Origin of the sequence: Stenotrophomonas nematodicola (genome assembly GCF_009467805.1) — a bacterium.
Classification (GTDB): Bacteria; Pseudomonadota; Gammaproteobacteria; order Xanthomonadales; family Xanthomonadaceae; genus Stenotrophomonas; species Stenotrophomonas nematodicola.
The window spans coordinates 171,002-285,785 of the sequence record NZ_WIAY01000001.1; the positions used below are offsets into that span (position 1 = coordinate 171,002).

A 114,784-nucleotide genomic window follows, 5' to 3' on the forward strand; every position below is an offset into this window, starting at 1 on the left:
CGCCACGGTGGAACTCCTCGAACACTACCGCCTGATGCTCCGGCGCGATGCCCGGACCGCTGTCATGCACGCCGATCAGCAGCGTCCGGCCCTGGCGGCGCACGCCCAGCAGCACGCCGCCACGACGGGTGTAGCGGATGGCGTTGGCCAGGAAGTTCTGCAGCACCCGGCGCAGCAGCAGCGGATCGCTGTGCACCCAGGCGCGGGTGCGCACGTAGCGGAACTGCAGGCCGCGCGCGGCGGCCAGCACCGCAAACTCCTGTGCAAGCGGATCCAGGACCGACGAAAGCGCGAACGGGCGTGGATCGGCTACCAGCCCGCCCGCTTCCAGCCGCGAAATATCCAGCAGGCCCGACAGCAGATCGTCGGTGGAATCCAGCGCACCCCGGATCTGGCGCAGGAAGCTGTCGAGAAACTCGGAGTGGATGTGCTGGGACATCGCATCGGTCAGCAGCTGCGCCGCATGCAGCGGCTGGATCAGGTCGTGGCCCACCGCCGTCAGGAAGCGGGTTTTGGCCACGTTGGCCCGTTCCGCTTCATGCACGGCTTCCTCCAACCGGGCGGTGCGGTCCTGCACGCGGCGCTCCAGCGTTTCGTTGCTGCGCTTGAGGGCATCTTCGGCGCGGCGGAACGCGGTGACATCGGTGAAGGTAGCCACGTAGCCGCCGCCCGGCATCGGGTTGCCGCGGATTTCGACGATGGTGTTGTCCGGGAAGATGCGCTCGGCCAGGTGCGGGGTGCCGCGTCGCATGTGCGCGACGCGGCGCAGCAGGGCCTTGTCGGGCGTGTCGCCGGGACCCTCACCGATCTTCAGTTGCCCCAGCGCCCATGCGGTGAGGCTGGCCACCGGCTGGCCCACCTGCAGCAGTTCCGGTGGGAACTTGAACAGCGCGGCGTAGCGGCTGTTCCAGGCGACCAGCTGGAGCTGGGCATCGACCACGCTGATGCCTTGGCTCATGTTCTCCAACGCGGCTTCCAGCAGGCGCTGGTTGAAGCGCAGCGCCTGGGTGGCTTCGCCTACCGCACGGGTGACAACATCCAGCGGGGCCGCGCCGCCATCGCGTGCCGCCTCCACCAGCAGCCGCGCCATGCCCGCGCCGACCACGGCGGTCAGTTCGCGCTCGATCGCCGTGACGCGGTCGTCATCGAGCATCTGCCCCGCATGCCCGTCCATCAGCTGTCGTGCGCGTTCCTGGCCCAGAAAGCGACCGGCGGTCCTGCGCATCGCGGCCGCCGCCACCGCGTCACGCTGCAGGGGCATCGAGGGGCGCGCCGCGCGCGACACCAGCACCACCGTCGCCAGATTCACCGCCAGGCTCGCCCCCATGCTGATGGCGATATGGCCCGGCTGCATGCGCAGGGAGAACATCGCCAGCCAGTGCAGCCCGTCGGGGCCGGCTGACGGCGGCGGGGCAGGGATCACCATCGGCAGCAGCACCAGCCACAGCCAGACGACCGAGCCCAGCACGATGCCGGCGATGATGGCCGGGGAGGGCGTGCGCGGGCGGTACACCGCCAGCAGCACCGCCGGTGCCAGCTGCGACAAGGCGGTGAAGGACATCAACCCGAAATCGCTGAGGGCCTCGGTGCCGCTCATCGCGCGGCTGTACAGCCACGACATCAGGAACACCGCCAGGATGCCGGCGCGACGGAACGCCAGCACCCGCGGCCGCAGGTCGGCACCGGTGTCGCCGCGCTCGATACCGCCCAGCAGGCGCGAGCCCACACCGTGGTTGCCCAGCATGATCGACAGCGTCAGGCCGGACAGGATCATCATGCCGGTAGCCGCGCTCAGGCTGCCCAGGTACGCCAGCAGCGCCAGCAGGTGATGGCCGCGCTGCTGCGGGAGGGCCAGCACATACAGGTCCGGCGACATCGTCGCCGGCAGCTGCGCCGCACCGGACAGCGCCATCGGCACCGACGGCAACCCGATCAGCAGCAGGTACAGCGGAAAGAGCCAGCGCGCTGTCTTCAGGTGCGACGACTGGCGCAGTTCCACCACCCCCACATGAAACTGATGCGGCAGGGTGAACGCCGCCATTGCACCAAGCGCCACCATCGTGAGGAAGTCCGGGATGATCGCCGGCGGCGGCAGATGCACCATTCTTTCCAGCAGTGGTGTGCCCGCCTGGTGCACCGAGACAGCGGCATAGAGGCCGATCGCCAGCAGCGCCGCCAGCTTCAGCACCGATTCCAGGCCCAGCGCGACCACGATACCGCGGTTGTGCTCGGTGGCCGACGCCTTGCGTGCACCAAACAGCATGGTGAACGCCGCCATCGTGAGCGCAAACCAGAACGACATGTCCAGCTGCCAGCCACTCGCCGCGAAATCATCGCCGAGCAGGGCACCGAGCCCCTGGCTGACGGCCTTGAGCTGCAGCGCGATGTACGGAATGATCCCGAACAGCGCGACCAGGGTGATGGTGACGCCCAGCCCTTGGTCGGTGCGCAGCCGCGCCACCACCAGGTCGGCGATGGTGGCGCTGTTGTGCTGCTTGGCCAGCCGCCCGAGCCGTGCGAGGAAGGGCAGGCCGAAGCCGAAGATCAGCGCCATGCCGATCAGCGTGGGCGGGATCGGAAAGCCCCACTGCACGCCCTGAGACGCCGCGCCGTAGTAGGTCCATGCGGTGCAGTGCACGCCCAGCGACAATGCATAGATGGCCGGCCACACCTTCGTGAGCCGATGCCCCTGGCGCTCTCCCCACAGGGCGACGCCAAACAGCAGCACGGTCCACGCAATGCAGGCGAACAGGACGATGGAGGGCGTCAACATCACTCCAGTGTAGAGAGAACCCCGGCCGGCGTGCAGCAGGCCGGCGCCGCGTTGCGGGAGAGGGCGTCGCCGCTAGGGTGCGGCGACGATCAGCGACAGCTGCTCGGCCACCAGGGCCACCGCGCCGCCAGGCATCACCTCCACCGCCTTGTGCTGGGTCAGCAGCCACTGCCCGGGCTGGCGCGCCTCCAGCGACACCAGCCGCGACCGTACCCGCACCTCTGCGCCACTCGGCACCGGCGCAAGGAAGCGCACCGTGTTCAAGCCGTAGTTGAGTACGTGGGCAATGCCGGGGAAGCCCGTCAGCGCCGCCACATCGTCTTCAACGGTCAGCGAGAGCAGCAGGAACCCATGCGCGATCGTCTTGCCCCCCGGCAACCCGGTCTGCGCCCGGGCCGGATCAACATGGATCCAGTTGTGGTCGCCGGTGGCGTCGGCAAACGCGTCGATGCGCGACTGCGCAATGCGCGTAACCCGGCCCAGCCGCTCGCGCTCCGCCCAGTCCCGTAGCGCCTGCAGCGCCACGGGCAATGCCTCGATCGGCGCAGTCGAACTCATCGCACGCGCTCCAGCAGGGCGAGGATCGCGTCGCGCGCCTCCGGTTCGGAGAGGGTGGGCGCGTGCCCTACGTCCGGTACTTCGACCAGCCGGGCAGTTGGCGAGGTTGCCGCCATCTGACGTGCCACCTCGGCGGGCAGAATGTCCGACAACGCCCCGCGTACCACCAGCACCGGCACCCGCGCCGTCAGCCTGCGCACCGCGCGCCACAGCACCGGGCGCAGCAGCCACAGCACCCAGGGCCGGGTGGTGCGGATCACCGCCGGGTCGTAGTCCAGTTCCAGCAGACCATCGTCGCGCGGCCGGAAGGTGCGTGTGGCCATCACCTGCCAGTCATCGGCGGTGAAGCGCGGGAACGCGGCTTTGCCGATGGAGGCCACATAGGCGGTGGCCTGGTCCAGATCCATCGGCGGCACGGGCTTGCCGGCATACGTTCCGATCCGTGCGAGGGCCTCGCGCGGCACCTTGGGGCCTGCATCGTTGAGCACCGCCGCAGCGACCAGACCCGGTGCGCGCGACGCGAGGGTGAGGGTGACCAGCACGCCCAGCGAGGTGCCGACGAACACCGCCTTGTCGATGTGCTGCGCGCGCAGCAGCGCCACCATGTCGTCGGCATAGGCACGCGGGTTGTAGCTGGACGGGTCGGGCGCCCGCGCCGACCCGGCACGCCCGCGCAGGTCAACGGCAAGCACGCGCCACCCGGCGGCAGCCAGTGTTCCGGCAAGGGCATCGAAGTCGGCGGCATTGCGGGTCAACCCGGGAATGCAGACCACCGTGCCACGGGGCGGCTGTCCTGCGGCCGGTGCATGGTCGCGCGCGTGCAGGCGCAGGCCATCGTCGCTGTTCCAGTACAGATCATCATGGGACTGCGTCATGCGGGTGCCTTCTAGAAATCGTAACGGACGCTGAGACTGTACTGGCGCGGCGGGCCATAGAAGCCAATCAGCGTGCCGGCCGCCGGAATGTTGTAGCCGGTGGTGCGGTACGCCTTGTCGGCCAGGTTGTCGCCCTGCAGCGAGAAGGTCCATGCGTCGTCGAGCCGCCAGATCACCCCGGCATTGACCAGGCCGTAGCCCTGCTGACGGATCACCGGACTCAGATCCGTGGTCGGCCATACCTCGCTCTGGTAGCTGTAGCCCACCCGTGCGGACAGGTTGCCTCCCCTGGCCAGGTCGGTGCGGTACTCCACATTCAAGGCACCGGAAACCTTTGGCGCGTTGGTGAACTTCATCTGGTCGGCAACGTTGAGGCCGCGGTCCATGTACTCGTCGTAGCGGGTGTGCAGCCAGGCCAGGTTGCCGGTGACGAGCCAATGCCGTGTCGGCAGGTACTGGTACTCCACTTCCAGGCCGTTGATGGTGCCGGCGCCGGCATTGGTGAAGTCGCCGAAGAAGGCATCGTCCACGCCGTCGCCATTGGTATCGATACCCGTGAACACCGACAGCTGGATGTCCTTGTACTTGTTGTGGAAGGCCGACAGGTTGAGGAACAGGCGCTGGTCGAGGAAGGCCATCTTGCTGCCGACCTCGAGACTGTCCACGGTTTCGTCATCGAATGGCTCGGCGGAGCGGGGCACCGCCACGGCATTGGCGCGGATGTTGTACCCGCCCGACTTGAACCCACGGGTGGCCAGGCCGTACACCATGATGTCCGGGGTGATCTGGTAGTCCAGCGACACCTTGGGCGAGACGTTCCTGAAGCTGGTGGTCTTGTCGAAATCGGCTGCCACCGCCACAGGCCGGGTGAACGTCGCATCGGCATAGAAGCGGTTCAGCACGATCGCGCGCTTGTCCTCGTCGGTGTAGCGCGCGCCGAGGTCGAGCTTGAGCGTACTGGTCAGGTCGAATGTCCAATCGGCATAGAGCGCGATGCTGTCCGTGATCACCTTGCCCCGGGTGTCGGCGAACTGCAGATTGAAGAAGTTGTTGCGGATCTGCCCGCCAGCTTCGCCGCTGAACTGGTACAGACCCACCACGCCGCGCACACGGCCGCCCGCATCGTAGTTGAGCTGCAGCTCGTTGCTGACCTGGTTGTCGGTATAGGTACCGCCGACATCGGCCACCTTGACCGGCGTGCTGTCGAAGTCGATGTTGGCCTCGCTGTCGGATTCGCGCTTGGCCACCACGTACTTCACCGCCACATCTTCACTGGGCCGCCAGTTCACCGTGGCCGAGGCGCCCTTGGTTTCCACGCTGTTGAGATTGCGCATGCCCGAGCGGATGTCGTAGCGGTCGTCCATCGGCGGATACGCCGGGGTGAACGGGTTGGGCGCCAGCATCTTTGAGCCCCGCATACCGGATTGGTCGTCGATCCAGTCCAGCGCGAACTGCACATCCACATCATCGCCCGCATACGCCCCCAGGTTCAGGCGCGCCGCATTGATCTGCTTGTCGCTGACCGGCTGGCCGTTGAACCTGTTCTCGCCGAAACCATCGTGGTTCAGGCTGGCCACCGCCACGCGCGCGCGCAGGCCGCTGTCGGCACCGCCCAGCGGGCCGCCGATGGCGGCCTTGGCATCGAGCTGGCTGTAGTTGCCCACGGTGATCTGGGCAAACCCTTCGGTCTGGGTAGGCAGGCCGCGCGAGATGTACTTGATCGCACCGCCGATGGTGTTCTTGCCGTACAACGTACCCTGCGGTCCGCGCAGCACCTCGATGCGCGACACGTCGAAGACGTCCAGCAGGGCCCCCTGCGGGCGGGCGATGTAGACGTCGTCCAGATAGATGCCCACACCCGGATCGGCCCCCCAGGTGGGATCGGACTGGCCAACGCCACGGATGTACGCGGTGACCGTGCTGCTCGCGCCGCGCGCCGCGTAGATGGTCAGATTGGGCACCAGCGCATCCAGATCGCCGATGTCCTGCACGTTCATCCTGTCCAGCGCTTCGGAGGTAAAGGCGGTCACTGCCACCGGCACTTCCTGCAGGGTTTCCTCGCGCTTGCGGGCGGTGACCGTGATGCTGTCCAGATTGGTGGGCGCAACAGACTTGCCTGCCGTCGGTGCGGCCTGTGGCGCCTCCTGGGCCAGTACCGGCCCGGAGGCCAGCAGCGCGCCGATCATAAGACTCAGACAATTCCGTTTCATTTGGTCCTCCCCCAAGGCATGTGCGTCGCAGGTGGCCCTATGCCACCCATGACGCCTAGGCTAAGGGTGCCGCGCTGCGGCCGCGAGTGGACCTAGGTCCAGTCGGCAGCGGCCGTCAGATCCGGATACTGGGCGCCTCCTCATCTGGAAGCGCCGCATGTCGTTACTGATCGTACTTGCAGCGCTGGCCTTCCTCATGCTGGTGGCCTACCGCGGCTACAGCGTGATCCTGTTCGCGCCCATCGCCGCGCTCGGTGCGGTGCTGCTGACCGATCCCTCGCTGGTGGCACCGATGTTCACCGGCTTGTTCATGGACAGGATGGTCGGCTTCCTGAAGCTCTATTTCCCGGTATTCCTGCTGGGCGCAGTGTTCGGCAAGCTGATCGAACTGTCCGGCTTCTCGCGTTACATCGTCGGTGCGGCGATCCGGCTGTTCGGCCCGCAGCGGGCGATGCTGTCGATCGTGCTGGTGTCGGGCCTGCTCACCTACGGCGGTGTGTCGCTGTTCGTGGTGGTGTTTGCGGTGTATCCCTTCGCTGCCGAAATGTTCCGCCAGAGCAACATCCCCAAACGCCTGATTCCGGCCACGTTGGGCGTCGGCGGCTTCAGCTTCACGATGGACGCGCTGCCGGGTACGCCGCAGATCCAGAACATCATCCCGACCGCGTTCTTCGGCACCGATACCTGGGCCGCACCGGTGCTCGGCATTCTCGGCAGCGTGTTCGTGCTTGCGGTGGGCATGGCGTACCTGGAGTGGCGCCGCCGCGCGGCACTGCGCACGGGCGAGGGCTACGGCGACCCGGCCACGCTGGTGAACGAACCGACCCCCTTCGCCGGCACCCAACTGGCCCATGCCGGCATCGCCATCCTGCCGCTGGTGCTGGTATTCGTGTCCAACAAGCTGTTCACCCTGGGCATACCGCAGTGGTATGGCGGCGAACACAGCTTCATCCCCGCGATCCTGGGCAGTGCCGCACCCGTCGTGCAGGACGTACAGAAGATCGGCGCCATCTGGGCGGTGGTGGGCGCGCTGCTGGTGGGCATCCTGTCGGTGCTGGCACTGGCCTGGCGCCCCGTGGTCACCCGGTTCGCCGACGGCACGCGCACCGCGATCAGCGGGGCGGTGCTGGCTGCCATGAACACCGCCTCGGAATACGGCTTCGGTGCGGTGATCGCGGCATTGCCGGGTTTCATGGTGGTGGCCAACGCATTGGGGTCGATCCGGGACCCGCTGCTGCATGAAGCGGTCACGGTCACCGGTCTGGCCGGCGTGACCGGCTCGGCCTCCGGCGGCCTGAGCATCGCGCTCGCGGCGATGTCGGAGACCTTCATCGTCAACGCGCAGGCCGCCGGCATCCCGATGGAGGTGCTGCATCGCGTCGCCTCGATGGCGTCCGGCGGCATGGACAGCCTGCCGCACAACGGCGCCGTCATCACGCTGTTGATGGTGACCGGGCTGACCCATCGCCAAGCCTACAAAGACATCTTTGCGGTGACCCTCATCAAGACCCTCGCGGTGTTCGTGGTGATCGGCATCCATTACGCCACCGGCTGGGTTTGATCGCGGCGTCGCTGCACCCTCTGGAAGGCTGGTCCACGAGGTTTCCCGGTATTCCTTCATCCACGACTCACCTGAGAGGAGCTGGTCATGACATCTGGAATCGGTTCAATCAAGGCAGCCATGCGCGTGCTGTGCGCCTGGCTTGCCACGGCAGGCAGTGCCGTTGCGGCTGGGCCCGCCGGCCATTGGGACATCGGTCTATACGGCAACCTGTTTGGCAGTCGCGAGTACCAGGTATGGGTGCCCGCAGACTATCAGGCCACCCGGCCGCTGCCCCTGCTGCTGGTGCTGCATGGCTGCGTTACCGGCCCCAACCTCATGGGTGAGGCCTCCGGCTTCAACGACGTCGCCGATACCGAAGGTTTCATCGTGGTCTATCCACGCCAGAACGTCACCGCCAACCCGGCGCGCTGCTGGAACTGGCAGCTGCCGATCAACCAGGCGCGCGGCAGCGGCGAGGCGTCGATCCTGGCCGGCATCGTGGACGCGGTGAAGGCCGGCTACAGCGTGGACCCGCGCCGGGTCTACGTCACCGGCATCTCGGCGGGCGGCGCGATGACCTCGATCATGCTGGCCTGCTACTCGGATGTCTTCGCCGCAGGCGCGATCCATTCCGGGGGCATGTACAAGGGCGCTACCACGGTGTCCGGCAGCGCCTACGCGCTGTTGGCGGGAAGCATCTACCCGCCGGACAGCAACGGCCGGCTTGCCTGGCAGTGCGCCGGCTCGCCGTCGCCTCGACCGATTCCGGTACTGGTGTTCCACGGCACCGCCGATGCCACGGTGAACCCGGTGAACGGACAGCAGGCCGTCCGCCAGTTCCTGCAGACCAATGATCTGGCCGACGATGGCGTTGACAACGATTCGGTGAAGTACGTGCCAACCAGCACCTTCACCGGACAGGTGCCGGGTGGGCGCACCTATACGCTGGATACCTACACCTACGGTGGCCGGACGCTGGCGCAGCACTATGTCGTGCAGGGGATGGGGCATGCCTGGAGCGGCAGCCAATCCGGCTTGCCATTCACCGACCCGCAGGGGCCGGACGCCACCCTGATCACCTGGCTGTTCCTGAAGGATCACCTGCGCTGAGCAGCGCGCCAGATCCGTCACGCATAACTGCCCGAGATCCTCTGCCAACGCGGGAAGACCAGCGCGAACAGATGGGCGGTACGCTGCAGGCGACATATCGGGAAGGTGAAAGGTGCTACGACTCCCTCGCCATCCTGGCGGGGGAGATCGCCCACAGGAGGCCCACCATTCGAGCCCCCCGCGCAGCGTGGCGGCCTCAATGGAGGTCTACCGGGAACACGGGAGAGAAACGTCCGCTCAGCCGGGCAACGTGCATTTCATCTTGCCGTCCACGTAGTACGGCTTGGGCACGTTCGGGCTGTCGCTGGTCTTTTCGAAGACCACCTCGAACGACGCCGCATCGGGCGAGCCGTTCCGCTCGGTGCATGCGTCCTGGAGCTTCTTCTTTACCGCCGTGATGCCGGCATCGCGGTTGACGCCGTCGGCACTGTTGGTGAGATTCACGGTTTCAGCCGACGCAGCGGCACTGAACCCAATCAGGCAGCCGGTGATCAACAGGGTGTGGAGCTTGGTCATGGTGCACGTCCTTGCAGAACGGAATGGCATCCCAGCATAAGGCGGGCGGGTGAAGACGTCGTCGTCCAATGCGGAGGAGCGGCAGGCGCAGGCGTGCGCTCCAGTGGCGCTGCCAACGGGCGCAGGGGTTGGTCGATCATCGCGTGTACCCGATGGCAGGCAGGGTGGAAGAAGGGTCATTCCGGGTGGCTGTGGCGGCGTTGATGCACGCGACGCATGTCGGGAGCCAGGTCGCTGCGACCTCCACCGTTGGCGCTGGATGGGTCACCACAAAACGCTTTTGACCGCTCAGGGACCGGTGCGCTTCAGCAGCAGGAGCAGGCCGTGCAACGCCGCGCACACTTTCTGAGCGTTCCGGAACAGAGCGCGTACCCGCCGCTGGCTAGAGTGCAATCGCCGCTGACAGACAGGAGCCCAAGCCGACAGGAGGGATCGCAGCGCGCCAGTACCGGCAGGTCAACACGCTACGGCGTTGCCGGAAGACAGACTACTCACACGAACCGAGGGGAAACACCATGAAATCGATCATCCTGGTCGCGGTACTGCTGTGGGCATCCATCGCGACTGCCCACGCGAAGCAATGCTATGAGGCCCAGGCAACGGTGAAGCAGGCGGCGCCGTCGGACAAGTGTACGCAGACCGAAAAGGGCTATGCGAACACCGGCAAAGGGGTGCTTACGCACGAAGGCTGCACGGCAGCAAAGAGCCAGGCAGCGACCAAACTGCGGGCCCGGCTGCAGGAGTCGTGCCGGGCCTATGTCCAGACCTATGACAAGTGCAGTGTCATCGACGTCACGTCCTGCAGCTGAAGCGCGGACCATTGCCAGGCTTCCCGGGCCTCAGGGCCTGGGAAGCCTGCGCTTGCCCTGGCAGGGCAGGCCCTCCGGCTGCCGGAACGGGGCTGCGGCCAGCGTGGCGACGCGTGCCGTTATTGGCAACCACGCGTCGCCTGGTGGAGCATGATGATGGCGGTGGACACGATTCCCCGATCACCCGGGACACGTTAGAGGACCCGAAAGAGCGTGTAGGCGGCCGTAAGGAGGATGAGCGACGCCAGTACAATGTTCAGCATGCCGCGATGCTGCGCCAGCGAGGTGGATGTGCGCGCGCCGATGATGCCGCCCACGCTGCCGGCAACGACGAAGACGGCGGCGAGCGGCCAGTTCACCAGTCCGGATGATGCATAGTTGATGGCGGTCGCCAGGCCAAAAGCGGAAACAGCAACGAGAGAGCTGCCAACCGCGGCGAGCACGGGCATTCCGGTGGCCGCCAGCAACCCGGGGACAACCAGGAAGCCGCCACCAATGCCGAAGAAGCCGGAGAGTGCTCCAGAAAACGCCCCCAACCCGAGCAGTGCCGGTGCGTTTCCTTTGCTGAGCCGGACGCTTGCATCACCTGCCGCATTGCGTTTGCGCAGCATGAGCATGCCAACCGCGATCATGAGCAGGGCAAAGAGGAGCAGCAGCCGCTGCCCGTCGATGGCCTTGCCCAGCGTTGAGCCGAGGTACGCACCCACGACACCCGCCAACGCGAAGACGGATGCGCACGGCCATCTCACGTTTCCCTTGCGGGCGTGCACGAAGAGATTTGAAAGTGCATTGGCAGCAACCGCGAGCGCGCTCGTGCCAATGGCGACGTGAGGGTCGTCGATACCCACCAGGTAGAGCATCAGCGGGACAGCCAGGATGGAGCCACCTCCCCCGACCAGTCCGAGTATGAAACCAACGAGAATGCCGGAGAGTCCACCCAGCGCGAGCTGCAGCAGGGAGAGGGTTTGCATGTCGGTTGGCCGTCAGGCAGGGGAGGAGGGGGCATCCCGCAGGCGCGAAGCGAGAGAGGAGAGGTCGTAGCCAGCCTCACCGGCAACGGACAGCACCTGTTCGGGCGTCGCTCGGCCGGTACGAACCTGGGATAGGGCCCATAGCGACGTCGAGCGGGTGCCGGTCCTGCAGTAGGCGGCGATGGGCGCAGGCAGTTGCTCCAGCAGCACGGCAAACTGCTGCACCTGTCCATCGGCAATGCTGCCAGGCACGACGGGAAGATAGGCAAAGCGCAGCCCCGCCCTGGAGCAGGCAGCCTGCAGTGCAAGGTGATCGGGCTGGTCCGGCTGCTCGCCGTCGGGTCTATTGCAGATGACACTCGAGATGCCCGCCTCTTTCAGCGCGGGGATATCTGTGGGAGCCAGCTGGTCGGTCACACGCAGGCAAGGTGAAAGCGATCGGAGATTCATGGCGAACCCTCTGTTGTGCGGAAGTGGTAGATAAGCCAGTGGAGGAGCATGCCGACGACCATTGCGGCCGCGAACACGAGCGCAAACGTTTGACCTGTCGCCAACAGTGCAACTGCAGGGCCTGGACACACGCCTGCGAGTCCCCAGCCGATACCGAACACGGCCGCGCCGATGACCAGGTGTCGATCGATCTGGCGCTGACGGGGGATGTGCAGCGCGGCAGCGAGCACAGGCACATTGCGTGCGCGGACCCACCGATAGGCGATCGCTGACGGAATCAGGGCGCCGGCCATGACGAGGGCCAGTGACGGATCCCACTTGCCTGCGACGTCGAGGAAGGCAAGCACGCGCGCGGGATTGGCCATGTCCGAGACGACCAGACCCAACCCGAACAGGGCACCAGACAGAAATGCCGCCAACCGGATCACGCTCCGTCTCCCATGATCATGCACGCAACCGCCACGGTGGCCATGCCCATGAGCATGAACATGCCGGTGGCGACCAGGGAGCGCGGTGACAGTCTGGCCAGGCCGCAAACGCCGTGACCACTCGTACAGCCAGATCCGAGCCGCGTCCCGAAGCCGACCAGCAACCCGGCCAGGATGAGCAGCACCGGTGGGGAGCCTGCAGGAGAGGGCAGCGAAATGGGCTTGACGGCCAGCGCCACGCCCGACGACACCAGCAGCCCCGCCAGGAACAGGGCCGACAACGCGCGGTCGCCCCCTCGCGACAGGCCAAGGGTGTTGGCAAGCAAACCGGAAACACCGGCAATGCGACCGGTCAGCGCCAGAAACCCACCCGCTGCCGTCCCGATCATCAGGCCGCCGATGAGTGGCCAGTACCACGCCAAGGAGGGCAGGGTCATAGCAGGTCCACCGGCAGCTTCAGGTAGCGCACCCCGTTGTCATCAGGCTCGGGCAGATGGCCCGCGCGCATGTTGACCTGCACCGAAGGCAGGATCAGGCGCGGCATGGGGAGCGTCGCATCGCGGCTCTCGCGCATCTCCACGTACGTGGCCTCCGTCACGCCCTCATGCACATGGACATTTGCGGTTCGTTCCGCGCCTATGGTGGTTTCCCATGCGAAGCGATCCCGGCCCGTGGCTTTGTAATCGTGGCAGAGGAACACCCGGGTTTCATCCGGTAGAGCCAGTAGACGTTGGATCGAGCGATAGAGCTGGCGGGCCGAGCCTCCGGGGAAGTCGCAGCGGGCCGTGCCGTAGTCCGGCATGAACAGTGTGTCGCCAGCAAACACCGCATCCCCGATGACGTAGGCCATGCATGCAGGGGTGTGACCCGGCACGTGCAACGCCGTGGCCTGCAGGTTTCCAACGGTGAACTCCGCGCCATCGGTAAACAGATGGTCGAACTGGCTTCCGTCGCGCTTGAACTTCGTACCTGCGTTGAACACCTTGCCGAAGGTGTCTTGGACGATGGTGATGTGCTCGCCAATGGCAAGCTTTCCGCCGACCTGCTGCTGCAGCCAGGGTGCGGCGGAAAGATGATCGGCGTGCGCATGCGTCTCCAGCAGCCATTGCACCTGGAGGCCTTCGTCACGAATGTACTGGACCAGCGCTGCGGCCGAGCCGGTCGAGGTGCGTCCAGAGGCCATATCGAAATCAAGAACCGAGTCGATGATGGCGCACGCTGAAGAACGGGGATCACGAACCACATGACTGGCCGTAAACGTGGCGGGATCGAAGAACGTCTTGATGCAGGGCGAAGGCGTATCGCCTTCTCGCGCCCTGCGTACGATGTCCTGAGCCCTCTCCAATGCAGAATCGATGATGACAGGCGTATTCACGGCATGCTCCCGGCGGTCGGATTGTGGATATTACTTCATAGTTACCTAAACTATGCAACTATTGGCGTGTACCCGTGTTACCGTTCAGCTGCCGTGCGGATTAACGGGTACGCTCTAGCTCTCCTGTCCGGTGCCTCCGCTCTTGAACGACCGTCTTACCGCAACCAACCTGGCCGACATGAAGGAACGGGTGCCTGACGTGGCAGAGTTGCTGCGCTTCATGGCCACGCCGTCGCGTCTGCTCTTGCTCTGCCAACTGTCTCAAGGGGAATCGACCGTGGGTGCCCTCGAGGAGGCGACCGGCATCCGACAGCCGGCCCTTTCCCAGCAGCTTGCCGAGCTGCGCCAGCGGCGTCTGGTTACGACCCGGCGAGAGTCACGTTCAGTTTTCTATCGCATCGATGACAGCCGCGTTGAGGCGATGCTGGTTGCCCTGCATGGAATCTTCTGCGTGGATCAGCCCGACGAGCGGCCATGAGCACGTCTGCCCCGCCGTACGCTGACAGCCACCACGCTGACGATCGCCCCAACTGACGCCAGCAGCACATCCTTGTGTGCATCCCATACGTCGCCCTGGATGCCGAGATACGCCATCCCAAGATCCTGATCGACCACCAGTGCCGCGCCCCATTCGATGAGTTCATAGGCAGCGGACGTGGCGATGATGAACTGAACGGCAATCAGGTTCAGCGTCAACTCACCGGCAACCATGTGCCTCGCATAGAGCTCCTTTGCCGCAGGCACGACCAATGCGCCGTAGGCAAAGTGGACGAGCCTGTCGAAATGGTTGCGATTCCAGTGAAACACATCGGAAATTGTCCCGCCAACCAGCTTCTGCGCCCAAGCGTCATAGGGAACTTCCGCATAGGTAAAATGTGCGCCCACGGCATGAAGGCACAGAAAGATGAGAAGCAGCGCGTTGGTGCCAGGCCTGAACGGGCGCCGCCACTGCTGGACGACGAGGTAGGGAACAGCAGCGAACGCCAGTAGATTCTCCAGCAACCAATCGCGTCGATGGTACGGTTCCACGGCGGCCAGCAGCCAGCAGCCCGCATAGATCGCAAGGCACAACACTGCAAAGCGACCCGGCTCCAACAGCGTGGCACGGAACCTGCGTTCTGGCCTTGCCGGGCTAAGCGTCGCCAGTGCGGGATCGTCAGTGGGCATACAGCACCGGGATTGCCGCCCCCAGCAGCAGCGCACTCGTCATTCCGCCGACTGCCCACTCGCGGAGGCGGGAATGACCGTAACCGCCGACCACGACCAGCGATGCCTTGACCGCGTTGGCATGGTCGACAAGGACCTCGCTGGAGCGACGGTGCTGACCAGCCAGTTTGATGGCGGATGCGGCGATGCCCCAGCGGTGGAGGTGTTCGATGAGAGAGGGCATCACAGTGTCAGCCACATCCATCTCGTCCCGGTACCTGCATATTTCCACCAGTTGCACAGACTGCACCTGCTGCAGCAACGGAATGGCAGCATGCAGGGCGCGGCACGCATTCGGGGTGTCTTTCCAGCCCACGACTGCGCACGCATTCCCACTTGGCCGCCAGTGTGGCGGAACCACCACAACAGGCCTTCCCGCGTCAAAAAGCAACGCGTTGAACAGGTCCAGACCTATCGGATCGGGCGTCGAGAAGCCTGACCAGCCGCCCAGAATGACCATGTCCGCAGAGAAGGCCAGTCGCGCGGCAAGCTCCGCGGGCGATTCCGTTACGGCTTCATGAACTTCCACAGAGATTCCGGGATGTTCTGTGATTCTGGCTCTGATCCTTGCCGCTCTCCCGGAGGCTTCCTTACGCTGCGCGTCCTGCGCCGCCAGGAACGATGGCCTGGGCGTCGGATCAGGCGTTCCTATCGCAGGTGGCGGCAGGTAGACGGTTTCAATGATGCGCACTCGCGCATCCTGCGATCTGCCGATCTCGATGGCGAAGCGTATGGCCGCGTCATCCGTTGACGAATCCGCCAGCGGCACAAGAATGTCTTTCAGCATGGTCCCGCCCTCCCTGTCGCGTCATCGTGAGAAGAACAGTGGCGTGAGGGTGTATTCGAAAAGCGCCTTGGTCGCCCCACCCAGCAGCCATTCGTGCGCGCGCGAATGTCCGTAGGCGCCGCAGACCAGCAGATCCGCCTGGCTATCGAGCGCGTGGCCCTGCAGCACGTCAGCCACGCTCCTCCCATTCGACGACAAGGAAGCGCATGTGGCCTCTCGGCCCTGTCGCACCAAGCTGTTGACGAACGCCTGAGCGTGCTCATGGACTCGATCACTTCCGTCCACGGTGGCAACCACAAGCGAACACTCGAAATCCAGTCTCAGGAAATCATGTGCCGCGCGAGCAGACTCTGGCGTTGCACTCCAGCCGATGACCGCTCGCTTGAAGATTCCGTCAAACCGGGTTCTCCCGGGCAATGCAATGATGGGGCGTCCGGATCGACTCACCAGTGAAGAGAACTGGGCATGTTGCAGCCTGCGCTCGGCGCGGTCATGCCCGGAGCAGGCCATGATCACCTGGTCGAAACGCTGCGCAAACATCGAAATCGCGTCCACAGGACGTTCCGCGCGTCCTTCCTCAATCTGGATGTCATAAGGAACACTCCATTGCGCGACCCGGCGAGCGAGCGTGGCAACTCGAGGGGGGACCTTGACGTATGCGGTGTCAGGCAATGGAGATTCTACCGGCTGCACCAGCGTGACGTGCCCGCCGCGGGCGCCGACAAGTGCTGCTGCCAGCTGCATGGCAGAGGTGTCAGCAGGCGTATTCGTCAAAGGGACAAGAACATCCATTTTGGCAGCTGGACACAGAGGCCGACGTTGGACCAGATTTTCCGCTGGTCCTGCGCGGACATATTGACATGGGTCAACTTATTGACGGCCATCCGTTACGCGCGGCGGCCACAGCGAACGTTCCGACAATCAGGCTGGTTCCAATCAACAATGGTGCGGAGAAGCGCCACCCGCCCCTTGCTGCGGCGATAACGCACTTCAGCAATGAGTTGGCCGCAAGTGCAATGGTGACCGCCTGTATCGCGGCACTGTTGCTGATCCGCTCCGCCCCCACCATCTGTGCGGCGGAGGCGGTGGCAGCATGCACGTCGGCAATGCCGGAGATACCCAGAACCCACGGCAGACTCTCATCTCCCAGCCATTCCCGCAGCAGACCTGCTGCCAGAAGGAGAAGAACGATCAGTCCAACAAAGACCATGATCGCCAACGGTTTGAATGGCCGTCCGATTGCCAGCCCGGATACTGCTGACGTACGCAGCAGGGCCCGCCATCCCAACGCCCATGCGGCTCCCAAGGCCACGATTGCCGAGCAGGCCAGGGGGACCATGCTGTAGGTGAGCATGGCAGGTGCGAGGGTGCCCATCACCAGGCCCAACTGCAGGATCATAGCCACGTTGGAAAGCAAGGCCGCGCCTGCGAAGGCAGGCGCCAGTTCGGGGGCCGACCGCGCTCCGTCCGCCATCGCGGCGACAGTGGCGGTGCTGGAGACAAACCCACCGGCGAAACCGGTCAAGGCCAACGCCGATCTCGGTCCCAGATGGCGCAGCGCCAGATGCGCCCCGGTGCTGACAGCCATCAACGCAACGATAAGTGTCCCGAGCCGACTCGGGTTGATTACTTCCCAGGGGTCGATGGGGCGGTCCGGAAGCAGAGGAAGAATCAGAAAGCCAGCAACCAGTACGGTTGCGACGTCCCGAAGATCTCGATTGGAGATCGTCGCACTCACCTTGCGGATCAGCCCAGGTCCCCCAACCAGTAACATCAGGATGGCGCTGCCGGCGAGGATTGCCGTTCCAGGTGACGCCATCGCAATGGCGCCCACCATATACAGGGCAGGCAGCACCGTCAGCGTGCCGGCGGTTGCCTGGAATCGTTGCGGCCGAGGGCGGATGACCAGGCCCAGCAGCACCGCGCCAGCTACCAGCCCCGCGTCTCCCAGCAGCGCTCCCAGCCCGCCTGAGATCGCGACCAGCGCAAGCAGAACACTGACACCGGATCGCGTGTTGGCCGCCGCCGACCTCCTGCCCGCTCGCTGCCATGCCAGTCCCGCAAGGATGCCCACGACCGAGGCGGCAATCAGTCCCGTGGCGGTGCTTGCCGGATCCTGGACGATGCTCAGCATGGTCGGGTGCCCATTGAAATCGGTCAGTGGCGATTCTGTCAGGGCATTTGCGCAGAACCCACGCTGGGGTGACTTGATCCAGATCAATGATCCAGAAGGGATTTCATTGACTTCGATCAAGTTCATTCGTCACGCAGGGCGCAAGCTGACGGCTCCTTCACCCCGGGGAGACCGAACATGTACTGCGACATTCTGCTGCCTTTCGTCTCGGGCCGCCTGCACGAGGAGGCGCTGGGTCTGGCCACGGCGCTTTCGCGTGCGCAGGGAAGCCGCCTGGTCGCACTGGCGGGAGCCAGTGTAGTTGCGCCGGTGGCGACGGGCTGGATGTACTACCCAGCCGTCTACACCGCCCTGCACGAGCCGGCCAAGGAGACGGTCAGGGGGCTCGCCACCACGCTGGAGGAGCGGCTGGCGGGCGCAGGTGTGGAGTGGACCGTGTGTGCGAACGAGAGGGTGTGGGAGGGACCGGTGGATCAGGTGTTGCCTCAGGCACGATGCGTTGACCTGACCATCCTGGGGTTGCATCGCGATGATCCTGGCATTGAAGACACGCTTGTCTCCTCGTTGCTGGTGGAATCGGGCGTGCCGCTGCTGCTCGTCCCGCCGGACGCCTGCGACGCGGTGCCGCGTCATGTTGTGATTGCGTGGAAGAACACCAAGGAAGCCATTCGCGCAGTGCATGACGCCTTGCCGTTGTTGATCGCAGCACAGCGCGTGCACCTGTTGTATATCGATTCCGATCCGGACGATCCGAGCAGGGAGGACGACGCAGGTCTGCGCCTGGTGACTCATCTACAGCGCCACGGTGTAGCAGCGTCGCCTGTTCACCGCGGCTATGAGGAAGGTGGGGCAGGGCCGGCCATACTGAACTTCCTGAAGGAGAGCGGCGCTGATTGCATTGTCGCCGGCGGCTACGGCAGATCCCGAGCCTCGGAATTCCTGTTTGGCGGCGTCACCCGCACATTGATCCGGCACAGTCCGATACCCGTACTTCTTGCCCACTGAGACCAGCGGGGAGCCTGCCGTCCAACCCGTTCGCCCGTGCCGGGTAGCGGCTGCCGAGCAACTCCGGCGTGGCGCGTCGCACACCTGATGCAATGGCCTCCCAGGTGATCCATGTACATGAACGATCAACCTCACGATGCAGCCTGTTTCAGCGTCGTGTTCCTGGGCGGCACGGATACCGTCACCGGCTCACGCTATCTGGTACAGGCCGGAGACGCTCGCGTCCTGGTGGATTGCGGGCTGTTCCAGGGATACAAGCCGCTGCGACTGCGTAACTGGCTGCCGTTTCCCGTGGATCCCGCGTCCATTGATGCGGTGCTGCTCACGCACGCACACCTGGATCACAGCGAATATCTGCCACGTCTGTTCAAGCAGGGGTTCCGCGGGTGCGTGTGGTGCACACCAGCCACCCGCGATCTATGCCGGATTCTTCTTCCCGACGCCGCGCGCCTGCTGGAGGAAGAGGCGCGCCACGCCAATCAGCGCGGCAGCTCGAAACACCATCCGGCCGAGCCGCTCTACATCGAGGAGGATGCGCAACGGTGCCTGGAGCGGATGCGCGTCGTCGACGCTTCCGCCCCCATTAAGCCGGTCCCTGGCGTAACGGCTACGTTTCGCAAGCAGGGGCACATTCTTGGCGCTGCATCCGTATCGCTGGTCCACCGAGGCAGGCGCATCACGTTCAGTGGCGATGTCGGCCGTTCAAACGATCCGGTGATGCGCCCTCCCGCCGAGCTGCCGGCCTCGGATTGGGTCGTGGTGGAATCAACATACGGTAACCGGCACCATCCGGCCGCGTCCTTGACGGACCTGCTTATCGAGCCTATCCGACGTACCCTCGGGCGCGGCGGGGTAGTGATGATTCCGGCGTTCGCGGTGGGACGCGCCCAGCTGCTGCTGCACGTGATCGCGACCCTGCAGGCGGAGAGACGGATCCCGCGTGCCCCGACCTACCTGAACAGTCCGATGGCCAAGGACGTCACCTTGCTCTACGGGAAATACAGGGACGAACATCTGCTGGATGATGCCGCATTGAAGCGGCTGCACGCGACAACCCGGATCGTCAACAGCATCGAGGAATCCAAGGCGCTCAACCGTCGGCAGGGCCCCATGATCATCGTCGCGGGAAGCGGAATGCTGACCGGGGGGCGCATTCTCCATCATCTCATCGCCTTCGGCCCGGATCCACGCAACATGATCCTGTTGCCAGGCTTCCAGGCAGGGGGAACGCGCGGGGCAGCGCTGGTCCGCGGTGAGAGGCTGCTGCGCATCTATGGCCAGGATGTGGCGATACGTGCCGAGGTGGTGCAGGTGGAGGCAGCCTCTGCCCACGCCGACGCCGACGAGCTTCTCAACTGGCTACGCACGGCACAGGCGACCCCGCGGCGGGTCTTCATCACTCACGGTGAGCCAGACGCCGCCGACGCGCTGCGGTTGGCCATCGAACGGCAGCTGCATTGGTCTGCCTGCATCCCCGAGTACCTGCAGCACATTGACCTCGACTCGGGGTGAGAGCGGTTCGGCATGGCCTTCAGAGGCCAAAGAGCGTTGCCACCCGGCGGCATGGGCGGCGGAAGGCACCTTCTGCAGAACAGGACACCGTCGTGACGCACCTTGTCTTCCGGGATTCTCTTGAAGCAGCGCTCGGGCTCGCGGACGCGCTGGAGGCGTACAAGCAGACCCGGGCGTCAGTACTGGCCGTTTCTTGTGCATCACTGCCGATGGGGCGGCTCATCGCCGATGCGCTTGGGGCGCAGCTGAGGCTCGCGGGCTTGCCCGCTGAGTGGGCTTCTGCGTCATGGCATGAGGTGATCCCCAGCCGCAGGGAGCGCGCGGAATCATCAATGCCGTTCGGCAGTCCGGAAGAAGCGGCCTGCGAAGCAGACCTTGAGGATGTTCAGCGAGCGATCCTCGCCCAGGCTCAAGCGCATCGCAGGCGCTGCGGAATCTGCTCATCGGCTGGACTGGCGCAGCGAACGGTCATCGTGCTCGATGACGGCTCGGCGACACCCTCCGCCATTGCGTCATCCTTGCGAATGGTTCGCGTGTATGGTCCGACGCTGTTGGTGTATGCGGCACCCGTCACCACGATGGAAACCCTGACGCAAGCATCGGTACTGGCCGATACGTGCATCTATCTGGCCGCGACAGACTCGGTCAATGCGGTCGCCGCGCACTTTCTGGACTACCCGGTAGTCACTGACAGGCAGGCGATGCGTGCGTTGTTCCCCACGCCGATGCGATGGGGGGAGGGTGACGGGACGTGCCCGGGCTGTCTTTCGATTGGAAAAGGAATGCGGTGATCGCCTGAGCCTTCCGCGATCTCAGGTACCGGGATCGAGTGGCAGCTCATGAATGACCTGACGATGGTCTTCGGGGTCGACGCGGCTGCTGAATCCCAGATGCTTGGCCAGTTCCCGCATATGTGTGTTCTGGGCGTCGTCAATCGAATACATCCGCTTGATTCCTCGCGACCTGGCAATGGCAATCAGGTGGTTCATGAGGATCACCCCCAGCCCGCGTCCCTGCCATTCGTCGGCGACCGTCACCGCGCACTCGCAGGCATCCCCGGAGGCATTGGTGCTGTAACGGCTTACTCCGATGAGCTGCTCACGCGACGCGTCGGAAATGACGGCGGCAAAGGCGACCTGGTGAGTATCGTCCAGCACCGTCAGCTGCGTCAGCAATTGTTCGCTGGGCGAGCAAATCTGGCCCAGAAACCGGAAACGGCGGGCCTGCGGGGACAAGCCTTCAATGAACGCGCGCTCGATATCCCTGTCCGCCGCCGTGATGGGTCGAATCAGTACCCTCGTACGGTCGCGCAGCACCTCTATCCAGCGTGGAAAGAGCTCGGGGGACAGGGAAGACGGGAGGTCTGGAGTGGTCATGGCAGCCAGGGCTAATGGGGACGCATGCAGGCTAGTACCCTGGCGGAACCGGCAAGTTGACGCAGATCAACGTACACGGCACTACCTGCGAACTCAGCGCGCCGTGTAGCCGCCATCGATCACCAGGGATGACCCCGTGACGAATCTGGATTCCTCCGATGCAAGGTACACGACCCCCCAGGCAACATCGTCGGGCGTACCGACATGGCCCAACGGGTGCAGTTGATCCAGCGTGTGCCTGCCGGCCACCAGATCAGCGATACCACTGTCTTGCAAGTGGTGCTCGACAAGCGGCGTCCAGATGAAGCCTGGGTGTACCGAGTTGACCCGAATGCCGTCGCTCGCGTAGATCAATGCGTCGGTCTTGGACATCAGCGTGACCGCGCCCTTGGATGCGTGGTAGGCGGGAAGGTCCGCTGCGCCCACCAAACCATAGATTGAAGACAGATTGATGATGCTGCCGGTACGATGTCTGCGCATGTGGGGCAGGGCATGCTTGGTACAGAAGAAGACGCCTTTGACATTCACGGCCTGGACCTGGTCCCAATCGGCCTCACTGAGCTTGTGGGTCGGGCGGTTGGCGCCTGCAATTCCGGCATTGTTGACCATGACATCCAGACGCCCGAACCGATCCACGACGGCGTCGATGGCATCCTGCACACTGGTTTCGCTCCGAACGTCGACGTGCCAGTAGATCGCGGCAGAACCGGCGCCAGCCAGCTGATTGACCAATGCGTTGCCTTCTCCGTCATGTATGTCGAACAGGGCCACCGCGGCGCCTTCTTCGGCCATGCGAACTGCGCAGGCGCGGCCAATACCCACAGACGCACCGGTGATTATGCACACCTTTCCTTTCAATCGATTCATTTCAAGCGTCCTCCTCAGGTCGGACGTATGCACGGCATCGCCGGGGCGCATGTCCATTTGGCGGCGCACCGGGAGAGGCCGTGTTGACCTGCATCAAGAAACGCGGTTCTTTACATATCGTTACAAAACGACCATCCACCGCCATCCGTCAGCCCCCGGCCGCGCCTAGATTGGGTGTGGGTCAAGTGGAGGATGGGATATGTGGGACACTGCCAGTCACGTCATGCTCGACACAGCGGGTGTGGCACCCTTTCTCGGCGTTCAACGCGACGTCGTGGGCGGTAGTGGCGGGAGCTGGGAGCGCCTGCTGCAGGGCACGCCCCTTGTCAAACGCCGCGTTCGCAGGAAGCAGCACGTCATCCGCGCAGGCCAGCCATTTCGCGGACTGTTCCTGGTGCAGTCGGGCGTCTTCAAAAGTGCTCTGATCAGTGAGGATGGCCGAGAACGTGTGACGGCGTTCCCGATGCGCGGCGAGCTCCTCGGGCAGGAAGCACTGGACCTGGCTGTCTACCCATGCCACGTGACAGCGCTGGACGACGGTGAGGTCTGGGAGCTGCAGCCGTTTCTTCTGCGTCAGTGCATTCCCGGATTCCAAGAGCGCTTGAGCGGGATGCTCGCCTCGGAGATAAGACGTGACTGGCAATGGATGCTGGCGCTCGGCAGCCTGAATGCCGAGCAGCGGGTGACATCGTTCCTGCTTGATTACTCCACGCGACTGGCCGAGCGCGGCTTCAGCGCGACACAGATGCTGCTTTGCATGACGCGTGCCGACATCGGCAGTTTCCTTGCCATGCAGATCGAGACCGTTGTCCGCACGTTGCACAGGTTGCAGGATCAAGGGCTGATCGAGATCAGTCGTTCCCATATCCGCATCGTCGATCTACCGAGCCTTCGCGCCCAGTCAAAAACACTGAACTGACGTCCTGCTGTGCCGATGTCGCATGCGGGAACCGCCGTCAAGCGATCAGTTGCTGGACCGCGAGCAAGAGATCCTCGCGCCGATACGGCTTGCGTAGCAAGGTGCCGCAGTGCCCGGTGTCGGCATTGATCTCGGGCGCGTCGTCATGGCCCGTGGTCAGGAGTACCGCCAGGCCCGGCAGCTGCCCGCGCAAGGCAGAGGCCAGCGCATGGCCGTTCGTCGCGCCTCCGAGCATGACGTCACTGAAGACCAGAGCTGTTTCCGGGTGCCTCCGTGCGATCGCAAGTGCCTCGGCCGCGTCAGATGCTTCCAACGTGACGTAACCGGCAGCCTGGAGAAACGAGACGGCAATCCGTCGCACGCCCGGATCGTCTTCCACCACCAGGATGGTCTGCCGCGCGCCCTCCACCCGATGTCGCGGGGGCAGCGACCGCTCTGGCTGGGACGTGGCAACCGGGAGGTACATGCTTACCGTTGTGCCTCGACCGTGGACGGTGTCGATGTGCAACATGCCTCGACTCTGCCTCGTGAAGCCATACACCATGCTGAGGCCAAGTCCGTTCCCTTGACCCATCGACTTGGTGGTGAAGAAGGGTTCAACCGCGCGCCGAGCGGTACTGGCGGACATGCCCATGCCGTGGTCTGTGATGCTGATGACAATGTAGTGCCCGGCCTGCAGCTCCTCCATCTCCTGCGGACTGACCCACTGCTCCCCAACCGAGAGCAGTATCTCGCCGTTTCCTGGAAGGGCATCGCGCGCATTCAAGACCACGTTGACCAATGCTGTCTCAAGCTGGCAGGGATCAACATGCGCAGGCGGGAGGCCGCGGTGGCATTCGATCGTCAGTGAGAATGACTCACCCAAGGTTCGTTGCAGCATGGTGCCGAGATCATGAACCAGCTGGTGAAGCTTGACCGATTGGGGAGCCAGAGGTTGGCGTCTTGCAAAGGCAAGCAGCTTGGACGTGAGAGATGCTCCGCGCGCCACGGAGTGGAGGGCGCCTGCGATAAGATCGCGCGCACCCTCGTGAGCGACATACTCGTCATCAAGAAGCTGTAGGCTGCCGGAGATGATGGTCAACAGGTTGTTGAAATCGTGCGCGATGCCGCCGGTCAACTGGCCGAGTGCGTCCAGGCGTTGCGCATGGGCGAGTTGCTCCGCCGTTCTGCGGCGCTGCATTATCGCCGCGACCAGGACTGCGACGCCCTGAATCAGATGAAGGATGTCATGCTGGATCGGTCGCGCATCTGCGGAAAGCACCATCAGAATCCCTGTCGGGTGGTCGCGGTCACGGAGCAGCGTTGCCGCACCACACGCAAACCCATCACCTGCTTCGGCCAGCAGCTCCAACTGCCCATCATCCAGAATGGTGGCACGGTCCGCTGGAAGCGATGCTTGGAGCAGGTCCCAGCGCGACGACAATATGTGGCGAAGGGCCTCACCATTGATCTGTCCGGCAACGCGCACATCGATCGCATGACCATCCGACTCAGGAAAGGCCAACGCAACTGCGTCGGCCTTGAGTTCATCGATAAGCATGCCAGGCAATGCGCGAACGAGCTGTTGCTCGCTACCCGCGTCCAGGGCCATCTGTCCCAACCGTGCAATGAAGGCATCATAGCTGGCCCGCACCAAGGCTTGCCGAACGCGTTGACTCTCAGAGATATCGCGCACCGAGGCGAGGAAGTGTCGTCCGTGTGCAGTCTCGATCGGACTCAACGCGATTTCCACCGGAAACTGCTGACCGTTCGCCTTCTGGCCGACCAGCACCTGGTCGGATTGGCCCATCGGTCGGACGCGCGGGGAAGCCATGTAACCCAGGCGATGCTGAAGATGCCGCCCTCGCGCGTCGGTCGGCATCAGGGCCTCCACAGCGAGACCAACCAGCCCGTCGTTGCCATAACCGAAAAGACGCTCTGCGTTGCCATTGGCGCGGCTGATACGCCCCTCTGCATCCACCAGCAGCAGCGCGTCAGGAACGATATCAAACAACTGCGGGAGCATCAGTCCGGTCACATCGACACGCTGGCAGCCAACCGATAGCCGACCCCTCGACTCGCCTGGATCAGCTGAGGCTGCGACGGATCACGCTCAAGCTTGCGCCTCAGCCTGCCGATGTGGACGTCGATAGCACGATCGAACGGGCCCGCGTCGCGTCCGTGTAGCGCGTTCATCAGCTGATCTCTGCTCTGTACCTTGCCGGCGGCTTGAACCAGCGCGTAAAGCAGATCGAACTCAGCCGACGTCAAGCGGATCGCATTGCCCTCACGATCAAATACAACCCGCGCAGACGCGTCGAGGAGCAACCCGTCAAAGCGCAACACATGTCCGGCTGGGACCAGAGGGCGCTGTGCCCGCCGCAGCACCGAATGTATGCGGGCCAGCAGCTCGCGGTAGTCGAACGGCTTGGCGACATAGTCATCGGCACCGAGCTCAAGGCCCACGACTCTATCCACCGAGTCGCCTCGGCCGGTCACCACGATGACGGGAATCTGGGAGGACTGACGTCGCAGCATCGTCAACCCATCCCCATCGGGCAGGCCGAGGTCGAGCAGGATCAGATCCACCACCTCGCGGGACAGCCATTGCTCCGCCGCCGCAACGCCCGCGGCCATGTGGCACTCAATGCCGTGATTCTGCAGGAAGCGGGCCGTGAGGCCGGCAACGGCAGCATCGTCTTCGACCAGGAGGATGCGTGGCCGGGCGATCAGGGGTCGTTCGAGTACTGCCATCGACGCGCCCTTCAAGCATGGTTTCAATGATCATACCCTCGGCTGACGGCGGCACACGGCACGCCCCTCATTCATCTTTGCGAAGACTCAAGGGTAGTCCGGCACGGTTGAAACACCCCTCATGACGTGTCCCGGGCGTGTGGCGAGGCGCTGGCATGCAGTCTCACAGTCACCTTCAACCCGTTGAGGCATTGCGACGTGCCAAGGCTGATCTCCCCGCCATGCGCGTCCAATGTCTCCTGGACGATGGACAGGCCCAATCCGCTGCCCTCCGCGCCACTTCCGATCACCCGGTAGAAGCGGTCGAAGACGCGGTCCTGCAGATCGTTGGGAATGCCAGGTCCAGAGTCTTCCACCGTGAGTACGCAGTGTTCCCCCGTCTGTTCGGTAGACACCACCACGACGCCATGCTCGGGTGTGTAGCGGATGGCGTTCTCCACGAGGTTGCGAACCAGCAAGCCCAGCGAGAACTCGTCACCGAAGACGTTGGCGTTGTCGAGAACGAGATTCATGACCTGACGCTTGGACGCGGCCAAGCCCCGGAGCTCTTCAACCTCGCTGCTCACCAGGGCGTCCAGACTCAGCTTGCGAAACGCGTCCTTGCCGATACCGCGCTCGGTCCGGCTCAGCGACAGCAGTTGCGATACCAGTCGTTCGACACGCTCTACTCCTCGCGCAAGCAACCGCTGTGACTCCTGGCGCTCTTCATCCAGCGTGGCGAGGCGTGCATTGTCTGCGTGAACCTTGACCGCACTGATGGGCGTGCGCAGCTCATGCGCAGCGTCTGCGATGAAGCGGCGCTCGCGCGCCAACGCGAGATCGAGTCGCTGCAGCAGCTCGTTGACCGCGCGAACCAGGCCGTGGACCTCCTCCGGGAGCTGGGTGTCATCCAAGGGCGTCATGCGGTCGGGATCGCGCTCACCGATGTCCGTGGAGACTTTCCGCAACGAGCGCGTCGCCCAGGCGACCGTCAGCCAGATCACCACGGCCATCACCGGAAGCGCAAACAACAGCGGCAGCAGCGTGCCGATGGCAATGTCCTCGGCCAGTTCCTGGCGGATGTCCGAACGCTCGGCGGACTGAAACCATCGACCCTGTGGCGAGCGCAGCGTGAACGTGCGCCACTGCGCCCCGTCAATATCGACATCCGCGTAGCCCGGCGACAGGCTCGCCATTGGGGCAGTGGGCGCACTGTCCGATCGAAGGAGCAGGCGACCCTCCGGCGTCCATATCTGAAAAGCCAGCTTGTTCTCGTAGGCATGCCCGTCTTTGAAGGCCAGTGCCTCGCCCACGCCCTCGGCGCGCCCGTGCCAACCGCGCAGGACGATGGGGTCGCCAGGGAACGCGCTCAGATCGCTGAGCGGCTCGTCCACCAGGCTCAACAGCACCCGTGAGGACTGCACCAGCCGGGCGTCGAACATCTCCCCGGCCTCCTGCAACCCGGCCCGGTAGCTCAGGCCGGCCGCCAGCAGCATGAGCAGGGAGAGCACGCCCAGCAACACTACCAGCAGGCGGCGACGGATGGACGTCATGCAGCCGCATCCGAGGGGTCACCCAAGGCGTAGCCGATTCCCCGCACGGTGCGGATGATGCCGGGATCCAGTTTCCTGCGCAGTTGGTGGACATGCACATCGACGGCATTGCTCGCCACGTCCTCATCCCAGCCATACAGGTGCTGCTGGATGGTCTCGCGCCCAAGCGGCCTGCCGCGTTGTTCCATGAGCAGTCTCAACAGAGCGAACTCCCTGCGGGTCAGGTCCAGCGCGTGCCCCTTCCAGACAGCGGTCAGGCGGGCCGGGTCCAGGCACAGCGCACCGGCCTCCAGAGTCGGTGCTGCACGCCCCACGCTGCGGCGGAGCAGGGCGCGGACGCGGGCAAGCAGTTCGGGGGTGTCAAACGGCTTGCCCAGATAGTCGTCCGCACCCACGTCCAGCCCCAGGGTGCGGTCAGCCGCCCGCTCGCGGGCGCTGAGGACCAGGATGGGGACGTTGCCGCCCGCTGCGCGCACCTTCCGGATGACCTCGATCCCGTCCAGCCGTGGCAAGCCCAGGTCGAGGATGACCAGGTCGATGTCGCCGTCGCCGATGGCGGTCAGCGCGGCGGCACCATCCTGCACCCAGTCCACGGCATAGGCAGCGCGGCGCAAAGCAGTCCGGATGCCTTCACCCAGTGATGCGTCGTCTTCGGCGAGCAGAATGCGCATGCAGGCAGTCTCGTCGTCCCGGATTCACTTGGCAAGGTGGGCCCGGACCTCCTTGAGTTTGGCGGACGCTTCGGCCCGGCGTCCTGCATCGGCGATGTCACGGCCGGGGCGGGCAGGTGCAGCAAGCGCCTTCTCGAAGGCTGCCTGGGCGCCGTGCCAGTCCTTCTGGTCGCGCAGGAAGTCGCCGTAGAAGTAGTTGGCATCGATGCCGGTCGGGTCGACGACCAACCCCTTCTTCAGCATGGCCGCCGCGGTTTCGTCATTGCCGAACCCCAGTGGCCACCCGGGAACCTGGTAGTAGAGGGCGCCCAGGCTGGTATAGGCCGCCCCCTGCAGTGCGTTGGGGTCCATCTTCAGGGCAGCCTCGAAGTCCGCGCGTGCCTGCTTGACCAGACTGAGCGCCCCCATGCCCCCCTTCTCGCCGGCGAGACTGGAAAGGACGATACCTTCCCAGATCAGTGCGCTGGCATTCCGTGGCTCGGTCTGCCGGGTCTTCGCCGCCTGACTGGCCAGCGCCTCGAACGCGGCCTGTCGTTGCGGCTTGCTGGTCTGGTAGTTGATCTGGGCCCAGCGGTCCCGCAACTGGGCAACCGTCATGGGCGTTCCTTGCTCGGCGGCACAGGCAATGCCGACCAACATGACCAACGCGCTGATGAGCAGGATGAACATGGCTTTACCGTGACGTTGCTTCATGGGAGGAGTCCTCGTGGATGGGCTGCGCTTGCGAGGCGTGGCGCCTGATGATGGGAAGCTGGGCGCGCAGGCTGCGGTCGACCAGCGCGGGGAACATGCCGTTGATGCGGGCGAACAGCTTTTCCGGCCATCCGAGCTGGCGGCGCCGATCGCCTTGGCCGATGGCGTGGACAAGCGCACGGGCCACCGCCTCCGGAGCATCGCTGCCCACCTTGAGCTCTGCGTTGAGGGCATCGACGGCAGGCGTATTGAAGGCGGTGCGCGTGGCGCGCGGAGAGAGATACTGGAAGCTCAGGCCGGTGCCGTCGTGCTCACGGGCGAGCGCCTCCATGAGGCCGCGAAGGCCGAATTTGCTGGCGCTGTAGGTGGCAAATCCGGCGAAGCCGATGCTGCCGAAGGTGGAGCCGATGGCCACGACGCTGGCCTGCTCGTGGCGGCGCAGTACGGGAAGAAGGGCGTGGATCAGCAGGGCGGAGCCGACCAGGTTGGTCTGCAACAGATGCTCCAGCGCATCGGGATGCTGGTCTTCGAACAGCCCGAACGCGCTCTGGGCGTGGCCGAGCACCAGGACGGACGGGGGCGCATCGGCCTGTCGGATCGCAGCAAGCAGGTGCGAACGGCCCAGTGACGTGGACAGGTCGGCGACCACGGTGTGCACGCGCCCCATCGGCAGCCCTGCGGCAAGGGCGGTGAGGCGACTGCGGCTGCGCCCGACGGCCAGGATCGAGGCGCCCGCGTGGACCAGCGCGTGACACAGCGCCACGCCGATGCCGCCGCTGGCGCCGGTGACGATGACGGTCCTGCCGGCAAGGTTCATCACGCGGCCTCCGCCCAGCGCACGCCGTTCGGGCGAAGCGTGCGGAAGATGTCCCCGTACAGCACGTAGAAACGCCGGGCGGCGTGGATGACGGCCTGTTGATCAGACGGATCGTCCAGGCGGTCCATCAGCCCTTCGAAGAAACCGACATGCTCGATGTCCAGATCGCCGTGGGACAGCAGGTAGCTGAAGGCGTTGCGCGGCAGGTCGAGCGAGGACTGGATCGTGTTGGCTGCGCGGGTTGCCAGCGCAACACTGGTTCCCTCCAGCACCAGGACCATGCCGAAGAAGCCGACCGGGTTGCCGCGGTGGATGGTGTCGTACGCATAGCTGACCATCAGCTCGGTCGCCAGTGAGGGACGGCTGGCGGCGGCTTCGGCGCGGTCGGCACCGCAGGCCGCCAGGTCGTCCAGCACCCACTCCTGGTGGCCGATCTCTTCTTCGATGTACTCACCAATGGCCGTGCGCAACCATTCCAGCCGGGCCGGCAGGCGCGCCCCGCAGGCCATCAGCAACGGGACGGTGTGCCGCACGTGGTGGTAAGCCTGTCCGAGAAAAGCGACGTAATCTTCGCGGGCGATCTGCCCCCCCAGCGCGGACTGGATGATAGGCACGGAGATCAGGGTGGCCCGTTCCTGCTGGGTCTGGGCGAGCAGTTCGGAATGGAAACTCATGCGGATACTCCCGTGGAAGGAACGGCGGCGGGACGGCGATAGCTCGCATCGACCTCGGCCTGGAAATGGGACAGGATGGCGTCGCGGCGTGGGCGTCCGTTGGGGGTAAGCAGCCCGGCGCTGGCAGAGAACGGCGCCGGTGCCCGCACGATGCGCGAGACGCGTGCGTAGTCGGGCAGACCTGCGTTGACCTGGGCCACGGCGCGGGCGAGGGCGGCATCGTCAAGGTCGGCACGACGCGGCACCAGCACGGCGACGTTGTCGGCCTGTGCTTCGCCCCATACCACCGCCTGGGCCAGGTCCGGATGGGAGAGCAGCTCGCTCTCCACCCATTCGGGTGAGACATTGCGGCCAAACGCGGTAATGAAGACATTCTTGCGGCGGCCCGTGACGTGGACGAATCCGTCAGCGTCCACGTGGCCAAGATCACCTGTACGGATCGGCCCGTCCGGGAGCGGTTCCGACCCCAGGTAGCCCAGCGCACGTGCCCCCTCGACCTGGAGTTCACCGTCGACAACGGCGACGCGGGCGTGTGGCAGCGCTTTGCCGACACTGCCGTCCCGGCTGGCGTCGGGTCGGTTGAGGCAGACCACCGAGGCACACTCGGTCAGCCCGTAGCCTTCAAACACCGGCAGACCGAGCGCCCGGGCGCGTGCCAGCAGTCCCGGCCCCACGCGCCCACCCCCGACGGCGATATAGCGCAGCGAGGCGGGCAGGGGAGCACCACTTTCGGCGGCCATCACCACCGCAAGCAACAGCTGGGGCACTAGGATGACGCTCTCCGGCTGGTAGCGGTGCAGACACCGCAGCAGCGTCGGTACATCCAGGCCCGAGGCGCCGGTGTAGCCGATCTCCGCCAGCGACGGGAGCGCGATCTGCGCGTCCGACAGCAGCGTTGCATACAGCCCGGCAACGTTCTCCAGCAGCGTGGAGAGCGGCATCAGGCAGAGGTGGCGGCGCGGTGCAATCGACGACGAGGCCTGCACCAGTGAACTGGCGACTGTAAGCAGCGTGTCGCCTGACAGGCACACGCCCTTGGGGCGGCCGGTCGTGCCGGAGGTGTAGGTCACGCATGCCGTGCCGGCGGGAAGGCCGACCGGAGCCGCCGCCTCAGTCCGCCACTGGGCGAGCATCCCGCCATCCAAGGTCTCCAGTGCGCCCATGCTGCCGGGTGGCGCTGGCGCACCGCCGGCGGTGACAACACAGTGGGCACTGCTGGACGCCAGCGCATGAGCAATCTGCTCAGGAGAGAAAAACGTGGGCAACGGCACATGCACGCCGCCGAGCTCGCGCACGGCAAGATCCAGAACCAGCCAGTGAATGCCGTTGTCCAGCCGGCTTGCGACGCGGTCGATGCCCTGCAGGTCCAGTCGATCAGCCAATCGCACTGCGCGCTGCCGGATCTGCTCATCTCCAACCTCCGCACCGGAGATGAGCACGCGCGCCTTGCGTCCGCCGAGACCGGCGATCAGGGGAGAGGTCGGCGCGGTCATTGCGCACCCACCATGACCTGCAGAGACGGATCCGAATCCGTCCTGGGGCGTGCATTCTGTTTCAGTGCTTGATGCAGGAACGCGCGTCCGGCAGCGACATTCCCGCAGACCACCTTCGGCCGGGCCTGGTAGTAGCTGCCCCACTGGGATGCATCGCCGGTGAGTCGCCCCGGGCTTGCTTCGCCAAGGTCCACCGTGACCAGATGCAGCCGGTCGAGGGTGTTCCGCAGCTGTTGGGTGGCCGCGAACAGCACCCAGCGCACGCGTGCGGCATGCAGCATGTCGGTCAAACGGACAATCAGCTCACGCGCTACGCCGGGGGTGGTGGCGGCAAAGTTGCCGATCTCGGCGATGCGGTCGCGACCCACGCAGGCGATTTCCCGGTGGGACAGCAGTGCCTGTGCCGGCTCATCGAGATACTGCTCGACGAACAAGGGACCCTCGCTGCCAACACGCATGCCGACGGCTGCCACCAGCTGCCCCTGTCCATCCCGGAACGCAAGCAGATGGGGCAGGAACGCGTGCAGCGTGGCACCGTAGCGTTTGCGGTACACATCGGCGATGAACTGCTCCACCTCGTGGCGGCGCGGGTCCTGCGGGCCCACCATCTGCGACTGCGGCAGGATCGACGGGAACGTGACAGCGAGGGAAGTGGGGATCCAGGACATGGCGAGCATGCTGGCCGGCCCGGATTAAGGCTGAATTAGGGCGTAGTTAAGCAGCCATTAGCATTCTGGAATGCTTTCGTTGTCGGGAGCACCTGCATCAAGCGTGGTAAGCGCACGCGCAGGACGCTGGTGCGGTAGGCGATGGAGTGCATGCAGCGGGGACAGGTAGAACCCGTTGCGGTCGTACTGGCGCGTTCCAGCGCACCGCTTCAGGAAGCACAGCGGGGAGGGCGACGGTCCGCCGTCGAACGGGCGGAAGGCAGGCGTGCCCGAACGGCGTCTGGTCGGCATCCGGTCTTGACGCAAATGTTATATCATCACATTTGCGTCGTCAGCCGACAGGCGGCGGTAGGCCCCGTTCAATCTCCTCATCGAATACCCATGAAAATCCATATCCTGGTGGTCGCCGTTGCCGCCGCCTGCCTGTCCATGCAGGCCAACGCCCAATCGGTCGACTCCGCCCTGACCTTGGGCAAGGTCGATGTCCACTCGCATTCCGAAGGCCAGCTCACGGCGCACCAGGTCCTGACCTCGGTCGATGTACTGGGTGCCGACCAGATTGAAGACAAGAACGTGTCGCAGAGCTGGGAACTGCTCGGTCAGATGCCCGGCATCCAGCTCACCGAAACCCGCCAGGGCGCCGAGTCCGGCAAGGTCAGCTTCCGTGCCTTCAACGGCGAGGGCTACCTCAATGCGATCAAGACGTTGATCGACGGCGTGCCCAGCAACGTCAACAGTGGCAACCAGCGTTTCATCGACATGCTGTTCCCACTGGAAATCAGCTACATCGAAGTCGTGCGCGGCACCAACGATCCGCGCTACGGCCTGCACAACATCGGTGGCAATGTGAACTTCGGCACCCGTCAGGGCGGCACCTACACCGACGCGCGCCTGGGCTACGGCAGCTACAACACGCGCAGTGCCCAGCTGGCGGTCGGTCGCGAAAGCGATGGATTCGCCCGGAACTATTTCCTGGGCTACCAGGACGCCGACGGCTACCGCGACAATGATGCATCGAAGAAGTACAGCATCGGCGGCAAGTGGTTCTACGGCAACCTGGAAGACGATGGACTGCGTGCAGGCCTGACCGCCCGCGCGTATCACAACGAAGCCGACGAGCCGGGCTTCATGACGGCAGAGGAACTGCGCGCCCACCGCCGCGGATCGGACCTGCGAAACCGCAACGATGGCGACGACCGTGACATGCGCCAGGTCGCCGCCCATGTCGACCTGAAGCTGGCCGATGCTCTGTACTTCGGCACCAGGCTCTACTACAACAGCTACGAAGACGATCGCCGCATCACCTTCAGTGACCTGCCCACCGGCAATGCGCCGCGCCAGCGCCGCATCTGGGATGAAAGCCAGTTCGGCATGCTCAACACCCTCACCTGGAATGCGAGCAGCGTGCTGACTCTGGAAGGTGGGTTCAATTACGAGCAGCAGGACAACCGTTACCAGCGCATGCGATTCAGCTACGCCGAGCCGACCGACTTCTGGGCCACGCCGGCACGCATCCAGAATGACGAACGACACAGCTTCGACAACTGGGGCGCATACGTGCAAGCCATTTACCAACCGATCGAGGCGTTGAAGATCGTTCCCGCGTACCGTGTTGACCGCTACAGCGGCCGCACGCGCCTGGTGGATGGCACGACCGGCAGGCTGCAGCGCTACGGCAACATCAACCAGCCCAAGTTGAGCGTGGTCTATGCGCTGACCCCCAGCGCCAATATCTACGCCAACTGGGGGCGCACAGCGCAGGTGCTGACCGGCGGCACGGCCCCGGCTTACCTGACCCCGGGCCAGGCGGCGATGAGCCCTTCCACCAACACCGGCATGGAACTGGGAATGAAGTTCAGCCCGTTCCGCGGTGCGCAGGCACGCGTGGCGGTCTGGCAGCAGGATGCGGAAAACGAAATCTCCAACATGCCGGCCACCGGGACCACCGTGCAGCTGGGCAAGACCCGCCGGCGTGGCGTGGATGCGCAGATTTCCGCACCGCTGGGGGAGCGCTGGACCGTGTGGGCGTCCCATGCGTACCAGGAGGCCAGGATCGAACGCGACGGCCGGGCAGGGGTGGAATCGCTGGAGGGCAATGAAGTGGCTGCCGTGCCGCGCCACATCAGCAACGTGGGTGTTGATTTCCGTGCCACCGACGCCCTGAAGTTCGGGCTGCAGGGCCGCGCGCAGGGTGACTACTACCTGGAAGAGCGCAATGTGGCCGGCAAGTACGGCAACTTCGCCGTGCTGGATCTCAGTGCCGGTTATCAGATCAATCCAACCTGGAGCGTCGATCTGCAGGTGAAGAATGCCACCGGCCGTGAGTACGCCTACGTATGGTATGACAGCTTCTTCCAGAGCCAGACACAACCCATGTTCTCGCCTTCGGCTGGTCGGCAGGTGTATATGGGGCTGACTATGAAGCTGTGAAGGACGGGGGGCGCAGCTACGCACCACTGGCGTCACCAGGATGGAAGCCTCTGGGAAGGCGCTGCGCCGGCGCCTGGTCGACACCGGGCATCACGTCGTGGCAATCAGAAGTAGTTACCGCAGGTAGGGTGCGCCCGCCCGTTTGCAAGGCCCCCGACATAGGCACATGATTGCCGCGGCAAGTGATGTCCTTCCGGTCGGCACCGTCAGAAGGCAGAGCCAGCTCGGCGATCGCCTGCCGTCTACATCCGACAGTACTCCATAAGCCTGCGCAGGTTTGCCTTACTGCCTCGCGCGCGTATCGGGTCACCCCGATCAGCGTGGCCGACGCTGCGCCATTCCAGTCGCCATAGCCAAGCAGCCAGACCGATGGCGCTGCGACCGAACGGACCTGGGTGTCATCCACGTCGATCCGACCCAGGGCGTTGACCATGCCCATTCCTTCCAGGTGCGACAACGCCGGCCGGAAGCCGGTGCACCAGATCACGGCGTCCAAGTTGCGTTCGCTGCCATCTGCCCACTGCATGCCGGTGGTGGTGAAACGGACGGGTGGCGGCATGGACACCAGTACACCGCGGCGCCGTGCATCCACCACCGGCGGAACCATGACGATGTCGCCAAAACCACCCTGCGGAACATCCGGTTCGCGGCCTTCCTGCTGGGCCCTCCACTTCTCGGTTGCGCGTGCGAACAGAACGCGCCCGTCCACATCGTCGGCCAGGAAGGCTGGCTTGCCCTGGGTGATCCAAGTGGTGTCGGCCACCTTTGATACCTCGGCCAGAATCTGTGCTCCTGAGTTGCCGCTGCCGATGATCGCCACGCGCATTCCGGCGAAGGATCCAGGATGGATGTAGTGGGCCGAGTGCAGCTGCACGCCGCCGAATGCGTCCATACCTTCATAGTCGGGCGTGTAGGGATGCTGCCAGGTACCTGTGGCGCTTATCACTGCACGCGTATGCCACTGTCGGCCGTCATCTGCTACCACCAGCAGTCGGGTTCCCGAACGACTGACGCGTTCCACCTGCACGGGACGGATGACGGGCAGTGCATATTTGTGCTCGTAGCGCGTGAGGTAGTCCAGCACTTCCGCCTGCGAAGGGTACGGTTCCCGGGTGGCGGGCATCGGCCAACCGGGAATCGAGCTCCAGCCCGCCGGCGAGAACAGATGCAAGGATTTCCACGCATGCTGCCACGCCCCACCAGGTGACGTTTCAGCATCAAGAATCACATAGGACAGCCTGCTGCGACGCAGGAAGTAGCCGGCCGAAAGACCCGCCTGGCCACCTCCGATCACCACCACATCGACGTTGTCCATCTGGACTTCCTCACACCGATGCACTCAGGCGGCGTTCTTGTGCTGCTGTTGATCGGAGATCTTGAGTGCATCCAGATAGCGCTCTGCATCCAGTGCGGCCATGCAGCCGAACCCGGCCGAGGTGATCGCCTGGCGGTAGTGCTGGTCGGCGACGTCGCCTGCGGCGAACACGCCTTCCACCGAGGTCTGGGTGGCGTTGCCGCCCAGGCCCGAGCGGATTTCCAGGTAGCCGTTGTTCATCGCCAGCTGGCCGTCGAACAGGGTGGTGTTCGGGTGATGACCGATGGCCACGATGAAGCCGTGCGCGTCGATGTCGCGGGTGCTGCCGTCCAGGGTGGACTTCACGCGCACACCGGTCACGCCGGCATCGTTGCCCAGCACTTCCTCGACCTGGTGGTGCCAGACGGTTTCGATCTTGCCGGCCGCGACCTTGGCAAACAGCTTGTCCTGCATGATCTTCTCCGCCTTGAGGGTGTCGCGGCGGTGGACCAGGTAGACCTTGCGGGCGATGTTGGACAGGTACAGCGCCTCTTCGACGGCTGTGTTGCCGCCGCCGACCACGACCACATCCTGGTCACGGTAGAAGAAGCCGTCGCAGGTGGCGCAGGCGGACACGCCGCGGCCCTTGAACGCCTCTTCGGTCGGGATGCCCAGGTACTTGGCGGTGGCGCCGGTGGCGATGATCAGGGCGTCACAGGTGTATTCGTGACTGTCGCCGATCAGCCGGAACGGGCGCTGGGACAGGTCGGCCGTGTGGATGTGGTCGAAGATGACTTCGGTCTCGAAGCGCTCGGCATGTGCCTGCATACGCGCCATCAGGTCCGGACCCATCAGGCCATGCGCGTCGCCCGGCCAGTTGTCCACTTCCGTGGTGGTCATCAGCTGGCCACCCTGCTGCAGGCCGGTGATGACGACCGGCTTCAGGTTGGCGCGGGCGGCGTAGACGGCGGCGGTCCAGCCGGCCGGGCCGGAACCAAGGATCAGCAATGGAATGTGTCGGGTGGTGCTCATGGCTCAGCGGCTCCGTGCGTCGGCAGGAAAGTAGCGCTTGCCCAGCCGCAGGGCGACATGGACCAGCAGGATCAGTACCGGCACTTCCACCAGCGGGCCGATGACGGCGGCGAAGGCGACCGGCGAGGCCAGGCCGAAGGCCGCGATGGCTACCGCGATGGCCAGTTCGAAGTTGTTGCCTGCCGCGGTGAACGCGATCGCAGTGGTGCGTGGATAATCCTTGGCAATCAGCTTGCCCATGAAGAAGCTGATGACGAACTGGATGATGAAGTACAACGTCAGCGGGATCGCGATGCGCACCGCGTCCATGGGAATCCGCAGTACGTCACCGCCTTTCAGGCTGAACATCGCCACGATGGTGAACAGAAGTGCGGCGAGCGTTATCGGGCTGATGGCAGGCAGGAACTTCTCTTCATACCACTGCACGCCCTTGCGCGCCTTCAGCCATCGACTGGTGAGGAAACCGGCCAGGAACGGGATGCCCAGGTAGATCAGAACCGCCTCTGCGATGGTCCAGACGCTGACATCGATGACGCTGCCCTGCAGTCCGAACACCGGCGGCAACCAGGAAAGGAAGAACCACGCGTAGACGCTGAACAGCGCGATCTGGAAGATCGAGTTGAATGCCACCAGGCCCGCCACGTACTGGCCGTCGCCGCGGGCGAGCTGGTTCCACACCAGCACCATGGCGATGCAGCGCGCCAGGCCGATCAGGATCAGGCCGGTCATGTACTCGGGGTAGTCGCGCAGGAACAGCACCGCCAGGCCGAACATCAGGAACGGGCCCACGATCCAGTTCTGCAGCAGCGAGAGCACCAGCACGCGCTTGTCGGCAAAGACGGTGGGCAGTTCCTCGTACTTCACCTTGGCCAGCGGCGGGTACATCATCAGGATCAGACCAATGGCGATCGGGATGTTGGTCGACCCTACGGAAAGGCTGTTCAACGCGCTGGGCACGCCTTCGAGCATCGCGCCCAGGCCGACGCCGAGCGCCATGGCGGCGAAGATCCACAGCGTCAGGTACCGGTCCAGAAACGACAGGCGGGAGGTGTCAGTGGTCATGGGGGCTTCCGGGAGGATGGTCAGTTGATCTGCGCAATCGGATCAAGCTGGGCCTTGAGGGCTTCACGGTCATCCCATGTCCCGTCAGGAATCTCCAGGAAAGCCTTCAGGCGGGCTTTGATGATCTGATGCGCCCGGTCGAACGCTTCAGCCTTCTGTGCATCCGAGCCTTCCACACCGGCCGGGTCGAACAGGCCCCAGTGCACGCGCACGAAATCGCCGAACACAACCGGGCACGCCTCGGCGGCCGCGCTGTCGCACACGGTGACAATCAGATCCATGACAGCAGCATCCGCTTCGGAAAATTCGTCCCAGGACTTGCTGCGCAGGCCCTCCACCGGGAAGCCCTCGCGCTGCAATTGGGCAATGGCGAACGGATTGACCCGACCGGCTGGCTGGCTGCCTGCACTGAAGGACTGATAGCGACCTTCGCCCCACATTTTCAGGGTCGATTCGGCCAACACGCTGCGCGCGGAATTGCCGGTACAAAGGAACAGAACACGACGGGTCATTTTGGCGATCTCTGGGATATGGGGGTCAGCAACCTGCGGGGCGTTCACAGGCCTGTTCGTCGGCACAGCAGTTTTCGGTGAGGTAGGCCACCAGCTCGTTCATCGCCACGAACTCAGCCCGGTAGCAGATGGTCCGGCCACGTTGCTCGGCGCTGATCAGTCCCGCAGCCAGCAGTTCCTTCAGGTGGAAGGAGAGCGTGGCGCCAGGCAAAGAGAGGGCTTGGGCAATGTCGCCGGCCAGCTTGCCGGCGCTGCCAGCCTGAACCAGTAGACGGAAGATCGACAGGCGGGTGGCATGACCGAGGGCTGCCAGGGCGTGGGTTGCGTTCTTATGTTCCATGCTTCTAGAATAATCGAAGCAAAATGACAGGACAACCCCCGTGCAGCAGATCCCCAACGTGGTCCCGGGTGCCATGGACATTCCCACGGCCGCCAAGCTCAACGATCCGGCCGCGCAGCCACACCGGCCACGCATCCTGATCCTGTACGGGTCGCTGCGGCCGCAGTCGTTCAGTCGCAAGCTGGCGCTGGAGGCGCAGCGGCTGCTGGAGCAGCTTGGGGCGGAAACCCGCCTCTTTGATCCACATGAGCTACCGATGCTTGACTCGGTGCCGGCCACTCACCCCAAGGTGCAGGAGCTGCGCCAGGCCTCGCTGTGGTCGGAAGGACACGTGTGGGTCAGCCCGGAACGCCACGGCACCCTTACGGCGGTGTTCAAGAACCAGATCGACTGGCTGCCGCTGGAAGAGGGCAGCGTTCGCCCCACCCAGGGCCGCACGCTGGCAGTGATGCAGGTCTGCGGCGGTTCCCAGTCGTTCAACGTGGTCAACGCGCTGCGCGTGCTCGGCCGGTGGATGCGGATGGTGACAGTTCCCAACCAGTCGTCGGTCGCCAAAGCCTGGCAGGAGTTCGATGACGACGGTCGAATGAAGCCTTCGGCGTATTACGATCGCGTGGTGGACGTAATGGAGGAACTGGTCAAGTTCACCCTGCTGGTGCGCGGGCGCAGTGACTACCTGGTGGACCGTTACAGCGAACGCAAGGGGGCCGTCGAGACGGTGGCGCTGGCGGCCGCTGCAGGCGTGGTGGAGACCGTTTTGAACCAGGAGGAAAGTGCTTGAACGCTGTCATCTATCACAACCCCAAGTGCGGTACCTCACGCAACACCTTGGCGCTGATCCGCTTTGCCGGGATCGAACCGGACGTGATCGACTACCTGGCCAACCCACCCAGCCGTGCGCGCCTGGTCGAGCTCATTACGGCAGCGGGGTTGAGCGTGCGCGATGCCATCCGGCAGAAGGGAACGCCGTATGACGAACTCGGGCTAGGCGACGCAGCGCTGAGCGACGACGCGCTGCTTGATGCGATGCTGGCGCACCCGATACTCATCAATCGTCCTCTCGTACAAACCGATAGGGGTGCTCGTCTGTGCCGGCCTTCGGAAGTGGTGCTGGAGATCCTGCCGCCTCTGCCCGGACCGTTCCGAAAGGAAGATGGAGAGTTGGTGACCGGGCACGCCGGAAGCTCGACGCCATGATCCCATTGCCAGGCTGGGCTTGCCACCGCTGAGAACCACAGGAGGTCATGCCCGATGCCGGCGCTGAATCCCATGACAAGCGACAGCGCATGGCGCGTCTTCCTGGTGTTCCTGCGACTGGGGCTGACGTCGTTTGGCGGTCCAATCGCCCACCTGAGCTACTTCCGCCTCGAGTTCGTCGAACGCCGCCGCTGGCTGACGGACTGCAGCTACTCCGATCTGGTGGCCCTGTGCCAGCTACTGCCAGGCCCGGCCAGCAGCCAGGTTGGAATGGCGCTTGGCTTGCGCCGCGCCGGCTGGCCTGGCCTGCTGGCCGCTTGGGCCGGCTTTACGCTGCCGTCGGCCGTGCTGATGATCCTGTTCGCTTTGGGCGTTGCCAAATACCAGGCCATCATTGAATCCGGCTGGCTGCATGGCCTGAAGATCGTGGCAGTTGCAGTGGTGGCCCAAGCAGTATGGGGAATGGCCCGATCCCTGTGTCCGGATCGTCTACGGGCAGCGATGGCGGTCTTCGCGGCTGTGTTGACCTTGTCCATGCCCTCGGTCGCCGGCCAGATCGTGGTGATCATCGCTGGCGGACTGCTCGGTCGCTGGATACTGAACATCGAACCGGCTTCCGGCCAATTAGACGGCGGCTATTCCGTCTCGCGAAGAACCGGCACGGTGGCACTGGTGCTACTGGTCCTGCCGCTTGTTCTGCTGCCCTTGTGGGCGGTGGCTAGCGGCTCCCCCTTGGCCGTGCTGTTGGAGGGTGTGTACCGCGCTGGCGCCCTGGTCTTCGGCGGCGGCCATGTCGTGCTGCCGTTGCTGCAGACCGCGGTTGTCCAAAGCGGCTGCGTGAGCACGGCGGACCTGCTCGCCGGGTATGGTGCGGCGCAGGCGGTGCCGGGCCCTCTCTTCTCCTTTGCGGCTTACTTGGGGGCTATGGCCGAGGGGTCGCTCGGTGGCTGGGCAGGAGGCCTTGCGCTGTTGGTGGTCATTTTCCTGCCAGCCTTTCTTGTGCTCGTGGGGGTGCTGCCGTTCTGGGAGTTCCTGCGCCACCGCAAGGATCTCCAAGCTTCGATTGCAGGCGTCAATGCCGGGGTGGTCGGCATCCTGCTGGCGGCGTTGTATGACCCGGTGTGGACCAGCGCGATCCATGACCGATGGGATGTCGCGATGGCACTGGTTGCGTTTGGGCTACTGGTCGTTGCGCGTGCTCCGCCGGTCCTGGTCGTGTTGCTGGCTGCCGTGGCGGGTTGGGCGATGACGTGACAACGCCGCCAGGTTGGTCAAGAGCGGCTCGGCAGCGCAACCTGACGTCCGCTTCTGGCCGGAAGCGGACATGCGAGGGCGGTGTCACCGAATTCTCAGGGATGGCAGTATTTATGTTGCCGCGTAGCTTGCCAAGGTCGCAGCCTACGGCAACTCGACAACAACCTTGCCCTTGGCCCGGCCGCTCTCGACATAGGTCAGCGCGCTTTGGGTGTCCTGGAACGGGAAGACCCTGTCGATGACAGGGCGGATCGCACCGGACTCGACCAGCGAGGTGATCTCGCTCAGCTGCCAACCTTCGGCACGCATGAACACGAAGGTGTACTTCACCCCTTTCTGCCTGGCCTTGCTGCGGATGCCATGGCTGAGCAGTCGCATGACCTGCTGAATCGGCCAGGCAAGGCCGCGCGCGGCGGCAAAGGTGGGCGTGGGCGGCCCGGAGATGGAGATGAGATGGCCACCCGGCTTGAGAATCTGCAGCGAGCGGGTCAGCTCATCCTTGCCAAGGCTGTTGAGTACCACATCGTAGTCGCGCAGTTCCGTAGCGAAATCCTGCTGCTTGTAGTCGATGACCACGTCCGCGCCCAGGTCCTTGACCCATGCCGTGTTGGCCGTGCTGGTCGTGGTAGCAACGAAGGCGCCAAGATGCTTCGCCAGTTGAATCGCCACGGTCCCGACGCCGCCAGAGCCGGCCTGGATGAAGACCTTCTGGCCCGGTTTCAGCTGCGCGGTTTCCACCAGCGCCTGCCACGCCGTCAACGCAACCAGCGGCAACGAGGCTGCCTCCACCATGTTGAGATTGCTTGGCTTGCGTGCAACAGATGCTGCCTTGACGGCGATGAATTCGGCGAAGGTGCCGATGCGATCATCGTCGGGGCGTGCATACACTTCGTCGCCCGGCTTGAACTGGCGAACCCCAGCGCCCACACGCTCCACCGTGCCGGCCAGGTCATTGCCCAGAACAAGCGGCAGGCGATAAGGCAGGATCACCTTGAACTCCCCGGTCCTGATCTTGGTGTCCAGCGCATTGACGCTGGCAGCGTGTACGCGGATGAGTACATCGTCATCCCGGAGCACCGGCGATGGGGTGTCGCCGAGGTGGCCCGTCTCCTTCTTGCCATAACGGTCGATGAGGAAGGCTTTCATGAGCGGTGTATCTCTGGTGGCGTGGGTGCAGTCAGGCTGCGGGGGCAAGGGGGGGCGTCAGTCTTTGAGGAACGCTAGCGCTTCCCGGACGAACTCGGCGTGATACTGGAAAATCCCGCCATGACCTGCGTCGTCGTAGATGACCAGCGTCGCGTGGGGAATGCGGCGCGCCAAGTCGCCGCTGTTGGGGGTTGGGACCATGATGTCGCTGTCACCATTGGCAACCAGCACGGGAATGTGGATGCTGCCCAGGTCCTGGGGCGATTGCCTGCCCCAGGCGGTGATGGCCTTCAGCTGCCGTAGGAACGCGCCGGGTGAGGCCGATCTATCGCGATCGCTCCTGCGCTCCTTGAGCCGTTGCAGGAAGTCGCGCGCCGCCTGTCGGCCGCGGGCGCTGGCGGTGAAGAACAGGTAGTACTTGGGGTCGCGGCGGGTCAGCAGGCCCTTGATGATCAAGGGCCAGGACACGCGACCCACCCGGTCGATACCACGGCCACCCGCAGGCCCGGTACCGGTCAGGATGAGCCGGCGCACGAGATCAGGTGCGTCCAGCACGACCTGCTGCGCGACGAAGCCGCCGAGCGAGAAGCCCAGAAGATCGACGCGGGTCAAGCCCATCGCACGGATCAGGGCGAGGGTATCCCGCGCCATTTCTGCGATGGTCACCGGCGCCGTTCCGCCCGAACCTCCGATGCCCCGGTAGTCGATGGCGATGACCCGATGCCTGCTGGCCAGACCATCAACGATACGCGGATCGAAGTTGTCCAGCACCGCGCCCCAATGGTTGAGCATGACCAGAGGGATGCCGCCCTGTGGCCCAAGTTCACGGTACGCGAACGGCGTGCCAGCGACCTCCAGCGAGCGGGTTGGTGCATTCTCGAACGAAGTGCCCGATGCGGGGCGGGTGTCGGAAATCGTCATGGTGGCGTACCTGTGTGATCAGGACTTCAATCAACGCTGCGATAGCGCTCTGCAGCCTGCGCCTGCCGGATGTCCGAGAGCAGACCCTGACGCGACGCGTCCAGCGTGTCCCAGCGCTCAGCCACATGCAGCGGCGGAATGGTCACGGTCTCACGACGATCGAACCCGACAAGGGCCGCATCGACCAGCTCGCCGACATCCATCACCTCCGACAGCGTATTGATGTCGATGCCGGCACGCTCCCAGATCTCGGTGCGGGTTGCCGCGGGCAGCACGGCCTGTACGTAGACACCTTTGGGCGACAGCTCCAGACTGAGTCCCTGCGAGAGAAATAGCACGAAGGCCTTGGTTGCACCGTAGACGGACATGCCGAACTCGGGTGCCAGACCCACCACCGAGCCGATGTTCACGATAGCGCCTTCGCCCGCGTTGCCCAGTCGCGGGGCGATGGCCGCGGCAAGGCGCGTCAGGGCGAGGATGTTCAGCGTCACCAAGGCGTCGATGCTGTCGGCTGACTGTTCGGTGAAGCCGCCGGATTGAGCAATGCCCGCGTTGTTGATCAGGATGCCGATGCGGGCGTCGTCGCGCAGGCGGGTTTCCACGTTGGCCAGATCGGTGCGCTGGGTGAGATCGGCCGGCAGGACGTCTACGGTGACCCCGGTTTCCTGACGCAGGCGGGCGGCGAGCGTCCCCAGTCGCGCCGTATCGCGCGCGACCAGGACCAGGTTGTGGCCGCGGCGTGCGAAGCGTTCGGCGTAGACGGTGCCGATGCCGCTGGAGGCGCCGGTGATGAGGACGGCAGGAAGCATGCTCATGGTGTGTCTCTTGGAATGTCGTGGGCAAACGGGGTGTGCAGCGGGGCGATGCTGGACGGGTTACTGCGGCGTATCGGTCAATGCGGGGTAGTCGGTGTAGCCTTCCGCGCCGCCGCCGTACAACGTGGCAGGGTTCAATGCGTTCAAGGGCGCGCCGGTCTTCAGGCGTTCAACCAGATCGGGATTGCTGATGAAGGCGCGACCAAACGCAACGAGGTCCACCTTGCCCTCGGTGAGGCGCGTGCTGGCAAGGTCCAGGTCGTAGCCGTTGTTGGCCAGATAGGTCCCCTTGAAGCGACCGCGCAGCCCATCGAAGTCGAAGGGCGCGACGTCACGTGGCCCGCCGGTCGCGCCTTCGACCACATGCAGGTAGACGATGCCCAGCGCGCTGAGCTGGTCGACGATGTAGTCGTACTGCGGCTGCGGGTCGCTGACGGTGGCAATGGCGTTGGCCGGGGAGACCGGCGAGATGCGCACGCCGGTGCGGTCCGCGCCAATCTCCTCCGCTACGCCGGCGGTGACCTCCAGCAGTAGGCGCGCGCGGTTCTCGATCGAGCCGCCGTACGCGTCGGTGCGCTGGTTGGCGCCGTCTTTGATGAACTGTTCCAGCAGGTAACCGTTGGCACCGTGAATCTCCACGCCATCGAACCCGGCGGTGATCGCATTGGCGGCGGCCTGGCGGAAGTCGTTGACGATGCCGGGCAGCTCGTCGATCTCCAGCGCACGCGGCTCGGATACATCAACAAAGCCGTTATGGACGAAGGTCTTGGTCTGCGCACGAATGGCCGAGGCGGAGACAGGCGCGGCATTGCCGGGCTGCAGGTCCACGTGCGAAATGCGGCCCACGTGCCACAGCTGCACGAAGATGCGCCCGCCACGGGCATGCACGGCATCGGTGACCTTGCGCCAGCCATCGATCTGATCCTGCGTGTAGAGCCCCGGCGTGTCCTGGTAGCCCTGGGCCTGCGCCGAGATCTGGGTGGCCTCGGTGATGATCAGGCCGGCCGAGGCGCGCTGGGCGTAGTAGGTGGCGGCCAGCGGGGTGGGTACCAGGCCGGCGCCGGCGCGGTTACGCGTCAGCGGTGCCATCACGATGCGGTTGGCCAGGGTCAGAGGGCCAAGGGGATAGGGCTGGAAGAGTGTCGTGGTCGTCATGTGGTGTGGGGGCGTAATCGTTGAGAGGGCTGTTACGGAGAGGCCTAAGCCGTGGGCGCTGCAACTTCACCTCAATGATGTCGACCGTAATCTTAAATGTCAATGGATTGATGATGCCCATAATCTATCCGTGCTATAGTGCCATTCTTCCGCAGTACAGCGTCACGAGACATCGGGTCATGAAGGTCACCAAGGCACAAGCGCAGGCCAACCGGGCGCACATCGTCGAAACCGCATCCACGCTCTTCAGGAAGCGGGGCTACGACGGGGTGGGTGTTGCGGACCTGATGGCGGCCGCCGGCTTTACCCACGGCGGCTTCTACAAGCATTTCGGTTCCAAGGCCGATTTGATGGCCGAAGCCGCGAGCTGTGGCTTTTCAAAATCTGCCGAGGCGCTGGCTGAGGTGGATCAGCGGGCGTTTCTGACCTACTACCTGTCCCGAGAGCACCGGGACGGGCCCGGCGACGGCTGCACGATGGCCGCGCTGTGCAGTGACGCCGCTCGTCAGTCAGCGTCGGTCAGGGCGGCCTTTGCGGCTGGTATTGAAGCTCAGCTCACAGGAGGTGCAGACCAGAAAAATGAAGCCGATACGGCCACCGTTGAAAGCAATCGCGCGCGGCAGATCGCCCTGATCGCTCAGGCGGTTGGGGCCATCGTATTGTCGCGATCCTGCCCGGATGATGCGTCGCTCGCGGATGAGATCCTGGACGCCTGTCGGGAGGACATTCTGGCGCGGCTGCCCAGTGGAGCCGCTGCTGGAGGCCCTGCCTCGCGGTTGCAATCGGGTCAAGCTCCCCGCCGGACGGATCACAAGCCTAAGAAGGGCCCGATAGGGTAGTGCTGGCGTGCGGAGCCATCCTTGGATAGCGGAGGCTTGTCTCCTGGACCATTGCGGATGTTCGCTCTTGGCCGGAAGCGGCCCCTAGTCCAACGGGTAGGGCAGGGGCGACGTCCCCCCGGGATTGAGTAGCACGACGGGTTGGAGTCCAATCCTCAACGACAAGGAGATTGGACGTGAAGAAGCGCTTTTCCGAAGAACAGATCATCGGCTTCCTGGCGAAAAAAGTGGTGACCGCACCGGTGCGCAGGTTGCTGGTGCGGAGCATGGTCGAGAAAGGGCTCAGTGAGCGGCGTGCGTTGGTGGTTGCACGCATGAGCGCCAGCGCGCTGCGTTACGAGCCCAGGCCGGACCACAACGTTGAACTGCGTGAGCAGATCGCGGCCCTGGCACACCGGCATCGACGTTACGGCGTGGGCAAGATCCATCTGAAGCTGCGACAGAGTGGGTTCGTCGTGAACTACAAGCGTGTGGAGCGCCTGTATGAGGAAGCTGGCCTGCAGGTGCGTCGCAGGAAGCGCAAGAAGGTGCCTGTCGGTGAACGTCAGCCCTTGCTGCGCCCGTCCGCCGCCAACCAGGTTTTGCCGCAGGTGATCAGGACAGACAACGGCAAGGAGTTTTGCGGAAAAGCGATGGTGGCGTGGGCTCACGAGAAGGGAATTGCCCTGCGCCTGATCGAGCCGGGGAAGCCGAACCAAAACGCTTACGTTGAGTCCTTCAACGGGCGGCTGCGCGCGCTACGGATAGGCATCAATCGATCTGTCCGGCATATTTGGCTCTGGCATCTCGCCAGTCGGTAAGTCGCCGCCCCAGCCCAACTACAACGCCTTGGCCGGCGTTTCGGCCGCTCCTCAGGGGGGCAGGGGACTGTGTCGTTGTGAGTCGCTCAGCCTCCAGCCCTCGATAGCCTGGCCACTTGCGGGTCGTTCGATCACCGCATGTTTTAGTATGGCGCTCTAGACTCAAGGTGGCCTAGGAGATCGGATTGCAGCTCAGAGCCTGGATGACCCGAGCATGATCTAGGGCGCTTGGAAGGACGCCTCGAATTTCAACATCCGAGAGCCCCATAGACTGGCCTGAAACCCATCTTTCTGTGGAAAGTTCGTATTCCATGCATCCTCCTCGAGTCAAACGTTTCTGCGTTGCGGCATCCATGCATCAACATTTTCTGCAGTGGTTCGTCTCACCCCAAAAATTCTCTGCCTCGAAAGCTGAAATCTCTGCAATGGCGAGCTAAAGATGTCTGCAACGAACATGAGCTGTGGGTTTCTTTAGATCGCGCCCAACACTAGGTGCTTGATTTAGTTGCGAAATGGCCGGGAGCGTTCGTCGCACACGCTCAGCCCGACTGTTAGAGACATGATTCAGAGAAAAAGCACAGTGCAGGGACACGATCCTGCAAACATCGTATGCGTCAGTAGCCTAAGCGGACCCCATCAGGTGGTCCAAGCCTAACTGCGGGCTGCTGCGCCCTATCGTCCATAGACTATAAAATACCTTTCAGATCAATGCGTTGCGATTGCGCGGCGTTTCTCTGCGTGCTAATTCTGACAGGCCGCGCTATGCGGAGACCTTTGATCGGCGGAGAAAACAGCTATGGCCTGACGCAAATGGATGCCTTCGGCTAGAACGACGAAAGGCCAGGGCGGCAACCCTGACCTCTCTGGACAACCGGATAATCCGCCGATTGGGGCTAGCCTTTCATGCCTCTCTACTTGTGTCAATAGTGGGGCGGGCATCTTTTGCCTCGGGTCCTGAGGGCCCAAGTATGAACTCTCCAATGAGAGCCGCGCGACCTGTTAGAGACCTGGTTGTGAAATCGGGTGAGTTGGTGATGTGCAGCTCGAGACTGTGCCGCATCGTGAGTTGCACAGCGCCTGACAAAATTCACATCCAAATAGAAGGGACTTCAGAGTACCAATGGGTAGGCGTTGGCGATCTTTCCTCGTACAACCAGGAGGTCACTGAAAAGAAGATTCGGCACGTCGCCAGTACGGACGCTGCTCAGGAGGCAGTAGCTTTGCAATGGGCAAAAGCGCTCGGAGCAGCGCTGAGGGCGCACGGCGCTAGGTTGTCTAAGCGCACGTGCGATGAAATCGCCGGGAAATTCGATGTTTCGGCGAAGACTGTCAGACGTCGCTGGCGGCTGTACTGCTACAACCCGCTACCGGCATCTCAGTTGCCGAGCCTGCCTGGTCCATCGCCGAAGGCCAGGCTTCTGCCACCCCTCGTGGAGAGCTTGATCGCCGCCGCGATCGACGAGATCTATCTGGTCCGTGAGGCAAGCTCAGTTGCAGCTGTCGTTCGAAGGTGTGCACAGCTCTCGCGGGATGCGGGTGTAGCAGCCCCCAGCTACGCGGCGGTCAAGGCGCGTGTCCGTGCACGAGATCCAATGCAACTGGCTGTGAAGCGCCTTGGGAGCCATGAAGCTCGTGCAAAGCAGGCTCCATCGATCCGAGGCTTGGACACGTCATACCCCCTTGAGGTCGTCCAAATTGATCACGCAGTCGTCGACTTGATGGTGGTTAGTCCACTGACACGGCAGGTTATCGGGCGGCCGTGGATCACGCTCGCTATCGACGTCTTCACTCGTTGCGTTGTTGGCTACTACATGAGCTTTGATCCGCCCGACCAGACTTCAGTTGCGCTGACACTTGAGCACAGCTGCCTGCCGAAAGAGCGGTGGCTTGAATCCATTGGGCTAGATGGCAAACTCAAGTACTCAATCTTCGGAAAGATGGCTCGAATCGCGTGGGACAACGCGAAGACATTCAAAACAAAGGCGCTGCTCGCGCAATGCGAGCGCTACGGAATTGAGGTCCGTCCCAGACCAGTCCGCAGGCCTCACTACGGCGCCTATATCGAACGCTACATCGGCACGATGATGGGCGCGGTGCATCTCCTGCCTGGGACAACTTTCTCCAACTCAAAGCAGCGAGGTGACTATCCATCGGAGAAGAAGGCGGTACTGACCATCGCGGAACTTGAGCAGTGGCTCGCGCTCCAGATCGCGGGCGTATATCACAACTCTCCGCACAGTGGGCTGGGCGGAAGGACTCCATTGCAGGTGTGGGATCAGTCGTGGTCTAGCGAGCAAGGCTCCACCCGCTTTCCCCCTATGATCGGCAACCCCCGCGACTTCACACTAGGCTTCCTGCCGGCCGCCAATAGAAGAATAGGCCGGGCAGGAATTCAGCTGCACTCGCTTCACTACTGGGATCCCGCCCTTTCACCATTCATCAATGATGGTATTGAACATCGAGTGCACTATAGCCAGCGCGACCTCAGCAAGGTGTTCTTGTATGCAGCTGGCGACTACATCGATGTGCCACTACTAGATCGTTCTAGGAACCCATTTTCGCTCTGGGAACTTCGCGACATCCGAGCTCATATGAAGGAGCAAGGCAAGAAAGCTGCTTCGGAGAGCGAACTGTTTGATGCACTTGAGCGTCAAAGGGAAATCCTGCATCAAGCCGCGACCAGCTCAAAGAAAGCTCGCCGTAAGTTGGCCAGGTTGCCGCCGGTAGTACCCAAGGCGGTCAGAGAAGAAGTCGATTATGCAGAGCCCGCTCTACCAATCCCCTCCAGTGAGGGCCTGGTGGAATGAACCTGCCTGAAGATATCGGTCGCACCCATCCCCATCTAGAGGGCGATCTTCCGTTCGTGCTGAGTTCCCACTCAGTAAGGATTTTGAAGGCTCTGAGCCAGCTTCGCGTGGGCGAGTACCGACGCAGCCGGCCTGTGTGCCTTCACATTGCAGCAGCTGCCGGCAGCGGAAAGAGTCGGCTCCTCAACCACTACATGTCCCAAGTCTCTTCCGTTCGGGAAGCGACGGGGTCGCGTTACAGAGAGGCGATCTTGATCGAGGCACCTTATGACGGCAACTGCATGAAGATGTGCCGGTCCATCATCAATGCGTGTTTGCCCGGGTTTCCCATCCGCAAAACCCAGAACATACACGAGCAGGTCGCTGACGTGTTGCAGGCATCGGGGGTAAAACAGCTTCTGATTGATGAGGCTGGACATATTCTCAACGCTGGGAAATCTGGCCAGCAATACACTCTTGCACTCATCAAATCCATCTGCAATCTGGGCATCACGGTATGCATCGCAACAACAAGGAACATGGTCAATGCGCTGGCTGCAGACGAGCAACTGGCATCTCGGTTCAAAAGGGTTGAGCTTCCCGTTTGGTCAGAATCCAACGAGTTCCGTCAGTTCCTGGCCGGCATTGAAGTCGAGCTGAAGCTTCCTGAGCGTTCCCACCTGGACAGCAAGACCATGATTCGCTGGCTGGCGGCCCATGACTGCTGCGTTACCTTCAGATTGTTGGAGGTTGTCCTCGGCGCAGCCCGTCTTGCCAATTCGCGCGGAGAAGGGCGCATCTCAGTCGAGTTGCTCGACGAATTCTGGAAATCCGGGTTCGGTGTCGAGGAGAGATCCCATGAGGATTGAGGATCTTCCCGCAGCCGCAGAGCCCTGCATGGGCGAGAGTGTGTACTCGTGGTTAGACGCTACCAGGCTACAGCTTGGTCTTGAGGAAGCTGAGTGGAGGCAATGGTGTGAGTTCGAAGCAAAAGAGCCAGAACGCCGAATCGGTGGCGCTGAATGGGGCCGACTTCCGCCTGAGCTGGGGCGAATTGAGCGCGTCCCAGCCTCATGGCGTATTGCAGCTGAGTGGAGGTCGGTAGGGTGCGCTATGTGTACTGCGCCGACCCAAAGCGGTACTCGGTATCCGGTTCTAGTTGATTGGTTGGATGCCAGAGCTATCGCGTGCTCCCGACACCGGCTGTTGCTCAGCTACGCGCCCTGCCGGGATGCAATGCCCCTGGATGCCAACGAAGAGCTGGTGTCCCTCTGGCAGTGGCTCGAGGAGTGGCGTCATGGCCGGGTGAACGGGCAAGATGCCAGGCTTCGGAGAGACCTCGTTCTAGCGTCCGCTCGCAACTGGGGACCCGGCTCTGGCGAGATTGCAAGCGCCGAGCTGGCTTGGTCAATCGAAGGGGCCGGGTGGGCACTCCCTAAACCGCACAGAACATACCAGCCGCTAGGCCCAGCAAGGGTGGGGCGCCTTGCACCCAATGACAGGGCGGCAGCATTATTGGGTGCGTACAGGGCGTGGACGGCACTTGCCGCCGCTTCAGCCCAAAACCTGCCCAAGTGGCCGCTCGCCGCTTGGGAGTGGCTCGCGCGGCGGTGGCGTCATGGCGACCGACGCTTAGAGGCAATGCTCGTGGGAATCGTGATCGCGAGCCGGGGCGGGTCGCGGCGTTGAACGGGATGGGCCGACAGAGACTTGCCTGAATAGGCCAGTGGTGCGTGCAATCTCTAACGCCTTGACCATCATAAGATCCATCCTTGAGCGCACAGTTGCGAGGCGCTATGAGTGCTGCCCTGGACGCCGGCGCCGTTAGAGATTGCACGCGCCCGCCCCTGGGACGACCTTGTCGCCCGCGAGCTGGGCGATCCATGAAGTGCCCCCTATGGCGGGAACTGGTGGATAGGTCGGTTCCGGACAAGAGAACTGCCCAAACTAGGAAGCTGCTTCCATTGATGTTGTTCCGCCTCGTCGACAAAAGTCCTAGTGCTTAACGATTAGGGTGCGTTATCGGGGGTAGGGTATGGCAACTCCCGACCCATAGCAGACGTCCGCTCGCTCCGATCAAGCATGGCTCTCTGTCCCGATATCTGGGGCTGGCTACACATCGGCTCGCAAGCCGCACTCAGCGCCCCGAAGATCGAGAGGTAGTGGATCACTATACGATCCGCTCTGGATAAGGAGCATGGCTGGATCCAGAGGTCCGGCTTTCAAGTACCTAGGTGTAAAGGAGGCTTACTCAATTGCGGGTCTACGAGAAGACGCATAATGCGGGTATGGGGCTAGCATCACATGGAACGGCCTAAAGGCCACAACAAGATTTAGGGACAGCGCTTGAATCAGCGGCAACTTGATCTACCAGGCCTCTTAGGCTTGGCCGACGACCTCGACGACCTCGACGACCTCGACGACGATGGCGGCGTGCGAGCCCGCGTGCATGATCGGGGGGAACTCCACCTGCATATGAACGGCGCCGTCCCTGTGTCGACCATCCGGGAGATCATGGCCGACGAAGCAACTTCGCTTCCGGCAGGGTTCGATTTCGAGCGGGACATGACTCGCCTTGTCCCTTGCAAATCGCTGGCGGAGTACCTCACGCCGTGGCAGGTGTTGCGGCTCTTCCCCAAGAAGCGCGCAAACCTCGACCGCCTCGCCCATGCCGTTCTTGCGAGCCTGGCAGAAAACGCCGTTCGTTTCGTCGAGCTCCGCAGCAGCGTCCTGTACTTGACCGGACTTCAGAGCTGCACGCCGGCGCAAGCATTGGAACGCCTCATCGAGTCGACAGGCAGCGCTTCTCAGCAATACGGTATCAGGCGGGGCTTGATCCTCACCGTAACCCGGGGCGACTACGGCGCCTCCAATCTCGCCACGCTCTTGCAGGCCTACGAGGACATCGGACGGCCGAAGGATGTCGTTGGGCTCGACCTTGCGGGAGATGAAGAGACGCCCTATTCGGCTGAGCTGCCCGCGATCATTCGTGAGGCCAAGGACCGGTACGGCTTCGGCATCACGATCCACGCTGGAGAGACTGGGCGCGTAGAGAATGTGCGAGCGGCCGTAGAGCTCTTCCACGCTGATCGGATCGGCCACGGCACGGCTGCAGTCAAAGATCCTGACTTGATGGATCTGCTGGCTACCAAGGGGGTCTGCGTCGAGGTCTGCCCAATCAGCAACCGGCTGACGGGCGCCGTTCCCAGTGATGAGGCCCATCCTCTGCAGGAGTTCCGACGCCGTGGTGTGCCGTTCGTCATCTGCTCCGACAACCCGGCGATCCATCAACGCGGCCTGGCTGACGACCAAGCCGCCGCTATGGCCGAAGGCTTGTCCATCTGCGACATGCAGCAGCAGTACGAAGTGGCCAAGCGCTTTTCATTCATGGAGGGTCTGAAATGAAGATTCGATTCATGTCCGGCAACGAGCACAAGATCAAGGAAGTACAACGCATCCTCGGCCCGATTGGGGTGGGCGTCGTGCCTGTATCCAGAAAGATCGAGGAACTGCAGACTCAGGACGTCCATGCGCTCGTGCGGGACAAGCTAATCAAGGCGTTTCACGAGATTGGCCGCCCCCTGTTCGTCGAGCACACAGGGCTGTATCTCCGGGGACTGAACGACCTTCCCGCAGGCCTAACCCAGATTTTTTGGGACCGATTGGAAGCCAGGCGCTTCGCGGATCTCGTGGCCGCTCTTGGTGACGACAAGGTCATCGCAAAGACGGTTCTTGGGTACTGCGACGGGCGCCAGATGCACCTGTTCGAAGGCGCAATCGAGGGGACGGTTCCGCGCGCACCGGCTGGGCCGGAGGATTTCCAATGGGACTGCGTGTTCATACCTGACGGCTACACGACGACGTTTGCCCAAATGGGTACCGGAAAGGACGACATATCCATGCGCCGCCTAGCATTGGACAGGTTTGCTGCCCACCTTAAAATTTCGAGAGTCCCGACATGAGAGCTGAACTTCTAGATGCCCACAGCAATGGCAAGCTAATGCTATTTGTCGGAGCTGGTGTGTCTGCAAACCTTGGTTTGCCGAGTTGGAGCCAACTGATCGCGCATATTGCCGAGGAGCTGGGCTACGACCCGGCGGTGTTTGCCACCTATGGGAACTATCAGACTCTGGCTGAGTTCTACAAAAAGAAAAGAGGTGGCCTCGGCGAGCTACGGAGCTGGATGGACCGCGAATGGCACAAGCCTTCCACGAACATCAAGACCTCCGATATTCACCGGCTCATCACCCTGGGCAACTTCTCGCGGATCTACACCACCAACTACGACCGGTGGCTTGAGATCGCTCACGCCGAGTTCGGTGTGAAGTACGACAGGATTGCCAGCGTAGCGGACATGGTCGCTGTCAGAGACGGTCACCGCCAGATCATCAAGTTCCATGGTGACTTCGCAGCCGACGAGTCTATCGTTCTCGACGAGACCAGCTACTACCAGCGACTGACCTTCGACACGCCGCTGGACATCAAGCTCCGCAGCGACGTGCTAAGCAACTCTGTCCTCTTCATTGGCTACAGCCTGACAGACTTCAATATCCGGCTGCTGTTCTATCGCCTGACCGAAATGTGGAGGAAGTCGCCGCTCGCTTCGGCGAGACCAAAGTCGTACGTCTTCACCAATCGCCCGAACCCGGCGGCAGAAGAAGTTCTGAGGCACTGGGGAATTGAGATGATCGTGTCCGATCAGGACGATCCCAAGGCAGCGCTCACGGACTTCCTGCAAGAGCTTGTGACCTGACGAGCCGAGCAGGCTCGCGCCGTCCGTCGCAATGCTAGGCACAGCATTTGGTCACGATTGCAGCCAAGTACATGACTTCAAAAGCATCGTGACAATCATTGCTGGATCGCGCAGAGAAGCTGCCTGAGCAACTACGAATCTGGCCTGCATCAGCGTCCAAGATAGCGGCAGTCTTGAGGCGGCCAGGTGGCGTGAAGACCGCTGCGTCTGCTTCTGGCCGGAAGTCGACATAGGCAGGGCAGGGGATTAGGAAGATCTATCGTGGGTGCCGCAGGACACGTCCATTATGGGGTCAAGCGGTCATGGCCCCGTGGGTCTTCATCTTCCCATTCCAGCGACGACTGGGCTCTGAGGAAGCGCGATGTTTTGAAACGAGGAATGTAAGGTTGCCGCCGAGCTTCGTTGAGCAAGCGGTGGAACCACCAGTGATCGGGCGAGTTAGCATCCACCCCGGGAAGCGGAATGAACTGATACATGCCAGGTAGAGCGCCATCCTCGTAAACCACGTGGCGGTTGTAGACGGGCTCGATATAGCGATACAGCGCCCAAGTGACGTTGTTGATAAGTTCTGCGAGCCAGCTCCCGTAGTAGATGAAGACGTTCTCTCCCAAGTGCTCACGGAAGTCGTCCAGCGCGAACGGAATCTGAGCCAGAGGAACGTGGTGGCCGTGCACGGCAAGCAGGGTTTGCACCTGCTGAGAAACGCCGGTCAGGCGCGCCAGATTGTGCTTGGCTTGGTTTCCCGCAATTTTCAGCAGCTGCAGGCGGGTGACCGATAGCCTTGCATGGACGTTAATGCTTCCAAGCCAGAACTTGGGGTGGATCACCTCATGAAGCCAGGAGCGAAGGTCTGCGGCGGCGCTGGCGAGCTCCAGAGCGGAGCCCGGGTCGGACAGCTGTGGATGCGCGCCGGCTTTCTCCAACACCTCCAAGCAGGACATCTTCTCTCCCAGCAACTCCTTGCTGCCCCCTTCGTGGACGAAATCCAGCAAGCGGATGTAGAACAAGTCGCGGTGAGGCGTCGACTTGAAGCGCACCTGCATTTCCCCTGGATAGCTTGCCAAAGGCAAGAACTCCATCAACAGCCGATTCACCAGGTCACGCAACGCGTCAAAGGCAACGCTTAGGCCGATGGCTTCCAGGGTTTCTGGGGAGGAGGGGGTAGACATGATTATAAAGAGGGATGGCTTCGTGCAATCATGTCCGATCTACACTTTGGTGAACAGTGATGGACCAGGTCAAGCATTCGCTCAACACCTTGAACCACTACGCGGATGCTTTTCGGAATATGGTCAACGCATGCGTGAGATTGCGCGGAGAACCCGTCGCACGACTAAAGCTGGAGAAGGAGCTCGACTGGAGCTTTCTGTGCGTGGCGATGGACATCCTGGGCGATGCCAGCTTGGCCATAGGCAACGTGCTAGTGTTTGGCCTGGATGGCCCAACCCGGTACAACAATGATGGGGAAAAATACCTGCGACTTTATGGCCTGCTGGGAGCCACCTATAGCCAACAACGGGCCGCCCTTAAGCTCCACAAGCTGACCAACTGCCCAAACGTCAACGGCCTTGGGGAGAAAGCCAGGCGGCTGAGGGCCACCATTCTCCGCCATCAGATCGCCGCCCACAGCTTGGACAACTTGGACGAGAGCGGGCGGGTTACTGCCGCCTTTGTGCCGGTGCGCATTGAACTTGGAGGCTTCAATTGCACAGTGACCCAGAACCGGGGAGACACGTTTGAGCGGCACGATCTGTTGGAAGACATCCGCGAGCACTGCGACTTCGTGGTGACGGTCCTAGACGAGGTGTTTGCGAAATGTGCCGGAACCTTCTTCAAAGAAGACGCGCCAAGGCACGCTGAGCATTTAAGGACACTTCAGGGGCTCCGCGGGATCCGAGATGGGGACGTCGTCATGCACGCGGGTGACATCAGGATTGTGGTGAACGCCGTAAAGCCCAAAGGCGCTGGCCCCTAATGTGTTGAAGCGCACGAACCCGGTCTCTTCTCTCGATCTAACCCTAGAAATCGATCACCAAGCGCCGGCGGCCAATTTTGGAAAAGGCGATCATCCAGAGGTTCAACTCGGAGAAATGCATGGACTCGTACCAACTAAGGGGCGCGCACATCGGGCCCCAGAACGTCATTGAAATCACCGCTGACTGCCACGCTTCGTACGTCAAGGCCAGGCATTGCCTTATTGACGCTGGCAATTTTGAGCGTCGCTATGAGCTGATGATGGGCAATTTCCTCGCATTCGAGGAGTTCTGTGCGGTATCGCATCTCCGTAACGAAATGCGTATGGATTGGGGTTATGAGAGCGGAGACGCGCTCATAATGGAGGCCAACCGCCACATCATTAATGTCTTCACTAGTGGAAAGACCTACGTCGATCAGGTCGGGCGCGACTTCAAGTCATTCGGCGACGCGGGCGAGTTCGCCAGCAACGTCAAGGCGCTAGCAAGTGCCTCGTATGACGCTTCGCATGACTACCGAATGACGTGCCAATTGCGAGATCGGGCGCAACATCGCGCTTTACCTGTTGATGGCTATGACGGGTCGAAGGATGAGATCGGGTTTTACACCAGCAAGGCCAAGATCGCGGCAGATCGTGGTAGCTTCAAGAAGCTAATTCTCGATGAGGCGTCGGACAAGATCTATCTCCGTCAGACTTTGCGGGGCTACATGCGGGAGTTGAGCGGGATGCACGTCGCATTGCGCTCTCTGGTCGAGCCCGAGGTGGTTGCCAGCCGTGCCTTACTGGCCGCTGCGATCGCACAATACGCGCAGGGCCAGAAGGAGAGAAGCCATGTCTCATCGACAGGCATTGGGCTTGAATCGGTCCATTACCGCAACAACGCGAGTATCGATGCGGTGCCGCTTCTGCTGAACTGGGACGACAATCGCATACGTTTAGCGCAGAAGAACCGCTTTCAAATACGATTCCCGGCCTAGACTACGAGCGCAACTGCCATGACAACCGCGATGGAGAGCTTCTTCCAGCTACTGAAACGGGAACGGATCAGGGGGAGGATCTACAGCAATCACGACGAGGCACGTAGCGCCTAATTGAAAGTGTCGTAGTCGAACCGGCACCTGCGAAGCACTTCCGTTGGAACGTATTCGGCCCCCAGTCCGTTCACGCGGCCACGTTCCGCGATCAGGTGCAGGTTCTTCCTTGCCCGCGACGCGACCACGTACATGAGGCGCTTTGCGCTGTTGCTTCCATCGGCATCCGCAAAATGCGGGACCATGCCCTCGAGCAACGCATAAGCAATGACCGTGTCATATTCATCCCCTTTGATGCCGTGGATGGTTGACAAAGTGATCCCGGAACGGTCCCGGAAAACTCGACGGAACGCATCGATCTCTCCGATGAACTCGGCGCCCTCTTTTCTAAGTCGCGCGACCCGGGTGGAGGAACTCTCGAAGAAGGAAACGTACTGGTCTAGAAGTGCTGGAAAGGCGGTGAAATCGACGCCGAGTGCGGAGAACAGGGCGCCAAAGTACAGCTCAACGTATTTCAAGCCATCGGTTTCAACCAGGGCAATGCTATTGGCCTCCCGCAGAAGTCGCTTGGGCGTCATACCCGGCGTCGACACCCCGGCAGCCTCCAGCTCGACGAGGATCTCCTTGGCCCAGCGCAGCCTGCGGACATACAGCGCGGGCGATGCGTTGGTCAGCGCTATGCGAGCGACCTTGTACCAGAAATTGTCAATGTCGCGAGCAAAAGGCACCATTCCTGGCCCGTCGAACTCGCAGTCTGGCATTCTGCTCACCAGCCGCCGGGTCATGCCCGCAAGATGCACCCACTGCGGCGCGAGCACGCAGATCTCCGAAGGCTTGATCCCCAGCGTGTCGATGTTGTAACGGATTAACGCTACAAGTTGGTCCTCGAGGCCATCCTTACTAGTCGTCGCATCGTAGGTGATGATGCTGGGATATGCCTTGTGCTTGGACGCGGCCTCGATCGACGCCCCGTAGAGGTCGAAATGGCCGAAGTAGTCGATGATGCGGCCCGAGGATCGATAGTTGTGGGTAAGCTCGGCTTCCTTGAAGGCGACGCCCGACAGCGCGGCGAAGTCCTTGGGTGAGATCGCGAACCCTCCAAGCGACTGGAAGATGGCCTGATTGGGATCACCGACGACGAACGCCCGGGTTCGTCCCGCGCCTGCAGCCAGAATCTCGGAGACGATCGAGTACTGGATTTCCTTGGTGTCCTGGTACTCGTCGATGAGGATAAAGGGGAAGATGCCGGACAGGAGCTTCGCGATCGACGGGTTTTTCGAGATCAGCTCGTAGGCGTAGTAGAGCATCAGCTCAAAGTCGATTTTCCGATCATTCGAGAGCGTGTGAAGATAGTCCTGGAGGATCCCGTTGAGGGCGGCGTGCTTGCGCGAATCCTGGCAGGTCAGAATGTATCCGTCTTTGGTGAAGTAGAAGCCGCAGTCCCAATAGGTCACCTTGGGGGAGCGATAAGGCGCGCACAACTCGGTCAGCAGCTTCTCGGAGTCGTTGCTGCTGGCCACCGCGAACCCGTGTTTCAACTCGTCGTGGTAGATCCCGTAGGGCCGCAGTATCCACTCCAAGCAGAAGGAGTGGATCGTTCCGATCCAGAGGCGGGACGCATCGACACCGAGCCGTTCGATGCGCTCCTTGATTTCGTCGGCCGCCCGGTGCGTATATGTGATGGCGACGAGGCATTGCCGCGGGGACTCCAGCTTCGACAGCTCTTCGACGATCTTGAACGTCAGCGTCCTGGTCTTGCCGCTGCCAGGACACGCGACCAAGAAGACGCTGCCGGCCTCGCGGATGGCGTCCTTCTGCGGGTCGTTCAGATCGTGGTTGGCCCAAATGGTCATGTCAGCCGGCCTTGTCAAGGATTCGGTTGATCGGATCGGCGGTGAAGGTCACCAGCATCAACGCCTTGATCCCGGGCAGGTCCATGTCGCCTGCCCGGAACAACTTCAGGGCCTCGCGGGTGCTTTGGATGACCTCCGGCGTCGACAGGCCCGATTTCTCGATGCACGCCACGCGGAAGCTCAGGATGTGGAACCAGACGTCCGTCGAAAGCACGGGGCGCAGGAAGTGAATCGCCTCCACGATGTAGTCGGGGATGTTGACCTGATGGTCGATCCGGTTGCCAAGCGCGATGGCGAACCAGCCTTTCCCTTCGTAGTTCGCCATCAGCAACGCACGCCTACCGAAAACGGCGATGTCCTTGGATTCCAGCTCGGCCTTGGCTGTTGCGATCGTTGCCGGGTCCTTGTAAACGCTGGCGATCGCCGAAACGACCTGGTCAGCGTTGCCGGCGTCGACGAAATCGACCTCGAAGGTGTGAGGGGCATAGAAGCACTCAACCCATGGATTTTCGTGCGAGAACGCGTCCAAAGCTGTCTTCCGTGCGACTCCCTTGGTCTGCGCGCTGGCGCACTTGGCCTTGAACTTGGACAGCGCGGCATCGTCTGTCGCGGTAGGCGTGGTATCGAAGAAGGTCGCGTCCAGGTCGGTGACGATTGCGCAGCGCTTCTTGATCCGGTCGCCATGGAACAGCACAGCGACGTTCTGGAAGCCCGTGCTGCGGATGTTGATCAGGCTGATGCCCAGCTCGTCGAGCGTGATTCCAAGCACCTTCTTGACCAGCGTGGGGATCAGGATCTCCTCGGCGTCGCCCTCCACCAGCATGACGCTTTTGGCGAACAGCAGGTTGCTGCGAACCGCGTCCAGGTACCGCTGGATGTTGCCGATGTCGACGGGATCGAGGCCGGCAGTCGGCTGGTAGGTCTCACAACCGTCGCCGACCTTGCCGAGGATATTCATGTTCTCGACGGTGCTGGCCTCGGAGATTTGGGTGGAGTGTGTCGAATAGATGATCTGGGTATCGGCGAAGTTCAGGCGATCGAACAGCGTTTTCTGGATATGGGTGTGAATGTGTGCTTCCGGCTCCTCGATGAGCAGGAAGTTGGCGAATGATTGGTTGGCTTTCTGATACTTGAACTCGAGCAGCTTCAGGGTCAGGTAGATCAGGTTGGCGCCGCCGAGACTGAGCTCGTGGACCGCACCCTCGTAGCCGTTCCCCGCTTCGCCCACGAATAACTTGAGCGACTGGAAGAGCTTGTCGGCCTCATCGGAGAGGTCTGACCGGATCGACATCGAAGAAGGCGAATAGGCTTCGCCCGCGGCCTCCTTGATGGTGTCGACGATGTCCGAGCGCACGGTCTGGACGTCGTCGAGCCCTTCGATGGCATCGTTAAGATCCTTGACCTTTTCAGTGATGGGCAGGAGCGTGACGGGATCGATCTCGCCACTCTTGCGCTTTAGCAGGTTGAGCAGCGGGTTGGTTCGATTGTTCTGGAACTCGGCAATGACGTCTCTGAGCGCCTGCACGAAGGTGAAAGAGATTTCTTTCGAGACAGAGAGCATGACGGGGACGCGCACACCGATTGCGGGGTGGTCCAGTTCCTTCCCAAACGAGGAGTTCTTGAAGTCGCCAACGATCTCGGCGTAGACGGCGGGATCGTTGAAGTCCGCCTCGCTTTTGCCGGTGAAGAGGGTCTCGTAGTCCTCAATCGAGACCCCGGAAAGTATGGCCGCCATCCCGTCGTGGTCTCCGGCGGTCAATTCCGACAGGCGACGGCGGATATCGGCCGTCGGCCGGAAGATCAGGTTGTACGTGGCCCTGGAGACGGTACCGGCACCGACGTTGCCGGTGCCATGTAGGAAGAGCGACTGGATGGCCTCGTCTTGCGAGATATCCTGAAACTCGATGCTGATGATGATCCAGTGGCCTTGCCAGCGCTCGAGGCCTCGGTGGAAATCGTTCTCGTCGAGGCGGTGCGCTGAGCGCAGCAGATTGTCGTCCAGCAGGAGCCGGATCGCCCGGAATAGGTTGGTTTTTCCGGATCCGTTCTCGCCGATGATGGTGTTGATACCCTTGTTGAAAATCAGCTTCGCGTTGGCGAAATTGCGGTAGTTGACGAGGCTGATCTTGGAGATATGCATGACTGTGTCCTGTTTCCTGTTTACCTAGCCTATATCCGTCAAAATGGGCCTTAGCCGACGCAGTAATAGGCGGGATGCACTACTTGAGTAAGCGTGCCGCTGGATTGTCCTCAGCGGCACCCGCCTGAAAGTACCCAATTACGCTCGCCACCGATCGGTGCTCGGTCATAGCCATAACCGCTGGGAGTGGAACCCCTTGCTTGCCCGCCTCGGTCACGAACCCCGATCGCAGGCTGTGCGCCCCAAAGTCCCCCTCCAAGCCCGCCAAACGAGCCCGCCTCTTGATTATGGTAGAGATGGAACCCGGGAGAAGGGGAGGGCCGACCCGTCCCTTCCAGATTCGCCGGAAGATCGCCCCCTCGACGATCCGTGCGGCGTCCAGCCAAGCTGCCAAGGCCTCGGCACTGCGCCCCAGGATCGGCTTGTCCGGCGTCGAATCCGCTTTGACCCCTGCCTGCTGGGTCTTCGAATACTCCAGCCGGTAGATGTAGACGTCGTCACCGACCTTGCGCAGGTCGCGCAGGTCCGCGGCGGCGATTTCGCTACGCCGGCGCCCGCCGCTGGAAAAGCCGAAGCAGAGCATGGCACGGTCGCGCAGGCCTTCCAGGCTGTCATCGCAGGTGGCCAGCATGGCTTCCAGTTCGGCCCGGGTAATGGCGGTCTTCTTCGTGGGGCGCTCGCCGCGCTTCACCGCCGCGCGCCGGGCGCGGCTGAGCAGGGTGCGGACACTGGGCAGTTCGCACGGGTTGGCTAAGCGCTTGAGCTTGTGCGCGGTGGACAGCACGGCGACGCGCTGGACGACGGTTGAGAGCTTCAGCGGACCGACCTTGGCCTTCAGGCCGGCGGCCACCAAGGTCTCGTCGATCGCCGGAGGCAGCTCGCTGACCAGGCCCGTCTTGCTCTTGCGCTGGATGTGGTCGACGAGGAACTGGATCACCACGGCCTCGCTCGCCGGCAAGGCCAGCTCGATCCCATAGCGGGCCTGGTGCCAACCGGCCCAGTAGCGTAGGGCCGTAGCATAACTGCGGGTGGTATTGGCCGCAGCCGCTTCGGCGAGCAGTTCACGCACTGCGTCGGCGGCCTGTTGGGCCAGTTGCTCGGGGAGCACCAGGTTCGCGGCCGTCGCTGCCACGCTAGGAAATGTGCTAATTCTCTTCATACTATGTAATGTACGTTATGAAACAGAGCATCTACTAGCGATAATCATCACTTATCGCCAGTACGTTACCAGCAGAGGAGGGCGCCAGTACAGGAGACTTCGCATGGCCCGCGGCATCACCGAATCTGACGTCCACACCGCCGCCGACGAACTGGTGGCCAAGGGCGAGCGCCCAACCGTTGAGCGAATCCGTGCTCACCTGGGGACCGGCTCTCCGAACACGGTCACTCGCTGGCTGGAGACTTGGTGGATTCGACTCGGCACGCGCCTGCAGCCACGACGTCCGGACTTTGAAGACGCCCCGGCGGTGTTGGCGGAACTAGCCGGGCAATGGTGGGAGCTGGCGCTGACGCACGCTAGGGAGGCGGCCCTTCGAGAGTTCGCAGAGACTGAGCGGTCACTGGCTACCCAGCGTGAAGCGCTGGATGCCAGGTCACGGCTCGTGGCTGACGAACTGAGTCAAATGCGCTCAGAGCGCGCCTCGGCTATCGCCGGCGAACGCATAGCTAGTACGCAAGCGGCCGAACTGGAGCGGTTGGTCGATCAGCTACACCTGCAGATCTCAGAGCTAACGGAGCAGCGGGATCTTGGGCTTCGGAGAGCCGATCGAGCTGAGGCAGCAAGACAAAATCTTGATGCCAGGCTTCATGAAACGCTGGAAACGGCAAAATCTGAGCGAGAGGACTGGACCGAGTACGTCAGATCTGTCGAGAATCGAACGCTCGGCGACGTGGATCGATCTCGGCAGGAGGCGAAAGATCTCCAGGCTCAACTCAACAATCAGGCCAAAGCCCAGAGGGCAATCGAGGATCAGCTACGCCAGGAGCTGCATGCAGCCCAATCTGCAGCCATCTCGGCCGGTCAAGCTGCCGATGTTCTCCGGGGCAGGTGCGAGGCACTTGAGAAGCAACTCAGCAGTCTACGAGAACTTCCGGCGCAACTGGAGGCAGCCTTCAAGCGGAACACACCGAAGCAAGCGATCCCAAGGTTGCGCCCACGGCGCCAGAGCCCGAAGTCGACATGAGCGTAACCGCCGAAGGGTCCCCGAACAGATGAATCGATCTTCTGCGGCTTTCCGACGCATGCTGGCTGCATCGACTGTCGCCTGCACGCGCGCCACAACCTGATCGTGATGAATCGCCGGTCGCGCATCGGCAATGGCGCGCTCATTTTTTGCTCGGAACCACTGGTTGTAGCTCTCGGCCACAGCTGACTCAGATTTGGAACTGCTGAAATTGAACCTGACCATGGAGGAACCGTACGCCAACCGTCTTACGAACAGGGTCGAAGGCAGCTACAGCCGACACTTCCTTATTTAGGATGGTGTCCCTGAATGCCTCAAAATTCCCAATGAAATCAAGAAGGGGCACGATCCTAAGCAAAAGGACAAGAATCAGGAAAACTGACACAGCGCCAGCCAGAGCCAACGAAGCGTCGTATCGAACGAAACGCCTTTTCGCATAATGTATATTATGTAAACTCACAGATGGAGCCAGGCAGCTCTCCACCAACGCCTGGACGCCAACCCAGCTGACTTGTTGAGCGCTGCGAATTTGGGGCAGCTTGCGCGGCAACTTGTAGCAATTGATGCGCTGAGCTACGTGCAGTCCCAATGACTCGCTGTGATCTTGGTGCATCACCAATGGTGCGTCGCGAATCTGTTGCATCTCCAATGATGTTGCCAAGGCGTTGCAGCCACGCGCTTTCGAGAGCATCTAATTTGGGAGACGGCTATGACCGTCGGCTTCATTTCTGAGCTAGCTCAGCGGCTTGGACCCTCCAATTTTGAAGAGTCCAAGCGAACAATTCACTTGCTGGCTCCGGTGTCGCGGTCCCCGAGCCCCAACCACGTCAGAACCCCTTGGACTTCGGCGGTGTCAGTCAAGGCGCTGACTGATCCATTCCCATGTCGCCTTGCTGAGGTAGCCTTGGTACTCGCCACGGACAAGCTGGGATACAAAAATCCCGTCATTCTTATCGAGCTTCTGTTGAAGATGAGGGTCGGCAGGGAATCATTACGTACAGGGCCAGAACTGACCTAAGCGGCTGACGTATAAGGCTGTTTTCTCGTCGCGGGGGTGATCTCCCCATCTATGGGGCCTGTTCGAGGACCTTGGCCGTGTAGCTCAAGGGCGCCACTGCCCTTTCAAGATCCAGGTGGTAATCGCCAAAGCGATTGATGTGACTGGTCCGATAAGGCGACAGACCGGCCAGGATCTCGGGCGTCAGTTCGACCCCCTCCTTCCGCATCTCAGCCAACGTCCGGCTCATACCCTCCACGTTGTGGAGGATGATCATGTTGGCCACCAGCTGGCTGTACTTGATGATCTTGCGCTGCTCGTGTTGGACGTTCTCAGCAATGATCCCTTGGCTGCCAAAGAAGACCCATTTCACGAAGCCGTTGTACTCCTCGCTCTTGTTGGTCGCGGCATGAATCGTTTTGCGAATCTCGTTGTCATCAATGTAGCGCAGCAAGAACAGCGTTCTAACAGCCTTGCCCAGCTCCCGAAAAGCGAAGTACAGCTTGTTCTTCCGGCTGTAGGTGCCCAGCCGGCGCAGTATCGAGGACGCGGTGATCTTGCCCAGTCGGATCGAGATCACCACACGCAGCATGTCGTGAAGATGGGTGGCGATCAGCTGCCAGTCGATGCTGTCCCCGAATAGCGCCTGGATGTTCTTATAGGCCCTGCCCGGTTCGGGTCGGAAGAACGTCAGATCCTTGATGTTTCGGATCCTAGGCATCAGCTGGATACCCAGCATGTGGGCCAAGCCGAAGACCGGATAGCTTTGGGCCTGCGTGTCCCCGTGGACGATCTCGGGCTGGATGTCGGAAGTGTTGGCCAACAGGCCGTCGAGGATGTAGATGCCCTCGTGCACGCCACAGGGAATGAAGTGGCTGAACAGGGCCACGTATTTGTCGGACACGTGGTAGTAGCCGATGCCGCCATAGCCGCCGTAGCGGATGTGGTACTCAGACAGCAGGTTGTCCTCGTAGACGCTCCACTTAGTGCCATCTGCTGACGTGCTCTTCCCGCTGCCCCAATAGCCCGGTAGGTCGAATTTGTTGTAGGTATTGATGACCTCTACGATGGCCTTCTCAAGCACATCCTCGGTCACGTATTTGAGGTTGAGCCAAGCGACTTGGCGCCGGCTGAAGCCCTTGATCGACCGCGCCGTTTGCGTCGGTCCCAAGTTGCAGCCATAGCAAAATAGCGTGGTGATTACGCGCCGGGGCAGATCTTCGACCTGGCTCTCGGTGCCGGCGATCGGGTGGAAGAAGCGATGCAGGTCCAGCCATTGGCTGGCATCGATCAGGACATCGACGATGCTGGACTCGGGCAGCCGTTCAGTGATGAGGCCGTCCACGGTAGCAATTGCACTGGAGACTTCTGCACGCTGCCCCTTCCGTAACACCAGACGACCATCCAGAATGTCCGCATGCACATTCTCTGGAAAGCGCTCGTCGACTTCGTCGGCCAAGGCGGTCAATTGTGCACGCAACCCGGCCACGAAAGACTCGGCGTCGGTGGGCAAGCCTGACACCTGGCCATAGGCCTCCAGCTCCTGGGCCAAGGTGGCTTCATCGACCAGTTGCTCGCGGTAGTCGTCAAAACGCTCACTGCTGGGAACGAAGAGATCTCCCGACTTCAGTTCGTCTTTGACCTGCACCAGCACGGCCAGCTCGAAGTACTTGCGGTGCATCCAGCCGGCGCCTGCCGCGCTGGCCCGCTTGCCGAACACGTGTTGACGCCAGAGCTTGGACATCCAATCGAAGTCCTTTTCCGGGTCCAACCCGAGGGAAGCGACCTCGATTAGCTCACGGCGTTGGTTGCGCAACGACAGTACCGCTGCGATCAACGGCTCCATGCCGGCATCGTGGCTGGTCGCCCGCAAGTTCATCAGCTCCAGCCCGTTGAACAGCAGCGGCCTGACCGCGCCGTAGGGCTGCAGCATGAACGGCAGGTAGTTTTTCCCCGCGTAGGCCATATGTTCTTCGCATTCGGCCAGCAAGGTAGACACTTCAGCTTCCAGGCTGTTGTCGATCGCGTCCACTCGCTGACTATCGCTGCCATCGAGCTGATAGGCCTGCAGGACTTCCTTGAGCTGGCCGATGAGGAAGTCGGCCCGCTTGGCATGTTCGAGCTGATACGCCAGCAATTTCTGTTGCGCGGTGTTTTCCAATCCACGCACCTGCTTGATGAACAACTCGGCCGCATCATCCAGTGTCTTGGCATGCTGAGCGCGAATGAATATGGTGGCCAGCGCATAGCGTTTGTCCGGAGCCAACTCGGACAACTCGCTGGCGTCATACGCCCGAGCCATTGCACGGAATTGCTTGAGCTTGGGCACTGGCACATCGATGGGAGGCAACTGCTCAGCCAACTGCTGCAGCATGCGGATGTGCTGCAGATAAAACCGAACTTCCTTGTTGGTAGGCCGGCCAGGCTCGCGTTTGAGCGAGTTCCAGCCAGTGAACCTCGACCCTTCCGGTGCGCGCAGCAGTTCGTCAATAAGCGTGCGCGTGTCCGGCGTCAGCGCGTGACTGATGTTGCGGTAGTAACCCAGATTGACCCGCTCCCGCGCCCCGATTGCGGCTAACTCCAGGGTGCGGAAGCCAGGAAGTTCATAGCGATGGTGCACCAGCTCTTCAAGCAGGACGTTCACGATGTCCGGGATAGTGTGCTTGGTCTGGGCTGCAGCGGTGGCCACGGTGTCTAGCCAAGACGACCCGGCTTTGTCCAAGGCACGCACGCCAATGAACTGCCGAAGCTGCGGCATGTGCCGGCGCTTGCTACCTGAGGCGTCATAACGGTCGAGCTGGTCGGAGTCCAATACCCGCCCAAGACGGGCGGCCTTGGCGATGTGCTTCCTGATTCGCTCAGGCACCTCGGCCAACAGGGTGAAGTAGCCCAAGCGCTGGAACAGCTTCAGATGAATCAGTATGGCCAGTTGGGGTCCTGGCTGGGTAGTCAGCCGCTTGGCGAATGCAATCTCAGCGGCGGTGGGGGTATAGATCTCCTCCAGTTCCTTGGCGGTGGGATCAGGCTTCAGTCGCGGGTAGGCGGTCTCGTGAAGGGTAGCCATTGGATCCGGAGGTTATGAGGGGATCAATCCCAGTGCCGGCCGTCGTCTGTATTGAGAGACGCTTCCAGGAAACACTGGTGCGTATCGGCCATGCGGTGCATGTCATCGAGCAACGTGGCCAGGATTTCATCCAGATCCCGGTCGGGATCGGTGGGAACAGTCAACTGGTACTCGCTGCTGGCAGTGTTCAGGCGCACAGCCTGGAACGGGGCCAAGCAGATCTCTTCGATCCGGCCTCGGGCCTTGGCCGCGCCGCGGCCCGTGCGGGCAAACGGGGTCAGCACCATGCGCAGGCGCAGCTGCAAGGCCGGTTTGCCCTCGGGCGCCGGCAGTGCCATCGCCGGTACCGGCGCGGTTGGACTGGGCAGGCTTGCTTCAATGCGGTCACGGGCAAAGGGGTCACGCCCGTCCAGATAGCGCATGGCCGACTGCACATCGCGCCAGCCCACGTACTCCATCAGCGCCTTCATGTCCCAGCCTTGGTCGTTGGCCCAGCTGGCAAAGCCGCGGCGCAACGAATGGCTGCTGTGGAGCCCCGCATCGGCAAAGCCGGCACTGGTCAGCAACTCGCGTAGCAGGCGCACCAAGCTGTTGGGATGCAGGCCCTCGGCGCTCACCTGGCCCCATTGGTTAACCGCCCGAAACACCGGCCCTTCGTGCAGGTCGGCCGCCTGCAGCCACACCTGGGTCGCCTCCACCGGGCACAACCGCGACAACGCCGGCACCTTGTAGGTGACGCCGGCGGCCTGGCGGTCGCCCTTGCTGCGCGGCAGGAAACAGGTCATTCCCTGTCCCGGCACCAGCGTGAGATGGGCCACGTCCAGACGCAGCAGTTCATCGCCACGGAAGCCCCGCCAGAATCCGAGCAGCACCAACGCTCGGTCGCGTTGATGGCGCAGCGCCGCCGCTCCGTCGCCCCGGGCATGCGCCGCCGCGATCGCGGCAGCCAACCAGTCATCGAGCTCGACCAGCCGCCGAATCTGCAGCGGCGCGGCTTGCTTGACCTGGCCCGGGTGCAGGGTCTGGATGCCTTTGAGCACCTTGCGCACCAGCGGCGACCGGGTCGGGTCGACAAAGCCGTGGTCGCGGTGCCAAGAGGCAATGGCGGCCAGCCGGTGGCGAAGCGTGCTGGCGGCTAGGGTCTGCGCATACGCGGCCAGGTACCGCGCCACGCTGTCCGGTGTCGCTGGGAGGTGGCCTTGCCATTCAACCTCGAAGTGCCGCAGCGCCGACGCATAGCTGCGCACCGTGTTCTGGCGCGTGGCTGCATCGAGGTAGCGGTCCAGTTCGGTCACTGGCGCGTGGCCTCCACAGCGACCGGCTGCCGCAGGGTCGACAGGATGGTGCATTCAGCCCGCTGCCCACCGTGGCAACTGGCAATCACCCGTTCCAACTCGGTGGCCATGCGCTCCAGGTCGGCCATGCGCGCCCGCACGTCGGTCAGATGGCTGCGTGCCAGCCGGTCCACGTCCCCGCACGAAAGCTCCTCATCGCCGGCCAGCTGCAGCAGGCTGCGGACCTCCTCCAGGCTGAAGCCTAGGTCCCGGCCGCGCGCAATGAAGCGCAGCCGCTCGATGTCGGCCGGGCCATAGACCCGGTAGCCATTGCCCGAGCGCCCCGGGCGCGGCAACAGGCCGATCCGCTCGTAATAGCGGATCGTCTCCAGGTGGCATCCACTGGCGTCGGCAGCCTCACTGATTTTCATTCGTAGTACGCTTGACTCCGTAGTAGCTACGGACTTTACACTCACCTGCTGTGTCATGCCAGCGACCCGCCCGGGCCCGGCTTCCCTGCGACTGGAGATGTTCCGATGAGTGATTGCGGCTGCCACCACGAGGCCAAGAATGCGCAGGAGCGGCGCGTCCTCTGGATCGCCCTAGCGTTGAACGCGGCGATGGCCGTGATCGGCGGCATCGCCGGCTGGATTGCCCATTCCACTGGCCTGCTGGCCGACGCTCTGGACATGCTGTCCGATGCCACCGCCTATGCCATTGGCCTGGTCGCTATCGGGCGCACGGCGCGCTTCAAGGCCAATGCCGCTTGGGTCAGCGGCAGCGTGCTGCTTGTGCTGGGTGTGGGCGTGTTGGTTGAGGTGGGCCGCCGGGTGATGTACGGCGCCGAGCCGGTCAGCGGCTGGATGATTGGCACCGCCCTGCTGTCGCTGGCGGTCAATATGGCGGTGCTGCGCATGCTGGCACCGCTAAAGTCCGGCGAAGTGCATCTGCGAGCGACGTGGCTGTTCACGCGGGCCGATGTGGTCGCCAATGTTGGGGTGATCCTGGCCGGTCTGTTGGTGTGGTGGCTGGCCAGCCCGTACCCGGATTTCGTGATCGGCGCCCTGATCGGCCTGTATGTGATCAAGGAAGCCTTCGAGATTTTAGGTGATGCCCGCCGGGCAGGTGCCGACGCGCGCAAGACGGCTGCATGACCAGGCTTGGCCGACTGAGCTCGGACTCTGGCGGCTGCGCTTGAACCCGGCACTGTCACGTGGCGCAGCTGGCCCCCGACCTAATCCGTCGCAGCTCAATCTGCGTGACCGTGCGGAAGCTCAGGCAAAACGTTAACTTTCTGTTCTTCGGATGCCGGATTCCGTCAATTTCCCGCGCCAGCTTTTGCCTGGCCACCTGACTCGCAGAGGCCACTCGAGCCCGCGAGATTGATGAATAAGCGTCAGCTTGCTGATGAGCGGGACCCAAGGTATCTTTCCGGCCTCAAATGTATCAGTCCTAGCCACACGTGCCTTCCATTGTCATCCATGCCAAGCGCTACGCTCTGGCACTGCTGCTCGCAGTGATGATCATCGTGCCTGTCGTTGATGCTTCGGTCTGCTTCTCTGAGGAGCAGTCACACCAGGAAGTGGCAGGGCCAGGCGATGGCCACCCCGATAAGGCGCATGCCGCTTGTGGTCACGGTCACTGCCACCACAGCAGCACTTTTGTGGCGTCCAACGGTTTCACCAGTGCCGAAGCCGCAAGAAATGAAGGCGGGCACACGTTCTACGAACAGCCCATGACGTCCCACATCCCGGACACGCTGATTAGACCTCCCAGGCTTTGATCGCATAACAGGCGCAACGCGCCTGTCAGTCCTTCTGCGATCACCTTTGTGTAGGTCTTTCCATGAACACATCTTGTTGCTGGGCGCTCCGTGCGCTCGGCCGACGCGTGGCTGCACGTGCAGTCGCCGGCCAGTACTGCGCCGCCTTGAAGAAGGCGACCTGAATGCCCTTCTCAACATCTACCAATCTCCGAACTGCACGCGATCGAGCGGCACTACTGATGGCAACCTCCGTGCTTGCCATCGGCGCATCTCTTGGTGTGCGCGATTTTGGGCCTGTCGACGAACCGAGATTTGCCTTGGTTGCCACCCAAATGGTGGCAACCGGAAGCTCGCTGTTCCCGCGTCGGGGAGCGGAGCTGCACCCAGACAAGCGTCTCTTCATGTGGATCTCGGCTGCACTGCTGTCACTGACCCAAAACCTGCGGACCGCGGTCCTGGCCCCTTCGCTGGTGTCAGGCGTTGCATATGTGTGGATGGCTTTCCATCTAGGAACGCGCAATGGCGGCCGTGTGCGCTAGGGGCGCGCGCGGTGGTCAATAAAAAGGAATCACCAATGCATTACGTGAAAACAGAATTCAACCGAGGCAGTTCGCGCGGGGGCCTAGGCTCAGATCCACTGGGCCGTCTTGGCAAGCCCATCTGCGGCCCGCAGCTGGGCGTCAACACGTTGATTATCATCGTGGCGATGTACTTCACGTTCTTTCTCAACAGCGCGTTCTTCGCAGAAGTAATTGCGAAGAGTGGTGCGGACGGAGCAGCTCGTGCGCTACTTGTTATCTCTACGGGAGCGATCCTCACTGCCTTGAATGTGCTCATTCTCGGATTGCTATGCGTTCGATGGACGGTGAAGCCGGTTCTTGCATTGCTTCTCGTCGTGTCCGCTACTGCTGCCTACTATTCAGACAATTACAGCGTCTACTTCGACGCCAGCATGGTACGAAATGTGCTGAAGACCGACGGCGCTGAAGCCGGAGAGTTGCTGACCTGGGGCTTCTTTCTTGCGGTACTAATTAAAGGCGTCGTGCCAGCTATCGCGGTATGCATGGTAAGGCTCCAACGTTCTTCCAATGTGACGCGGGCGATACTTGCAAGAGTGCTTCTACTTGGCATGGCGGTTGTTGTAATCGTTGGCGCGGCAATTGCGTCATTCGACGACCTCTCATCACTCATACGCAATCACAAGCAAGTCAGATACCTTGCAAACCCTGGAAACTACATCGCTTCCATTGCGAAGGTTGTGCGAGAAGACACCCGTGCGGAGCGCGGTCCGATCCAAGTGGTTGGCCCCGATGCCATGATGACGCCTCATCCGCCAGGCGCGAAGCCCCACTTCTTGGTCATCGTTGTAGGTGAGACGGTTCGTGCGCAGAACTGGGGTTTGAATGGATACGGCAGACAGACAACGCCACAGTTGGCAGCGTTGGACGTCGTCAATTTCTCAGACGTGACCGCCTGCGGGTCAAACACCGAAGTGTCGGTGCCCTGTATGTTCTCTGCGTACGGGAGGCGAGACTACGATCGAGACAAGATCAAAGGTTCGGAGTCGCTTCTGCATGTTTTGGAGCGTGCCGGGGTCAGGACCCTATGGCGTGACAACCAGACTGGATGCAAGGGCGTCTGCTCTGATCTGGCATTTGAATCCTATCGCGTGCCGGTCAAGGATGTTCTGTGCGACGACCAAGCATGCCGTGACGAGATTATGCTGCAAGGTCTGCATGACTCGATCGAGGACAACCCTGGTGATGTCGTTGTCGTTCTACATCAGCTGGGGAACCACGGACCCAGCTACTTCAAGCGATACCCGGAAGATCTGACGAAATTTACTCCCGACTGCCGAAACGCAGACTTGGGCAAGTGCACACGCGGTGAAATCGTCAATGCGTATGACAACGCGGTCCTTGCGACAGATGACTTCCTTGCAAAGACAATTCGCATGCTTGAACAGGACAAGAGTCACGATACCGGGCTGATCTATGTCTCCGACCACGGCGAGTCATTAGGGGAGGCGAACGTCTATCTTCACGGGCTCCCCTACGCTATCGCCCCTGATACTCAGATCAAGGTGCCGATGGTGATGTGGATGTCTGATGGTATGAAGAGCAGCAACAACCTGGACCTTCAATGTGTCCGGGACCGATCAAAGCAGCCGTCCAGCCACGACAACCTCTTCCATTCTGTGCTTGGCCTGATGCAGGTTAGGACGACGGTGCTAGACGAGAGCCTAAATCTGTTCTCAGGCTGTACCAGCAACGCCGGTCACAGCCTATAGCCGACCACGGCGAGTATCGCTGTTGGAAGACCCGTGAGCGTCTCTTGGGCCCAAAAGAAGGAAACATCGAAGTGGCAGATATGTACGGTCATCGTCCGCGGAGCATTGCGCGCGTCTTTGAGGCGCTTCGCTGGTCTCTCCAGGGGCTGAGATCAGCTTGGCTGCATGAATCGTCGTTTCGGTTGGAAGTTGTTATGGCCGCGGTGGCATTACCTACAGCTATCTTTTTCGGCAACTCAGGGGTAGAGCGAGTGCTTCTCATGGGGAGCGTACTGTTCGTTTTGGCATTCGAGCTGCTGAACTCCGCTATCGAGGCAGTGATCGAACGGTATGGCCCAGAAATCCATGAGCTGGCTGGTCGTGCGAAGGACATGGGGTCGGCTGCGGTGTTCGTGGCTCTTTGCAATGTCGCCCTCACATGGGCCGTTATCCTTGTGGGTTGATTCCCTGGGTCCCGACCTGAACGGGGCTAGGGTGCGTTCAAGCACAGCCACCGTAGTGTTTTTATGTAATTGTATCCGTCCAAAAGAGGTTGCTAACCTTTCCCAATGCGTCGCTCTCTGCCTGCTATTCGTATATACCTGATGCTGCTGCTTTTGGCGGCGTTCGTGGTCGTGCCTGTGGCCGAGGCATTGGCGTGCGCGCAAGAAGCGACGGTCAGCGTGGGCGATGTGCACGCCTTGCAAAGTGATTCAGACTCCGAGTCGAGCAAGAGCAAGGATTCGTCCAGTGCCGATGCCTGTGGCCATGGGCATTGCCACCATTCAACGGCAAGCCTCCCAGCTGCCGGTCACGACGATCTGTTCGCCGATGGCCGGATTTCGCTGCACAGTACCGAGCACGGGGACGTCTACGCCCTCCGACTCGACGGACCCATGCGCCCCCCCCGTATCTGATCTGGCTCTGCCCCGCATTTGCGGGTAGTTCGCTCAGATAATTTACGGGAGTTTTTATGTCGATTTTGACGGGTCGGTCGCTTTCAGCGACCGGGTTGGCTGTCGCTGTTCTGCTGGCGTTGGTGCCAACCGGGCATGTAGCTGCTCAAACTGCACCATCTTACGAATCGTTGCTTTCTCGCTTGAACCAGATGCCTGCGACGGTCCAAGGCGTCGCGCTGGCTGAGGCAGCCGAGGCGCGGGTACAACAGGCTCGGGCACTGCCCAATCCGACGGTCTCCATCGAAGCGGAGAACGCCTACGGCACTGGTCCCTACAAAGGTTTCTCAAACGCTGACAGCATTGTCACCCTCTCCCAGCCGCTGGAGATTTGGGGTCAACGAGGGGCCCGAGTGCGCGCCGCGCGTGCGGAGGCTGGGGCTGCAGGCTTGCGGGGTGATCTGATGCGCAGTGACGCAGCGGGTCGCCTGGCTGCGACATACGCCGAAGCAGAGGCTGCGCTGCGCCGATATGAGTTGGCCAGCGAGGCATTGGCCTTGATTGAACAGGACGCCAAGGCGGTAGCTGCGATGGTCAGCGAGGGACGTGAGCCCAACCTGCGCGGTGTGCAGGCACGGAGCGAGGTCGCCAATGCAAAGGCCAGCCTAGATGAGGCCGAGGCCTACCGGGATGCGGCGCTTGCTCGCCTAGCCGGGGTGTCCTTAGTGGACAGCCCGCTGACCGACATCGGCGAAAGCCTGCTTGACCGAGTGCCCTCTCACCCAATTGACAATGAGGCCGCCCCGCTTGCCGTTCGTATCGCCCAAGCCGAAGCGGACGCCTCCGGCCGCCTTATCGATGTTGAGCGCAAGCGTGCGTTGCCACAACTGAGTGCATCCGTGGCTCAGACGCGCTTCCGCCAAGCGGGCGACCAAGCTTACAACGTGGGCATCAGCCTTTCGATCCCCCTATTCGATCGTAACCGCGGTGCGATCCAGGCGGCCTATGCGGAACAACGTGCTGCCGAAGCGGTTCTGGAGGCTCAGAGGCGTGACAGTGAGGCGGCCCGTTTGGGAGCGGTAGCGAGTCTCAAGGCATCCAACAGCCGCGCACGAGCAGCGGATGAAAGCGTACAGGCCGCAGATGAAGCCTATCGGCTGGCCCGCATCGGATTTGAGGCAGGTCGTATATCGCAATTGGAGCTGCGCAGCACGCGATCAACCCTGATCGCTGCGCGTGGCAGTGCTGTGGATGCCCGTCTTAGCCGGGTGGCAGCAGAAATCGACCTCGCCCGCCTTGAAGGGCGCGCACCGTTTGTGGAGGCAAAATGAACAAGTACGGAAACAAGACGCTCATCGGAGCGACGCTGCTGGCTACCTTGATGATGACCGGCGCGCTGACCTCATGCAGTGGCGGGGCGCAGGAGGATGCCAAATCCACCGGTACGGAGGCAGAAAAGCCGGCTGGAAAGGATGATGGTCACGACGATCACGCAGCTGACGCAAAGCCGGGCTCCGCCGAGGCGCACAGTGAAGGTGATGGTGATGGCGAACATGGCGAAGAGGAGTCCGAGGAAGGTGTAGTCAAGCTGACGCCTGACCAGATCAAGGCATCTGGCATCGGCGTGGTGGCTGTCGGCCGCGGCGGTGGCGCATCGACCCGCCTTGCAGGTCGCGTCGAGCCGGCCATCGGGGGGCGTGCTGCCATCGCCTCAACGGTCACCGGCCGCGTTGAGCGCGTGCTTGTTGCGCCGGGTACAGCCGTCAAGAGCAACCAGCCCCTGGTGATCATTGTCAGTGGAGAAGCTGCGACCTTCAAAGCCGCCGCCACTGCCGCTGCGGCGGAGGCCGAAGCCATTCGCCTGGCCTACGGCCGCGACAAGTCTCTTGTCGAGCAGGGCGTAGTGGCTCGCCAGGAGCTGGAGGCCTCGCGCGCGCGCTCTTTGGCCGCTGATGCCGCCGCTAGTGCTGCACGTGCACAGGTAGCGGCCAGTGGATCTCCGGACAGTTCCGGCCGGGTGACAATCTCCAGTCCTGTCGCTGGCGTGGTTGGCAACGTCCAAGTGACGCCCGGTGGTGTCGTCTCAGCTGGAACGCTTGTTGCGGAGGTTTCCAATCCGGACATGAATGAACTCGTATTCACTGCACCGCCAGCACTGGCCACTCTCGCGGTGCCCGGAATGAAGCTGGAAGTGACTGGCCCGGGCGGAAGCTTCGAAGCTGAGGTGATTGCCGCCGCTGCGAATGTGATGCAGCAGGGAGGCACCGCGACCATTCGCGCCAAACCAATTTCGGAGAAGTTGCCACCGGCCGGCTCCCCCGTTTCGGCCGTCATCATCGCCGATAGTGCCGCTGAAGGTATGAGTGTGCCGGCGGATGCGGTCCAAAGCGTTGATGGCAGAAGTGTTGTCTTCGTTGCCGTCCAGGGTGGTTTCCAGGCTACGCCGGTACTCGCTGGTCGTCGTGCAGGTAATCGAATCGAAATCCTTAACGGCCTGACAGGTAGTGAGCGCCTCGTAGGCGCCAATGCCTTCCTGCTCAAAGCCGAACTGGCCAAGGGCGAAGCCGAGCACGGCCACTAAGGGAACTCATACACCATGTTCAAGATCATCATTGAAGCAGCGGTCAAGTTCCGTTGGCTCGTGGTGTTTCTGGCTGCTTCGATTGCCTGCTTTGGCTTGTTCCAACTGAGCAAGCTGCCAGTCGATGCTGTACCAGATATCACCAACCGCCAGGTTCAGATCAATACCATCGCACCTGCCCTTACTCCGGAGCAGATTGAACGCCAGGTCACCTATCCTCTGGAGACGGCCTTGGCCGGCATCCCAGGTCTGAACACCACTCGCTCCCTATCACGCAATGGCTTCTCTCAGGTCACCGCGATCTTCACTGATCAGACCGACATCTATTTCGCCCGCCAGCAGGTGGCAGAGCGGATGCGGGAGGCTGCCGGAGATCTGCCCGAGGGCGTGTCCCCCATGCTCTCCCCGGTTACAACCGGGCTGGGCGAGGTTCTCATGTGGACGGTGGACTTCAAGCCATTCGACCCCAAGAAGCTGGCCAAGCCCGGCCAGGCTGGCTGGCAAGAGGGTGAGGTCTACCTGACACCAGAGGGCGATCGTCTTGGAACCGCCCAGGAGCGCGCAACGTACCTGCGTACTGTCCAGGACTGGATCATCGCACCACAGATGCGCTCCAGCCCCGGCCTGGCCGGTGTTGATACGGTGGGTGGGTACGTCAAGGAATACGGCATCTACCCCGACAGCGCTCGACTGGCGGCATACAACTTGGGTCTGGCCGATCTGGTCCAAGCACTGGAACGCTCCAACGTCCAGGCTGGCGCGGGTTTCGTCCAGCGTGCGGGCGAAGGCCTGGTCGTTAGGGCAGACGGCCTTGCCCTGACGACCGACGACTTGGCTCAGTCGCCGGTGGCCACCAAGGACGGTGTGGTCATCCGGGTGGCCGATGTTGCCGAGGTCGGTATGGGGCGCGCCCCACGGCTTGGTGCAGCTAGCCGAAATGGTCATGAGGCGGTACTGGGCACGGCACTGATGATCGCCGGCGGCAACAGCCGCACCGTCGCTCAAGCTGCAGCTGAGCGCCTGGCACAGGTCAATGAATCTCTGCCCGCCGATATCTTCGCAGAGCCAGTGCTGGACCGTAGTGTGCTGGTTAACTCCACTGTCAAGACTGTCGCCAAGAACCTGACCGAAGGTGCCCTGCTGGTCGTAGTTGTGCTGTTCCTGCTCCTGGGCAACCTGCGTGCGGCAGCCATCACCGCATTGGTCATTCCGCTGTCGTTCCTGTTCGCTGTTATCGGCATGAACAAGTTCGGTATCAGCGGCAACCTGATGAGCTTGGGTGCGCTGGACTTCGGAATCCTTGTAGATGGCGCGGTAATTGTGATCGAGTCCACCCTGCTGATGCTTGGCAAGCGGCGTGCCGAACTTGGCCGACCCCTCAATGCCATGGAGCGACTGCGTGTAGCCGCCGACTCGGCGAGGAAGATGGCGCGTCCTGCAGCCTTCGGTCAGGTGATCATCCTGTTGGTGTTCGCACCGATCCTTACCTTGGAAGGTGTGGAAGGCAAGACGTTCCACCCGATGGCCGCCACCTTCATGCTCGCCCTCGTTGGCGCATTCATCTTCTCCTTTACCTTCGTACCGGCGATGGCTGCCCTGCTGGTCAGGGAGCCCAAGCTCCACGCGAAGAAGGAAGGACACGAGGGCGACCAGGACGAAGAACATGAGACAGCCATCATCCGCGTCCTGCGCGGCCGCATCGAACCGGTGATCCAAGCGGCGATTCGTAGGCCCAAGGCAGTGTTCGCTGGCGCCCTCGTGATGCTCGCAATGGGCGTGGTCGGCTTTACGATGCTGGGTCGAGAATTCATGCCAACGCTTGATGAGGGAAACCTCGCTATGCAGGCGTTGCGTGTGCCATCTACGTCGCTTGAGCAATCGTTGGCTATGCAGTTGGCGCTGGAGAAGGCCATTGCTGCTGAACCAGAGGTTGTGACGGTCTTCTCGAGGACCGGTACTGCTGAAGCAGCTATCGACCCCATGCCGACCAACATCTCCGACAGTGTGATCGTACTTAAGCCGAGAAAGGAGTGGCCAGACTCTTCCCTGAGCAAGGAGGATCTGATTGCAAGGTTTGAGACGATCGCCGCCTCGCAGATAGGCAACAGCTTTGAATTCAGCCAGCCCATCGAGCTGCGCTTCAATGAGCTGATCTCAGGTGTACGTACGGACCTAGCCGTCATGATTTACGGCGATAACTTCGAGCAACTGCAAGCTGTTGCTGACCAGGTCGCGCTGAAGCTGAGAAATACTCAGGGCGCAGCGGATGTCCGTGTTGAACAGATTTCCGGCCTGCCCACGCTCAATGTGGCAATCGATCATCTTGCAGCTGCGCAGTATGGCCTCACGGCGGCGGACGTGAGCGACGCACTTTCAACCGGTATTGGCGGCGCTGCGGCAGGCAAGATCTTCGAGGGCGACCGCCGGTTCGATGTTGTGGTGCGCCTCGGCGACGATGCACGCAATGACCCCGATCAGCTCGCATCGCTGCCGATTGCAACCCCAACTGGGGGCATCGTGCCGCTCTCCTCTGTCGCACGCATTGAGATCAGCGAGGGGCCGAACCAGATCAGTCGAAACAACGGGAGCCGTCGTGTCGTGGTGCAGGCTAATGTTCGCGGTCGTGACTTGGGCGGGTTTGTCGGAGAGGCCCAAGCTGCGGTGAAGGACGTGAAGCTTCCACCAGGCGCCCACATGACGTGGGGCGGTCAGTTCGAGAACTTGCAGCGGGCGGAAAGGCGACTCATGACAGTTGTGCCGATTGTCTTCCTGCTAATCGGAAGTCTTCTGTTCATGGCATTGGGCAGTGCGAAGGAGGCGGGTCTGGTGTTCACCTGCGTCCCGCTTGCCCTGGTTGGCGGAATTCTCGCATTGCTGGTGCGTGGTATGCCGTTCTCGGTATCTGCCGCTGTCGGATTCATCGCGGTATCGGGTGTTGCGACGCTGAACGGATTGGTGCTCATGCAAGCCATCAGAGAGAGGCTTGATGCCGGTGACAGTCCATTGATCGCTGCAATGAACGGTGCCGGCAGCCGAATTCGAGCTGTGGTGACCACGGCGCTGGTGGCGATCGTCGGCTTCATTCCAATGGCTATTGCGAGTGGATCTGGTGCTGAGGTGCAGAAGCCTCTCGCCACGGTGGTCATTGGCGGCCTGTTGACCGCAACAGTGCTAACACTTCTTGTGCTGCCGACATTTGCGGGACGCTTGGCCAAGGCAGGCCCGAAAGGGCAACCGGAAACTGTCCACTGAATGATGGAGTGTTTGGGCCCGGCAGAGCATCTGCCTGCCGGACTTCCCGTTCCATTTTTATGACGTTGGAGGGAACAAATGAACCTGACCACAGAACTCGAACTGCCAGTAATACTCCCAGGTGTCTCTCGGGACGACAGCTGCGTCCAGAGGCTGGTCGCTGGTCTTCAGGACATGGAGGGAGTATCGCGCGTGCACATTCGCGAGGGTAGCGACGAAGCTCTCGGAACGCTCTGCATTCATTACGACCCCGAGATCGTCTCGCTTCAGCGAGTGCGAGAGGTGGCGGCATCCGTGGGCATTGAGTTGGGTGATCGGTATGGCCACCTTTTCTTGGAGCTTGGTTCGGCCGTTCACGCACGAAAGGCAAGGACAATTGCGGCGCAAGTGCAGGCCGTACCAGGCGTCATTGAAGCCACCACCAGCCCAGCTGGTGGCATAAGCATCGAGTACGAGAGAGCCAAGACAGGCGAGGCGGAGCTGAGAGCGAAGCTTGAGGCGCTGGGTGTAGCGCAAGAGCCACCGAGTCCGAGGGGAGATTTGAAGGATCAGCACGAAGGACACGATCACAAGGACCGACAGGACCCCGGTCATTCCCACGGGGGCACGCTAGGTGGCAATAGTGAGCTGATCTTCTCACTTGCTTGCGGCCTGCTCCTGATCGTGGGATTTGCGATTGAAAAGCTTGGGTTGACCCAAACGCCCTGGATCCCCACAGCGTTTTACGTAGCAGCCTACGTCTTTGGCGGCTGGTTCACGCTTGGCGAGGCGATCGGGAACATCAAGCTGAAGCGCTTTGAGATCGATACGCTGATGCTGGTTGCAGCGGCAGGCGCAGCCGCGCTCGGCGCATGGGCCGAAGGCGCCTTGCTTCTGTTCCTCTTCAGTCTCGGTCACGCCCTTGAACACTACGCGATGGGCCGGGCTAAACGTGCGATAGAAGCTCTCGCCAAGCTTGCCCCAGAAACTGCCAGGGTGCTGAGGAATGGGCAGGTCGTGGAAGTCCAGGTTGAATCGTTGATACCTGGAGATGTGGTGGTCGTACGTCCCAATGACCGGATGCCGGCGGACGGATTCGTTATCAAAGGGGCTAGCAGCGTTGACCAAGCCCCTGTCACCGGGGAAAGCATCCCGGTTGATAAGCTGGCAGTCAATGACGCTGCTCTAGCACGGGATCGACCTGATTCGGTGGTAATGGAGTCACGTGTTTTCGCCGGCACTATCAATGGCTCCGGCGCCCTGGAGGTTGAAGTCACGCGTCGATCAGGCGAATCGGCACTGGCCCGCGTCGTCAAGATGGTGAGCGAAGCCGAAACCAGGAAATCGCCAACGCAGCGCTTCACAGACAAGTTTGAGAGGGTATTCGTTCCCGCTGTTCTGATCTTGGCCGTGCTGTTACTTTTCTCATGGATCGTGATCGATGAGCCATTCCGCGACAGCTTCTATCGAGCGATGGCGGTACTTGTAGCGGCAAGCCCTTGCGCACTGGCAATCGCGACTCCAAGCGCGGTTCTAGCGGGAATTGCGCGAGCTGCGCGAGGTGGCGTACTCATCAAGGGTGGCGCACCACTGGAGGAGCTGGGCATGGTCCGTGCCATCGCGTTCGACAAGACTGGAACGCTCACTGAAGGCAAGCCGCGAATTACCGACATCAAAGTGATGCAGGGAACGACAGAGCAGGAACTGCTTCACGTTGCCGTCGCCGTCGAGGCTTTAAGTGACCACCCTTTGGCCGCAGCTATCGTTCGAGATGGTAATACTCGCCTGGGCGATGGACCGGTCATGGTAGCGACAGACCTCGCTAACTTCGCTGGAAGAGGCGTTCAGGCGAAGGTGAACGGCATTGACGTGTGGATAGGAAAGGCAGAAATGTTCGGTAACGACGGCATTGGCGCTCTATCCGCGGGTGCGGAGTCTGCCATTGAGGAGCTCCGTAACGCCGGCAGAACCACGATGGCCGTTCGCCTAGGTGATCGCGACCTAGGTGTCATCGGCCTTATGGATACGCCCCGGCCAGAGGCGCGTGAAGCCCTGGACAAGCTAAGGCGCTTGGGCATCCAACGAATGATCATGATCTCTGGCGACCACCAGACTGTAGCTCAAGCCGTGGCAACGGACGTGGGTCTAAACGAGGCATGGGGAAATCTCATGCCTGACGACAAGGTGAAGGCAATACGTCAGTTGAAGGAGACGGAGCGAGTGGCAATGGTCGGCGACGGTGTGAATGACGCACCCGCAATGGCTAGTGCCAGCGTCGGAATTGCAATGGGTGCCGCCTCTTCGGACGTAGCGCTGGAGACTGCCGACGTCGCGCTTATGTCTGAGGATTTGAGACAGGTTGCATTCTCTGTAGCGCTTAGTCGACGCACGAAACGGGTGATCCGTCAGAACGTGTATGTGAGCCTGGGCGTCGTAGCGTTGTTGGTTCCTGCGACCATCCTAGGTCTTGGCATTGGACCGGCTGTGGCAGTGCATGAAGGTTCAACCTTGTTGGTTGTATTCAATGCGCTGAGGCTCCTTGGCTTCCGTCAGTCGTGACATGCGAATTCTAGTGATTGAGCGCGATCGAGAAGTCGCTTTGAAGATTCTGGCCTACTTCGAGGCCCGAGGGCATCAGCTTGATACCATCGGGGACGGCATCGCCGGCCTTCACTTTGCGGCGTCCAATGGTTACGACGCAGTCATTCTTGATTGGATGCTTCCTCGCATGGAAGGCCCGGAGGTTCTGAGAAGGCTGCGGTTGAATCACGGTGTTTCAGTTCCTGTTGTGATGTTGGCTGCAAAGGTTGCGCTCTCGGACAAAATCATCGCTTTCCGCTCCGGTGCAGATGACTATGTGACCAAGCCTTTTGAGCTCCCGGAGCTCGAAGTTCGCCTAGAGGCGTTGGTTTCCCGTACGGAGGGACGCGTAACAAGGAGGCGGCTGCTGATCGGAGAGCTCACGTTGGACCTGAGTACGTTGGAGGCCACACGGGCTGGAAAACGACTGCATCTGTACCCAGCTTGCAGGAAGCTCCTTGAAGCGCTGATGCGGGCAAGTCCTGCCGCTGTGACCAGGCGGCAGCTTGAGCACACTCTCTGGGGTGACGACCTGCCCGACGGGGATCTTCTGCGATCACAGATGTCCAGCCTGCGGCGAAGCATTGATGGTCCGTTTGAGGAAAAGATGATCCAGACGCTGCCGCGGGTTGGGTATCGACTGATACCGCCATCAAGGCCTATGCCCCCCCCCGGGGAAGGGAGGCCCTATGACGGTGAGGCGTAGACATGGCTGCAGAGCCGTCAGTGCAGACCTTGAGCGCCTGACTATTTGGCCACGTATTCTGATCAGAGTATGACCATGTGGAAGCCAGCCGCACTCCCAATTGGCGCGTTCTTGGCCGCAGCGATTTGGGGCGCAGCGGCCATGGTGCCCTTCGCGCCGGCATCAGAAGAGATGATGTTTTGGATACCGGTGTCGATTGCGCTAACGAGTGCGGCTGCTGCATTGGTAGTTGCGATGATGCAAGACATCATTCTGGTCGCGGTAAAGAGATGGCCACTGTTCGTGAAATTCTATCCAACCCTCTGCTTGGAGCCACTCCCCTTTGCATTCCTTCCAATCGTGCTGTCACTCGCCGGAATTGCGGAGTTCGGTCCAGCGATGCTGAGTGCAGCTCTATTGCTGATCGGCTTCTCGTTTGCGGAGACTCTCTTCGCCGCCGCCCTCCACAGAGCCCGGGCGACGCCGACCGCGGTTGTGATCTCGATGCAGTGCGCTGCTCTGGTGTTTGCAGTTTACATGTACAAGAAAGGCATCCAAGCGAACGTCAGTGACATCAGTTGGCCGTGGTTCGCATCGTCTGTCACTGCCATGAGTCTATTCTCCTTCCTAGTCGGAAGGTATTGGGCCAACCTGCTTCGTGATGCTGAGGTGGGGTTCTCTCCCTTACTGAAGTGGGTTCTGGTCACCTTCATAGCTGAAGGATCTACTAGTGAATGGAGCCGGTGGAGATTGAAGCAACCTATTAAGCAACGCAGACCACCGGGGCTTCGGTCCAAGCCTCGCAGGAAATAGGATCCGATCAACCAATCCAAATCATGGAGGCTAATTCTTGACAACTGCGAGCGCGACAAATATGACGCAAGGGCGGATGGGACCACCCGTCGTCAGTCTCGCTCTGTGAGAGGTGGCGCATCGAGATCACGTTTGTGGAGGTCTTCTACCGGCCGGAAGCAATACCCCGAGGTAGGTCCGTGGTGGCGACTTCTGGTTTCAATGCGCCCGAAGCCCACCGGAGCCTCAAAGATGCGCGCTCAGGGTTGCAGCGGTCGCTGGCGACAGTCGTCATCGGCCGGAGCCTGTCCCCCGCCTACCAACCTTGCTGGCAAGGCCGGTGTTTTTTGATTGCAAGATTCAGACCTATCCCGCCTGACAATCACATTCCCTGGAGTCACCGCCAACATGAATGAAGCCGAGCTGGAACAAGTGCGTACGGCGATGTTTACCGACCCCGGCGTGAAAGCGGTGGATGACCTGCGCCTAGTCCCCGCCAAAGAGCGCGGTCGTGCGATCGCGGCCACCATCACCGTCGCTGCGCCCTCGGTCGACCTGGACCTGGTGCATGCGGTGATCGCCCGCGTGCTGGCCGATCAATTTGACATCGATCAGGTCATGCTGTGCTTCAACGACCCGGGTCCGGTGCCACCACAGCCCACAGCGGCGCCCTTGAAGAAAATGTGATCGCCCGTGGCTCTATGCGTCTGCGTTGGCGGGCGCATAGAGCTGATAACCCGGCAACGCGCACGCGCCGGCATACACAAAGGCCACGCTTTGCCGCGCCCGGGTGAAGGCCACGTAGTACTTTGGTGGGGCGGTGATACGCGCTGCATCTGCCGTGCGCAGGTACTGTGTCAGCGGGCCGTTCGGAAAGATGAGGACCCGGCTGTAGGTGCGGCCCTTGCACTGCCCAAAGTTCACGGCCGGTAGTCCGTCGCACGCTTGCCGCCGGTCATGCCGGAGCACGGTGGGCGCAAACTCCTGCATGTACGCTTCAACATCCGCTGGAGCGACGAGGTAGATGCCATCGTGCCCGGTGACCTCGCCATTGCCTGATTGGGTTCGCGGCATCTGCGGATAGAGCGTGTCCGCCATATCGCACAGGGCCTGGACGCAGCGAAGGCTGATGAGGCGGTGATCCAGCTGGCATAAGCCGTCCGCCTCCCAAATCTGAAACAGCGCTGCCAGATTGGGTCCACGATACTGGCTGTGCCTTTGAGCATAGTTGGTGGCATACGTCGCCTGCCGCGTATCACCCACCAACGTGATGGCAATGCCGCTCTTCAACAGCCGCTCGACCAGATCCAGATCAAAGCCGGCGAGGTCCTGAACTTCGTCGATGTAGAGCTCGTCGTACATGGCCGCCAGGCGTGCCATGACCTGACCTTGGGTGAGCTCATCGCAGCGCACAGCGAAATCGGCCGCCCGGTCCGAATACATCCGGTTGCCTGCCAAGTAGTGGCGCGCCACCTGGGTGCGTGGGGCCCTGTTATTGGTGACACCTTCTACGAACAGGATGGTCTCGATGCGAGGCTCAGGGCAAAGCGCTGCCTGGTACGGGCGGATGCACTGGCACAGCAGGAAGCCATACCAGCTGTGCAAAGTGACATGCACGGGGACCGCACCGGCGTGGACCTCAAACGAGCGCCGGATCTCTTCTAGATTCTCCAGCGTGTAGGTGACAATCGCGATGCGACGCCCAGGCCGCTCCAGGGCCTGCCGGACCAGCAAGGTGGTCTTGCCCGAGCCGGCCGCCGAAAGCAGGACCCGGTTAGGTGATGGCGCGCTGGACATAGTCCGGGAACCTGATCGAGTGCGGGCTGTTGAAGATCGCCAGGGCCGTATCGGTCTTATGGCCCTTCATGTACTTGAGCAGCGCCACCTCATCGGCAAACGTCTTGCCCAGCACGGTATTGAGTTCGGCCAGCGAGTTGGCTTTGATCAGCTGCTCTTCCAGCGATGGGGCGCTTTCGTCGGAATCGTAATAGATCGCGTTGATGTGTTCGGCATAGCGCTCCTGCACAACGGCGATATCGCCATCATTGTCGGTGATCACCTTGGCCTGGATTTTCAGCCGATCTGCAATCTGCAAGAAGCGCTTGAATGCCAGCGACTTGACCGAAATGATGTCTACGCCGCGAGCCATCGGCGCCACGCCATGGTGGTCGCTGTAGGCGCGCTGCACGATCAGCTCGTCGGAAGGGCCTTCCACCAGGATCGCCTGCTTGGCCAGGATCAATCGCAGCGTGTCGTGGCCCGGCAGCTTCATGAAATAGTCATGGGTATCGCTCGGCAGCTGGTCCAGCTTCATCTGGCCCTGCGCGCTGAACAGGATCACGTTGTCCACGCCCAGCTTGTTCAACACGAAGCTGCTATGGGTGGCGATGATTACCTGCTGGGCGGTTGAGAGGGCCGCAATCCTGTCGATCAGCTGGGTCATGCTGGAGAAGGACAGATGGTTCTCTGGCTCCTCAATCAGCAGCACGTGGGCGGCCCCGGCCGCGTGCATGGCCAGCTTCATCTTCACCGCGCTCTGTTCACCTTTGCCGGCCTGGGTGAAGGGGAGCTCATCCAGGTACGGTGACAAGCTGGTTTCCCACGTTGAGCGCGGCGATGTGTCCACCCCCACCGTGAGCGCCCGGTGGCTGATGTCCCCGGTATGCTCGGTGAGATAGGCATTGATGGCCGCCACATCGGCTTCTTCGGAAAAACTCTGCCGCATGCGGCGGAAGCTCAGCGACAGCGAGACGCGTTGCGCAGGCGTCAGTGCCTGCTCGATGATGCCGGCGATATAGCGATCGGCACCGGACAAGGTCTTGATGCCGTGCGTGTCGATGATGGTCGAGTCGAACGGAATACTGCGGGCGGTAACGCCATTGTTGGCAAAGGAGTACCAGCGCACCGTGTAGTACTCCACCGGCAGGCTGACCGCGCCCTGGTGCTGCTGCAGGTAGGCGTTGAACTCCTCGCGGTAGTCGTCGTTGAGCTCGACCAGCAGCCGGATGCCGGCGGTATCCAGACGCAGGGAGTTGTTGGTGCCGCGTAACGACGCCAGCGCGGCGTCGGCGCCCAGATAGGCTTCGATGGAGATCCGTGGCGGCGAGGCCGGCGTGCCCGTGGCAAGCGCTCCCAAGTACTCCTGCACCGTGGGCTGGTGGAACAGGTAGGGCGTGAGCTCGTAGGCAAGATTGCGCCCATGCAGCTGGCCGGTGACCACCGCGTGGATGGCCTCCAGCAGGGTGGATTTACCGACCTCGTTGTCGCCCACGACCAGGTTCATGTGGGCATTGAGGGGCAGGTCCAGATGGCGAAACGACTTGAAGTTGTCGATGACGATACGTTCGATCGGCATGCACAGTCCTTTGATGGCCAACGGGCTCGGTGGCGGAGCCTGCCTGCACCCTGGCTGGCCTCCTTTCCGCTCTGGGCCATACTACCCAGCGATCGCCGGCCCTGGGCGGTTTCGTACTGCTTGGGACGCCGGGAAGGGTCAGAATCCGCCTTACGCGGGATAATTCAATATTATCCCGCCTTTAGATACGACCCGTACTCGGCGAGTAGTGTAACTTGATTGGTATGTAATTACGTGGTATGTAATACATTACGAAATAGTCGGAGAGTGCGATGGCACGCGGCGGCTTGTACAAGAGCGACATCCAGAAGGCCCGCGATGCGCTGCGGGCACAGGGCAAACACCCGTCGGTGGACGCGGTGCGGGTGGCGCTGGGCAACACCGGCTCCAAGACAACCATTCACCGCTACCTGAAGGAGCTGGAAGAAGATGAAGGGCAAGGCCTTGGCGCCAAGGTCGCGGTCAGCGACGCGCTACAGGACCTGGTCGGTCGGCTTGCCGGTCGCCTACACGAGGAGGCCGAGGCTGTAATCGCCGAGGCCCGGCAGCGCTTCGAAGCGCACTTGCAGGAGCGTAGCGAGGCGCTGGAACGCACCCAGCAGGAGGCGTCCACGCTGAGCGCGCAGCTTCAGCGCATTGAAACTGCCTTACGCGAAGAAAAGACGACCCACGCCGCAGCCCAGCAGGCCTTGGCCGAACGGGTCACCGAGGTCGCGCAGCTCGGCGAACGGATCGCGGGACTGACCGCGCGGCTGGCGGAGCACGAGGCGCATGCCCAGTCGCTGGAGCAGAAGCACCAGCATGCTCGCGAGGCGTTGGAGCACTACCGCACCTCGGTCAAGGACCAACGCGAACAGGAACAGCGCCGCCACGAGCACCAGGTGCAGGAACTGCAGGTCGCGCTGCGCCAGGCCAACGAGGCGCTGACCGCCAAGAACCACGAACTGGTTCAGCTCAACCGCGACAACGGGCAGTGGCTGGAACGCCACAGCCGCCTAGAGAGGGAACTGGCGCAGGTGCGGCAAGCTGCGGACGACCAGCGGAAGGAGCTGGACGCGCTGCGGCTTACGGCTGCGGAGTACCAGGCCTTGCTGGCACGCTGGACCCAGGACGCCCAAGCGTTGGAGAGCGCACGGGTCAAGCTGGCCAATGCTCACGCCGACTTGGCCAAGGAGCGAGAACGGCGTGAACAAGCCGAGGCCGAAGCGTTGCGTGCCGGTGTGCGCCAGGACACCTTGGAGCAGTTGCTGGCGCAGTTGCGGCCCGATCGCGCCGACAGTTCAGGTACCAACAAAAATCCGGCAACCAAATGATTTCACGGAAGAAAAAAAAATTCTGGGGGCATTTTTGCACGTATCTCGGCTTAACCCCACATCCGCCATCCTTATGGGGTTTCCATGGGGGGTGCGCGTGACTTTGTCCGTCGACTCAACACCGACCTTCGCTCGACGCCTCCAACAAGCCCGCCTGCACACGGGTTTGTCGCAGAAGGAGTTGGGCATCCGGGCCGGTCTGGATCCTTACGTGGCCAGCCCCCGAGTCAACCAGTACGAACGTGGCAAGCACGAGCCCAAGCTGGAGACTGCTGAGCGGTTGGCCCAAGCGTTGGGGATCCCCGCCGCCTTCCTTTACACCGACGATGATCTGCTGGCCAAGTTGCTCCTGCGCTGGGGCTCGCTAAGCAAGCAGCAGAAGCGGGAGTTGGTGAAGCTGATCGAGGCCACACCCGAGAAGTAAACCGAACAAGCGCTAGCCCTATGGGCAACCCTTCGCCTCAACCCGCCCATTGGGCGCTCCTGGAGGGAGCTGCAGTGGCCGTGACTAGTGCGACTGACAAGTGGCGGCATCTCAGGCCTACTTGAGATTTTGTTCACGACCGATACACACGCGCCTTGTCTAAAGTGATTTACAATGTCGCCCGTGTCAGCCTCCTCACTTCTACTGCGACTGCTCCTGATCGTCATGCTCGTGCTTAACGGCGCGTGGTCGGCATTTGCGTCGATCAGTATGAACCCGGCCATGGAAGCGCAGGCCAGCGAAGTGGCTGCCGCGGTGCAAGGCGACGAAGACTGCGTCGCCCATCACAGTGCTGAGAATCATCCCGATGCCACCTCGATTGAAAGGGCTGGCACTGGGCATGGCGACCATGCCGGTCCCGACTGTTGCAAGTCTTCTGCGTGCCGGTGCGCCTGCGTACACGCGTGCGCGAGCGCACTTCCGGCGCGCCTGCATGTTTCGGTGCAACTGGCCTTGGGCCTGGATGTCATGCCGCTGCCCCTAGGGCATGCGGCACCTGCCTTGCCTCATCTGATCCGACCACCGATCGGCTAAGCGTCCCTAAGCGCCGCAATGGCGCCGTTGGTGTGGCTTGCATGCCTATTTATAGGCCAGCCGCCCGCTCTGTACCACCGCCCGCCGGTGGCAACACGACGCTTGGAGCATTTTCATGTCGCATGATGATTTTCGTGGTCCACACGGTGGACCGCCGCTGCTACCTTCGCGGCGGCGATTTGTCCAGGGCTTGGCCTTGGGAGGCGCAGTCGCAGGATTAGGTTTCTGGCCCAAAGCCAGTTGGGCGCTCAAGGGCCCGGGACAACCCAACGTACTATCGGGCACCGAGTTTGACCTAACCATCGGCGAGACGCCGATGAACTTCACCGGCAAGACCCGCACCGCGATCACCGTCAATGGGTCCGTTCCGGCGCCGTTGCTGCGTTGGCGGGAAGGCACCACGGTCAACCTGCGTGTCTCCAATGCATTGCCCGCTAACTCCCTCCATGGCGCGGACACCTCCATCCATTGGCACGGCATCATTTTGCCGGCCAACATGGACGGCGTGCCGGGCCTGAGCTTTGACGGTATCGGACGTGGTGAGACCTACCACTACCGGTTCACCCTGCATCAGGGCGGCACCTACTGGTACCACAGCCACTCGGGGTTCCAGGAACAAGCCGGGCTCTATGGCCCGATCATCATCGACCCATTGGAGCCGGAGCCCTTCAGCTTCGATCGCGACTACGTCGTGATGCTGAGCGATTGGACAGACCTGGACCCGACGGCCCTGTTCGATCGTTTGAAGAAGATGCCGGGCCATGACAATTACTACAAGCGCACGGTCGGCGATTTTGCGCGCGATGTGAAGCGCAACGGCCTGTCGGCCACGTTGGAAGATCGCAAGATGTGGGGCGTGATGCGGATGACGCCCACGGATCTGTCCGACGTCAACGCCAACACCTACACCTACCTGATGAACGGCACGACCTCGCTGGGCAACTGGACCGGTTTGTTCCGCAGTGGCGAGAAGGTGCGCCTGCGTTTCATCAATGGCTCTGCCATGACGTACTTCGATGTGCGTATTCCGGGGCTAAAGATGACCGTGGTGGCAGCAGATGGCTTGTATGTCCATCCGGTTTCCGTCGACGAGTTCCGCATCGCGGTAGCAGAAACCTTCGATGTGATCGTGGAGCCCTCCGGGCAGGACGCATTCACCATCTTTGCCCAAGACTCCGGTCGCACCGGCTACGTCAGCGGCACGCTCGCCGTGCGCGAAGGATTACGCGCGCCCGTTCCGTCTGTGGATCCCCGGCCGCTGCTGACGATGGCAGACATGGGCATGGATCATGGATCGATGGATATGTCTGGCGGCAGCAAGGGCATGGAAGGCGGCTGTGGTGCGGCCATGGGCATGCCTGGCATGACCCCACCTGCCAGCGGTAACGCGACCTCGGCCCATGCAGGCCATGCGATGCCCGCCGCCGGCGATGGTGCCATGGCAGGCATGCAGCACGGGGGCATGCAATCACACCCTGCCAGCGAGACCAACAATCCCCTGTTGGACAACCAGGCCATGAGCGTGAGTTCGCGCTTGGATGATCCGGGTAATGGCCTGCGCGATAACGGCCGTCATGTACTGACGTATTCCATGCTCAAGAGCACCTTTGAAGACCCTGACGGACGCGACCCCGGTCGCGAGATCGAGCTGCATCTGACCGGACATATGGAGAAATTCTCCTGGGGCTTCAACGGTCAGAAGTTCTCCGATGTCAAGCCGCTGCGGCTGAACTACGGCGAGCGTATGCGCATCGTATTGGTTAACGACACGATGATGACCCATCCCATCCATTTGCACGGCATGTGGAGTGACGTGGAGGACGACAACGGCAACTTCATGGTGCGCAAGCACACGGTGGATATGCCGCCGGGTAGCCGACGCACGTATCGCGTGCGTGCCGATGCGTTGGGCAGCTGGGCGTTCCATTGCCACCTGCTTTATCACATGGAAGCCGGAATGATGCGCACGGTGAGGGTCGACGAATGAACATCAATAGACGCGATACCACCCTGACTGCGCTGACGCTGGCTATCTCGCTGGCCCTGGCCAATGCGGCCAGCGCCCAATCCATGCAGCACGGCTCCATGCCGATGGAGCAGGGCGCGCAGACCCAGACTCAGGATCACTCTGCACAACAGGCGCCGACATCAAAACCTGCGCCAGCCCAAAAGCCTGCAACACCGGCCAAGCCGAGCGAAGCGACGATCGATCATGCGACGATGGGCCACGCCGCGCCGCAGGCTAAAGCAGCCGAGCCTGCCATGCAGGGCATGGACCATTCGCAAATGGGGCACGTCTCGCCCGCGAGCACACCTGCGGCGCCCACAGCACAGGCGCAGTCGATGCAGGGCATGGATCACAGTCAGATGGCACAGCCCGCTGCAGCCGACACCTCTAGTACGGCCACGCCTGCGATGCAGGGGATGGACCATTCCAAGATGGGGCACGGCGCGCCTCCGAGCACGCCCGCAACGCCCAAAGCGCAGACACAGTCGATGCAGGGCATGGACCACAGTCAGATGGGACACGGGCCTGCAGTGCCAACGCAGCCGCGCACCCCGATACCCGCGGTGACGGACGCGGATCGCAAGGCGGCCATCGCGCCGGAACACGCGCATCCGGTGCATGACAACTCGATCAAGAGCTACGTGCTGCTCAATCGCCTGGAAGCCTGGGATGCCGATCCGGGCACCGGGCTGGGCTGGGAGGGCCAGGCTTGGATCGGTACGGACCTCAATCGCGTCTGGCTCCGCAGTGAAGGCGAACGCACGGATGGTCAGACCGAGTCGGCTGATCTGGAAGTGCTCTACGGCCGCAGTATCTCCACGTGGTGGGATGTGGTGGCCGGTGTGCGTCATGACTTCAAGCCTGGGGCATCTCAAAACTTCGCCGCTATCGGTGTACAGGGCTTGGCGCCGATGAAGTTCGAAGTGTCCGCCACAGCCTATCTCGGCGAAGGGGGCCAGACTGCCGCCAATGTCGAGGCCGAGTACGAATTGCTGCTAACCAACCGGCTGATCTTGCAGCCGCTGGTGGAAGTCACCGCCTATGGCAAGAACGATCCATTGCGCGGGATAGGTTCGGGTCTGAGTACCGCTGAGGCGGGGCTACGACTTCGTTATGAGTTCACCCGAAAGTTCGCTCCCTACATCGGCGTGGTGTACGAGCGCGCGTTTGGCAATACCGCAGACATGCGACGCGAGCATGGCGAGTCCTTTGAAGACACGCGCTTGGTCATCGGCCTTCGTACCTGGTTCTAAGGGGAACTGACAATGAAATCCAACAAAAGGATGTGGGTATGGCTCGGTGCCGGCGTGGGATTGGTTGCGGTCGCGGCAACTGCCACGGTCTCTCTGGGCGTGTACAACGTGGCCGCCGACGATCCGCATAGTCGCCCGGTGTATGCGCTACTTGAAACGGCGCGCGAGCGTTCCATTGAGGTGCGCGCCGCCAAGCTTCAGGTGCCCACGAACCTGGATGATCCTGAGCGTATCCGCCAGGGTGCGGGCAACTACAACGCCATGTGCGTGACCTGCCATCTTTCGCCAGAGGCGGCGGCCACCGAGATGAGCAAGGGCCTGTACCCCGCGCCACCGAACCTAAGCAAACAGTCGGTCGCTCCAGCTGAGGCGTTCTGGGTGATCAAGCACGGCATCAAGGCCAGCGGCATGCCCGCGTGGGGCGGCAGCATGGACGATGAGTTCATCTGGAACATGTCGGCCTTCCTGCAGAAGCTGCCCACGCTGGACAAGGCCGGTTACCAGGCGTTGGTGGCCAGCAGTGATGGTCATTCGCATGGCGGCGGCGAGACGCAAGGCCACCATGACGACGAAAAGGCCGAGGATCACCCTGCCCTATTCGAGCCGGGCAACAACTCCATGCCGCATGCGCACCCGCCGGGCGTGGACGACGATCACCACGGCCCGACACCCAGCGACACGGAAGTCGGGTTGGTGAGCCACGGCCATCCCGACGGCAAGGTGGAGTCGCACCCTGCACCACACACGCCCGTGGCCGATGACGGCCATGCGCACACCCATTGATCTCCTTGGAGCCCACGCAATGAACGCAACAGCAATCTCGTTCACCCTCGCACTGGCACTGGCCGTCGTGTCCCCCGCAATGGCGCAGGCGACACAGCCGCACGCACATCACCCCGCTGCCGCGGCATCTGCGGACGTCGACGTCCCAGTCACTGCAGAGGCCGCGGTCGCCGTAGCGGAGCGTTTCAACAGGGCCCTGTCTAGCGGCGATCTGGCCACGGTCGAAGCCCTGCTCGCTGCCGACGTCCTCATCCTCGAGTCCGGGGGTGCCGAGCGCAGCCGCGAGGAATATCTGGGTCATCACGCAGTCAGCGATGCGGCATTCCTCAAGGGCGCCCATCGCCAGCTGCTCCGTCAGCGTGCACGCACCGCTGGTGAGTTCGCATGGGTCGGAACCGAAAGCGAGCTGCACGCCCAGAAAGACGGTAAGCCACTGACCGTCCAGAGCACCGAGACCATGGTGCTGAAGCAGACCACCGACGGTTGGCGGATCGCCCACATCCACTGGTCTTCGCGGACCAAGCGCTAAGCGGAGAACCAGAAATGAAAACCTGCAGATTGAACCGACTGGCGTGGGCGGCTTTTGCGGTCGCCGGCCTGGGTGCCTGCACCCAAGCGGCTACACCCGCGCAATCCACCATCGCGCCCACTGCACAGGTCGTCCCGGAAACAGCCGACGCGACTCCAGCCGCCCTGCCACGCATGACCGTCCACAAGACCCCGACCTGCGGGTGCTGCGGTAGCTGGATCGACCACGTGAAGAAGGCGGGGTTCACCGTGGATGTGCATGACATGGATGACCTGGGTCCGGTCAAGGAGCGCCTGGGTGTCCCCTATGCAAAGGGCTCCTGCCACACGGCCGAGGTCGACGGATACGTCATCGAAGGCCATGTCCCGGCCGAGGACATCAAGCGCCTCCTCGAAGAAAAGCCGGACGCACGCGGCCTGGTCCTGCCCGGAATGCCGCTCGGTTCGCCGGGCATGGAGGTCCCGGAAGGACGCCAGCAGCCGTATACGGTCGAGCTGGTCCATCACGACGGAACCACCGAACCCTTCGCACAGCATTGATCCGCAAGAGCAACAGGGGGCGGTGTTGCGGGCGCGCCGATTCTCGTCCGCGATGAAGCAGGAGATCCACATGACTCACCATTCCGAAGACCACCGGTCTCAGGCCATGAACGAGTGCATCGACAACTGCACGCAATGCCACGCGATTTGCCTTGAGACCATCAACTATTGCCTGAGCAAAGGAGGTGCCCACGCAGCCCCGGAGCACATCGCCCTGCTGGCGACGTGTGCCGATATCTGCGCCACCAGCGCCGACGCCATGTTGCGTGGCGCCAGCGCTCACTCGGTGGTTTGCAGTGCCTGCGCGGAGATCTGCCGCCAGTGCGCCGAAGCATGCGACGCCATGAACGACCCGGAGATGGCGCGCTGCGCCGAAGTTTGTCGCCGTTGCGCGGAAAGCTGCAGCGCCATGGCGGCTTGACGCGTCGAGGATCCCGCCTGAGCGGCGGGATCCTCATCTCAAATATCAAAAGCCGACCAACCGTGGTTTCGGTGACAGCCCGACACCTAACGCTTGTCGGATCCAACACAGCACGGCGCCGAACGGGGCTTTGCATCACATTCGCAATGAGGATTTATCCCTATGAAATCATCAAACGTCCTTCGCTCCTTCGCGCTCGTCCTCGCGATTGCGGCTGGGCAGTTCTCCCTGCAGATCGCGCACGCCCACGCCGCGCTGCAGCAGTCCACACCGGCGGCAAATGCGGTGGTGGCTTCGCCGGGCCAGATCGATCTCGTGTTCAACGAAACATTGATTCCGCGGGCGTCGCGTCTCAAGTTGCTCATGAAGCACGGCAGTTCCACCATGCCGATCGAGAATTTCACGACCGAGATCGTCAACAACGGTAAGACCCTGCGTGCCAAGTTGCCCCAGCCGCTGACTCCGGGCGTCTATACCGTGGAATACCGCGCCGTCGGTGGTGACAACCACCCCATGCCGGGCAGCTTCAGCTTCACGGTGCGCTGAGGAGTCGCGAATGTTCGACCTGTCGGCTTATGCACTGAGATTCCTGGAATACCTTGTCATCATGGTTCTTTTCGGGGTTCCACTCTTCGGTTGGTACGGGTCGCGTCGATCGGCACTCGCCGACGCCTTGGCCGGGTGGTCACTCATGGGCGTTCTATTGGCGGGTGCCGTAGCCGGTCTCGTGCTCACCGGGCTCGATGTCGTCTTCAAGACCGCGGGCATCATGGGAATGCCGCTTGCCGAGGTTGATCGCGCATCGCTTGGCTGGTATCTGCTCGAGACGTCCGCGGGCCGGGCAGCCATGGCGAGAGGCGCGCTGCTGGTCGCCCTGATGTTCGTGCTCGGATGGCATCGTCGCCGCGGGAAGGTGGAGACCGCCTTCCCGCTGGGGGCGATGCTGGCGGGCGGCGCACTCGCTTCGCTGGCATGGAACGGCCACGCCGCCGCTGGCGAGGGCTTGGCAGGCGCGGTCCGGCTTGCTGCAGGCATCGTCCATCTTCTCGCGGCAGGCGGCTGGATCGCAGCGGTCCTGATGTTCCTTGCCATGCTGCTGCGCGGCAAAGAGACGAACGGCAGCGGGCGTCTGCGATCAACGCATGACTTTCTGCATGGTTTTTCGACGCTGGGAACGATCTTCGTTGGTGCGCTCATCGTGTCCGGCATCGCGCACTACGGGGATCTCACCGCGTGGTCGTTTTCGGCCCTGTTCCAGAGCACCTACGGGAAGTTGCTGCTGTTCAAACTGGCCCTGTTCGCTGGAATGCTGGGTTTGGGAGCGCTGCACCGATGGACGCTGGTGCCGCGCTTGGAACGAGCGCTGACCAGCGGAGATCCCGCGCAGGAGGTGCGGGCTTTGCGGCAGAGTGTTACGGCTGAGGCCGCGCTGGCCATCTTGATCCTGATTGTTGTTTCAGTGCTCGGGACGCTCAGCCCCGAATAGCTGTGTAACCCGCAATGGCACACTGCCTTGGCAGTCCATCCCCACTAAAGCGAGCATCGGCATGAACTCACCGTCGTCCCATGACCATCACCATTCTGCAGGCGCAGCCCCTGTCGAGGCTGCGGATGGACGGGTCACCGATCCGGTCTGTGGCATGCAGGTCGATCCCGCCACGACGCAGCATCATGCGACCCACGCCGACACACCTTTCCACTTCTGCTCGGAGCGATGCCGCGCGAAGTTCGTGGCCGATCCGGAGCGCTATCTGACGCCCCAGGACGAACCCGAGGTGGCACAGCCCGGCGCCATCTACACCTGCCCGATGCACCCGGAAGTCCGGCAACAAGGTCCAGGCAACTGTCCCTTCTGCGGCATGGCGCTGGAGCCGGAAATGCCGAGCCTGGAGGACGATGACAATCCGGAACTTCGCGACTTCTCGCGCCGGTTCTGGTGGACGCTTCCGCTGACTGTGGTGACGCTCGTGCTGGCCATGTTCGGCCAGTACCTCCCGCGTGTCGTGCTGGGCGACGTGCAGATCCTGCCGTTGTCGATCGACGTGCAGACCTGGGTCGAGCTGGTCTTGACCACACCAGTCGTGCTGTGGGCCGGCTGGCCGTTCTTCGAGCGCTGCGTGCAGTCGATCCGCAACCGCAGCCCGAACATGTTCACCCTCATCGGGATTGGCGTTGCGGCCGCCTTTGGCTACAGCCTGGTCGCCACGCTGGCACCCGGCTTGTTCCCACCGTCGTTTACCGAACATGGGCGCGTCGGGGTGTACTACGAGGCGGCGGCGGTGATCGTTTCGCTGACCCTGCTCGGCCAGATGCTGGAACTGCGGGCGCGCTCGAAAACGTCCGCGGCGATCAAGGGCCTGCTTGGCCTGGCGCCGAAGGAAGCCCGGCGGGTCAACGCCGACGGCACCGAGGAAGACATCCCGCTGACCCACGTCCACGTCGGCGACCACCTGCGCGTGCGTCCCGGCGAGAAGGTGCCGGTGGATGGCGAAGTGGTGGAAGGCCGCTCCAGCGTCGACGAGTCGATGCTCACGGGTGAACCGATTCCGGTCGAGAAGACCGCAGGCGACCAGGTCATCGGCGCGACCCAGAACGGCACCGGCGCGCTGGTGATCCGCGCCGCCAAGGTGGGCTCCGACACCGTGCTGTCGCAGATCGTGCAGCTGGTCGCGCAGGCGCAGCGCTCCCGCGCGCCGATGCAGCGGATGGCCGATATCGCGGCCTACTGGTTCGTGCTCGCGGTGCTGGCGATCGCGGTGGCCACCTTCTTTATCTGGGGCTCCTTCGGTCCGGAGCCGGCCTGGACCTTTGCGGTGCTCAACGCGGTCTCGGTACTGATCATCGCCTGCCCCTGCGCGCTGGGCCTGGCGACGCCGATGTCGATCATGGTCGCCACGGGCAAGGCGGCGCAGGTGGGCGTGCTGTTCCGCGACGCCGAGGCCATCGAGCACATGCGCCGCATCGACACCCTGATCGTCGACAAGACCGGCACCCTCACCGAGGGGCGCCCCGCCTTCAAGGAAGTCGTGGCCTTCGAGGGCTTCGACGCCGACCGGGTCTTGCACCTGGCCGCCAGCCTGGACCAGGGCAGCGAGCACCCGCTGGCCGACGCCATCGTCGCCGAGGCTCGACGCCGGAACTTCGAGTTCGACCGCGTGGAGGACTTCGACTCGGTGACCGGCATGGGTGTGCGCGGGTCCGTGGCCGGCCATGCGCTTGCGCTGGGCAATACCGCGCTCATGGACGACCTGGGCGCCAATCCCGCTGCGCACGTCGACGTGGCCGAGCGGATGCGCCGCGAGGGCGCGAGCGCCATGTTCCTGGCCGTGGACGGGCGCCTGGCGGGGCTGGTCGCGGTTGCCGACCCGATCAAGGCGTCGGCCGCGGCGGCCATCAACGAGCTCCACGCCGCCGGGCTGCGCATCATCATGGCCACCGGCGACGGGCTCACCACCGCACGGGCCGTGGCCACCGAGCTGGGCCTGGACGAGGTGCATGGCGAAGTCCGCCCCGAGGACAAGGCCGAGCTGGTGCAGCGCCTCAAGCGCGAAGGCCGGCGGGTGGCGATGGCGGGCGACGGCATCAACGACGCCCCGGCGCTCGCCGCGGCCGACGTCGGCATCGCCATGGGCACGGGCACCGACGTCGCGATGTCCAGTGCCCAGATCACCCTGGTCAAGGGCGACCTGCGGGGCATCCTGCGCGCCCGGAAGATCTCCCAGGCCACCGTGGCCAACATGAAGCAGAACCTCACCTTCGCGTTCCTCTACAACGCGCTGGGGGTGCCGGTCGCGGCCGGGGTGCTCTACCCCGCATTCGGGATCTTGCTGAGCCCGATGGTCGCGGCGCTTGCGATGAGCTTGAGCTCGGTGTCGGTGGTGGCCAACGCCCTTCGCCTTGCCAAGTCGGCCGCCGTACCGTCCTCGCCGACCACATCTGTGCCGCGCCAGCCCCTGGGCCTGGCCAAGGATTGACTTGGATCAATTGCATCGGTTCCAGTAAGAGGTAAGCTCACGCCATGGTCCGCATCCGCCATCGGAACTTGTTCCAGCGCACCGCCCTCCTCGCGATGGTGGCCCTGCTCTGGTCCCAGTTCGCGCTCGCAGGCCATGGCGATTGCCTGGATCTCCCAGTCACGCCGGCGGCGTTTGTCGCTGCCGCCACCGACACCCGACACGACCATGGCCACGGCTGCGATGCCGAGCTCCCCTCAGCGAGCAAGGCAGTGTGCGACGCGCACTGCACCGAGGGTGACATCTCGGCGGACAGTGGGCGCATCCCTTCGATTCCGCCGCTGCTGGCCGAAGCCTGGTTCTCCTGGCTTGCGATCGCCGCGATTGCGGATGCTGCGCCAGGTGTCACGGCTACATGGGTGGATTCGCCGCCCAGACCCGCCTGGCACCGACCTACCGCCCATCCAGCGGCACTCCTGCTGATCTGATGCCTGGACGCTGACTGCTCCGCACGTCTGTGCGGCGCAGTCCTGTGCGTTCGCGCCGTGGCTGCGTCACGGCATGTGTTCCTGCCCTCGTCCGAGCGACCTGCGTCGCGTCGGCCCAAGGACACTGATATGGCATCCCCGTTCGACCGACTGCCGGCCAGGCGCCTGCACCCTCGCCCTCTGTCCCGCCGTCTGCCACCGCTCCGGCACCTTCTTGCCGGCGTGCTTGCCGGCGCCTTGTGGGCCCTGGCGCTGCCGGTGACCGCCACCGAACCCGTCCCGGGGCACAGCCTCGAGTCGATCCGCGCCTGGGTTCTGGAACACAACCCGGAATTGCGGGCCATGGACTTCGAGGCCCAGGCCGCCGAAGCACGGATCCAGCCAGCGGGCGCCCTACCCGACCCGACGGCTTCCCTTGGATTCCGCGGCCTCGATCCGGACAAGCCCTGGCGCTCCGCCGGTGCCGAGCGCGAGGTCAACTACGCGCTGCGCCAGCGCCTCCCGCTTTGGGGCAAGCGCGCCCTGGCGCGGACCGCGGCCAGCCAGGACGCGGTCGCGGTCGGACTCGATCGCCTCACCACTGCGCGCGACTTGCTGGCCGACGCCGAGGCGGCCTACGCACGCTACTGGCATGCCGACCAGGCCGTGGCCGTGCTTGATCGCCGCATCGCCCTGCTCCGCCAGGTGGAAGAGATGGCCGGCGTGCGCTACGCCCTGGGTCGCGCGGCGCAGCAGGATGCCATCCGCGCCCAGGTCGAGCAGACCAGCCTCCAGCGCGAGCGGATCGAACGCCTCGCGACCAAGCAGGAGGCGGCCGCCACCTTGAACGCGGTGCTGGGGCGCCGGTCCGATGCACCGCTGGCGACTCCCGACGAGGCGCCGCGCCTCGCCGTCCACAGCGCCTCGCTTGCCGAGGCACTGGATGACGCCGATGCGCATCCCGCGGTGCGCTCGCAGCAGGCTCGCGCCGAGGCGGCGCGCACGAACGTGGTACTGCAGCGTCGCAACCGCTTTCCCGACATCACCCTGGGCGTGGGTGCGATGCAGTTCGGCAACGGCATCGAGAGCACCGAGCTGATGTTCGAGGTCGAGATCCCGTTCCAGCAGCGTGCCCGCCGCGAGCGCGAGCGCGAATCGCGCCTGCTCGAAGACGCAGCGCTTGCCCGCAGGGACGCCACGCTGCGGGCCGTCGAGGAACGCGGCGCTTCCGCCTGGTCGCAGTGGACCAACGCGCGCGAGCGTCGCGGACTGATCGAGAACACGCTGCTGCCGCAGGCCGACGCCACCTGGCAGTCCGCCCTGGCCAGCTACCAGGTCGGTGAAGTCGACTTCGGGACGCTGCTGGAAGCACTCAATGAATGGCAGGGCGCCGACCTCGCACGGGTCGATGCACTGCGTGACGAACTGTTGGGCGCCGCCGCCGTGCGCGCCATCGAAGGAGAGATCCGATGACCCGTGTCCAGACCCTGTCGCTCGCCATCGGCGTTGCACTCGCCGCCCTCGCCGTCGGCTGGATTGCCGGCCGCGCCACGAACGACTCCCCGACCGCGGGCACGTCGATCGACGGCCCGGCCGCAGAACGCAAGGTGCTCTATTACCGCAATCCCATGGGCTTGGCGGACACGTCGCCGGTGCCGAAGAAGGATTCGATGGGTATGGACTACGTCCCGGTCTATGCCGACGACGCACCGCCGGCGGCACCGGGCACGGTGGTGCTGCCGCCGGACAAGGTGCAGGCGCTGGGCGTGCGCACCGAAGCGGTCAAGCGCGGAGCCCTGTCCGCTACCGTGCGCACCAGCGGCACGGTCGAGGTCGACGAGACCCGGCAGTACGCGATCGCCCCGCGCTTCGAAGGCTGGGTGGAGCGGCTGTACGCGAACCAGACCGGCATGCGGGTCAGCGCCGGGCAGCCGCTGCTCTCCGTCTACAGCCCGCAGCTGGCCGCGGCGCAGCAGGAATACCGGCTGGCCGACGAGACCGCCCGCAGGCTGGCCGGGTCCGATCCCGCGAGCGCGGCGTCGATGGTCCGCCTGCGCGATGCCGCCCGCACCCGCCTGCGCAACTGGGAAATCAGTGACGCGCAGATGGGCAAGACGGGCCTGGTGCTCACCGCGCCCGCGGACGCGGTCGTGATCGAGAAGCCGGTGGTCCAGGGCGCGCGTTTCGAGCCCGGCGAAACCATCCTGCGCCTGGCGGACCTGTCGAAGGTGTGGGTGATCGCCAAGGTGCCGGCGGCGCAGGCCGCGGGTATCCAGCCCGGCCAAACGGCCCGCTTTGAAACCGTGGCCCTGCCGGGCCAGGTGGCCGAGGGCGAGGTCACCTTCGTGCAGCCCGTCATCGATGCGATGACGCGCACCGTGGATGTGCGCATCGCCCTGCCCAACCCCGCTGGCGACCTGCGGCCCGGGCTGTATGGGACGGTGGTGCTGGAGGAGCCGGGGGCTGGACCGGTCCTGACCGTTCCGCGCTCGGCCGTGCTCGACAGCGGCACGCGCCAGGTGGTGCTGGTCGAGACCGGCCCTGGCCGCTTCGCACCGCGCGATGTCAGCCTGGGGCGGCGCGGCGGCGATCGCATCGAGATCCTCGACGGCCTGACCGAGGGCGAGCAGGTCGTGGTCTCCGCCAACTTCCTGATCGACGCCGAAAGCAACCTGCAGTCGGCACTCCAGGGTCTTGAGGGTCACACAGGACACGGCGCGCCTTCGGGCACCGCTGAGGATCCACACGCCGGGCACGGCGAGGACGCCGCCGACCCGCACGCAGGTCATGGTGACGAGGCCTCTGATCCGCACGCCGGTCATTCCATGCCGGCTACCCCGGAAGAGACTCCGCCCGCCCCCACCGGCCACGAGGGGCACTGACATGCTTGGCCGTCTCGTTGAATGGTCGGTGCGCAACGTCTTCCTGGTGCTGCTGATGGCGCTGGCGATTGTCGCCGGTGGCATCTACGCACTGATGAACACGCCGCTGGACGCACAACCGGATCTGTCGGACGTGCAGGTGATCGTGTTCACGGAGTACCCGGGGCAGGCGCCCCAGGTGGTCGAGGACCAGGTCACCTATCCGCTGACCAGCGCCCTGCTCGCGACGCCGAAGTCGAAGGACGTCCGCGGCTTCTCGTTCTTCGGCGCCTCCTTCATCTACGTCATCTTCGAAGAAGGCACGGACCTGTACTGGGCGCGCTCGCGCGTGCTCGAGAACCTCAACGTCGCGTCGAAAAACCTGCCGGCTGGCGTGGCACCGGCACTGGGACCCGACGCGTCCGGCGTGGGCTGGGTCTACCAGTACGTGCTGCAGAGCGACCGCCACTCGCTGGACGAGCTGCGCGCGATGCAGGACTGGTACCTGCGTTACCAGCTCACCACCGCGCCCGGCGTGGCCGAGGTCGCCAGCGTCGGCGGCTTCGTGCGCCAGTACTCGATCACCGTCGATCCGGTCCGGCTGCGCGAGTTCGACATCCCGATTTCACGCGTGTCCGAGGTGATCGCCGAGAGCAACCGCGACGTCGGCGGCCGCGTGATCGAGATGGCCGAGACCGAGTACATGGTGCGGGGCCGCGGCTACCTGCGCGGTATCGAGGATATCGAGAGCCTGGTTCTGCGCGCCGAAGGGGGCGCACCGGTGCTGATCGGCGACGTCGCCCGGGTCGAACTGGTACCCGATGAGCGCCGTGGCATCGTCGACCTGGACGGCGAAGGCGACGTTGTGGGCGGGATCGTCATTGCGCGCTTCGGCGAAAACGCCCTGGCCGTGATCGGGGGGGTGAAGGACAAGATCGCCCAGCTTGCGAGTGGACTCCCCGAGGGCGTCAGCGTCCAGGCGGTCTACGACCGCTCCGATCTCATCGTGCGCGCGATCAAGACGCTACGCACGACGCTGCTCGAGGAGAGCCTGATCGTCGCACTGGTGTGCCTGGTATTCCTGTTCCATGCGCGCAGCGCGCTGGTCGCGATCGTCATGCTGCCCGTCGGCGTGCTGATCGCGGTGATCGCGATGCGCATGCTGGGCATGAACTCCAACATCATGAGCCTGGGCGGCATCGCGATCTCGATTGGCGTGATGGTCGACGCGGCGATCGTGATGATCGAGAACGCGCACAAGCACATCGAGCGCTCCGACGGCTCCCGCAGCCGGACCCAGCTGATCATCGATGCCTGTCGCGAGGTCGGGCCGGCGCTGTTCTTCAGCCTGATGATCATCACCGTCTCGTTCCTGCCCGTGTTCGCCCTGGAGGCTCAGGAAGGTCGCCTGTTCAAGCCGCTGGCCTTCACCAAGACCTTCGCGATGGCCGGTGGCGCGCTGTTGTCGATCACGCTGGTACCGGTACTCATGCTGCTGTTCGTGCGCGGCAAGATCGTGCCCGAGCACAAGAATCCGGTGAACCGGTTCCTGGTTGCGGCCTATCGGCCGGTGATCAACGTCGTTCTGCGGCATCGCATGGCCACAATCATGTTTGCGTTGGCCGCCCTGTTTGCAAGCCTGTGGCCTGCATCGCGGCTGGGCAGCGAGTTCATGCCAACCCTCAACGAAGGCACGCTGCTGTACATGCCCGCGTCGCTTCCGGGCATGTCGGTGACCAAGGCCTCGGAGCTGCTGCAGCAGCAGGACCGGATCATCAAGGGCTTCCCGGAAGTGGAGTCGGTGTTCGGCAAGGCGGGCCGTGCCCTGACGGCCACCGATCCCGCACCGCTGGAGATGTTCGAGACCGTCATCAACCTCAAGCCCGAGGACGAATGGCGGGACGGCATGACCACCGACAAGCTCATCGCCGAGATGGACGCGGCGCTGAAGTTCCCGGGCGTCGCCAACTCCTGGACGATGCCGATCAAGGCGCGCACCGACATGCTGGCCACCGGCATCCGCACGCCCGTGGGCATCAAACTCTTCGGCACGGACCTTGAGCAACTCGACGCGCTGGCCACCGAGATCGAAGCCGTGGTGCGCGAAGTGCCGGGCACGACCAGCGCGTTCGCCGAACGCCTGACCGGCGCCTACTACCTCGACATCACCCCCGACCTTGGCAGCCTGGCCCAGTACGGCGTCACCCTGGGCGAGGTGCAGAACGTGGTGGCCGCCGCGCTGGGCGGCGAGATCGTCACCACCATCCTCCAGGGCCGCGAACGCTTCAGCGCGATCGTGCGCTATCCCCGCGAACTCCGCGACGATCCGCACCGGATAGGCAGCCAAGTCCTTGTGCCGGTGCCCGGCGGCGCCCAGGTGCCGCTGGGCGAACTGGCGCGGATTGAGGTCAGGAAGGGTGCGCCGAGCATCCGCACCGAGAACGCGATGCTGGCGGCGTACATCTACGTCGACACCCGAGAGAGCGATCTCGGCCGCTACGTGAAGGCTGCGCAGGAAGCGGTCACCGAGCAGGTGCAGTTCCCGCCTGGCTACTACGTGACCTGGAGTGGACAGTACGAATACATGCAACGTGCCGCGGAGAAGATGCGTGTCGTCGTTCCGGTGACGCTGGCGCTGATTTTCCTGCTGCTGTACCTCAACTTCCGCCGTGTCACCGAGTCGCTGATCGTGATGCTGTCGGTGCCCTTCGCACTGGTCGGTGGCATCTGGCTGATGTGGATGCTCGACTACAACACCAGCGTCGCGGTGATCGTGGGCTTCATCGCGCTGGCCGGCGTCGCCGCGGAAACCGGCGTGGTGATGCTGATCTACCTCGACCACGCACTTGAAGCGCGTGCCGCGCAGAGGCAGGCCGAAGGCCGGGCACTGGATTCACGGGACCTGCGCGAGGCCATCATCGAAGGCGCGGTCGACCGCGTGCGCCCGAAGATGATGACCGTGGTCGCGATCATGGCGGGCCTGCTGCCCATCATGTGGAGCAGCGGTACTGGCTCGGAAGTCATGCGCCGAATCGCTGCGCCGATGGTAGGTGGCATGGTGTCTTCGACCATCCTCACCCTGGTCGTGATCCCGGCGCTGTACTCGCTGATCAAGCAGCGGCAGCTGGCCAGGAAGCCGCACCCCTCCTCCGCACTACCCAAGGAGAAGTAGTGATGGGGCCGTTCAACGCAGGCAGGGACCGACGGCTCATGCAACTGTGGCCGCGAACATCCGTCCGTCCACGGCCAATTCGCGCGTTACTGGCTTCGCCCACCGCAAGGCCGGTTGACCTGTGTGCGAGACACAGGTCTAGCCTGATCAACACCTCGCCGGGAGCAAGCCGATGACGACCAAGGAAGAAGTGACGCTGCCGCTGATGACGGTCCGCCAGCTGGCACGGCAGGGCGATGTCACGGTGCATGTGGTGCGCAACTACCTGCGGCGCGGTCTGTTGCAAGCGGCCACGCATACCGAGGGCGGCTACCAGTTGTTCTCCACCTCGGAGCTCCTTCGCCTGCACTTCATTCGCACGGCGCAACACCTTGGCTTCACGCTGGGGGAAATCGAGGAAATCATCCACCACAGCCTGCTGCGACATAGTCCCTGTCCGCTTGTGCGGGACATCATTCGGCGCAGGCTCGACGACACCCGCCAACAACTGGACAGGCTGCTCGCCATGCACGGACGAATGGAGCGTGCCATCCACGCCTGGGCGGAGCTTCCGGACTCCATTCCGACTGGCGATGACGTCTGCGCATTGATCGAATCTGTTGCCGCTGCTGAAGGCGGCGGGTTCGTCAAGTCCACCCCCCGGCGACTTCTTGGACGCCGCCCCACAGAGGAGAATTTGCCATGACAGCCTCCAGTCCTGCCCCCTCAGGCTCCCGACGCTGGGTCTTCTGGATCTTCCTGGCGCTGGCCGTGTTCTATCTCGCCGTCGAGCACCGCGCCCACCTTGGGGGGACGCTTCGCTGGTTGCCCCTGGCCATCCTGCTGCTATGTCCCTTGATGCATGTGTTCATGCACAAGGGGCATGGCGGTCATGGAGGTTCCGGAAGTCATGGGCGCGACGGCAATGCCGACGACACACCCCATGGCCAGCATGAGAGCCGTAGCAAGCGGGCACTGAACGACGAAACGTCCGACACCTCGAACGGAGGGCACTGACATGCAGGCACCCGACTCCGGCTACGGTCTTTGGCTCCTCGCCGCCATCAACGCCGCGTTCTTCATCTTCTTCGCCTGGAGCTTCTACAAACCGCTGACCCGTTGGGACTGGCGTGGGTTCGGTATGTTCTCCGCCTTCGTCGTGGCCCTGTTCGCGGAAATGTATGGCTTCCCGCTGACGCTGTACGTCCTGGGCGGCTGGCTCAGCGCCAACTATCCGCAGGTGGACTGGCTGAGCCATGACGCGGGCCATCTGCTCGAGATGTGGTTCGGCTGGCGCGCCAACCCGCATTTCGGCCCATTCCACATCGCAAGCTTCGTCCTGATCGGCGGCGGCTTCTGGCTGCTGTCGGCCGCCTGGCCGGTGCTGTATCGGGCACAGCGTGAAGGCCGGCTCGCCCGCGAGGGCGTGTATGCGCGCATGCGTCACCCGCAGTACGTCGCCTTCCTGCTCGTGCTGACCGGTTTCCTGCTGCAGTGGCCCACGCTGCTCACGCTCGCCAGCTATCCAGTGCTCGTGTGGGCCTATGCCCGCCTGGCGCGTCGTGAGGAAAAAGACTGCTTGAGCCGCTTCGGCGACGACTACGTCCGCTACATGCAGGAAGTGCCGGCCTTCATCCCGCGACGCCGGCGCGGCCCCGCTCCATCCCAAGGAGAAACCCGATGACGCACGTCCACAAACCCACTGTGCGCACGCGCACCTGGCCCATCGGCGACATGGTGAGTGCCGGCTGCGCGCGCACGCTGGAGAAGGCCGTGGCCGCGCTGCCTGGAGTCAACGCCACCAGCGCGAATTTCGCTACCGCGACCCTGCAGGTGTCCTACGACCCGGCCCGCCTGTCGGCGGGCGCGGTCGCCACCGCGATCCGCGACTGCGGCTTCCAATGCAACGCGCCGATGCCCGATGCCGACCCCGCCGCAGGCGCGCACGCCCATGCTGCGCATGCCGGGCACGGACAGGAATTGGCCGCAGAGCGCCCCGCTGACGCCCACGCCGGCCACGGCGATGACGCCACGGATGCCGGGGGCCACGACGCCCATGCGGGCATGAACCACGGCAGCGATCTGCACGCCGCGGCGCGCGACATGGGCCGCCGCTTCCTGGTCGCCCTCGCCTTCGCGATCCCGGTATTCGTGTGGTCGCCCATGGGCGGGCTGATAGAGCCGCCGCCGGTGCCGTTCGGACTGCGCGAGAACGTCTGGTTGTTCCTGCTGGCGACCGGCGCCGTGCTGTATCCGGGCTGGCCATTCTTCAGCGCCGCGATCCGGTCCCTGCGACGGGGTGTGCTGGACATGGCGGTCCTGGTGCTCCTGAGCGTGGGCACAGGTTACGGTTTCAGCATCGCGTCGACGTTCTTCTTCGACGGGCCGAACTTCTACGAGGCCTCGGCCGTCCTGCTGACCTTCGTCCTGCTTGGCCACTGGCTCGAGATGCGGGCTCGCGCCGGCGCCTCGGACGCCATGAAAGCGCTGCTGAAGCTGTCCCCACCCCGCGCGGTCGTCCGGCGCGAGGGGCAGGAGCTCGACATTCCCACCGCTGAAGTGCTGGTCGGCGAGACCGTGATCGTGCGGCCCGGGGCGAAGATCCCGGTCGATGGCATCGTGACGGAAGGCAGCTCTCAGGTCGACGAATCCATGCTGACCGGCGAGTCGATGCCGGTGCGCAAGGATCCCGGAGAGTCCGTCGTCGGCGGATCGATCAACAAGAGCGGCGCATTCGCCTACACCGCCACCAAGATCGGCAGCGACACGGCACTGGCGCAGATCATCAAGCTGGTCCAGACCGCGCAGAACTCCAAGGCGCCCGCGCAGCTGCTCGCCGACCGCGCCTCGCAATGGCTGGTGCTGGCTGCGATCGTGATCGGGCTGCTGACCTTCGCGGTCTGGTTCTGGTGGCTGGGACAGCCGCTGCTGTTCGCGCTCACGCTGACGATCACCGTCTTCGTCATCGCCTGCCCCGATGCACTCGGTTTGGCCACGCCGATGGCGATCATGATCGGCACTGGCCTGGGGGCACGACACGGCATCCTCTTCAAGCATGCCGAATCGATTGAGAAGAGCGCACGCCTGGACGTGGTGATCTTCGACAAGACCGGCACCCTGACGGTCGGCGCCCCCGAGGTGGTCGACATGGCGGTCGCGCCGGGCTGGACGCAGGAGCGGTTGCTGGCCGCGGCCGCCGCGGTCGAGGCGCACTCCGAGCACCCGCTGGCGCAGGCCATCCTGAAGCGTGCCGGTCCGGTAGCCGAGCGCGCTACCGCGTTCACCAACATCGATGGCCAGGGCGCTACCGGCGTGGTTGACGGGGTGCAGGTGGTGCTGGGCAACCGGATCCTGATGGTCGAGCACGGCATCGACCTCTCGGTATTGGAAGCGGAGGCTGCGCGCCTCACCGGTGCCGGTCGCACGGTGATCTATGCCGGGGTGGGTGACCGGCTCGCAGGCTTCTTCGCGATTGCCGACGCGATCCGGGAGACCTCGCGCGCGGCCATCGACGAATTGCACCGGCGCAACATCAAGGTGGCGATGATCACCGGCGACAACCGCCCCACGGCCGAGCGCGTGGCACAGGACCTGGGAATCGACATCGTGCTGGCCGACGTGCTGCCGGGCGGCAAGGCCGATGAGGTCATCAAGCTGCAGTCGCAGGGCCTCAAGGTCGGCATGGTGGGCGACGGCATCAACGACGCACCGGCGCTCACCCAAGCCGACGTTGGGTTCGCGATCGGCGCCGGCACCGACGTCGCCATCGAGAGTGCCGACATCGTGCTCATGCACAGCGACCCTTATGACGTCGTTCGCGCGACCACCATCGCCCACGCCACTCTGCGCAAGATGCATCAGAATCTGGGCTGGGCCGTGGGCTACAACGTGCTGGCCTTTCCGCTGGCGGCCGGTGTGCTCTATCCGTTCGTGCTGTCGCCAGAAATCGCCGCGCTGTCGATGTCGGGCAGTTCGGTGATCGTCGCCCTCAACGCGTTGCTGCTCAAACGCCTTCCACTGGCGGATGCCGCCACCCCTCGCAGCCCATCTAAGGAGTCCACACCATGAATACGGTCACACACGTCGCCCATTCCAGACCCCGAGGTACCAATCGCAGCCATTGGGTCGCCGCACTGGCCCTCGCGCTCGCGTTCGCATTGCCGGGGGTCGTCTCCGCGAACGAGGGTGGGTTCCGCCACAACGTGTTGATGCGCGGCCAGGTGCTGGAAAAGCAGGACGGAACGCTTGTGGTCTGTGTCGGGCAGGCCGACGGTGCCCAGGTCGGGCAGGTGCTGGACGTGATCCGGCACAAGCGCCGTATCCGGCATTCGCGGGCCGGCGGTCCACGCTACCGCCGCGAGAACGTTGGCCAAGTGCGCATCGTCGAACTGTTCGACAGCCACTACGCGGAGGCTGAAGTGATCTCCGGGAGCCCCAAGGTCAACGACACAGTGGAGCTGATCCGCCCCTGACAGGCGCGCGGGCGATGCAGATGCGCCTCGGCCCTCGCCATGCCCTCCGCAATCACTTCCCTTCCAGGACAGGAGCCACACCATGACAGCGTCTTCCAACCCCACCCTGCAATTCCTCGGTGCCGCGGGCACCGTGACCGGCTCGCGCTACCTGGTCGAGGCCAACGGTCAGCGCGTGCTCGTGGACTGCGGCCTGTTCCAGGGCTACAAGCAATTGCGCGAGCGCAACTGGGCTCCGTTTCCCGTCGAGGCGTCATCAATCGACGCGGTGGTCCTGACCCACGCCCACCTGGACCATTCGGGCTACTTGCCCGCACTGGTCAAACAAGGGTTCCGCGGCCGGATCCACTGCACCCATGGCAGCGTGGCCCTGTGCGGCCTGCTGCTTCCCGACAGCGGACACCTGCTCGAAGAGGAGGCCAAGTACGCGGCCCGCAAGGGGTACTCCAAGCACAAGGAACCACGGCCGCTTTATACCGAGGATGACGCCCGCCGCAGCCTGAAGCAGCTCAAGGGGCATGACTATGGTCGCGACATCGAGGTCGCATCAGGCGTCACGATCCGCTTCCATCCTGCCGGCCACATCCTGGGCGCTGCCCATGTCAGCCTTGACGTCCAGGGCCAGCGCCTGCACTTCAGTGGCGACCTGGGACGGCAGCAGGAGTCGCTGATGAATCCGCCGACGCCCCTGCCCGCCTGTGACGTCCTGGTCTGCGAATCCACATATGGCAATCGGGAACACATTCCGATCGACCAAGAAGCCGAGCTGGCACCGATCATCCGCCGCGTTGCCGCCCGCGGGGGCGTGATCGTCATTCCCGCCTTTGCCATCGGCCGCGCCCAGGCGCTCATGCTGCATATCGCCCGGCTGCGTGAGCGCAAGGACATCCCTCGCGTGCCGGTCTACCTCAACAGCCCGATGGCGATCAACGCGACCCGGCACTACCACGACCACCACTCCGAGCACCACGTGTCCGACGAGGACTGCCAGCGGATGTTCGACGTGGCCACCTTCGTCAACACTGTAGAAGAGTCGAAGGCACTCAACCGCCAGCGCGGGCCGATGATCATCATCTCGGCCAGCGGCATGATCACCGGCGGGCGCGTGCTGCACCACATCGAGGCGTTCGGCCCCGATGACCGCAACGCGATCCTGCTCGCGGGCTACCAGGCCGGAGGAACACGCGGTGCCGCGCTGGCGGCAGGCAAGCGCACGTTGCGCATGTTCGGCCGCGAGGTCCCCATCCGCGCCGAGGTGGTGCAGCTGGAGGGCTTCTCCGGCCACGCCGACGCCGGGGAGCTGCTGGACTGGATGCGCACCGCGCCGTCCGCGCCGCGCATGGTCTACCTCACCCACGGCGAGCCCGACGCTGCAGACACGCTGCGCGGGCGCGTGCAGCGTGAACTGGGCTGGCGTGCGCGCGTGCCGGGGCACCTGGAGCAAGTCGGATTGGAGGATGCGAGATGACCACGCAGGCCCCGGGCCACACCCGCCTGCGCGTCACCCGTGCCGGCATCGACACCTACCAGCAGCCGGTGGTCTATATGCACCGCGACTGCGAGGTCTGTCGCTCGGAAGGCTTTGCCGCGATGACGCGCGTCAGGCTGGACGTGGACGCCCGCACGCTGGTGGCGACGCTGAACGTGGTCATCGACGATCGGCTCGGCCTGGACGAGGTGGCGTTGTCGGAGGCCGCGTGGACGCTCCTCGATCCCGCGCCCGACGCCCTCGCCGGCGTCAGGCACGCGGAACCCGCGGCGTCGGCGGGCGCGCTCCGTGCCAAGGTGTTCGGCGCCCGGTTGGACGACGCGCAGTACTTCGCCCTGGTGCAGGACGTGATGGAAAGCAGGTTGTCGGACCTGGAGCTTGCAGCTTTCGTCACTGCCAGCGCGGGTGACCGCCTGGACCATGCGGAGACGACCGCGCTGACGCGAGCCATGATCTCCGTGGGCCAGCGCCTGGACTGGGGCGAAGGGCCGGTGCTGGACAAACACTGCGTAGGTGGCCTGCCGGGCAATCGCACCACCCCGATCGTGGTGGCCATCGTGGCTGCGCTGGGCTACCGCATCCCGAAGACCTCGTCGCGCGCGATCACGTCGCCCGCGGGCACCGCCGACACCATGGAAGTGATGGCGCCGGTGGCGCTCGACCTGGCGGCGATGCGCCGGGTGGTGGAGCGCGAGGGCGGCTGCATCGTGTGGGGTGGCAACGTGCGCCTGAGCCCGGCCGACGACATCCTGATCCGGGTCCAGCGCCCGCTGGATTTCGACAGCGACGGCCAACTGGTCGCCAGCGTGCTGTCGAAGAAGATAGCCGCGGGCTCCACCCACGTCCTGATCGACATGCCGGTGGGTCCGACGGCCAAGGTGCGAGGTGAGGCCGCGGCCCACAGCCTCGGCACGCGGCTTGCCCACACCGCGGGCGCGCTGGGATTGCAGTTGGGCATCCATCGCTCCGACGGCACCCAGCCGGTGGGTCGGGGAATCGGCCCGGCGCTCGAGGCGCACGACGTGCTCAAGGTGCTGCGCAACGCGGCCGATGCACCCGCCGACCTTCGCGAACGCGCACTTGCGCTGTCCGCGGCGCTGCTGGACATGGCAGCGGGCAGCAACGCCGGCACCGGACTGGAGCGCGCGCGCGGCGTGCTGGATTCCGGGGCGGCGCTGGCCAAGTTCCTGGCGATCTGCGAGGCCCAGGGAGGCTTCCGCGAACCGCCACGGGCGGCGTTCACCGCCGACGTCCCGGCGCCTGCATCGGGCCGCATCGCGGCGATCGACAACCGCAGGCTGGCCAAACTGGCCAAGCTGGCCGGCGCCCCGACATCCCCCACCGCCGGCCTCGAAACCGGTCTGCGGATCGGCGATACGGTCGAGCGCGGACAGCCCATGATGACCCTGCATGCGGAGTCGCCGGGAGAACTGGCCTACGCCCTGGAGCACGCCGCGACGCTGCAACCCTTTGTGCTTGGAGAGGTTCCATGACCCGTGTGCTGATGCCCTTCCCGGCCGATGCAGTGTTGGCCGGCACCATCAACCAGCCCCTGCAGGCGCGCATTGCACCCGTGGCCTGGCGGCACTTCCCCGATGGCGAGTCGCTGGTCACCCTGGACGACGCACTGGACGGCGCCGATGTGGCGATCCTGGCCAGCCTGCGCAACGCCGATGCCCTGGCCCTCCCGCTGCGCTTCGCCGCCCGGACCGCGCGCGAGTTCGGGGCTCGTTCGGTCGGCCTCATCGCACCCTACCTGGGGTATATGCGCCAGGACACCCGCTTCCATCGCGGCGAGGCGGTCAGTACACCGCTGTTTGCGCAATTCCTCGAAGAGGCTTTCGACTGGCTGGTGACCGTGGACCCGCACCTGCACCGCGTCGAGCGCCTGCAGTCGCTCTACCGCATTCCGACGGTCCACGTATCGGCGACGCCGGCCGTGGCCCGCTGGATCGCTGAGACCGTCCCCGACGCTGTGCTGATCGGCCCTGACAGCGAGAGCGAGCAGTGGGTAGCGGACATCGCCGCCCTGTCCGGCATGCCCTACCAAGTGCTGGCCAAGGAGCGGCACGGCGACTACGACGTGCGCGTCAGCCTGCCCGACCCGCAGGCCGTGGCGGGCCGGACCCCGGTCCTGATCGACGACATCGTGTCGTCCGGCCACACCATCCTGGAGACCCTCGCACACCTGCGCCGGTTGTCGTTGCCGCCGCCACTGCTGGTCGCCATCCATCCGGTGTTCGCCGGCGATGCCTATGCCCGCCTGCAGGAAGCAGGTCTGGCCCGCATCGTCAGTACCGACACCATTGCCCACCCGTCGAACGCGATCGCGCTCGGCGCGGACCTCGCTGACGCGGCATCGACCCTGATGTCCGCTTCGGCCGACTCCCCGGAGGACCCATGAACCTGCATCTCAACTGCTGCACCGCCGACCAGCTGTCGGCCGCCGAGCGCCAGCGGACCCTTGAACTCGCCGACGCCCACCGGCGGGCCGATCCCGCGTTTGACCATTGGGCGGCCGGCTACGGCGTGATCCGACATGACCCGCTCACCCAGCTCCGGGTCCGCCAGATGGTGCACGAGCTGGTGGCCCTGGGCCGCACGCCCGATGCCGGCACCGCCTGGCAGCGGCTCGCCGCGGCCGATCGCGTCACCAGCGCCGGCATGTGGCTGGTGGCCCACATGACCTACAGCCAGCGGGTCCGCACCGACGGCGCGACCCTCGAGGCCGATGACTTCAAGGCCACGCCCGAAGGCCACACTGGCGGGTCCCTCAACATGGTGCCGGCCTACGCCGGCTACCTGCTGATGGACG

Annotated in this window: 103 protein-coding genes and 2 pseudogenes (2 of these 105 cut by a window edge); 60 read left to right on the top strand and 45 right to left on the bottom strand. The window is 63.2% G+C overall.

Annotated features, from left to right (window positions below):
* From GDJ08_RS00745 to GDJ08_RS00760, 4 genes are all read right to left on the bottom strand, one after another.
* A protein-coding gene (locus GDJ08_RS00745) for a hybrid sensor histidine kinase/response regulator (protein WP_153164076.1) crosses the window boundary here: on the bottom strand, positions 1–2,773 show its 5' portion. Its footprint begins 563 nt before the window's first position; 2,773 of the gene's 3,336 nt are visible here — the first part of the coding sequence; it begins with the start codon at positions 2,771–2,773; the stop codon falls past the left edge of the window.
* Between the two features lie 72 nt (positions 2,774–2,845).
* Positions 2,846–3,331: a MaoC family dehydratase gene (locus GDJ08_RS00750; protein WP_017354328.1), complete on the bottom strand. Its 486-nt coding sequence runs from the start codon at positions 3,329–3,331 to the stop codon at positions 2,846–2,848.
* Entirely contained in the window at positions 3,328–4,206 is an 879-nt protein-coding gene (locus GDJ08_RS00755; protein WP_153164077.1) for an alpha/beta fold hydrolase, read from the bottom strand. Before GDJ08_RS00755 ends, GDJ08_RS00750 begins: the two co-directional genes overlap by 4 nt.
* An 11-nt stretch (positions 4,207–4,217) precedes the next feature.
* Positions 4,218–6,416, bottom strand: a complete 2,199-nt coding sequence (locus GDJ08_RS00760; RefSeq protein WP_229296410.1) for a TonB-dependent receptor — start codon at positions 6,414–6,416, stop codon at positions 4,218–4,220.
* A 157-nt stretch (positions 6,417–6,573) separates the two neighbouring features.
* Between GDJ08_RS00760 and GDJ08_RS00765 the strand changes: the two genes are divergently transcribed.
* Positions 6,574–7,977: a GntP family permease gene (locus tag GDJ08_RS00765; protein WP_153164078.1), complete on the top strand. Its 1,404-nt coding sequence runs from the start codon at positions 6,574–6,576 to the stop codon at positions 7,975–7,977.
* A gap of 87 nt (positions 7,978–8,064) precedes the next feature.
* Complete coding sequence (locus tag GDJ08_RS00770) at positions 8,065–9,069, top strand: extracellular catalytic domain type 1 short-chain-length polyhydroxyalkanoate depolymerase (RefSeq protein WP_026070479.1); 1,005 nt, start codon at positions 8,065–8,067, stop codon at positions 9,067–9,069.
* 237 nt (positions 9,070–9,306) lie between these two features.
* Here the strand turns inward: GDJ08_RS00770 and GDJ08_RS00775 are convergent, their stop codons facing one another.
* On the bottom strand, positions 9,307–9,585 hold the full coding sequence (locus tag GDJ08_RS00775; protein ID WP_136004781.1) for a hypothetical protein: 279 nt from the start codon (positions 9,583–9,585) through the stop codon (positions 9,307–9,309).
* A 515-nt stretch (positions 9,586–10,100) separates the two neighbouring features.
* Here GDJ08_RS00775 and GDJ08_RS00780 point away from each other — a divergent pair.
* Positions 10,101–10,394, top strand: coding sequence for a hypothetical protein (locus tag GDJ08_RS00780; RefSeq protein ID WP_017354334.1), 294 nt, complete (start codon positions 10,101–10,103; stop codon positions 10,392–10,394).
* A 194-nt stretch (positions 10,395–10,588) separates the two neighbouring features.
* Here the strand turns inward: GDJ08_RS00780 and GDJ08_RS00785 are convergent, their stop codons facing one another.
* The 5 genes from GDJ08_RS00785 to GDJ08_RS00805 are packed head-to-tail and all read right to left on the bottom strand — an operon-like array spanning position 10,589 to position 13,588.
* Positions 10,589–11,350 (bottom strand): sulfite exporter TauE/SafE family protein, encoded by a 762-nt coding sequence (locus tag GDJ08_RS00785; RefSeq protein ID WP_153164589.1) that lies wholly within the window; start codon positions 11,348–11,350, stop codon positions 10,589–10,591.
* 27 nt (positions 11,351–11,377) lie between these two features.
* On the bottom strand, positions 11,378–11,815 hold the full coding sequence (locus tag GDJ08_RS00790; protein ID WP_153164079.1) for a protein tyrosine phosphatase family protein: 438 nt from the start codon (positions 11,813–11,815) through the stop codon (positions 11,378–11,380).
* Positions 11,812–12,243, bottom strand: a complete 432-nt coding sequence (locus tag GDJ08_RS00795; protein WP_153164080.1) for a YeeE/YedE family protein — start codon at positions 12,241–12,243, stop codon at positions 11,812–11,814. The genes GDJ08_RS00790 and GDJ08_RS00795 overlap by 4 nt, the downstream gene beginning before the upstream one ends.
* Positions 12,240–12,680 (bottom strand): YeeE/YedE family protein, encoded by a 441-nt coding sequence (locus tag GDJ08_RS00800; protein ID WP_153164081.1) that lies wholly within the window; start codon positions 12,678–12,680, stop codon positions 12,240–12,242. Before GDJ08_RS00800 ends, GDJ08_RS00795 begins: the two co-directional genes overlap by 4 nt.
* Positions 12,677–13,588 (bottom strand): MBL fold metallo-hydrolase, encoded by a 912-nt coding sequence (locus GDJ08_RS00805; protein ID WP_153164590.1) that lies wholly within the window; start codon positions 13,586–13,588, stop codon positions 12,677–12,679. Before GDJ08_RS00805 ends, GDJ08_RS00800 begins: the two co-directional genes overlap by 4 nt.
* A gap of 208 nt (positions 13,589–13,796) precedes the next feature.
* Here GDJ08_RS00805 and GDJ08_RS00810 point away from each other — a divergent pair, with 208 nt between their 5' ends.
* Entirely contained in the window at positions 13,797–14,096 is a 300-nt protein-coding gene (locus GDJ08_RS00810) for an ArsR/SmtB family transcription factor (protein WP_026070483.1), read from the top strand.
* Here the strand turns inward: GDJ08_RS00810 and GDJ08_RS00815 are convergent.
* The 4 genes from GDJ08_RS00815 to GDJ08_RS00830 form a co-directional block, all read right to left on the bottom strand.
* The gene (locus GDJ08_RS00815; protein WP_153164082.1) at positions 14,075–14,785 is read right to left on the bottom strand and encodes a DUF2238 domain-containing protein; all 711 of its coding nucleotides are present in this window, start codon (positions 14,783–14,785) and stop codon (positions 14,075–14,077) included. The two genes, GDJ08_RS00810 and GDJ08_RS00815, sit on opposite strands and share 22 nt — an antisense overlap.
* Entirely contained in the window at positions 14,775–15,611 is an 837-nt protein-coding gene (locus GDJ08_RS00820) for a universal stress protein (RefSeq protein WP_153164083.1), read from the bottom strand. The genes GDJ08_RS00815 and GDJ08_RS00820 overlap by 11 nt, the downstream gene beginning before the upstream one ends.
* Before the next feature lie 21 nt (positions 15,612–15,632).
* The gene (locus GDJ08_RS00825) at positions 15,633–16,403 is read right to left on the bottom strand and encodes a universal stress protein (RefSeq protein ID WP_153164084.1); all 771 of its coding nucleotides are present in this window, start codon (positions 16,401–16,403) and stop codon (positions 15,633–15,635) included.
* Between the two features lie 73 nt (positions 16,404–16,476).
* Entirely contained in the window at positions 16,477–17,865 is a 1,389-nt protein-coding gene (locus GDJ08_RS00830) for an MgtC/SapB family protein (RefSeq protein ID WP_165699746.1), read from the bottom strand.
* A gap of 57 nt (positions 17,866–17,922) precedes the next feature.
* On the opposite strand from GDJ08_RS00830, the gene GDJ08_RS00835 reads away from it, so the two are divergent.
* The 3 genes from GDJ08_RS00835 to GDJ08_RS00845 all read left to right on the top strand — a co-directional run bounded on the left by GDJ08_RS00835 (position 17,923) and on the right by GDJ08_RS00845 (position 21,053).
* Positions 17,923–18,750: a universal stress protein gene (locus tag GDJ08_RS00835; protein ID WP_136004767.1), complete on the top strand. Its 828-nt coding sequence runs from the start codon at positions 17,923–17,925 to the stop codon at positions 18,748–18,750.
* A 117-nt stretch (positions 18,751–18,867) separates the two neighbouring features.
* Positions 18,868–20,262, top strand: coding sequence for an MBL fold metallo-hydrolase RNA specificity domain-containing protein (locus GDJ08_RS00840; RefSeq protein ID WP_229296411.1), 1,395 nt, complete (start codon positions 18,868–18,870; stop codon positions 20,260–20,262).
* 92 nt (positions 20,263–20,354) lie between these two features.
* Positions 20,355–21,053: a hypothetical protein gene (locus GDJ08_RS00845; protein WP_153164087.1), complete on the top strand. Its 699-nt coding sequence runs from the start codon at positions 20,355–20,357 to the stop codon at positions 21,051–21,053.
* Positions 21,054–21,074: 21 nt separating this feature from the next.
* Here GDJ08_RS00845 and GDJ08_RS00850 read toward each other — a convergent pair whose 3' ends face one another.
* Together GDJ08_RS00850 and GDJ08_RS00855 are read right to left on the bottom strand one after the other, a co-directional pair.
* The gene (locus tag GDJ08_RS00850; protein WP_153164088.1) at positions 21,075–21,638 is read right to left on the bottom strand and encodes a GNAT family N-acetyltransferase; all 564 of its coding nucleotides are present in this window, start codon (positions 21,636–21,638) and stop codon (positions 21,075–21,077) included.
* Between the two features lie 93 nt (positions 21,639–21,731).
* Positions 21,732–22,562 (bottom strand): SDR family NAD(P)-dependent oxidoreductase, encoded by an 831-nt coding sequence (locus tag GDJ08_RS00855; RefSeq protein ID WP_229296412.1) that lies wholly within the window; start codon positions 22,560–22,562, stop codon positions 21,732–21,734.
* A 142-nt stretch (positions 22,563–22,704) separates the two neighbouring features.
* Here GDJ08_RS00855 and GDJ08_RS00860 point away from each other — a divergent pair, with 142 nt between their 5' ends.
* On the top strand, positions 22,705–23,424 hold the full coding sequence (locus GDJ08_RS00860; RefSeq protein ID WP_136004759.1) for a helix-turn-helix domain-containing protein: 720 nt from the start codon (positions 22,705–22,707) through the stop codon (positions 23,422–23,424).
* 37 nt (positions 23,425–23,461) lie between these two features.
* Here the strand turns inward: GDJ08_RS00860 and GDJ08_RS00865 are convergent, their stop codons facing one another.
* The 9 genes from GDJ08_RS00865 to GDJ08_RS00905 all read right to left on the bottom strand — a co-directional run bounded on the left by GDJ08_RS00865 (position 23,462) and on the right by GDJ08_RS00905 (position 32,705).
* Positions 23,462–25,429 (bottom strand): PAS domain S-box protein, encoded by a 1,968-nt coding sequence (locus tag GDJ08_RS00865; RefSeq protein WP_165699747.1) that lies wholly within the window; start codon positions 25,427–25,429, stop codon positions 23,462–23,464.
* 8 nt (positions 25,430–25,437) lie between these two features.
* The gene (locus GDJ08_RS00870) at positions 25,438–26,157 is read right to left on the bottom strand and encodes a winged helix-turn-helix domain-containing protein (RefSeq protein WP_153164090.1); all 720 of its coding nucleotides are present in this window, start codon (positions 26,155–26,157) and stop codon (positions 25,438–25,440) included.
* A gap of 119 nt (positions 26,158–26,276) precedes the next feature.
* Positions 26,277–27,668, bottom strand: coding sequence for an ATP-binding protein (locus GDJ08_RS00875; protein ID WP_051008546.1), 1,392 nt, complete (start codon positions 27,666–27,668; stop codon positions 26,277–26,279).
* A 17-nt stretch (positions 27,669–27,685) separates the two neighbouring features.
* Entirely contained in the window at positions 27,686–28,360 is a 675-nt protein-coding gene (locus GDJ08_RS00880; RefSeq protein WP_153164091.1) for a response regulator transcription factor, read from the bottom strand.
* Positions 28,361–28,384: 24 nt separating this feature from the next.
* Positions 28,385–29,053, bottom strand: coding sequence for a tetratricopeptide repeat protein (locus GDJ08_RS00885; RefSeq protein ID WP_423667174.1), 669 nt, complete (start codon positions 29,051–29,053; stop codon positions 28,385–28,387).
* Positions 29,034–29,870: an SDR family oxidoreductase gene (locus tag GDJ08_RS00890; RefSeq protein WP_153164593.1), complete on the bottom strand. Its 837-nt coding sequence runs from the start codon at positions 29,868–29,870 to the stop codon at positions 29,034–29,036. Before GDJ08_RS00890 ends, GDJ08_RS00885 begins: the two co-directional genes overlap by 20 nt.
* Entirely contained in the window at positions 29,870–30,544 is a 675-nt protein-coding gene (locus GDJ08_RS00895; RefSeq protein ID WP_153164092.1) for an iron-containing redox enzyme family protein, read from the bottom strand. The genes GDJ08_RS00890 and GDJ08_RS00895 overlap by 1 nt, the downstream gene beginning before the upstream one ends.
* Positions 30,541–32,037, bottom strand: coding sequence for an AMP-binding protein (locus tag GDJ08_RS00900; RefSeq protein ID WP_153164093.1), 1,497 nt, complete (start codon positions 32,035–32,037; stop codon positions 30,541–30,543). Before GDJ08_RS00900 ends, GDJ08_RS00895 begins: the two co-directional genes overlap by 4 nt.
* On the bottom strand, positions 32,034–32,705 hold the full coding sequence (locus GDJ08_RS00905; protein WP_229296413.1) for a thermostable hemolysin: 672 nt from the start codon (positions 32,703–32,705) through the stop codon (positions 32,034–32,036). Before GDJ08_RS00905 ends, GDJ08_RS00900 begins: the two co-directional genes overlap by 4 nt.
* Positions 32,706–33,086: 381 nt before the next feature.
* On the opposite strand from GDJ08_RS00905, the gene GDJ08_RS00910 reads away from it, so the two are divergent.
* Positions 33,087–35,135, top strand: coding sequence for a TonB-dependent receptor (locus GDJ08_RS00910; RefSeq protein ID WP_153164094.1), 2,049 nt, complete (start codon positions 33,087–33,089; stop codon positions 35,133–35,135).
* Positions 35,136–35,151: 16 nt separating this feature from the next.
* On the opposite strand, the gene GDJ08_RS00915 is transcribed toward GDJ08_RS00910, so the two are convergent.
* The 5 genes from GDJ08_RS00915 to GDJ08_RS00935 are packed head-to-tail and all read right to left on the bottom strand — an operon-like array spanning position 35,152 to position 39,375.
* Positions 35,152–36,450 carry an ArsO family NAD(P)H-dependent flavin-containing monooxygenase gene (locus GDJ08_RS00915; protein ID WP_229296414.1) on the bottom strand — a complete coding sequence of 433 codons (1,299 nt, stop codon included), beginning with the start codon at positions 36,448–36,450 and terminating at the stop codon, positions 35,152–35,154.
* A 24-nt stretch (positions 36,451–36,474) separates the two neighbouring features.
* A complete protein-coding gene (gene trxB, locus GDJ08_RS00920) occupies positions 36,475–37,461 on the bottom strand; it encodes a thioredoxin-disulfide reductase (protein WP_153164095.1) in 987 nt (328 codons plus the stop codon).
* Between the two features lie 3 nt (positions 37,462–37,464).
* Complete coding sequence (gene arsB, locus GDJ08_RS00925; RefSeq protein ID WP_153164096.1) at positions 37,465–38,523, bottom strand: ACR3 family arsenite efflux transporter; 1,059 nt, start codon at positions 38,521–38,523, stop codon at positions 37,465–37,467.
* A 20-nt stretch (positions 38,524–38,543) separates the two neighbouring features.
* A complete protein-coding gene (locus tag GDJ08_RS00930) occupies positions 38,544–39,035 on the bottom strand; it encodes an arsenate reductase ArsC (protein ID WP_017355488.1) in 492 nt (163 codons plus the stop codon).
* A gap of 25 nt (positions 39,036–39,060) precedes the next feature.
* Entirely contained in the window at positions 39,061–39,375 is a 315-nt protein-coding gene (locus GDJ08_RS00935; protein WP_005407579.1) for an ArsR/SmtB family transcription factor, read from the bottom strand.
* Positions 39,376–39,415: 40 nt separating this feature from the next.
* On the opposite strand from GDJ08_RS00935, the gene arsH reads away from it, so the two are divergent.
* The 3 genes from arsH to chrA are packed head-to-tail and all read left to right on the top strand — an operon-like array spanning position 39,416 to position 41,826.
* Entirely contained in the window at positions 39,416–40,156 is a 741-nt protein-coding gene (gene arsH, locus GDJ08_RS00940) for an arsenical resistance protein ArsH (protein WP_153164097.1), read from the top strand.
* The gene (gene arsC / locus GDJ08_RS00945) at positions 40,153–40,572 is read left to right on the top strand and encodes an arsenate reductase (glutaredoxin) (protein ID WP_153164098.1); all 420 of its coding nucleotides are present in this window, start codon (positions 40,153–40,155) and stop codon (positions 40,570–40,572) included. The genes arsH and arsC overlap by 4 nt, the downstream gene beginning before the upstream one ends.
* A 54-nt stretch (positions 40,573–40,626) precedes the next feature.
* A complete protein-coding gene (gene chrA / locus GDJ08_RS00950; RefSeq protein ID WP_153164099.1) occupies positions 40,627–41,826 on the top strand; it encodes a chromate efflux transporter in 1,200 nt (399 codons plus the stop codon).
* Between the two features lie 144 nt (positions 41,827–41,970).
* On the opposite strand, the gene GDJ08_RS00955 is transcribed toward chrA, so the two are convergent.
* Genes GDJ08_RS00955 through GDJ08_RS00970 form a run of 4 tightly spaced genes read right to left on the bottom strand, consistent with a single transcriptional unit; the run spans position 41,971 to position 45,863 of the window.
* Complete coding sequence (locus tag GDJ08_RS00955; RefSeq protein WP_153164100.1) at positions 41,971–42,972, bottom strand: NADP-dependent oxidoreductase; 1,002 nt, start codon at positions 42,970–42,972, stop codon at positions 41,971–41,973.
* A 57-nt stretch (positions 42,973–43,029) separates the two neighbouring features.
* Complete coding sequence (locus GDJ08_RS00960) at positions 43,030–43,893, bottom strand: alpha/beta fold hydrolase (RefSeq protein WP_017355492.1); 864 nt, start codon at positions 43,891–43,893, stop codon at positions 43,030–43,032.
* A gap of 26 nt (positions 43,894–43,919) precedes the next feature.
* The gene (locus GDJ08_RS00965) at positions 43,920–44,708 is read right to left on the bottom strand and encodes an SDR family NAD(P)-dependent oxidoreductase (protein WP_017355493.1); all 789 of its coding nucleotides are present in this window, start codon (positions 44,706–44,708) and stop codon (positions 43,920–43,922) included.
* A 60-nt stretch (positions 44,709–44,768) separates the two neighbouring features.
* Positions 44,769–45,863, bottom strand: coding sequence for an alkene reductase (locus GDJ08_RS00970; protein WP_153164101.1), 1,095 nt, complete (start codon positions 45,861–45,863; stop codon positions 44,769–44,771).
* A 179-nt stretch (positions 45,864–46,042) separates the two neighbouring features.
* Between GDJ08_RS00970 and GDJ08_RS00975 the strand changes: the two genes are divergently transcribed.
* The 7 genes and pseudogenes from GDJ08_RS00975 (at position 46,043) to GDJ08_RS01005 (ending at position 55,041) form a co-directional block, all read left to right on the top strand.
* The gene (locus GDJ08_RS00975; protein WP_206147277.1) at positions 46,043–46,702 is read left to right on the top strand and encodes a TetR/AcrR family transcriptional regulator; all 660 of its coding nucleotides are present in this window, start codon (positions 46,043–46,045) and stop codon (positions 46,700–46,702) included.
* A 149-nt stretch (positions 46,703–46,851) separates the two neighbouring features.
* A pseudogene (locus tag GDJ08_RS00980) lies at positions 46,852–47,436 on the top strand (IS3 family transposase); the annotation flags it as partial.
* Positions 47,437–48,515: 1,079 nt separating this feature from the next.
* Positions 48,516–50,309 carry a Mu transposase C-terminal domain-containing protein gene (locus GDJ08_RS00985; RefSeq protein WP_165699748.1) on the top strand — a complete coding sequence of 598 codons (1,794 nt, stop codon included), beginning with the start codon at positions 48,516–48,518 and terminating at the stop codon, positions 50,307–50,309.
* Positions 50,306–51,157 carry a TniB family NTP-binding protein gene (locus GDJ08_RS00990; protein WP_153164103.1) on the top strand — a complete coding sequence of 284 codons (852 nt, stop codon included), beginning with the start codon at positions 50,306–50,308 and terminating at the stop codon, positions 51,155–51,157. Before GDJ08_RS00985 ends, GDJ08_RS00990 begins: the two co-directional genes overlap by 4 nt.
* Positions 51,158–52,673: 1,516 nt before the next feature.
* Entirely contained in the window at positions 52,674–53,693 is a 1,020-nt protein-coding gene (locus GDJ08_RS00995) for an amidohydrolase family protein (RefSeq protein ID WP_206147279.1), read from the top strand.
* Positions 53,690–54,250 (top strand): non-canonical purine NTP pyrophosphatase, encoded by a 561-nt coding sequence (locus tag GDJ08_RS01000; protein ID WP_153164104.1) that lies wholly within the window; start codon positions 53,690–53,692, stop codon positions 54,248–54,250. Before GDJ08_RS00995 ends, GDJ08_RS01000 begins: the two co-directional genes overlap by 4 nt.
* Positions 54,247–55,041 carry an SIR2 family protein gene (locus GDJ08_RS01005; RefSeq protein WP_153164105.1) on the top strand — a complete coding sequence of 265 codons (795 nt, stop codon included), beginning with the start codon at positions 54,247–54,249 and terminating at the stop codon, positions 55,039–55,041. Before GDJ08_RS01000 ends, GDJ08_RS01005 begins: the two co-directional genes overlap by 4 nt.
* A 284-nt stretch (positions 55,042–55,325) precedes the next feature.
* Here the strand turns inward: GDJ08_RS01005 and GDJ08_RS01010 are convergent, their stop codons facing one another.
* Complete coding sequence (locus tag GDJ08_RS01010) at positions 55,326–56,210, bottom strand: hypothetical protein (protein WP_153164106.1); 885 nt, start codon at positions 56,208–56,210, stop codon at positions 55,326–55,328.
* Between the two features lie 59 nt (positions 56,211–56,269).
* On the opposite strand from GDJ08_RS01010, the gene GDJ08_RS01015 reads away from it, so the two are divergent.
* Both GDJ08_RS01015 and GDJ08_RS01020 read left to right on the top strand, forming a co-directional pair.
* Positions 56,270–57,016, top strand: coding sequence for a hypothetical protein (locus tag GDJ08_RS01015; protein ID WP_153164107.1), 747 nt, complete (start codon positions 56,270–56,272; stop codon positions 57,014–57,016).
* Between the two features lie 119 nt (positions 57,017–57,135).
* Entirely contained in the window at positions 57,136–57,993 is an 858-nt protein-coding gene (locus GDJ08_RS01020) for a hypothetical protein (RefSeq protein WP_153164108.1), read from the top strand.
* Positions 57,994–58,103: 110 nt separating this feature from the next.
* Here the strand turns inward: GDJ08_RS01020 and GDJ08_RS01025 are convergent, their stop codons facing one another.
* From GDJ08_RS01025 to GDJ08_RS01035, 3 genes are all read right to left on the bottom strand, one after another.
* A complete protein-coding gene (locus tag GDJ08_RS01025) occupies positions 58,104–59,900 on the bottom strand; it encodes a UvrD-helicase domain-containing protein (RefSeq protein WP_153164109.1) in 1,797 nt (598 codons plus the stop codon).
* Position 59,901: 1 nt separating this feature from the next.
* Complete coding sequence (locus GDJ08_RS01030) at positions 59,902–62,040, bottom strand: ATP-dependent nuclease (protein ID WP_153164110.1); 2,139 nt, start codon at positions 62,038–62,040, stop codon at positions 59,902–59,904.
* Between the two features lie 79 nt (positions 62,041–62,119).
* Positions 62,120–63,199, bottom strand: a complete 1,080-nt coding sequence (locus GDJ08_RS01035; RefSeq protein ID WP_153164111.1) for a site-specific integrase — start codon at positions 63,197–63,199, stop codon at positions 62,120–62,122.
* Between the two features lie 103 nt (positions 63,200–63,302).
* On the opposite strand from GDJ08_RS01035, the gene GDJ08_RS01040 reads away from it, so the two are divergent.
* Positions 63,303–64,223 carry a DNA-binding protein gene (locus GDJ08_RS01040; protein WP_153164112.1) on the top strand — a complete coding sequence of 307 codons (921 nt, stop codon included), beginning with the start codon at positions 63,303–63,305 and terminating at the stop codon, positions 64,221–64,223.
* On the opposite strand, the gene GDJ08_RS20355 is transcribed toward GDJ08_RS01040, so the two are convergent.
* The 5 genes from GDJ08_RS20355 to GDJ08_RS01060 all read right to left on the bottom strand — a co-directional run bounded on the left by GDJ08_RS20355 (position 64,119) and on the right by GDJ08_RS01060 (position 69,989).
* Positions 64,119–64,448, bottom strand: a complete 330-nt coding sequence (locus GDJ08_RS20355; RefSeq protein ID WP_324616636.1) for an antitoxin PaaA2 family protein — start codon at positions 64,446–64,448, stop codon at positions 64,119–64,121. The genes GDJ08_RS01040 and GDJ08_RS20355 overlap by 105 nt on opposite strands.
* Positions 64,414–64,914, bottom strand: a complete 501-nt coding sequence (locus GDJ08_RS01045; protein WP_165699749.1) for a hypothetical protein — start codon at positions 64,912–64,914, stop codon at positions 64,414–64,416. Before GDJ08_RS01045 ends, GDJ08_RS20355 begins: the two co-directional genes overlap by 35 nt.
* 376 nt (positions 64,915–65,290) lie before the next feature.
* Positions 65,291–68,284: a Tn3 family transposase gene (locus GDJ08_RS01050; protein WP_153164114.1), complete on the bottom strand. Its 2,994-nt coding sequence runs from the start codon at positions 68,282–68,284 to the stop codon at positions 65,291–65,293.
* A 23-nt stretch (positions 68,285–68,307) separates the two neighbouring features.
* The gene (locus tag GDJ08_RS01055; RefSeq protein WP_017355000.1) at positions 68,308–69,579 is read right to left on the bottom strand and encodes a site-specific integrase; all 1,272 of its coding nucleotides are present in this window, start codon (positions 69,577–69,579) and stop codon (positions 68,308–68,310) included.
* Positions 69,576–69,989 (bottom strand): MerR family transcriptional regulator, encoded by a 414-nt coding sequence (locus GDJ08_RS01060; protein WP_014159604.1) that lies wholly within the window; start codon positions 69,987–69,989, stop codon positions 69,576–69,578. The genes GDJ08_RS01055 and GDJ08_RS01060 overlap by 4 nt, the downstream gene beginning before the upstream one ends.
* Before the next feature lie 105 nt (positions 69,990–70,094).
* On the opposite strand from GDJ08_RS01060, the gene GDJ08_RS01065 reads away from it, so the two are divergent.
* The 13 genes and pseudogenes from GDJ08_RS01065 (at position 70,095) to GDJ08_RS01115 (ending at position 85,044) form a co-directional block, all read left to right on the top strand.
* Complete coding sequence (locus tag GDJ08_RS01065) at positions 70,095–70,712, top strand: cation efflux transmembrane domain-containing protein (RefSeq protein WP_014159605.1); 618 nt, start codon at positions 70,095–70,097, stop codon at positions 70,710–70,712.
* Between the two features lie 308 nt (positions 70,713–71,020).
* On the top strand, positions 71,021–71,341 hold the full coding sequence (locus GDJ08_RS19970) for a hypothetical protein (protein ID WP_062167471.1): 321 nt from the start codon (positions 71,021–71,023) through the stop codon (positions 71,339–71,341).
* A gap of 164 nt (positions 71,342–71,505) precedes the next feature.
* Positions 71,506–71,739 (top strand): annotated as a pseudogene (locus GDJ08_RS20415) (dolichyl-phosphate-mannose--protein mannosyltransferase); the annotation flags it as partial.
* A gap of 158 nt (positions 71,740–71,897) precedes the next feature.
* The gene (locus tag GDJ08_RS01070) at positions 71,898–73,613 is read left to right on the top strand and encodes a phosphoethanolamine transferase (RefSeq protein ID WP_055765228.1); all 1,716 of its coding nucleotides are present in this window, start codon (positions 71,898–71,900) and stop codon (positions 73,611–73,613) included.
* A 71-nt stretch (positions 73,614–73,684) separates the two neighbouring features.
* Positions 73,685–74,056 carry a diacylglycerol kinase gene (locus GDJ08_RS01075; protein WP_027080084.1) on the top strand — a complete coding sequence of 124 codons (372 nt, stop codon included), beginning with the start codon at positions 73,685–73,687 and terminating at the stop codon, positions 74,054–74,056.
* A 141-nt stretch (positions 74,057–74,197) separates the two neighbouring features.
* Positions 74,198–74,509, top strand: a complete 312-nt coding sequence (locus GDJ08_RS01080; RefSeq protein ID WP_126941536.1) for a hypothetical protein — start codon at positions 74,198–74,200, stop codon at positions 74,507–74,509.
* Positions 74,510–74,565: 56 nt separating this feature from the next.
* Positions 74,566–75,819, top strand: a complete 1,254-nt coding sequence (locus GDJ08_RS01085; protein ID WP_062167469.1) for a TolC family protein — start codon at positions 74,566–74,568, stop codon at positions 75,817–75,819.
* Complete coding sequence (locus GDJ08_RS01090; protein WP_062171269.1) at positions 75,816–77,069, top strand: efflux RND transporter periplasmic adaptor subunit; 1,254 nt, start codon at positions 75,816–75,818, stop codon at positions 77,067–77,069. Before GDJ08_RS01085 ends, GDJ08_RS01090 begins: the two co-directional genes overlap by 4 nt.
* A gap of 15 nt (positions 77,070–77,084) precedes the next feature.
* Positions 77,085–80,321, top strand: a complete 3,237-nt coding sequence (locus GDJ08_RS01095) for an efflux RND transporter permease subunit (RefSeq protein ID WP_153164115.1) — start codon at positions 77,085–77,087, stop codon at positions 80,319–80,321.
* A 78-nt stretch (positions 80,322–80,399) separates the two neighbouring features.
* Positions 80,400–82,859, top strand: coding sequence for a heavy metal translocating P-type ATPase (locus GDJ08_RS01100; protein ID WP_027080080.1), 2,460 nt, complete (start codon positions 80,400–80,402; stop codon positions 82,857–82,859).
* Between the two features lies 1 nt (position 82,860).
* Complete coding sequence (locus GDJ08_RS01105) at positions 82,861–83,586, top strand: response regulator transcription factor (RefSeq protein ID WP_051176182.1); 726 nt, start codon at positions 82,861–82,863, stop codon at positions 83,584–83,586.
* 69 nt (positions 83,587–83,655) lie between these two features.
* A complete protein-coding gene (locus GDJ08_RS01110) occupies positions 83,656–84,378 on the top strand; it encodes a hypothetical protein (RefSeq protein WP_017354992.1) in 723 nt (240 codons plus the stop codon).
* 387 nt (positions 84,379–84,765) lie between these two features.
* Positions 84,766–85,044 carry a hypothetical protein gene (locus GDJ08_RS01115; protein WP_027080079.1) on the top strand — a complete coding sequence of 93 codons (279 nt, stop codon included), beginning with the start codon at positions 84,766–84,768 and terminating at the stop codon, positions 85,042–85,044.
* 12 nt (positions 85,045–85,056) lie between these two features.
* On the opposite strand, the gene GDJ08_RS01120 is transcribed toward GDJ08_RS01115, so the two are convergent.
* Both GDJ08_RS01120 and GDJ08_RS01125 read right to left on the bottom strand, forming a co-directional pair.
* Positions 85,057–86,154 carry a UvrD-helicase domain-containing protein gene (locus GDJ08_RS01120; protein WP_017354990.1) on the bottom strand — a complete coding sequence of 366 codons (1,098 nt, stop codon included), beginning with the start codon at positions 86,152–86,154 and terminating at the stop codon, positions 85,057–85,059.
* The gene (locus GDJ08_RS01125; protein ID WP_153164116.1) at positions 86,132–87,712 is read right to left on the bottom strand and encodes an ATP-dependent nuclease; all 1,581 of its coding nucleotides are present in this window, start codon (positions 87,710–87,712) and stop codon (positions 86,132–86,134) included. Before GDJ08_RS01125 ends, GDJ08_RS01120 begins: the two co-directional genes overlap by 23 nt.
* 272 nt (positions 87,713–87,984) lie before the next feature.
* Here GDJ08_RS01125 and GDJ08_RS01130 point away from each other — a divergent pair, with 272 nt between their 5' ends.
* The 25 genes from GDJ08_RS01130 to GDJ08_RS01250 all read left to right on the top strand — a co-directional run.
* A complete protein-coding gene (locus GDJ08_RS01130; protein WP_017354988.1) occupies positions 87,985–89,025 on the top strand; it encodes a DNA-binding protein in 1,041 nt (346 codons plus the stop codon).
* A gap of 73 nt (positions 89,026–89,098) precedes the next feature.
* Entirely contained in the window at positions 89,099–89,449 is a 351-nt protein-coding gene (locus tag GDJ08_RS01135; protein ID WP_049404629.1) for a helix-turn-helix domain-containing protein, read from the top strand.
* 174 nt (positions 89,450–89,623) lie between these two features.
* The gene (locus GDJ08_RS01140; RefSeq protein ID WP_080354476.1) at positions 89,624–90,043 is read left to right on the top strand and encodes a CopL family metal-binding regulatory protein; all 420 of its coding nucleotides are present in this window, start codon (positions 89,624–89,626) and stop codon (positions 90,041–90,043) included.
* Positions 90,044–90,158: 115 nt separating this feature from the next.
* Positions 90,159–92,030, top strand: a complete 1,872-nt coding sequence (locus tag GDJ08_RS01145; RefSeq protein WP_017354985.1) for a copper resistance system multicopper oxidase — start codon at positions 90,159–90,161, stop codon at positions 92,028–92,030.
* Entirely contained in the window at positions 92,027–93,304 is a 1,278-nt protein-coding gene (locus GDJ08_RS01150; protein WP_017354984.1) for a copper resistance protein B, read from the top strand. The genes GDJ08_RS01145 and GDJ08_RS01150 overlap by 4 nt, the downstream gene beginning before the upstream one ends.
* Positions 93,305–93,316: 12 nt before the next feature.
* On the top strand, positions 93,317–94,087 hold the full coding sequence (locus tag GDJ08_RS01155; protein ID WP_026070603.1) for a c-type cytochrome: 771 nt from the start codon (positions 93,317–93,319) through the stop codon (positions 94,085–94,087).
* 19 nt (positions 94,088–94,106) lie between these two features.
* Positions 94,107–94,616 carry a nuclear transport factor 2 family protein gene (locus GDJ08_RS01160; RefSeq protein ID WP_026070602.1) on the top strand — a complete coding sequence of 170 codons (510 nt, stop codon included), beginning with the start codon at positions 94,107–94,109 and terminating at the stop codon, positions 94,614–94,616.
* 14 nt (positions 94,617–94,630) lie between these two features.
* On the top strand, positions 94,631–95,155 hold the full coding sequence (locus tag GDJ08_RS01165) for a DUF411 domain-containing protein (RefSeq protein WP_229301210.1): 525 nt from the start codon (positions 94,631–94,633) through the stop codon (positions 95,153–95,155).
* A 70-nt stretch (positions 95,156–95,225) separates the two neighbouring features.
* On the top strand, positions 95,226–95,576 hold the full coding sequence (locus GDJ08_RS01170; RefSeq protein WP_026070601.1) for a four-helix bundle copper-binding protein: 351 nt from the start codon (positions 95,226–95,228) through the stop codon (positions 95,574–95,576).
* Positions 95,577–95,738: 162 nt separating this feature from the next.
* A complete protein-coding gene (gene copC, locus GDJ08_RS01175) occupies positions 95,739–96,122 on the top strand; it encodes a copper homeostasis periplasmic binding protein CopC (protein WP_017354979.1) in 384 nt (127 codons plus the stop codon).
* Positions 96,123–96,132: 10 nt separating this feature from the next.
* Positions 96,133–97,062, top strand: a complete 930-nt coding sequence (copD, locus tag GDJ08_RS01180) for a copper homeostasis membrane protein CopD (protein WP_017354978.1) — start codon at positions 96,133–96,135, stop codon at positions 97,060–97,062.
* A gap of 61 nt (positions 97,063–97,123) precedes the next feature.
* Positions 97,124–99,550, top strand: a complete 2,427-nt coding sequence (locus GDJ08_RS01185) for a heavy metal translocating P-type ATPase (protein WP_080354477.1) — start codon at positions 97,124–97,126, stop codon at positions 99,548–99,550.
* A 44-nt stretch (positions 99,551–99,594) separates the two neighbouring features.
* Positions 99,595–100,017, top strand: a complete 423-nt coding sequence (locus GDJ08_RS01190; RefSeq protein ID WP_049404632.1) for a hypothetical protein — start codon at positions 99,595–99,597, stop codon at positions 100,015–100,017.
* 258 nt (positions 100,018–100,275) lie between these two features.
* Positions 100,276–101,469, top strand: coding sequence for a TolC family protein (locus GDJ08_RS01195; RefSeq protein WP_229296417.1), 1,194 nt, complete (start codon positions 100,276–100,278; stop codon positions 101,467–101,469).
* On the top strand, positions 101,466–102,878 hold the full coding sequence (locus GDJ08_RS01200) for an efflux RND transporter periplasmic adaptor subunit (protein WP_017357198.1): 1,413 nt from the start codon (positions 101,466–101,468) through the stop codon (positions 102,876–102,878). The genes GDJ08_RS01195 and GDJ08_RS01200 overlap by 4 nt, the downstream gene beginning before the upstream one ends.
* 1 nt (position 102,879) lies before the next feature.
* Positions 102,880–106,029 (top strand): efflux RND transporter permease subunit, encoded by a 3,150-nt coding sequence (locus GDJ08_RS01205; protein ID WP_049404640.1) that lies wholly within the window; start codon positions 102,880–102,882, stop codon positions 106,027–106,029.
* 172 nt (positions 106,030–106,201) lie between these two features.
* Entirely contained in the window at positions 106,202–106,714 is a 513-nt protein-coding gene (locus GDJ08_RS01210) for a MerR family transcriptional regulator (RefSeq protein WP_017357196.1), read from the top strand.
* Complete coding sequence (locus GDJ08_RS20300; protein WP_065427866.1) at positions 106,711–107,025, top strand: DUF2933 domain-containing protein; 315 nt, start codon at positions 106,711–106,713, stop codon at positions 107,023–107,025. The genes GDJ08_RS01210 and GDJ08_RS20300 overlap by 4 nt, the downstream gene beginning before the upstream one ends.
* A 1-nt stretch (position 107,026) precedes the next feature.
* Complete coding sequence (locus tag GDJ08_RS01220; RefSeq protein WP_017357195.1) at positions 107,027–107,692, top strand: methyltransferase family protein; 666 nt, start codon at positions 107,027–107,029, stop codon at positions 107,690–107,692.
* Complete coding sequence (locus tag GDJ08_RS01225; protein WP_049404642.1) at positions 107,689–110,076, top strand: heavy metal translocating P-type ATPase; 2,388 nt, start codon at positions 107,689–107,691, stop codon at positions 110,074–110,076. Before GDJ08_RS01220 ends, GDJ08_RS01225 begins: the two co-directional genes overlap by 4 nt.
* Positions 110,073–110,480, top strand: a complete 408-nt coding sequence (locus GDJ08_RS01230) for a hypothetical protein (protein ID WP_049436410.1) — start codon at positions 110,073–110,075, stop codon at positions 110,478–110,480. The genes GDJ08_RS01225 and GDJ08_RS01230 overlap by 4 nt, the downstream gene beginning before the upstream one ends.
* A gap of 82 nt (positions 110,481–110,562) precedes the next feature.
* The gene (locus GDJ08_RS01235; RefSeq protein ID WP_017357192.1) at positions 110,563–111,948 is read left to right on the top strand and encodes an MBL fold metallo-hydrolase RNA specificity domain-containing protein; all 1,386 of its coding nucleotides are present in this window, start codon (positions 110,563–110,565) and stop codon (positions 111,946–111,948) included.
* Entirely contained in the window at positions 111,945–113,462 is a 1,518-nt protein-coding gene (locus GDJ08_RS01240; RefSeq protein ID WP_049404647.1) for a thymidine phosphorylase family protein, read from the top strand. Before GDJ08_RS01235 ends, GDJ08_RS01240 begins: the two co-directional genes overlap by 4 nt.
* Positions 113,459–114,373 (top strand): ribose-phosphate diphosphokinase, encoded by a 915-nt coding sequence (locus GDJ08_RS01245; RefSeq protein WP_017355176.1) that lies wholly within the window; start codon positions 113,459–113,461, stop codon positions 114,371–114,373. Before GDJ08_RS01240 ends, GDJ08_RS01245 begins: the two co-directional genes overlap by 4 nt.
* Positions 114,370–114,784, top strand: the beginning of a protein-coding gene (locus GDJ08_RS01250; RefSeq protein WP_229296418.1) for a phosphoketolase family protein. 2,051 nt of this gene lie beyond the right edge of the window; the window shows 415 of its 2,466 coding nt (coding positions 1–415); it begins with the start codon at positions 114,370–114,372; its stop codon lies off the right edge, out of view. The genes GDJ08_RS01245 and GDJ08_RS01250 overlap by 4 nt, the downstream gene beginning before the upstream one ends.

Excerpts from the sequence above, each read along its gene's own strand:
- GDJ08_RS00750 (WP_017354328.1), bottom strand. The coding sequence starts at position 3,331 with ATGAGTTCGACTGCGCCGATCGAGGCATTGCCCGTGGCGCTGCAGGCG.
- GDJ08_RS00755 (WP_153164077.1), bottom strand. The coding sequence starts at position 4,206 with ATGACGCAGTCCCATGATGATCTGTACTGGAACAGCGACGATGGCCTG.
- GDJ08_RS00760 (WP_229296410.1), bottom strand. The coding sequence starts at position 6,416 with ATGAAACGGAATTGTCTGAGTCTTATGATCGGCGCGCTGCTGGCCTCC.
- GDJ08_RS00765 (WP_153164078.1), top strand. The coding sequence starts at position 6,574 with ATGTCGTTACTGATCGTACTTGCAGCGCTGGCCTTCCTCATGCTGGTG.
- GDJ08_RS00770 (WP_026070479.1), top strand. The coding sequence starts at position 8,065 with ATGACATCTGGAATCGGTTCAATCAAGGCAGCCATGCGCGTGCTGTGC.
- GDJ08_RS00775 (WP_136004781.1), bottom strand. The coding sequence starts at position 9,585 with ATGACCAAGCTCCACACCCTGTTGATCACCGGCTGCCTGATTGGGTTC.
- GDJ08_RS00780 (WP_017354334.1), top strand. The coding sequence starts at position 10,101 with ATGAAATCGATCATCCTGGTCGCGGTACTGCTGTGGGCATCCATCGCG.
- GDJ08_RS00790 (WP_153164079.1), bottom strand. The coding sequence starts at position 11,815 with ATGAATCTCCGATCGCTTTCACCTTGCCTGCGTGTGACCGACCAGCTG.
- GDJ08_RS00800 (WP_153164081.1), bottom strand. The coding sequence starts at position 12,680 with ATGACCCTGCCCTCCTTGGCGTGGTACTGGCCACTCATCGGCGGCCTG.
- GDJ08_RS00810 (WP_026070483.1), top strand. The coding sequence starts at position 13,797 with ATGAAGGAACGGGTGCCTGACGTGGCAGAGTTGCTGCGCTTCATGGCC.
- GDJ08_RS00815 (WP_153164082.1), bottom strand. The coding sequence starts at position 14,785 with ATGCCCACTGACGATCCCGCACTGGCGACGCTTAGCCCGGCAAGGCCA.
- GDJ08_RS00820 (WP_153164083.1), bottom strand. The coding sequence starts at position 15,611 with ATGCTGAAAGACATTCTTGTGCCGCTGGCGGATTCGTCAACGGATGAC.
- GDJ08_RS00825 (WP_153164084.1), bottom strand. The coding sequence starts at position 16,403 with ATGGATGTTCTTGTCCCTTTGACGAATACGCCTGCTGACACCTCTGCC.
- GDJ08_RS00835 (WP_136004767.1), top strand. The coding sequence starts at position 17,923 with ATGTACTGCGACATTCTGCTGCCTTTCGTCTCGGGCCGCCTGCACGAG.
- GDJ08_RS00840 (WP_229296411.1), top strand. The coding sequence starts at position 18,868 with ATGAACGATCAACCTCACGATGCAGCCTGTTTCAGCGTCGTGTTCCTG.
- GDJ08_RS00850 (WP_153164088.1), bottom strand. The coding sequence starts at position 21,638 with ATGACCACTCCAGACCTCCCGTCTTCCCTGTCCCCCGAGCTCTTTCCA.
- GDJ08_RS00855 (WP_229296412.1), bottom strand. The coding sequence starts at position 22,562 with ATGGACATGCGCCCCGGCGATGCCGTGCATACGTCCGACCTGAGGAGG.
- GDJ08_RS00860 (WP_136004759.1), top strand. The coding sequence starts at position 22,705 with ATGTGGGACACTGCCAGTCACGTCATGCTCGACACAGCGGGTGTGGCA.
- GDJ08_RS00865 (WP_165699747.1), bottom strand. The coding sequence starts at position 25,429 with ATGCTCCCGCAGTTGTTTGATATCGTTCCTGACGCGCTGCTGCTGGTG.
- GDJ08_RS00870 (WP_153164090.1), bottom strand. The coding sequence starts at position 26,157 with ATGGCAGTACTCGAACGACCCCTGATCGCCCGGCCACGCATCCTCCTG.
- GDJ08_RS00880 (WP_153164091.1), bottom strand. The coding sequence starts at position 28,360 with ATGCGCATTCTGCTCGCCGAAGACGACGCATCACTGGGTGAAGGCATC.
- GDJ08_RS00885 (WP_423667174.1), bottom strand. The coding sequence starts at position 29,053 with ATGAAGCAACGTCACGGTAAAGCCATGTTCATCCTGCTCATCAGCGCG.
- GDJ08_RS00890 (WP_153164593.1), bottom strand. The coding sequence starts at position 29,870 with ATGAACCTTGCCGGCAGGACCGTCATCGTCACCGGCGCCAGCGGCGGC.
- GDJ08_RS00895 (WP_153164092.1), bottom strand. The coding sequence starts at position 30,544 with ATGAGTTTCCATTCCGAACTGCTCGCCCAGACCCAGCAGGAACGGGCC.
- GDJ08_RS00900 (WP_153164093.1), bottom strand. The coding sequence starts at position 32,037 with ATGACCGCGCCGACCTCTCCCCTGATCGCCGGTCTCGGCGGACGCAAG.
- GDJ08_RS00905 (WP_229296413.1), bottom strand. The coding sequence starts at position 32,705 with ATGTCCTGGATCCCCACTTCCCTCGCTGTCACGTTCCCGTCGATCCTG.
- GDJ08_RS00910 (WP_153164094.1), top strand. The coding sequence starts at position 33,087 with ATGAAAATCCATATCCTGGTGGTCGCCGTTGCCGCCGCCTGCCTGTCC.
- GDJ08_RS00915 (WP_229296414.1), bottom strand. The coding sequence starts at position 36,450 with ATGGACAACGTCGATGTGGTGGTGATCGGAGGTGGCCAGGCGGGTCTT.
- trxB (WP_153164095.1), bottom strand. The coding sequence starts at position 37,461 with ATGAGCACCACCCGACACATTCCATTGCTGATCCTTGGTTCCGGCCCG.
- arsB (WP_153164096.1), bottom strand. The coding sequence starts at position 38,523 with ATGACCACTGACACCTCCCGCCTGTCGTTTCTGGACCGGTACCTGACG.
- GDJ08_RS00930 (WP_017355488.1), bottom strand. The coding sequence starts at position 39,035 with ATGACCCGTCGTGTTCTGTTCCTTTGTACCGGCAATTCCGCGCGCAGC.
- GDJ08_RS00935 (WP_005407579.1), bottom strand. The coding sequence starts at position 39,375 with ATGGAACATAAGAACGCAACCCACGCCCTGGCAGCCCTCGGTCATGCC.
- chrA (WP_153164099.1), top strand. The coding sequence starts at position 40,627 with ATGCCGGCGCTGAATCCCATGACAAGCGACAGCGCATGGCGCGTCTTC.
- GDJ08_RS00955 (WP_153164100.1), bottom strand. The coding sequence starts at position 42,972 with ATGAAAGCCTTCCTCATCGACCGTTATGGCAAGAAGGAGACGGGCCAC.
- GDJ08_RS00960 (WP_017355492.1), bottom strand. The coding sequence starts at position 43,893 with ATGACGATTTCCGACACCCGCCCCGCATCGGGCACTTCGTTCGAGAAT.
- GDJ08_RS00965 (WP_017355493.1), bottom strand. The coding sequence starts at position 44,708 with ATGAGCATGCTTCCTGCCGTCCTCATCACCGGCGCCTCCAGCGGCATC.
- GDJ08_RS00970 (WP_153164101.1), bottom strand. The coding sequence starts at position 45,863 with ATGACGACCACGACACTCTTCCAGCCCTATCCCCTTGGCCCTCTGACC.
- GDJ08_RS00975 (WP_206147277.1), top strand. The coding sequence starts at position 46,043 with ATGAAGGTCACCAAGGCACAAGCGCAGGCCAACCGGGCGCACATCGTC.
- GDJ08_RS00990 (WP_153164103.1), top strand. The coding sequence starts at position 50,306 with ATGAACCTGCCTGAAGATATCGGTCGCACCCATCCCCATCTAGAGGGC.
- GDJ08_RS01000 (WP_153164104.1), top strand. The coding sequence starts at position 53,690 with ATGAAGATTCGATTCATGTCCGGCAACGAGCACAAGATCAAGGAAGTA.
- GDJ08_RS01005 (WP_153164105.1), top strand. The coding sequence starts at position 54,247 with ATGAGAGCTGAACTTCTAGATGCCCACAGCAATGGCAAGCTAATGCTA.
- GDJ08_RS01010 (WP_153164106.1), bottom strand. The coding sequence starts at position 56,210 with ATGTCTACCCCCTCCTCCCCAGAAACCCTGGAAGCCATCGGCCTAAGC.
- GDJ08_RS01015 (WP_153164107.1), top strand. The coding sequence starts at position 56,270 with ATGGACCAGGTCAAGCATTCGCTCAACACCTTGAACCACTACGCGGAT.
- GDJ08_RS01020 (WP_153164108.1), top strand. The coding sequence starts at position 57,136 with ATGGACTCGTACCAACTAAGGGGCGCGCACATCGGGCCCCAGAACGTC.
- GDJ08_RS01025 (WP_153164109.1), bottom strand. The coding sequence starts at position 59,900 with ATGACCATTTGGGCCAACCACGATCTGAACGACCCGCAGAAGGACGCC.
- GDJ08_RS01030 (WP_153164110.1), bottom strand. The coding sequence starts at position 62,040 with ATGCATATCTCCAAGATCAGCCTCGTCAACTACCGCAATTTCGCCAAC.
- GDJ08_RS01035 (WP_153164111.1), bottom strand. The coding sequence starts at position 63,199 with ATGAAGAGAATTAGCACATTTCCTAGCGTGGCAGCGACGGCCGCGAAC.
- GDJ08_RS01040 (WP_153164112.1), top strand. The coding sequence starts at position 63,303 with ATGGCCCGCGGCATCACCGAATCTGACGTCCACACCGCCGCCGACGAA.
- GDJ08_RS20355 (WP_324616636.1), bottom strand. The coding sequence starts at position 64,448 with ATGGTCAGGTTCAATTTCAGCAGTTCCAAATCTGAGTCAGCTGTGGCC.
- GDJ08_RS01045 (WP_165699749.1), bottom strand. The coding sequence starts at position 64,914 with ATGCTCTCGAAAGCGCGTGGCTGCAACGCCTTGGCAACATCATTGGAG.
- GDJ08_RS01050 (WP_153164114.1), bottom strand. The coding sequence starts at position 68,284 with ATGGCTACCCTTCACGAGACCGCCTACCCGCGACTGAAGCCTGATCCC.
- GDJ08_RS01060 (WP_014159604.1), bottom strand. The coding sequence starts at position 69,989 with ATGAAAATCAGTGAGGCTGCCGACGCCAGTGGATGCCACCTGGAGACG.
- GDJ08_RS01065 (WP_014159605.1), top strand. The coding sequence starts at position 70,095 with ATGAGTGATTGCGGCTGCCACCACGAGGCCAAGAATGCGCAGGAGCGG.
- GDJ08_RS01070 (WP_055765228.1), top strand. The coding sequence starts at position 71,898 with ATGCATTACGTGAAAACAGAATTCAACCGAGGCAGTTCGCGCGGGGGC.
- GDJ08_RS01080 (WP_126941536.1), top strand. The coding sequence starts at position 74,198 with ATGCTGCTGCTTTTGGCGGCGTTCGTGGTCGTGCCTGTGGCCGAGGCA.
- GDJ08_RS01085 (WP_062167469.1), top strand. The coding sequence starts at position 74,566 with ATGTCGATTTTGACGGGTCGGTCGCTTTCAGCGACCGGGTTGGCTGTC.
- GDJ08_RS01090 (WP_062171269.1), top strand. The coding sequence starts at position 75,816 with ATGAACAAGTACGGAAACAAGACGCTCATCGGAGCGACGCTGCTGGCT.
- GDJ08_RS01095 (WP_153164115.1), top strand. The coding sequence starts at position 77,085 with ATGTTCAAGATCATCATTGAAGCAGCGGTCAAGTTCCGTTGGCTCGTG.
- GDJ08_RS01100 (WP_027080080.1), top strand. The coding sequence starts at position 80,400 with ATGAACCTGACCACAGAACTCGAACTGCCAGTAATACTCCCAGGTGTC.
- GDJ08_RS01105 (WP_051176182.1), top strand. The coding sequence starts at position 82,861 with ATGCGAATTCTAGTGATTGAGCGCGATCGAGAAGTCGCTTTGAAGATT.
- GDJ08_RS01110 (WP_017354992.1), top strand. The coding sequence starts at position 83,656 with ATGACCATGTGGAAGCCAGCCGCACTCCCAATTGGCGCGTTCTTGGCC.
- GDJ08_RS01115 (WP_027080079.1), top strand. The coding sequence starts at position 84,766 with ATGAATGAAGCCGAGCTGGAACAAGTGCGTACGGCGATGTTTACCGAC.
- GDJ08_RS01120 (WP_017354990.1), bottom strand. The coding sequence starts at position 86,154 with ATGTCCAGCGCGCCATCACCTAACCGGGTCCTGCTTTCGGCGGCCGGC.
- GDJ08_RS01125 (WP_153164116.1), bottom strand. The coding sequence starts at position 87,712 with ATGCCGATCGAACGTATCGTCATCGACAACTTCAAGTCGTTTCGCCAT.
- GDJ08_RS01130 (WP_017354988.1), top strand. The coding sequence starts at position 87,985 with ATGGCACGCGGCGGCTTGTACAAGAGCGACATCCAGAAGGCCCGCGAT.
- GDJ08_RS01135 (WP_049404629.1), top strand. The coding sequence starts at position 89,099 with ATGGGGTTTCCATGGGGGGTGCGCGTGACTTTGTCCGTCGACTCAACA.
- GDJ08_RS01140 (WP_080354476.1), top strand. The coding sequence starts at position 89,624 with ATGTCGCCCGTGTCAGCCTCCTCACTTCTACTGCGACTGCTCCTGATC.
- GDJ08_RS01145 (WP_017354985.1), top strand. The coding sequence starts at position 90,159 with ATGTCGCATGATGATTTTCGTGGTCCACACGGTGGACCGCCGCTGCTA.
- GDJ08_RS01150 (WP_017354984.1), top strand. The coding sequence starts at position 92,027 with ATGAACATCAATAGACGCGATACCACCCTGACTGCGCTGACGCTGGCT.
- GDJ08_RS01155 (WP_026070603.1), top strand. The coding sequence starts at position 93,317 with ATGAAATCCAACAAAAGGATGTGGGTATGGCTCGGTGCCGGCGTGGGA.
- GDJ08_RS01160 (WP_026070602.1), top strand. The coding sequence starts at position 94,107 with ATGAACGCAACAGCAATCTCGTTCACCCTCGCACTGGCACTGGCCGTC.
- GDJ08_RS01165 (WP_229301210.1), top strand. The coding sequence starts at position 94,631 with ATGAAAACCTGCAGATTGAACCGACTGGCGTGGGCGGCTTTTGCGGTC.
- GDJ08_RS01170 (WP_026070601.1), top strand. The coding sequence starts at position 95,226 with ATGACTCACCATTCCGAAGACCACCGGTCTCAGGCCATGAACGAGTGC.
- copC (WP_017354979.1), top strand. The coding sequence starts at position 95,739 with ATGAAATCATCAAACGTCCTTCGCTCCTTCGCGCTCGTCCTCGCGATT.
- copD (WP_017354978.1), top strand. The coding sequence starts at position 96,133 with ATGTTCGACCTGTCGGCTTATGCACTGAGATTCCTGGAATACCTTGTC.
- GDJ08_RS01185 (WP_080354477.1), top strand. The coding sequence starts at position 97,124 with ATGAACTCACCGTCGTCCCATGACCATCACCATTCTGCAGGCGCAGCC.
- GDJ08_RS01190 (WP_049404632.1), top strand. The coding sequence starts at position 99,595 with ATGGTCCGCATCCGCCATCGGAACTTGTTCCAGCGCACCGCCCTCCTC.
- GDJ08_RS01200 (WP_017357198.1), top strand. The coding sequence starts at position 101,466 with ATGACCCGTGTCCAGACCCTGTCGCTCGCCATCGGCGTTGCACTCGCC.
- GDJ08_RS01205 (WP_049404640.1), top strand. The coding sequence starts at position 102,880 with ATGCTTGGCCGTCTCGTTGAATGGTCGGTGCGCAACGTCTTCCTGGTG.
- GDJ08_RS01210 (WP_017357196.1), top strand. The coding sequence starts at position 106,202 with ATGACGACCAAGGAAGAAGTGACGCTGCCGCTGATGACGGTCCGCCAG.
- GDJ08_RS20300 (WP_065427866.1), top strand. The coding sequence starts at position 106,711 with ATGACAGCCTCCAGTCCTGCCCCCTCAGGCTCCCGACGCTGGGTCTTC.
- GDJ08_RS01220 (WP_017357195.1), top strand. The coding sequence starts at position 107,027 with ATGCAGGCACCCGACTCCGGCTACGGTCTTTGGCTCCTCGCCGCCATC.
- GDJ08_RS01225 (WP_049404642.1), top strand. The coding sequence starts at position 107,689 with ATGACGCACGTCCACAAACCCACTGTGCGCACGCGCACCTGGCCCATC.
- GDJ08_RS01230 (WP_049436410.1), top strand. The coding sequence starts at position 110,073 with ATGAATACGGTCACACACGTCGCCCATTCCAGACCCCGAGGTACCAAT.
- GDJ08_RS01235 (WP_017357192.1), top strand. The coding sequence starts at position 110,563 with ATGACAGCGTCTTCCAACCCCACCCTGCAATTCCTCGGTGCCGCGGGC.
- GDJ08_RS01240 (WP_049404647.1), top strand. The coding sequence starts at position 111,945 with ATGACCACGCAGGCCCCGGGCCACACCCGCCTGCGCGTCACCCGTGCC.
- GDJ08_RS01245 (WP_017355176.1), top strand. The coding sequence starts at position 113,459 with ATGACCCGTGTGCTGATGCCCTTCCCGGCCGATGCAGTGTTGGCCGGC.